The organism is Arthrobacter psychrochitiniphilus, from assembly GCF_003185915.1.
Taxonomy (GTDB): Bacteria; Actinomycetota; Actinomycetes; order Actinomycetales; family Micrococcaceae; genus Specibacter; species Specibacter psychrochitiniphilus.
The window spans coordinates 690,576-793,994 of sequence record NZ_QHLZ01000001.1 but is presented as its reverse complement, the minus strand read 5'-3'; the positions used below and the strand labels follow the sequence as shown (position 1 = coordinate 793,994).

The window sequence follows — 103,419 nt, the reverse complement described above, 5'->3', positions numbered from 1 at the left end:
ACTCAAGCCACTCGGCAGTCTCCTCCGGATCACGATCAGGTAGCTGGTTAGTCAACCCGCTAAGGATATGGGAGTTCTCGTCACGCTGAAGCATTGGTATCTCTTTCCGCGGGGCCTTCACACAACTTAACTTTGGTGAGGCGTGTGTAGTTTTACCCGCCACCCGTTCGTCATCGAACGGGGTTGGCTGGGTTGGGCTTGGTTGAGCACCCAGATGATTATTATCATTATGTGAAAACAAAATATTGTATCTTGAGAATACTGCGCCTGATTGTGTGACGCAAGACGCGTGGTGATGTGACAGGGGCCTCGAGAGTGTTTTCGCCGAAAAACAGTGGATGTGTCACTTCACAAGCACCACCGCCCGGGCTACAGTCAGCCACAACATCCCCACATGCAAGGAGCACAGATGAACACGCAAAAACCGGCCGCTAAGGTCATGGTCATTACGGGAGCCGGATCCGGGATTGGGCGGGCAGTGGCTCGCCGTGCCATCGCTGAAGGCTACAAAGTAGTGCTGGCTGGCCGGCGATCAGCGGAACTGGCAGAAAGTGTACCCAGCGCCCCAAACGCACTGCTGGTACCCACAGACGTCACCGACGTGGATGCTGTTAGGACATTATTTGAGCGCGCAGTGGAACACTTTGGCCGGGTGGATGTTCTATTCAACAATGCAGGCATGTTTGGCCCCTCCGGGGCAGTGGATGAAATCTCCCTGACCGGCTGGAATGACACCCTGGCTGTGAACCTTACGGGATCCATGTTGTGTGCGGCGCAGGCCGTCCGCACCATGAAATCTCAGACTCCTCACGGTGGGCGGATCATCAACAATGGGTCCATTTCCGCTCACTCGCCTCGCCCCAAATCGGTGGCTTACACGGTGAGCAAGCATGCCATCAGTGGACTCACCAAATCGATTGAGCTTGACGGACGGGCCTATGGAATCAGCTGCGGGCAGATCGATATTGGCAACACCGCCACGGACATCATGAACGAATTAGATGTTGCCACGGGTGCCCTGCAAGCTAATGGATCCCTGCTGGTGGAGCCTATGTTCCCCGTGGAGGAAGCGGCCAGGACGGTGCTGTTCATGGCCGGGTTGCCAGCCAGCGCCACCATTGGCCAGTTGGTGATTACGGCGGCAGGAATGCCGTTTGTGGGACGCGGCTAGCGCTCCTGCCGAACTCTTAGATGATCAGCTATCTAGATAGACAACTACGTCGGTGGCCTCCTGGCGAAGGAGGCCACCGCCGTGCTCAGTCACCGTGGGATTACGGCGCTACTAGTGTTCGTTTGCTTTGGGAGTGAGAGGTACTTCTCCCGTGATGGTTATCTCGTTGCCATCGGCATCGATCAATTTGCCGTTCTCGTAGCGGTCACCGTCTTGCAGTGATGCCATAACTTCGGAAGCGACCAAGCGGTCCGTGCCGGCTACGAATACGGAGGCGTTCTCGGAGTTGCCGAACTTCAAGTGGTTGAACAACAGGTTCAGCAAGATGGCTACTACAGCGGCGGAGCTGATGCCTGAGTGGAAGATCGTGGCGAACCATTCCGGGAACTTGTCGTAGAACGTGGGTGCGGCGATCGGGATGATGCCAGCACCGATAGCTGTGGCAACGATGATCATGTTCATGTTGTTTTTGTAGCTCACAGTGGACAACGTGCGGATACCGCTGGCTGCAACCGTACCGAACAGAACAATACCGGCACCGCCCAGGACGGGCAGCGGCACTGCGGCCACAACGCGGCCCATGACGGGCAGAACACCCAAGATCACCAGGATGACGCCACCGGCTGCCACTACAAAGCGGCTCTTGATGCCGGTAACGGCAACCAGGCCCACGTTCTGAGCGAAGGCGCTCTGTGTGAACGAACCGAAGACCGGTGCAATGACGCTGGCAGCCATGTCGGCGCGCAGGCCGTCGCCGAGGCGGCGTGAGTCAACCTTGGTGTCCACGATGTCGGCAACAGCCAGGATGTCAGCAGAGGTTTCCACCATGATGACCAGAACCACAATGAACATGGAGACAATGGCGGCGATATGGAAGGTGGGCATGCCCAGGTGGAACGGTGTTGGGAAGGCAACGATGGGGCCGGTGCTTACCTTGGAGAAGTTAGCCATTCCCACAGCGACGGCGATCAGGGTGCCGATGACGATGGCCAACAGGATGGAAAGACGGGAGATGGTGCTATTGCCTACCTTGCTCAACAGCAGCACAATGACCAGAGTCAGGGCGGCGAGACCAATATTGGCGACACTGCCGTAATCTTCCGCCTTCCTGTTTCCGCCCATGGCCCAGTTAGCTGCCACCGGCATGAGCGACAATCCGATCACCGTGATGACGGTACCGGTCACCACCGGAGGGAAGAACTTGATGATCTTGGAGAAAATCGGAGAGATCAGCAGACCAAGTGCCGAGGAGACTATGACGGCACCAAAAACACTCTGGATGCCTCCACCACCGTTGACAATAGCCACCATGGTGGCCACCCCGGCAAACGAAACACCCTGCACCAAGGGGAGCTGGGAGCCGAAGAACGGCAGACCCAAGGTCTGTAAGAGAGTGGCAAGTCCACCCATGAACAAGCAGGCTGCAATGAGCAAGCCAATGTCTGCCGGGTCCAGACCAGCGGCCTGTCCAACAATCAGTGGTACGGCAATGATGCCACCGTACATGGTCAGTACGTGCTGGAATCCGTAGGCAAAACTTGCCCCGATTCCTAGTTTCTCGTCCTCTGGCCGGGTGGGGGCTACGGCGGTGGATCGTGAATTCTTGGTCATAGCGGACCTCCTTGTCTGCTTACCTTCATCAAACGTCAGCCCACTTTTGGAGATGACGTGCGGGGTGGGCGGGGGATTGGAGCCCCGCCCACCCCTGGCCATTATGGCCGTGGGCTGACGTTCAGCCGCTAATTTCTAGCAGAAACCTGCTACGCCTTCCCAGACGTTGCCTGCATCGCTGGCGTTGTCGCGGGTGACGGTGGCTTCGATCAGACCGTACGGACGATCTGCTGCGAAGAACACTTCGTTGGGGTTGTCCTGGCCGAACGGAGACAGATCCACCAAGAAGTGGTGCTTGTTCGGCATGGAGAACTTCATTTCGTCGATCTCGGGGTGCGCTTGTAGAACCTTGGTGCCCATTTCGAACAGCGTGGTCTGGAGTGCGTGGGAGAAACCTTCGGTGAAGCCTTCTAGCAGGAGAGACTTGACGCTTTCGTAAGAAGCGTTGAAATCGAACTCTGCAGAGATCGCATCGGCATTGAAGCGCCAGCGTGCTGCCACGTCGGTGGCGAGGATGCGATCGCTGGTCTCGGCCAAGGTGGTGAACTTGTCAACCGGGAAACCGGAGAAACCTGACTGGGTGGACTTCAGGACGGTGAGGTCCTTCAGGCCGGCGAGAACGTGGGTGCTCTCGCCATCCTTGACCACAACAGCGGTGCGGACTTCCTGGTTGCTCTTGACGAAGGAGTGATCGTGTTCCTTGCCGTTGGCCTGGATACGGTTCCATGCGTACTGCTCGGCTGCCCAGCGGCCGCCAGTTACCCAATCGAACTCGCTGGTGAAGTGTGCGCCGAGGCGAAGCAGGAATGCTTCGGGGGAGCCCACTCCGTCGCGGGCAAAGCCGTAAACGGTGTTCTTCTGAGTGTCAGTGGGAACCACGTGGCCGTTGTCGCCATCGAGGTGGGCGGCCTGGAAGTCGCCGCGCAGCTGCGAGGTGACATTGAGGTCTTCAATCTCGTGGCGGTCAGTGTCGCGAGTGATCTTGACGAGGCGAACTTCGGCCTTGCCGTACTGGTTGGCGCCCAGGATTATGTTGTTATCGCTCATGGTATTAACTTCCTCGATATGTTGAATAGGCGAATGGACTCAGGAGCAGGGGCACGTGATAGTGCTCCTGGCTAGCCTGAACCGCAAAGGTCAGCGATACCTCCGGGAAGAAGGTGTCCGTCTTGATGCCGGCGAAGTAGGCCTGAGTGTCAAAACGCAACTGGTACGTTCCGCTTTGCAGTTTCTCAGGGCCAAGATCTTTCACCCGCCCGTCAGCATCAGTGGTGCCCGACGCAATCTGGAACCATGCCTCGCCGTCGCGGGCATAAAGCTCGACGGCGACACCTGCAGCAGGTTTCCCCAGTGCGGTATCCAGAATGTGGGTGGTTATATGGGAGACGCTCACGCGCTCATCACTCCTTCGAGCCGCAGCACAGCGATTTCTCGCAGCTGTTGGGCAACTATGAGGGCTTCTTCAGCTGCGGTGTTTTCCATCCGCTGGTGAAGGGTTTTTATGATTTCCTGTGGGCTGCGTCCTGCAGCCCGGATCAGGAAGACTTGGTCAAATTTGGCTTCGTAGGCTCGGTTGCCTTCGGCGAGTGCCGTAGCGATCTCTTGATCGGCGGGATCTACGCCGGACTGCTCTTGACGCGACAATGTGGCTTCTGCGCCAGCTCCGGTTGCCCGTTCGCCGATTCTGGGGTGGTGGGCCATAGCAGAGGCCACTTCCTCATCGGTGAATGGCTCTGCAGCAGTCCGGGCACAGTAGAGTAGTTCGGCATTGCTAGAGAACGGGCGGGCATCGATGATCTCGTTTACCCAGCGTTCAATATCAATGCAGGGCTTCAAAACTGAGATCAGTTCTGCAGGTTCTGCGCTGTTAAAGTCTTCAAGCATCATCGCTTGCATTCCTCGCGAGTCAGTGCTGGCATCCACGGTGTCGGCTATACGAGAACAACCAAGTTATTTTCGTATCGTGGAACTGTTATTTCAGCATATGAATAGTGAACCGCATCACAGGTGAGATGTCAAACACAAATTTCAACCCTTAGGGTGCCTCTTGTTCATCTTGGGTTGCACTGGGGGGCACTCTTGCGGATTTACGCGCTTGTGCTGGCACAATGACCGGCATGGCATTGACGGGCCGCGGGGCCTCCACTAAGTTATTTCATAGAGCAAGATTTGAATTTCACTTTATGAAAACTTAGGAGCGACATGACTACCCCCCTTACGCCCGGAACGATCGCACCGGCCTTCACCCTGCCCGATGCACAGGGCAACGCTGTCAGCCTCTCGGATTACGCAGGCCGCCAAGTCATCGTGTACTTCTACCCCAAGGCTGCCACCCCCGGGTGCACCACTGAGGCCTGCGATTTCCGTGACAGCCTCGCGGCATTGCATAGCGCAGGTGTGGAAGTTGTCGGCATCTCCACCGATCCGCAGGAAGCTCTTGTCGCATTCACGGAAGAATTTAACCTGAATTTCCCGCTGCTCTCCGACGAAGCACACGAGGTTGCCGAGGCTTGGGGCGCCTGGGGCGACAAGGTTGTCAACGGTAACGCCATGGTGGGGACCTTGCGTTCAACCGTGGTGGTCAATGCCGATGGCACCGTCAAGAGCGCCGAGTACAACGTCAACGCTGATGGCCACGTGGCACGCCTGCGCGAAGAACTTCTAGGGTCATAAGACGGGTCTCCCGCACTCCCAACGCACCGCACTCAAACGCTCCAGCACCCCAGGTGCTGGAGCGTTTGAGCTTACATCCTCCGAGATTTAACTCGTTGGAGTGTGTTTGCGCGCCAGTTGCGCAACCGTTCGCCGATAAAACCTCCTCACTTTACGTCCGAGTGCCGGCCACTGTCCCGCAGTAGCTCCGGTCCTGGCTGGATCCGATCCGGGCCCGGCTGCTGGCCGAACTACGGTGCCTTTTTTCGCAGGGGCGGTCTTTGTGGCTAAGCTTGCAGCCGACACGGCGCACTTGGTGGAAAGTAGCGCAGCGTGAAAGCAACCCCACAGGAAATTAACGAAAGTGCCCGAACGCCCGGCCGCATCAAGGGGTCATGATGACCTAGAAATTGCAGATTGTGCACGAATCCGAGATCGAGGGTATCCCGGTGCAGGTCTTTGACGCGGCGATCCTCCGGCGGATGCAGGGATTCTTTGCCGCCGCAGGATCTGGCGTTTCCGGCAGTAAAGTGAGCCCTTTCTGCGGACCTGACGCCGCGGGAACACCAAGCTTTTGAGCTCGTGGTGGTGGTGGCGAAATTACGGGTGGCAAGCCACAGTCAAACGATCGTGCGAGCCCGCGAGGCAGGCCAGAGGGAAGCTGGCATCGGGTAGCTGGCCCCTGCCGATTCCCGTCTCGTTCCTACTTGCCCTCGGGATTCACTTTCGGTGGCTCAGGAAAGCTCTAGCTACCCAGCTTCAGCGCCGACCAGCCACCCGTGCCGATCTGCTCCTTAGAACCCCAAGAGTTGCGCAGGATCGGGTAATACAAGAGATTGCCGCTCGAGGAGCGGGCAAGAACGCCGTAACTGCCCGCGCCTACGTGATTGGCGATGCCAGATAGATGAGTCATGGAGCCCCACCCGGTCCCCACCTGGCGGCGGGTTTCACTGATGAATCCACCGGCGCCATTGCCGCGGTAGAGCAGCAACTTTCCAGCCGTGCTGCGAGCCAGCAGGTCTTGCCTCTTATCACCGTCAAAGTCGGCGGCCATGATGGTCAGCGATCCCCAACCTTGGCCAATCTGCTGGCGCGCACCGAACCGGACGCCGTCAAGGTTTGGGTAGAGAAATAGCTGTCCGGTGGTACGGTTTTTCGCGACGATAGACGGGTATACCGAGCCGGACTTCCACTTCGTAATGACTACGTCAAGCGGTCCCCATCCTGTACCGATCTTTTGCGCAGCCTTCAAAGTGCCGTTGGTCTGGCCGAAGCTAACTGTGAGCCGGCCATCGGACCATACCGCGACCAGGTCTTGGATGCCGTCGTTGTTGTAGTCCACCACTGTCAACTGCTGAACTCCGGCCCAACCCGGTGAGATGAACTTGCTCTGCCACAAGTCGCCTCCTTTGGCGGAAGGGTAGACGTACAGGCTGCCGGCGGAGTTTACGGCGGCGATGTCGCCTGCTGCAAAGACAGGGCCCGAATTTGGTGCAGGGGTGCTTGGTGTAGGGGTGCTTGGCGCCGGGGTACTCGGAGCAGGGGTTGGCAATGTTGCCGGGTACCGGGCCAAATTGCCCGCAACCACGCTCATGCCGCTCCAGCCAGCCTTGCTGGTCTTGACGTAGCCCAGCCCAAAGTCAGTGAATCGTTTATCCATCAGCGCTGCGCGGTGGCCGGGGGAGTTCATCCACCAGTCAACAATCTGTTCGGCCGTGTTGTTGATGCCGATAATTTCCGAGTAAGTGTCAAAACCGGCAGGGAGAATAGAAGCACCGTAATCCGGGCGATGCAGTTTGGCCATGTCCAGCGTGTCAGCGTTGATTTGTCCGTTTAACTTCAGGACCCACTCTTGTGAGCCGGCGCTAATGGCCGTGTTTAGGACCAGCGGGGCCGCTCCGTTTTGGGCTCGGTAACTGTTGGCCCTGGCCAACACCTTCGAGGCAAAAACGTCTTTGGTATCGGGGACGTAGATGCCGGATAGTGCTCGAGCTACAGGACTCTTGGCCGGTGTAGTTGCGGCGATGTCTGCCGTCATGATGGGAGACGAGGACGCAACAGCCGCCCCGGTTTCCTCAGCAGGAGCCGGCTCAGCACCCGTGCTCGTGGTGGCGGCGGGTGACGCGGTCGGTGAGGGATCCGCCGTCGTACGTGGGGTTGAAAAGGGTGCGGCGGAAGAGGTTGGTGATGGGGTGGAAGGGGGTGCCGGGGATTGCGCCAGAGCAGGTGAGAACCCCGAGGTCGCAAGGACAGCCGACGCCGCAACGGCGCACAGCAGAGAAGCAATTTTTCGCATGGTGAATCCCCAGAGAACGCGATAGGTCGTGGCATCTTCGAGACAAGGATGCTTTTTCATCCTATCCGAGCCGCCGATGTCTGCTGGATCTGCTGGCTTTGCTACCCACAACGGCTGGGATCACTTCAAAACCATTGGGTGAGCCAGATCTCTGCGATGGTGGCCGCCGCATCGGACGCTATGGCCGACTACCAGGATCCGAACCTCATTGGCCTGCGCACGCAGGACGCCATGTACCGCTTCTTCGGCCGCCGAGCCACCGCCACCGGCTACGCAGGAGCCCGGGACGTGGGCGCGCCGGAAGGGTGCCGCAGGGCATGGCAGGCCTCGCCATGAACATCGTGGGCATCACACTTATGCTGGCTGGCCTGCTGGGACTGCTCCAGCGTGCCAGCGCTCGGGCACCCGTTGTGAGCAGGATCGCCGCCTGGCCCGGGATGTGACGGGGGTGCGGATCTGCATCCTGACCATGTTCGACGACGACGATTCCGTGTTCGCCTCCAAGCTCGCCGGGGCGCTGGGGTACCTGCTCAAAGGCGCCGACATTGACGGGATTGAACGCGCGGTGCGGGCTGTGGCTGCGGGAGAGGCCCTGTATTCGGCTGCGACTGCCCGGCGCATGCAGGCATTCTTTGCCGCTTCCTCCGGCGGTGGGCACGCCCAGGCCCTTGCCGCCCAACCGTGTCCCGGGTTGACGCCCCGGTAGCGGGAAGTGCTAGAACATGTGGCGCGCGGTCAAACCAATGCGCAGATTGCGGCAGCGTTGGGATTGCGCCCCAAAACAGTGCGCAACGTGGTCTCATCCCTGTTGGCGAAACTGCGGGTGGATGGCCGCGGCCAGGCCATGGTGCGGGCCAGTGATGCGGGGTTGGGCGGCTGACGCTTGCCGGTTCTGCGGCTCAGGGGTCAGTCGGGTAGGAGGCGGTTCGCCATGCGCTGGATTTGGTCACGGAACGCGCCCAGCACGGCTTGCACCGCTGGTGACCGGAGCGATTCTGCCCGGGCCGCAACCCAGAACTGCACTCTCTGCTCAACCTCCTTGGGCAGGACCCGGACCAATCCGTCCTGCCCTTCTGCCATAAACGCCGGCAACATCCCAATGCCGGCGTTGGCCCGTACTGCCTCAATCTGCGCGAAGACGCTCGTGGCTTGAAACTGGGCCGTGTTCACGGAGCTTGCTGTGAGCGCAGAGTGAGCCGTATCCAGAGGGCGGGCAGGGCGCTGCAGGGCCAGCTCTGAGACCTGCAACGTTGTTTCCACGTAGGAAATAGAGCGGTGGTTGCCCAGCTCGGCCACGGAGGCCGGCAATCCGTGTGTCTGGGCGTAGCCTGTTCCAGCATAGAGCCGCAGTGAATAGTCGCTCAGGTGGAGGGTTTCGGCCCGGCCCGCCTCCACACTTCCGGCCACCACTTCCAGATCCATCCCTGACCGGTTTTTGCTCAGCCTGCGGGTTGCGCTGAGTAGTTCCACCCGCAGCGATGGATGCTTCAGTTGCAGCCTTGCAAGGGCGGGCGTTGCAATGAGTGCGCCAAAGCCGTCGGAGGTGCTGATCCGCACAACCCCGGACACAGCATCCACCCCGTTGCCAAGGCCGGAGGTCAACTGGCCCAGGCTCTTCTCTATCCCTTCGGCGGCGGTCACTGCTGCCCGGCCCAGCTCTGTCAGTTCCCACCCGTGCGGGGTCCGCTCCAAAGTGCGCCCACCCAATTGTTGCTCCAAGGCCAGAATGCGGCGCGAGACAGTGGTGTGGGTGGTCTTGAGAGCGTCGGCTACTGCGGTAAACCGCCCCAGCCGAGCCACTGTGAGCAGAATCAGCAGATCATCCGGGCTGGGAAACCGTGGGAAATCCGCCATGCCACCACTTCCTTCCAGAGACCCGCAGAGGCCCTCATAGAGAGAGCTCATAGTGAGGCGTGCAGAGTGCCCCGCGGAGGTGCCGCCAAGTCAACCAAGGCTTCATTGTGCAAAAATGCACATGCACTCTGCTGATTTCAGCCTTGTTTGCACCCTATCAGGGTGTGATGATGGTCATAGCCGGTCAATGTCGGGGCCTTGGGACATAATGGGAATTGGGCGCAAGGGAGCATTCAAATGGCAGTTGTGGCTTGGATTGGTTTGGGCAACATGGGCGGGCCCATGGCTGCCACCAATGCTGCCACCACGGTCAAGGCCGGGCGCGTCGGGCACACCATCCGCAGCTTCCGCGCGGGCAAAGCCCCTGGCCGGAAATATTATCTCCAGGGGAGGGGCCGCCACAGGCCAGGAGCCGTTCCTGGAGAGCGCCTCCCTATAGACCGCGTACTCGCAGAACCCTTCCCTTCAGAAAGCCTTGGCCTGGGCAAACAAGTGTTCTGGGATATTGGCTCGGTATCCGCCGGCGACAGCTGGGCTCTGCGCACCTGGTATCCCATCTCCGGAGTTGTCCCCACTTCCGCGGCCAACAGCAACTTCGCACCGAGCTTGACCGCAGAGTTGGCCAACAAGGACGGGGGGTTGGCCCTTGCAGCCGGCCCAAGCGCCAACACTCCCTTGGGAAGAGGTGAGCCCGTCCAAGCGATGCTCCAACGCCTCACCCGCCAACGCCTCACCCGCCAACGCCTCACCCGCCAACGCCTCACCCGCCAACGCCTCACCCGCCAAGGCCAGGGAACCAAGGATTGCACTCAGATCGTCTTCTTGGTGGATGGCTCCCTGCCGGAGCTTGCCTTCCGTGAATAGATAAGGAAAATGCCATGACTGAAATTCAAGCAGCTGTCCGTGATTGGCCCATGTGGATTGGGGGAGAAGAAGTGGCCTCCTCCAGTTCGGCGTGGCGCACAGTGATGAACCCTGCCCGCCGAGAAGCTGCCATTGCGCGGGTTCCGGCCGGTAATGAGGCAGATGTGGACCGGGCTGTGGCCGCCGCCCGCGCAGCCTTCCCGGCCTGGCGCGCCCAGCATTTCACCGCTCGAGCCAAGGCCCTGCTGGACATTGCGGACGAGCTCGAAGTCCGTTCCGAGGAATTTGCCAGACTCACGGCGCTGGATACCGGCAACGCTTTGCGCACACAGGCCCGCCCCGAGGTCACTGGCCTGATCACGCTGTTCCGCTATTTTGCCGGCATTGCCGGGGAGGTTAAGGGAACCACTTTGCCCGCAGGTGAGGATCAGCTCCAGTACACCCGTCTTGAACCTCTTGGCGTGGTCGCGGCCATCCTGCCGTGGAACTCGCCGCTCATGATCGCCGCCTTCAAGATCCCCGCCGCACTCGCAGCAGGCAACACCGTCATCATGAAGGCCGCCGATGACGCTCCGCTCACCATTTTGCTGCTGGCCGAGGTGTGCAACAAACACCTGCCGCCCGGCGTCGTCAATGCCATGACGGGCCGTGGTGCGGTCATCGGCGAGGCACTGGCCAAGCACCCGGGCGTGGACAAGGTCTCCTTCACCGGCTCCACCGAAGTAGGGCGCGGGGTGGCCTCCACGGCAGCAGCACGTCTGGCCCACATGTCCTTGGAACTCGGCGGTAAAAGCCCCTCCATCGTGTTCCCTGACGCTGTGGACGAGGAACTCATCGATGGATTACTGACCGCCTCTCGGTTTACTAGGCAGGGCCAAAGCTGTACCGCCGGCTCCCGTCTATTCCTCCATGAGGACATTTACGAGGAAGTCCTGGCCCGTCTCAGTGACAAGCTCGGTGCGCTCAAGGTGGGTGACCCACTTGACGAGGAGAGCGATATGGGCGCCATCATCAATGCCAAACAACATGCCTCCATCTCCGCCTATCTGGATGAAGGCCGCGCCACGCCCGGCATGAAAGCCGTCCTGGGAGGCAGCGCCCCCACCGAGGGGCCACTGGTGGAGGGCTACTACCACCTGCCCACAGTCTTTAGCGGAGCACGGAACGGGTTCCGGCTGGCACAGGAAGAGATCTTTGGCCCCGTGCTGGTCGCCATCCCGTGGAGGGATACCGAGGAGGTCATCAGGATGGCCAATGACACCAGCTACGGTCTCGCCGCCTATGTATGGAGCCACAACCTGGACAATGCGTTGAATACGGCCAACCGGATCGAGGCCGGCTGGGTGCAAGTTAACCAAGGTGGTGGGCAAGTGGCAGGCCAATCCTATGGAGGATACAAGCAAAGCGGCATGGGCCGAGAAGTATCTCTAGAAGGCATGCTGGCCGGATTCACCCAGACCAAACAGATCAATGTGCGTTTACGTGCGGTGCCCCGTGGATAAGCCGGGCCCGGTGGATAAGCCGATGCAGATGCCGATGGGGGACCCGGGCCTCTTGGGTGACGTGCCGCAGCTGCCGCTGGCGGGTATCCGCATTCTTGACCTCAGCCGGGCCCTCGCCGGGCCATACGCCACGGCGCTGTTGTCCGATCTCGGCGCCCAGATCATTAAGGTTGAAAGCATCAAGGGTGGTGATTCCAGCCGTGCCTGGCCACCTTTTGAGAATGAGCACAGCCTGTACTTTGACTCCGTCAACAGGGGCAAGCACTCCATTGCCGTTGATTACTACACGGACGCAGGCAAGGAGTTGTTGTGGGATCTGGCGCTGAGCTCTGACGTGGTCGTGGAGAATTTCCGCCCCGGAGTTTTGGCAGCCATGGGGCTTGCCCCGGAAAAGCTTCGCACCGCCAAGCCGGAGCTGGTGGTGGCCACGGTGAGCGGATTCGGAGCCACGGGGCCGTTGTCGCAGGCACCTGGACTGGACCAGGTGGCGCAGGGCATGAGCGGACTGATGTCGGTGACCGGTCCGGATACCGATCACACCTACCGTGTTGGCGTTCCGATCGTGGACCTGGTGTCCGGGATCAATACGGCACTGGCCATTGCAGCCGCACTGCTGGGTAGGGCGCGGACGGGGGAGGGCATGGAGGTCTCCACCTCATTGCTGGAAACCGGGCTGGCACTGAGCGCGTTCCAGGGCCAGCAGTACCTCAGCACAGGTAAGCTGCCTGTGCCGCAGGGAAACACCCACCCCGCACTGACCCCCTACGGCGTGTTTGCCACACGGGATATACCCCTCATTATCGCCGTGGGCAGTGAAAAGCAGTGGCACCAACTGTGCACCCTTTTGGGGGAGCCGGATATGGCGCAGCGGTCCACATACGCCACAGGTTCGCTGCGTCATAGCAACCAGGCCGCACTCAAGGAAGAGTTGGAGGCATTGCTGGCGCACCGTCCCGCCGCCGAATGGTTACCCTTGCTGCGGGCTGCGTCCATCCCGGCCGGGCCCATCTACAACTATGAACAAGCCTTTGCCGATGAACAGGTGCAGTCCCTGGGTGTGGTGCAAACCGTGCAACGTGCCGATGGCAGTGAACTGCCGCTGGTCCGAGGGCCCATTTCTGTGAACCGGCGGGCCCCGCGCATCCGCAAGGCCCCGCCGTCGTTAGGGGAGGACACCCTAGAGGTGCTGGCAGGGTTGGAACTGACGCAGGAGAAAATTACGGCTCTGGTGGCGACCGGCATTGTGCAAGTGGCTACGCCGCGCCTTAGCTCTCAGCCATCTGATTCCGCGCCATCCACATGAACATCGCAACGAAGGCAGGGGAGAAAGGGGTCACGGTGAAAGAGCAAGTGGGCAGGTTACGCATTGAGACGGTGGGTCCCGTGGCCATGCTCGTCATGGACAACCCTCGAATGCGCAACGCCATCACCCAGGGCATGTGGCAGCAATTCCAGGATTTGCTGGCACAGTTGGACGCCGATGACTCCGTCAAGGTGGTGGTAGTGCGCGGGGAGGGCGCACACTTCTCGGCAGGAGCAGACATCGCCTCCGTTCAACAGATCCTGCATGACCCCGCCACGGGGCAGAGTAGTGGCGGGGACATCACCGTCGCGGAGAATGCCCTAGCGCACTTCCGCAAACCCACGATTGCGGCGATAGACGGTTACTGTGTGGGTGGCGGCTGGCAGATTGCCGGTGCCTGCGACATTCGTCTGGCCTCCAGCCGCGCCATATATGGCATCACCCCGGCCAAGATCGGCATTGTCTACCCACTCTCAGGCATTAAACGTCTCGTGGAGTTGACGGGGCCAGCCGCGGCCAAATATTTGTTGTTCAGTGGCGACTTGGTCGACGCCAACCAGGCGCTTCGCCTGGGCTTGGCCACCAAGGTCCTTGGTTTCGACGATTTCTGGGAGGAAGTCCACACCTTCGCCCTGCACCTGGCAGAGCGCTCGCAGTTCTCGGCTCAAGGTCACAAGTCCTTGATCAATGCGATCAGTGCTGGGGACGGAGATGCTGCTGTGGCAAAGCTCAGCGCGTACTGGCAGGGGCAGATGGCCATCAGTGAGGATGCTGCCATTGGTGTTAAGGCATTCCTTGCCAAGGAAACGCCGGTATTCACCTGGTTGCGTCCCCGCGAAGGGTAGGGGAGCCTGCATAGGATGTGAGTAAAACCATGCGCTCCTGCAAACTTTGCACTTGTGCAACTTGTGCGTGAGTGCATATACTGGGGATATGCAAAAAACCGCAACTGTGCCGCTTCGTGAACGTAACCGTTTGGACACGTGGGCCTTGATTCATGACGCGGCCTCAGCGATGGCGTGCCAGCAGGGGATGTCTAAGACCACGGTCGAAGCCATTGCTGATGCGGCTGGAATCTCCAAGCGCACCTTCTTCAACTATTTCCCCACCAAGGAAGACGCCATTCTGGGCCTGCAACAGCCCACCTTGTCAGAGGAAACCCTGGCGGCTTTCCGGGCCGAAAGCTCCGGGGACCTTTTTGGCCGGACAGTGCGCCTGATGGTGACGGTGATCCGCTCCATGTTCCCCGAAGAATCCAAGGCGGAGCGCCGGAAGCTTCTAAAGCAGAAGTACCCGGAACTGGGGAAAAGGATTTTTGACCATTTGAGGGACTCTGAGGAACTGGTTGAAGCCGTCCTCATGGAGCGCTACCCGGATCCGTCAGAAGAACTATCCGAACCCGGGGATCTCCCCGGCAAAGACTCGGCGCTGGCCTTGTTGATGATGGCGGGAACCGTTATTCGGTTTGCCTTCTCCAAGGATTCAAGCGCCGCCACCAACGAACAAAGCACGGCCATTGATGAGGCCATTGAAATTTTCCGAGAGGCAATTAAAGCAACCCTATGAGTAAGCAAAAAATAGTTGAAACGTCGGTGGACGCCGGCGAAAAGCGCAAAATAATCCTCTTGTTCTCCGGCTTGATGGTCACCATGCTGCTGGCATCGCTGAACCAGACAGTACTTTCGAGCGCCCTGCCCACCATGGTGGGCGAGCTCAACGGCGTCGAGCATATGGCGTGGGCCATTACGGCCTTCATCCTGGCTTCCACCATCATGATGCCGGTTTACGGCAAACTCGGTGACCTCTTGGGCCGCAAGCCCATGCTGTTGTTCGCGATCTCCATTTTCTTGGTGGGCTCGGTGATCGGTGCGTTAGCGCCGGATATGGGCACACTCATTGTGGCACGCGTCATTCAGGGCCTCGGTGGCGGCGGTTTGATGATCCTTTCTCAGGCAACTATTGCTGATGTGGTCCCTGCCCGTGAACGCGGAAAGTACATGGGAATCATGGGCGGCGTCTTCGCCTTCTCCTCCGTTGCCGGACCACTGATTGGTGGCGGCTTGACGGAAGGACCCGGCTGGCGCTGGACCTTCTGGATGAACGTGCCGCTGGCATTGCTGGCCATTGTTGCCACGGTCTTCTTGCTGCACATCCCCAAAGTAGTGCACGCAACCCGTCCCAAGATTGACTACTTGGGCATGATGCTCATTGCCGTAGCCACCACGGCACTTGTTCTGGTAGGCACCTGGGGCGGTTCCCAGTACAGCTGGAACTCCCCGGAGATCATTGGCCTAGCCATCATTGCAGTAGTTACCGGTGTCTTGTTCGTCTTTGTAGAAAGCCGCGCCACGGAGCCTGTCATGCCGCTGATGCTCTTCAAGAACCGTAACTTCAACCTGACCACGTTGGCTGGTTTGCTGACCGGTATTGCCATGTTCGGTGCCATTGGCTACATGCCGACCTACATGCAGATGGCCACAGGCTACTCCGCTACCCAGGCTGGCTTGCTCATGATCCCCATGATGGCCTGCATGCTGGTCACCTCGGTCATCATTGGCCGCCGGGTCTCCAACACTGGCCGCTACAAGGTTGCCCCCATTGTTGGTTCGGCCATCTTGGGTGTAGCGCTGGCATTGCTGGCTACCATTCACGCTGATAGCCCCATCTACTTGATCTGCGTTTACTTGGGCATCATGGGTATTGGGCTCGGTGCCAGCATGCAGATTCTGACACTAGTGGCTCAGAACTCCTTCCCGCTGAAGTTCGTGGGGACGGCCACTGCCGGGCAGAACTACTTCCGCCAGGTGGGTGCCACCTTGGGTTCAGCTGTTGTTGGTGCCATGTTCGCCAGCCGTTTGAAGTCCCTCATTGCAGACAAGCTGCCAACAGGCGGTGGCGCAGGGGATGGCAACTCGTTCACCCCCCATATCGTCAACAGCTTGCCTGAGCCGTTCAAGTCCCTGATCATCGAGTCCTACAACGAGGCTTTGATCCCCATGTTTATGTGGATGGTTCCGCTGGCTGTTCTTGCCGCCATTGTTCTGTGCTTCGTGAAGGAAGTGCCGTTGGCCACCAAGATCAACCGCGAAGCCCCTGTGGCTCTTGCCCCGGAAATGGCTGAGTTTGAAGCGGACGTCATTGAAAACGATTTACAGGATTCAAAGTCCTTGCACGACGCCGGAACGCAGGACGAGCTGGAGACGGCGGCTTCCCACTCGCGCCAGTAAGTGACGCAGCCCCTGCTGCGGCGCAATTAACGGCGCGGCAACTACAGGAGAACTTTTCCTGGAGTTGCTGCGCCGCAGCTGTTTAAAGTGAATCTGGTGTTGTGGGCGCTGGCGGGGCTGACTCTGGTGTTGCGGATACTGGAGGTGCCGGCTCTGGTGTGGCATCCTCGGTGAGGTTGCCACGGGCAAGCCGGAACCGGCGGTCCGTCTGGGCTACCAAGGCATGATCATGGGTGAGTGCCAAAATAGTGCACTGTTCCTCGTGCGCCAGGCGAGCGCTCGGGCAATGGCTACACGCTGTTGCATGCCACCGGAGAGCTTGTTGGCCTTGCGTCCGCGCATTTGATCGGTCAGCCCTACCTGGTTGAGCAGTTCGGCGGCCCGGGTACTGCGTTCTGGGTTCCACCACCTCGCCCGCCACGGGATTCTGCTGGATTCACGGCGGTGCTGGCGCCCACCGAGGCTTTGAGCGAGTCTACTTTGGCGCCAACCGCCTGGTTGGCGACCAGCATGGCCAGCGCCAAACCACTGACCACCGCCAAAGTCACCACGACGGCGCCAAAGTCACCACGACGGCGCCGCTACGCACCTTGTTGCGAAACGCGTTACCCGCACCTCGAGAAACCACACCCATCTCATGCTCCCTGCCAGGGTGGGCACCCTTCTGGCAGCCGTACGTAGCAATGTTCTGGCGGGGACTTTGGCTTTGATCATGGAGCCGCTGTGTGTGAGCTGTGAGAACCCGGCCCGGTAGACTGGACGCAGTGAATACACGCCAACGTAATTGAGGTCTCACTTGCCAGAATTTACCGCCCGATTTGCCACAGCCGCCGAGATTGCCCACTGGGATGGGCATGTCACCGCCAACCCCAACGGCGGGAACTTGCTGCAGTCCCTAGCCTTTGCGACCGTGAAGAAAAACTACGGCTGGGGCACCCAATTCATCGCATTCGAGGGGGCTGGCTACACCAGCTACAATCTCATTCTGGAGAAATCCTTCCCGGTGCTAGGCAAGCTTTGGTACCTCATGAAAGGCCCTGACACAGCTGAGGCGGCCCACGTTCCTGCCATGTTGGAGGCGCTGCAGGCATTCGTGAAGCGGGCCCGCCTCAACGTGTTCGCCGCGAAAATTGAGCCTGACCTTGTGGCCTCAGATGAGGTACGCTCCATCTTCGCCGGTGCAGGTTTAATCAAGGTTGATGACTTGCAGCCCAACGATCACACAGCAATTTTGGACATCACCCCCGAACCCCAAGAACTGCTGCGCAAGCTCCACTCCCGCGGCCGCAACGCGATTCGCCGGGCCATCCGTGAAGGTGTGGAGGTCCAGCGGGCGGAGCCCACGGAAGAAACCATGCGGACCCTGTACGGGCTCATGGAAGGGACGTTTGAGGCGAAGAATGCGGGCAAGGCCCGTGAGTTTGCCTACTTCCAGCAGTTCTGGGGCGAGTTCTGCGCCCGCGGTCAGGGCCAGTTCTTCTTTGTCCATGAAAACGGTGTTCCCTCCGTTGGTGCCTTTGTCATCAATTACGGTTCCAAAGCCACCTACAAAGATGGGGGCTCGTTGCAGAAGCGCTCCCAGTACGGGGACTCCCACTTGATTCAGTGGGAAGCCATTTTGGCTATGCAGGAGTTGGGGGCGGTGGAATACGATTTTTGCGGCACGCCGCCTTCGGACCGGCTCAAGGACCCCACCCACCCGCACCACGGGCTGGGCCTGTTCAAGACCAGTTTTACAAAGACCGTCACTGACTTCATAGGTTGCTGGGATCTGCCGCTCTCACCCTGGAGATACAAGGTGTGGACGGCAGTTGGGGAACGGGTTGCGCGCCAGATTTATGTGCGGCGCACGGGACAAAAATTTTACTAGGGCATTGCCCGCGGCTGCTGTCTTGCAGCAGCCGTGTGAGAGAAAAGGAAACACTGGAAAGGTGACTTGTGGGATCTGACCGCCGGATTCAGGCCTCGAAGGATGTGCCGAAAAAAGATATGCTGCAGCCAGCTCACGCTAATGCCGTTGCCAAGAACATCCTGCGCAAGCTGGTTCAGGGAGAGTCGCCACCTACAGCGCCCATGAAGATTGTTGACCGGCTGGCAGGCAGCCCGTATGCCAACTTCACTATTCAGGTGGGCAAGGCAGAGGAATCGGCGCGCAAAACCATTGACTTTGCCCTGCACCTTGCCGAAACCATGTTCCGGTACGGAGCCGGTGCCCTGGAAGTTGAAACAAGTATTATTGCCGTCACTGCGGCGTTGGGGTTGCGCCACATTGAAGTCGACATCACCAACCAGTCGGTCATCATCAACTATGCGCCGCGGGACGCCGTCCCCATCACACTTTTGCGGGTGGTTCGTTCCTGGACCAACAACTATGCCGGTTTGGTGGCAGTGCATGAGCTGGTCACCGATATCACCGCCGGTGGTGTCAGCCGGGATGAGGCCTACCGGCGCCTGGATGTCATTGTCAAGAAGCCCAAACCGTTCCCTCGGTGGATGGTTGCTGTTGCTGAAGCTGTTTTTGCTGCCGCCGTGGTGGGCGTCATTGGTGGCACACCCTTTGGCATGATCGTTGCCCTGATCACCATCCTCCTGGCCGGGCAAACTGCTCGTGTCCTGGGTAAATGGCGGGTCCCTGACTTCTTTGTCACGGCCATCAGTTCCTTCATTGTCACCATTGTGGCGGTGCTGTGCTTTATGGCTCGCGTGCCTTTGAGCCCATCGGTGGTGGTGGCCGGTGGAATCTTGCTGATGCTGCCTTCAGGGCGGCTGGTCTCAGCTGTTCAGGATGCTATCAACGGCTTCCCTGTCACCGCCGCTGGACGTTTTCTCTCCGCCTTCCTGAGCTTTGGTGCCATCGTGGCAGGTATTGCGGTGGCACTAGTTACCGGGGCCTTGTTTGGGGCCGAGCGCCTCAACGTGGCCGAGACCATCAACAGCTTGCTTCCTTTGTATTCTGTGCTGGGCCTTGTGGCCGTGGCCACAGTGGCTATCTGCATTGCAGAACAAACTGCCGTCCGGTTGCTGTTGCCAACGGTTGCCGTGGCGTTGATCGGCTATCTGGTTTACTACTTGGGCATGTATTGGGGTTTGGGCGGTCGCTTCGCACCAGCTGTTGCAGCCGTGGTGATAGGAATGTTGGCCCGCATCATTGCTCTTAGGCTTGGTGCCCCGCAACTGGTGGTGGCCGTCCCGTCCATCATCTTCTTGCTGGTGGGACTGTCCATCTTCCGCGCCATGTTTGTCATGACCCTCACACCCGAAGAGTCAATCACCGGGTTCGTGGGCCTCTTCAACGCCCTGATTGTCATCCTGGCTGTTGCCGCGGGCGTGGTGCTAGGAGACAACGCCGCCCGTCCGTTCACGCATATCAAGGGCACGAAGGACCGGCGCAGGAACCGCCGCCGTTGACCTGGTAGTTCCTCGCCGGCGCAAGGATCGTACGGGTTAGAGGATCTTGCCGATGGGTTCGCGCTTTTCGGCCTGGAAATAGTCTTCTGTGCGTCCGTAGGCCCAGTATCCCGAGAGTGAAACTTGTGCTCGTTCCAGGCCGCGCTGTTTGAAAAGGAGGTCCCGCAGCGCCTTCATGTATTCACGCTCGCCATGCACAAAGGCATGAACCGTGCCTTCTGGCCAGGGTCCGTTGCGCACGGCATCCAAGAGGGCCGTGGACTCGGCGGGGGTGGTCCCGTTGCGGAACACCCAGGTAAGGCCTACGCCGTGGGGCTTGTCCAGGGGCTGGATGTCAGCGGCCGAATCAACCTCTAGGTAGGCGTGGCCGGCGGCTTCTGCGGGCAGAGCTTCCAAGGCTGCAGCAATGGCAGGCAGTGCGGCTTCGTCGCCGGCGAGCAGATGCCAGTCGGCGTCGGGGTTGGGCTGATAGCCGCCACCGGGACCGGAGAAAATAATCCTGTCGCCGGGGATGGCCGCAGCCGCCCAGGGACCGGCCAGCCCGGAACTGCCGTGCAGCACAAAATCGATCGCAATCTCCTGCGCGGCCAGATCGATCCAGCGGACCGTGTAAGTGCGGGTCACGGGCCACAGCTCACGGGGCATGCTTTCGCGCAGTGCAAACACATCCACCGGCTCCGTGTATTCCACGCCCGGGTGCAGGAAGTGGATCTTCACGTACATGTCTGTGGCGTCCTTGGGCTCAAATTTTGCCAGCCCGGGCCCGCCGGCAATGATGCGCACCATGTGTGGACTGAGTTGTTCCTTGCGCAGCACATTGAGGGTGTATTGGGTGCGCGGTTTCACGGCAGGTGCCATGGTGCGGGTGGCGGCGGGCTGTGGTGAGGTCATGGTGAGCTCCTGGTGCCGGGTAAGCAGGCCGGCCTGGTGGGCGCGGAAACAGCGCCAAGTTAGGTTGTCCTAACCAGTCTAGTTCATTGTGGTAATTGCCAGTCCACGGGGGTGGCACCTTGCGCTAATAGCTGATTGTTGATGCGGCTAAAGGGCTTGGATCCGAAGAAGCCGCGGGACGCGGACAGTGGGCTTGGGTGTGCCGATTCAATCACGGGGGTTCCGGTGAGAAGCGGCGCCAGCCGTTGGGCGTCCTTGCCCCACAGCACGCTCACTAGCGGCTGTTTCCGTGCTGCGAGGATTCTAATAACAGCCTCGGTGACCTCTTCCCACCCACGACGGCGGTGTGAACCTGCCGCTCCTGGCGCCACCGTGAGTACTCTGTTCAGGAGCAGGACGCCTTGACGGGACCAGGCACCCAGATCTCCATGGGTGGCAGGTGGGATGCCCAAGTCACTGTTCAATTCCTTGAAAATATTGTTCAGGCTCCGAGGCAGCGGATGCGTTGAGCGGTCCACGGAAAACGCCAGACCTACTGAATGTCCCGGTGTGGGGTAGGGATCTTGGCCCACAATCAACACCTTCACTTCGGCCAAGGGGGTACCCAGGGCGCGCAGCACCTGGGTGGGTAGAGGCAGGAAGCGAGTTCCGGAATCGTACTCATGTTCAAGCATGGCGCCCAAGCTCGCCAAGGTGGCCTCCGAGGGGGCCAATGCTGTGGCCCAATCAGGGGCCATTTGTGTCAGGGGAGCGGATTTCAAGGCGGCAAGGGCCTGCAATTGTGTTCCATCCCAGGGTTCCGGGGCCGGCAGGTCAAAAAGGCTGGGTGCGCTGTCCATGCTCTCCATTGTGGGCCATTGTGGGCCATGGTGGGGGGAAGGAGACTTCCTCCACAGCGCCCACTAGTGCCCGGCCCATCCACGCAATCCCAAATGACAGGGCGGTAATTCACCCCTATCATTGACAGAGCGGGCTCATGATTGCTGCCCGAACGGGAGAGACAAGCGGAAAAGGGACTGTTGTGACTGAAGCGCTCCATCACGAGACTGCTTCCGCAGAGCCCTCCGCAGAAACTACCGCAACGCTGGGGACTCCTGTGGGGCTCAGTGCGCGCGAGCAACAGATGCTGGATCTGGAACGCCAATGGTGGAAGTATGCCGGCGCGAAGGAGCAGGCCATCAGAGAGAAGTTTGAGCTCTCAGCTACCCACTATTATCAAGTTCTGAATGCGTTGATCGACACGGAAGCCGCGCTGGCCTATGACCCCATGCTGGTCAAACGGTTGCGTAGACTACGTTTGTCACGGCAACAGGCCCGTTCCGCACGGCGGCTCGGGAACTAACGCACGCCTTCGCCACCGTACCCACAAGGACCACACTGCACAATGAGTAATTACCCGCGGGATGAATTCGACGCCGTCGAGGAGAACTCGGCACGCCACGGCGTCCACCGGTCTTCGATGGAAGCCCAGGGGCGCTCCTTAATGCCTTTGATGATTGTTGGCGTCGCCGCCTTGTGTGTTGGTCTTCTGGCCTTTTTCATCATGCCGAAAATTCTCGGTAACACCACGCCGCCGCCCCTTGTGGCCAACCAAACCACCGCGGCACCGACACTTGCGCCGACGGCGCCTGCCACCACGGCACCCGCCGCGACCGATTCTGCCACCACGAAGCCTACGGAAACGCCGACGTCAACACCCACAGCTGAAGCAACTCCCGAATCAGTGGTTGATAAGAGCGTTACCGTGGCCATCTTCAACGCCACCGGAGTACCGGGACTTGCCGCACGCTACGCCGGTACAGTCCAGGGCGATGGATGGGTTGTGTCACAGTCCTCCAACTGGGGCGGGCAGCCGCAAAATACATCGGTTATTTTCTACAGCGGCCTCGAGCAGAAGGCCAATGCTGTAGCCCTCGGAGGGCTGCTGAATATCACTGAGTTGGTGGATACTGCAGAACTCGGGCTTCCCCTAGCGGTTGTGTTGGGCCCGGGGGCGTAAGTTTTTTTACCCCTCTGCAGGCCCGGCGCCAACTGCAGTGAAGCCCTGCGCCAGCTTCGGGAATGCCCGGCCCAGCCCCTGCCCGGCCGTTCGCCGCAAGCACATAGTGCCGCTCCCGCTTGCACTCTGAGGTACCGAGTGCTAATTATTGAGTTAGCACTCTGAGGTGGTGACTGCTAATTTCTAGCAGTTTCGCTTTCGTCAGGGTAATAACATTTCCTCACATGGCGAGGGTTTGCCGCTGTTGTATCTATATCAGCAGAAGGCGCATCCGTCCGTCGCGGGCGCCGTGCGAGGAATCTTGAAATTGTCTAATGACTGTCCCGAAAGGACTGAAGCCTCCATGGCCAAGCTCATTGCATTTGATGAAGAGGCACGCCGCGGCCTTGAGCGTGGGTTGAACATCCTCGCCGACGCCGTAAAGGTAACCTTGGGCCCGCGCGGGCGCAACGTAGTGCTGGAAAAGAAGTGGGGCGCACCCACAATCACCAACGACGGTGTCTCCATCGCCAAGGAAATTGAACTTGACGATCCTTATGAAAAGATCGGCGCCGAGCTGGTCAAGGAAGTCGCCAAGAAGACTGACGACATTGCAGGCGACGGCACCACCACGGCCACCGTGCTGGCCCAGGCCCTGGTCAAGGAAGGCCTGCGCAACGTAGCTGCCGGCGCCGATCCGCTGTCCCTCAAACGCGGCATCGAGAAGGCTGTTGCAGCCGTCATCAAGGAACTGCTGGCTTCCGCCAAGGAAATCGAGACCAAGGAAGAGATCGCTGCAACAGCGTCCATCTCCGCCGGTGATCCCGAGATTGGTGCCCTCATTGCTACTGCCTTGGACAAGGTGGGCAAGGAAGGCGTCATCACTGTCGAGGAGTCAAACACCTTCGGCCTGGAGCTCCAGCTCACCGAAGGCATGCGCTTCGATAAGGGTTACATTTCCGCTTACTTTGTAACCGACACCGAGCGCCAGGAAACGGTTCTTGAAGATCCGTACATCCTGATCGTGAACTCCAAGATCTCCAGCGTCAAGGACCTTGTTGCAGTTCTGGAAAAGGTTATGGCTTCGAACAAGCCGCTGCTGATCATCGCCGAAGACATTGAAGGCGAAGCCCTGGCCACACTGATCGTGAACAAGATCCGTGGCCTGTTCAAGTCCGTTGCCGTCAAGGCTCCGGGCTTCGGCGATCGCCGCAAGGCTCAGCTCTCCGACATTGCCATCCTCACCGGTGGCCAGGTCATCGCTGAAGAAATTGGCCTCAAGCTGGAAAACACCACGCTTGACCTGTTGGGCAAGGCCCGCAAGGTTGTTGTCACCAAGGACGAGACCACCATTGTTGAAGGCGCCGGCGACGCCGAAGCCATCGCAGGTCGCGTTGCACAGATCCGTGCCGAGATCGAAAACTCCGATTCCGACTACGACCGCGAGAAGCTGCAGGAACGTCTGGCCAAGCTGGCCGGCGGCGTTGCAGTCATCAAGGCCGGTGCCGCAACTGAAGTTGAGCTCAAGGAACGCAAGCACCGCATCGAAGACGCAGTGCGCAACGCCAAGGCTGCTGTGGAAGAAGGCATCGTCCCCGGCGGTGGTGTTGCTCTCATCCAGGCCGGCGTTACCGCGTTTGACTCTCTCGAACTGACCGGCGATGAAGCAACAGGCGCCAACATTGTGCGTGTTGCCATTGACGCTCCCTTGAAGCAGATTGCCCTCAACGCAGGCATGGAGCCTGGCGTAGTGGTGGACAAGGTCCGCTCACTGCCCAACGGCCACGGCTTGAACGCTGCAACCGGCGTGTACGAGGACCTGCTGGCTGCTGGCGTTAGCGACCCGGTAAAGGTAACCCGCTCTGCCCTACAGAACGCGGCTTCCATTGCTGCACTGTTCCTCACCACTGAAGCAGTCATTGCCGACAAGCCTGAGAAGGCTGCCCCGGCTGGCGGCGGCGACGACATGGGCGGAATGGGCGGCTTCTAACCCACCGTCTTATCGCTCAAGTAAAAACACCCCTGCCCCGCGGGCAGTAAGATTTCGCAAAAAGCATGCGAAATCTATCCCCGCTACAGGCAGGGGTGTTTTTTCTTTCCCTGACGGCGGGGTGTTGGCGCCCCTTTGGTGCCTGAGTGTCGGTGGAGTCTGAAAGTATGTAACACATGACAATTGTTGCTGCCGCCGATGGTTCGGCTCTAGGAAACCCCGGTCCGGCTGGCTGGGCATGGTATGTGAATGACAACTGCTGGCGTGCTGGTGGTTGGGACCACGGCACCAACAACATGGGTGAGCTCATGGCAGTCCTTGACCTCTTCAAATCCACGGCACACATGCCGGAGGAACCACTGCACATCCTGTGCGACAGTCAGTACGTGATCAACAGCGTCACTAAGTGGATGCCAGGTTGGAAGCGCAAAGGCTGGCGAAAATCGGACGGCAAGCCCGTTCTGAACCTGGACCTTCTCAAGGAGATTGATGCCGCGCTTGTGGGCCGCAAATTCACCTTTGAGTGGGTCAAAGGCCATGCCGGGCATGAGCTGAACGAGGCCGCTGATGACCGCGCACGGGACGCAGCCACCGCACACCAGGCCAAACGTTCCCCCAACGCCGGGCCCGGATTCCCCGGCGCGAACCTTGGTGCTAACCCTGCCGCTATTCCTGCCGCCAACTCTGCTTCCTCAGGGTCGGGGCAGCCTGCAGGGCAAGCACAACCGGAGCTGTTCTCCATGCTGGACGATGAGCCTGATCCCTCGTTCGCGCTCCCAGTTGAGAGCAGCCTGGATGTTGTGCGCGAGCTCGAGCAGGAACTACTTGACCCGAGTGTCCGCTCCAATCCGCTCCGTTTAGCGGAGCTGTTGCACCCCGACTTTGAAGAGATTGGTGCCTCCGGAAGCCTGCGTTCGCGTGCGGAAACGCTGGAACTACTAGCTGATGAGGTGGCCGCAGACGTTGAAATGGAAGTTCTCAACCTGAACAAGGTGGACGCTGCCACTGCCCTGCTGAGCTACCGCACTCTTTCAACGAATGGAAACACCCTGCGAAGTTCTCTGTGGCAGCTGGATGGCCAACAATGGCGTCTGCGCTTTCATCAAGGGACCACAGAACGGTAGTGCGGATAGCCGGGGCAGTTTTCAGCAGTTGCCCTAGACGGGGGCCTCGACGCCAGCTTGGGTCTGTATGTACACGCGCCCAGTTGGTGTTGTTGTCTTGGTGACGCCCGGGCTGACATGCTCCACAGTCCACCCTGTATGAGGATCGTCCTTGAGGTGGTGGCAGTAAGGGCAGCGTGGGCGCAGGTTCTCGATGCTGGTTTCTCCGGGCGGCAGTTCGCTGCCATCTGAGGAGTACGTGATTCTGTTGAAGGGGTTCGTGTGGTCCAATTCGCAGGAGCGGGCGGGACGGTCACACCCAATACCGGTACAGACGGGGTCCCTAAACCGAACTTCACGAGCCATGGCTTTTGGCGGTTTTCGTGATTTCCGGCCAATGCTCACCATTCTCCCAGTATCCGGGTCGGTGAGGAATCTTCGCCAAAACTTTGCAGTGGCGGCTAGGTGGTTGACATCGTCTACCGGGATGGGGCCGAATCCATCAAGTATCACAGGATCTGCCGACTTCCCCAGGAGCCTGTCCGCCGAAACCGTGATATTTAGAATGGCCGGAATTCGATTCCTGAAGTACGGCCCTGCACCGCTCCAGCCTGCGCCGTTCGCCTCTTCGCCAGAACTGTTTGCTCCGGAACTGTTCACTCCAGAAGTGTTCGGCGGCGGGGTGGATGAGTGCAGCAGGACTTGGTGCAGCAGATCGATCAGCACATCCGCCCGGTATTCGCTGAGCGAACGAGATGGACGCCCTGTGGGAGTGATTCCATGGCTATCCTCACCGTTCAGCTTGGCTGACCGTGCCCACTCATCGAGCGAGTTAAAAAGTAGGGTGGCATCAGTGGCTGGCAAGCGTGCTCCCAGGAGGGCCATGCCATCTGGCAACGGCGTGAGCCAAACATCCCTGCCAGTGCGTGCCCTGCGATGACGTTCTGAAATGGGCTCTGGATTGTGACGTTCGGCGAGCCCGCGAACTTTTCGCGTCAGCGAGTTGGGATTGCTGTTCATGGCTTGGTTGAGAAATTTGGGTTCCAGTTCGTGGAGAATTTCCGGGGGAGTGTTCTGGCATCCCCTGATCACTGAGCGGACCCTGCGGATGTCCAGCGAGCCTTGATCAAATTCTGCGAAGGTATCAGGCAGGTGCCGGGTCAGAAGCTCAGCGTCGGTAATGAGCCGTTCAGCGGCGCCGGTGCTGATAGCAAACATGGCCATGAGCTCTGCCGCCGCATAACGGGAGCGGTCCGGGTGCTTCTCGGGTGGTTCTTCGCCGCACACAGGCGGTCGACGCGTGGAAAACTCATTGATGGCCGCTGCCTGCCGGGCCATGGACCAGGAGGCCTGACGCTCCGTGGCCTGAATGTAGGTGAGGAGTTCTTCGTCCGAGAGGTTCGCGGGATCCAAGCCAGCCAATGCTGCCGCACCCAGCTCGGGTGTCCACTGAATGTAGTGAGCTTGCTCTTCAGCCGTTAGGGTGGGGAGCAGCCGCTGAACACGTTTGCTCCCACCATAAACAGCCACCCTCAGTGGGGGTGGCATAATCAGTGGCTCGGCGAAGCGCAGGACATCGAGGTACTTCCGCGCCATGCCTGCTGGCAGTGGATTGGCTGCCAGCGGATTGTCTGCCAGTGGTTCGCCAGCCAGTGGATCGCAAGCCAGTGGATTGTACGGCAGCCGATTGTCTTGGAGCGCGGGGTCGTATCCTTCAAATCCTTCACCAAATCCTTCACCGCAGCTTTCAGCGCCTCCGAAGCTGGCTGCAGATTCTCGCCGGGCTTGTTCTGCCACCGCGTCGAAGAACATTTCTTCATCGATCAGACCATCGTCAGCACCTTCTGGAAGATCTGGAAGATCGGAGAAAAAAAGATCCTGGTGTTGGTTCCCGGAGGAGGGTTCTACGGGGAAGTGGAAGGCCGTGGAGAAGTAATTCTCGAGAGCCTTCTCGAGATTGACTCCTGAAACTGACGGTCCGGAAAGGTTGGATTCCTCTGAAGATCCGGGCCAATTGGCCGTGCCCATACCATAATTATATATGAATCTTTACCATATGGATAGAATTTTCTAATATATAGTTTCTATATTTGAAGCTGGTTGGGCCAACCCAACCCGTCCCAACCCAACTAGCCCTGACAGCTCAGCGAATGGTGAACATGCGGGTGTTGGCCGCCTCAGCTTGAGCGTACTGAGTTGCAGCCATGGACAGTGCGGAGTTGATGCTTTCCAAAGATGCTTCCACCTTTAGCTCGGTGGCGTGCCATTCCGTCATGAGCGACTGAAAGTTGGTGGCCGCTGTCCCTGTCCATGATGACTGCAGATCCAGGAGGTTGCGCTTCATGGCGTCTACCTCGGTCCGGATTCGTTCCACTGAGCCTTTGACTGCGGTGCTTTTCAGGGCGAGATCGTCACTGTTGACGTTGAACTGTGCCATGGGGGTTACCTTGCCTTCAAACCTAGGGCTTGTGCCTATGTCCAGCGAATGTCACTGGGTAAGCTCAGCCTAAGAGGCGCACTGGGGCAGCGGAACACTTGATGCCCGGCCCGTGGACAGGCTCGCCCCTGCTCTAGTCTGTGGAGGAATCAGCGTCAGTGCTGTCTTCCCTAAAGGGCAGCTCAATCGCCATGGTGGCCCCTCCGCCGGGGGTGTTTTCCAACCTGACAGTTCCCTCATGGGACGCCACGATGGCTGAAACAATGGCCAAGCCGAGTCCGCTGCCGCCGGTGTTCCGATCGCGTGAGGAATCCGCGCGGTAGAACCGTTCAAACACCCGAGGAGCTTCTTCGGCTGAGATGCCGGGGCCATGATCGCGAATCTTGATCACAGAATACTGGGCCTCACCATCGTGGCGGGTCCCGACCATGATCTCGATGGGGGAGCCATCGGGGGTGTAGCGCAGCGCATTGCCCATCAGGTTCGTCACCACCTGACGCAATTTCGCCTCGTCTCCCACCGCAGTGGCAGGGGTTCCGGGGCCGCCGTCGAGCCCGGTGACTCTAAAGGTACGGTCCGTGGCTGTGGCCTTGGCGTCCAGGACGGCGTCGTGGCCAATGATGAGCAGGTCCACGGGCTTGAGCTGCAGCGGACGCTGCTCGTCAATGCGGGCCAGCATCAGCAGGTCCTCGACCAGCTCGCCCATGCGCTTGGCCTCGCTTTCAATGCGGCCCATGGCTGTGCCGACATCGTCCGGGGTCTGAAGGGCGCCGTGCCGGTACAGCTCGGAGAAGCCGCGAATAGTGACCAAGGGGGTGCGCAGTTCATGGGAAGCATCAGCCACAAAGCGGCGCATCTTCTTTTCTGACGCTGTCTGTGCAGCAAAAGCATGTTCAATATGGGCCAGCATGGCGTTCAGGGAGCCGGATAGCCGGCCCACTTCCGTGGCGGGATTCTCAATATCCACGCGCCGGGACAGATCGCCAGCAGCAATGGCCGCGGCCGTCTTTTCCACGCGGCCCAGCGGTCTGAAGGAGCGGGTGACCGTCCAATAGGCGATCATGGTGCCCAAGGTGACGGCTAGGATGGCAACCCCGGCAATGACCACAGCCAAGCGCTCCATGGTGATGTTGAGGTTTTCGTAGGGAAGCCCCACCACCACATAACCCACATAGGGAGTGCCTCCCTGATTCATTTCCACCGTGCCAAAGCTGAACTTCTGAGGGGCAATAACAGTCACCCGCCACGGAGCTCCACCATCGCTGCTCGGGACCGAAAACTTCTTACCATTGAGGGCCTGTGCCTCGGCCATGGATAGGCCCGGGTAGACCGGCTTGTCCTGCCCTGAACGGTTTTGATCAGCCAGCGAACCATTGGAAAAGTGGAAACCCACATAGTAGTCAAAGGCAAACGGGGTCTGTCCGGTGTTCTGCGAATCCACGGTTCCGTAGCCCACAATGGAGCGCTGGAAAGTGGTCAGCTGCGTGTCCATCTGGTCTTCCAGAAAGGAATGCAGCAAAAGAAACGTTGTGGCTCCCAGCGCCAACAAAGACACACTCAACAGGGCGCTGATGATGGCCACCAGCTGTGAGCGCAGGGAGGCGTTTTTCCACAACGTAATCAATGGACTGGGTGTGCGTTAGCGCTTGTCAGCCGTTCGCAGCACGTACCCCACGCCGCGCTTGGTCTGAATCAGGGCGGGGAGGGAGGCATCAATATCCACCTTGCGGCGAAGATAGGAAATGTAGGATTCCACAATGGAGGCGTCGCCGTTGAAATCGTACTCCCATACGTGGTCGAGGATCTGGGCCTTGGACAGCACACGGTTGGGGTTCAGCATCAAATAACGCAGCAGCTTGAACTCGGTGGGGGACAGTTCCACGGTCTTGCCGGCGCGGCGCACCTCGTGGGCATCGTCGTCGAGCTCCAGATCGGCAACGCGCAGTACCGCGTCATCGTCCTCCGTGGGCTGGGTGCGGCGCAGAACCGCACGGATGCGGGCCACCACCTCATCCAAACTGAAGGGCTTGGTGACGTAATCATCGCCGCCAACTGTCAGGCCTGTGACCTTATCTTCGGTGTCATCGCGGGCCGTCAAAAACAGCACAGGGAAGTGCCGCCCGGCTGCACGCAACCGGCGGGTCACGGTGAATCCGTCCATGTCCGGGAGCATGACATCCAGAACGGCCAGGTCAGGATTGTGCTCCTCAGCAGCAGCCAAGGCATCGCGGCCATTGGCGGCGGCGATAACCTCAAACCCGGCGAAACGCAGGGAAGTGGATAGGAGCTCACGAATATTGGGCTCGTCGTCAACAACGAGCAGCTTGGCTTCAGGTCCAGTCTTTTTCACCATTTCAGTCTCCGACCATTAGCTGGGAATACGCTGGATATTCCGTGGGTATGTACTGTCAGCTTACGCCCAGTTAGTTCCCAGCTGCTAGTAGGGAACCCGAAAGATCTCTTGATGTTTTCCAGCCGGCGCCGTTTTCGGCAGCACCAGACGCTTGCGGAATGCCGTATCCCCAGTCTCCTCACACCAGCGCAATAGCTCCGTCCGCATGCGTTCGAGCTCCGGCGCGAAAGCATTTTCCACGGCCAGGTTGCGCTGCTCTTGCGGATCGGCGGCCAGATCATGGAGCTGCTCTCGGTATTGTCCCCACCCGTATACCGTGTATTTCCAGTGCCCCAGGATGAGCGCCCGGCCCGATGTTCGTGCACCGGGCAATGCTGCTGCGTCCGCGAACGCTGTTTCCACCACCACCGGATTCCCGTCCCGCTGCAGTGCTGATGGTGCGGCGAGGCCCTCCGGCACCTGTATTCCCGCGATTTCGCACAGCGTAGGTAGCAGCCCCAGCACGGCTGCCACAGGCTCAGTGACAACCGCTGCGGGCCGCCCTGGCACCTGCACCAGAAATGGCACCTTAATGCATTCCTGGTACAGGGCAGTCTTTTGGTTCCAGCCGTGCGACGCGTCGCCGTCACCGTGGTCACTGACAAATATGACGGAGGTACTCGCCACATCAATCCCGTCCAGCAGCTGCCCAATGCGTTGGTCAACGCGCTGAACCAGTGCGGCATAGGTGGCGCGGTAGCTGCGCCAGTCATCGGGACTGAATCCAGCCGTGCCGTAGAGACGTGCCGCTGCAACCTGTTCCATGGCTGGTGCCTCAGAGGCGTAGGGCGCCTTATAGAAGTTAGCCGGCAGCGGGGGAGCCTCAGCAACGGCGGCGGCTGGCACATCCCCGTAAGGCATGGGCTGAGAACGGGCGTATTCGCAAATGGTGTGAGGATCGTCAAAGGATGCCACCAGTAGGAACGGGCGTTCGCCACTACGCTGCCCCAGCCAGTCATGGCACGCCTCCACCAGACCCTCGTCGCCGAAGGGGTGGATGGGGGCAAAGCCGTCATTCACGGAAGCGCTGGCCTGGAGGGCATGCCATTTGCCTGCGTAGGCACAGTCATAGCCCGCCGCGGTGAACCAATGGCCAAGTGACTGTGAACCGTGGCCAGGCTCGGAGCGCGGAGCAGCATCTGCAGACTTATTGTTCATGATGCCCAGCTGGTGCGGATATTTTCCGGTAATCATGGAGCTGCGGGCCGGCACGCACAGCGGAAACGGCGTGTAGGCCTGGGTAAAAACCGTGGAGACAGACGCTAACCGGTCAAGGTTGGGCGTTTTGAAATGCGCGTCGGTGGAACGGCTGCGTGCCAGTGCGTGGGCAGCAAACTGGTCGGCCATGATGAGAAGGATGTTCATAGTTGCACTCCCAACTTAGTGTTTGCCAATACTTTCAGTGCTTGGTCGCCGTTCCATGAATGGCCCGCCGCTGCCAAGGCGTTTGAAAGGCTCCCCGCCCAGTGCCGGATTGCGGAGGGATCGGTGATGTTCTCTAATTCGAATGGATCTCCGGCCAGATCAAACAGCTCTGTGGACAGCCCGGAGGCTGGCTGGAAACGGGCAATGAACTTGGTGGAGGCTGTGCGCAACCCCCGGATATCTACATCGGAACTGTTGCGCGGGTAGTAGAAATACAAGGACGACGGCGTACCCAGATTCCCAGCTTCACCCCCCTGAGCGCCACCCCCTTGGGCCTCGCCACCGTGGGCGAGTAACGCAGGCGAGACATCGGTGCCGTGCATTGCTGCGGGGACTTGCTCGCCCAGTCCGAGCAGTCCCAACAGAGTAGGTGCTATGTCCACACTGGATATCCCCACACTGTCCGCGGCAGAGGAGGTCAGGCGCCCGGGCCAGCGCATGACCCACGGTATCCGCATGGACTCTTCGTACGGCACATTCTTGTAGATAAGGCCCTGGCTCCCCATTTGCTGGCCGTGGTCCGAGGTAAAAATGACGAGTGTGTCCTGCGCCAGATGCAGAGCGTCCAGGGTTGCCAGCAACCGTCCCACCTGCGCATCGATGGCAGAAACGGCTGCGTAATAGAGGGGTGCAATAGTGGCGGCCTCGCGCCCGGCGGGGGAGTCGAGGTCCACGTTGGGACGGTTCAATAGCTCTGCGGGGGGAAGGGCGCCGTAGCTGGTGTTGTGCACCAGCGGCAGCTGATCGTAGGGCTGGTGCGGTGGGTTCCAGGAAACAGCCAAGGCAAAGGGCGTCCGGTCCGCATCCCCGGAGGCCATGGATGCGGCGCGTTCTAGAAAGCCAATGGCCACGTCCGTTTCATGGGCGGCTGACCACCCGGCGACGTTAGTGCGCTGGTGCCGTCCGGCGTCGGAGGTCCAATAGTGAGGGGTGAGGTGCTCATCGCAACAGCCGTAGGAATACCAAAAATCAAAGCCGTGGCGGCGATCCGGCGGCGACCAAGCATCCCAGTACCGCCCATCTTCCAGCGGACCGGTGCCGTGGATGGCATCCTCGGGCACTGGGGCCTCCAAATGCCACTTGCCAATGTAGCCGGTGTTGTATCCGGCATCCCTGAGTGCCGAAGCCCACGAGGGGGCATCCGGGCGTAAGCCAACGCCCCAAGTGGCGGTCTGCGAGTTCACATTGTGGGTGACCCCGTTCGCGTCCGGATATTGCCCACTGATCATCATGGCCCGGTGCGGACTACACACCGGGTAGCTGCTGACAGCGTGGGCCAGGGATACGCCGTCGGAGGCCATGGCATCCAGATTAGGGGTGGAAACAGGGTCGCCGCCCGGCTCCAAGCACATGGCCCGGAACTGGTCGGCGACAATGAACAGCAGGTTGGGAGTGGGCACTACTTGCCCATTCCCAAGGTCAGGCCCTCCGTGAGCCGGCGTCCCAGCCAGATGTAGATGGCCAGCATGGGCAGGACTACGATGCAGAGGCCGGCGAAGAGTCCGCCCCAATCAGCACCTGAATAGGTTTGCTGCTGCACAAAGGAAATCAACGCAACGGGCAGGGTGTACTTTTCGGTGGACTGGATCAGTGTCAGCGCCAGTAGCGTTTCATTCCAGTGCGCTACCACCTGCAGAACAAATGCGGTCAGGATGCCTCCCTTGGCCAGTGGGAGGGTGATCTGGACGAAGGTGCGCAGGGCAGTGGCGCCGTCGAGAGCGGCGGCCTCCTCCATCTCCATGGGCAGGCTGCGGAAGAACGCCGTCAGCAGGAATACGGTGAACGGCATGGAACCGGCAATGTAGACCAAGTTCAGCCCAATCAGGCTGTCCGTCAGGTAAACCTTGTTCAGCATCACGAACAGCGGGATCAAGATGACCTGCGCCGGGATACCCAAGCCAAGGATGAAGTACAGGCTCAGCCCGTTGGTCAGGCGGCTTTCAACACGGCTGAGGTAGTACGCCGCGGGTGCTGCAAGAGCCACCGTTATAAACGAGGACACAGCAGTGGTGATGACAGAATTGAACGTTGCTGTGGCAAAGTCACCAACAGTCCAGGCCCGCACGAAGTTGGAGAAGTCTAGGCTTTCCGGCATTCCCCAAGGGCTGGAAAGGATAGAACGGGTGTCGCGGAATGCCTGCAGGACCATCCACAGCAGCATGGCGATGCTGACGGCAACCACAGCCCACAACAAGAACACGCCGATGCTGCGGATGATGTTGCTTTCAGCGCGCAGGGCCGGGCTGACGCCGCGGTAGTTCTTGCTGCGCTTCTTCCCGGGCGTATCGGTGCGTGAATCCGGTGCCTGATTCGGTACCTGGTCGGGTGCGGTGAGAGTAGACATGGGCTGATCCTTAGAATTCAACGGCGTCACGGCGCATAGCGCGGCGCAGGAACACCACGAGGACGGATACCAAGGCCAAAGAGATGATGGCCGAGGCGGTGGCCGCCCCATAGGCAGGTGTGGACTGGCCGGAAAAGGCCGTGACGTACGTGTACACGGCGGTGGTCCAGCTCTGTGTGGGTGGAATACCGGCACCGCTGCTGCCGCCGAATACCCAGATGATCTCAAAGATCTTCACGGAGGAGATGGTCCACAGCACAGCGCAGGTGCCAAACACGTCCCAGGTTAGGGGCAGAATCACATACCTCAGACGCTGCCATGCATTGGCGCCGGCCAGGGCGCAATCCTCGTAGTAGTAAGGAGGAATGCGATCTACACCAGCCATCAAGATGGTGGTGAAATAACCGGTGGTGGTGGCCACCAGTGTGGCCATGATGAGCGGGAAGATGTTGTCTTGGGCCAGCCAAGCGGGTGGTTCAGTGACACCAAAAGGCTTCAGTAGAGTGTTGACCATGCCGCCCGGGTTGAAGATGAAGCCGGCCAGTACGCCGAAAACGAGGGCATTGATCAGGTGCGGGAAGAAGATGACGTTGCGGACAATCTTTTTCCCGGCCATATCCCGCAGCACCAACGTCATGGCGAAGGCAAGGATGAAGATGGCAGCACCAACCACGAACAACAGCAGGAGTGTGTTGCCAAAGGACTTCATAAACAGATCGTCTTGGAATACCCTGATGTAGTTCTTCACACCTACAAACTTCATGGGGCCGGAGCCGGCCCATTCATGCAAGCTGATCCAGGCCGCGCCGATGGCGGGAATAATGAACAGAAGCGTGTAGACAATGAAGGCGGGGCCAACAAACGGTACAAGAAGCTTGCGCCGCTGACGGTCAATGCTGCTGCCACCCTGCCCCCTCTCCGCGGCTGCTGCCGCGGAAAGGGAGCGGCGGGTTGTGGTGCGTGACATTAGCTGTTGTCCTTCCAGTACTGAACCGTTGCGGTTTTCATCTTTTGGACGAATTCTCCAGCGTTGATCTTGCCAAGGAACAGCTCATCGTTGATGGGCCAGAAGACTTTCTCAACGTAGCCGGGGGCCGTGACGCCGTCGTTCTGTAGGTAGATTTCTTTGGCCCCGTCAATGGACTTCTTCACAGATGCCATTTCCGGAGAGGTGGCTGCATCGGTGCGGATAGGCAGGACTTTAGCTTCGGTGCCGTAGGCGTCCTGGTAGTCCTTCTTCAGCAAGAAGGTGGCCAGTTTCTGAGCCAGTTCCGGGTTCTTGGCTTTTTTGGGAATGGCCCAACCGCCAAAGTCTGCGCGTACCGATGCTGGTTGTCCGGCTTCGGCAGGGAATGGAAAGGATGAGAATTTGAAACCTTCGGAAGCGTAAGTACCTGTTTCCGTCGGGATCCAGGAACCGTTGAGCATGAGCTCGGCTCCACCCGTGGCCCAAACCTGCTGCTGGGCAGGCCACTTGCTGGCGTTATAGCCCTTGATCAGATAATCGCCCTTGACAACTTGTTCAACCCTCTTGGCTGCGGCCAAGACATTCGGAGCATCCCAAGCGGCGCCTGTCTTATCCTGGACCACCTTCGCGAAGGAGCCTGCTCCGTCGGTGCGCACCAGTGCGGTGGTGAACCACATGGAGTTGTAGCCGCCAATGTCGCCGTCGGCTGCCAGCGGAACCTTGCCCTCTGCCTTGTACTTATCTAATAGTGCAATGAAGTCATCCCATGATGCCGGCGGAGCGGTCTCCAGCTCGGGGTGCTGCGCTGCGTCAAACCAGAAACCATCCGATGTGAGGCTGTAGGGCAGCATCCAGGGCGTCCCGTCAGCATCGAGAATGTTGTTCGCAGTAAGGTACTTTTTCGGAATCAGATCGGAAACTTTGGTGCCCTCAACCTCAGCGGCATAAGCATCGCCCAAGGGAAGAGCCTGTCCGGTGTCGCCCAGAATAGGGGCCAGCTTGGCGTAGGAGCCATCAACAATGTCAGGGACATTGTTGGTATTCAGAGCGGGGACGAGCTTTTGGACGTTGGAACGTCCCTGCCACTGGACGTTGACAGTTGCGCCTGTTTCAGCTTCAAAATCCTTAATGGCGCGGGCAATAATCAGTTGCTGCTGCTCGCCCTCTTTCCACATGGACCAGTACGACAATGTACCGCCCTCTGTGCCGCCATCTCCTGCTGAACCGTTGGTGCCGCCACCACAGGCGGAGAGTGCCAAGGCTGCGCCGGCCATCACGGCCAGTGTCCGTGCAAAACGGAATTTGGTTGTCATTGCGTACACCCTTGCTAGAAGTAATTGTGCCCTGCGTGGAGTTGTGCTCTGCGTCACGGGCCAGTGAGAATACTCAAACAGTGAATAAAGATAGGATTCAATGAGTACTTAGAGTTATCTTTATCTTAGTTTTACCGCTACCCTCAAGGCGTTGACCCATAACTCGCGCATTTAATGGGTAGTGACGCAAAGGTGCGGTGCAGGCTACAAGAGGAATATGCAAAGTACTCATATATTCCTCTCTTATACCTTTGGCAGACTCAAGCGCAGCAGTAGCTGGAGAGGGAACATTGAAGAACACATCACAGGGTAAAAGGATTCGGGACGCGGACACCAGAGAGCTGAAATTTCAAGCTCTGGCGGGCGATCTGCGCCGCGGCATACTGGCTGGGACCTGGGCCGTGGGTGCCAAGTTGCCCACCGAGGCTCAGCTGGCGGCCGAGACCGGCATGTCTCTGACCACTGTGCGCCGGGCCTATGAGGAACTGGAAACGGAACGGTTCGTAGTACGGCGCCAAGGCGCAGGTAGCTTTGTAGCTGAGCGCCAGCCTGCCCGGCGACGTTCTCGCTTTACGGTGGGTGTTCTCCTGCCAGACACTCAGCTCTATTACCCACGGGTGCTGCAAGGCATTGAGGAAACGCTCTCAAGCCACGATGTCAGCTTGCGCTTGGCTACCTACAACTATGATCCTGCGCGGGAAGATTCAAGTATCCAATTCCTGATCGACTCTGGGGTTGACGGGCTGATCCTGGTGCCCACACTGGCAGGGATTGCGGATCCGAAACAGCGGGTGCGTGAATTGAGTTCGCTCAATGTCCCGGTGGTTTTGCTCGAGCGTAGTCTGATGGATTTGGGCCCAGGGGATAGGACTGAGCATGTTTGCTCGGACCATCAAGGTGGTGCATACGACGCCGTCACCCACCTTTTGGAGTTGGGGCACCCAACGGTTTCCCTCCTGACCAGATCCAACACGCCAACCGAGGCAGCCATTGTGGAAGGTTATAAGCGTGCGGCGGCAGATCTGGGCTTCACTCCTCTGGTGCGCCGGGCGTTGAAGTCGGAGTGGGAATCAGGGGCGGCGGAGCAACTCCTCCAAGAAGTACTCTCCAGCGGTTCAGCAGCGGCCTTGGTCTTTGGTGATAGGGAGGCGGCCTTGCTTGAGGCGGCGGCTAGGCGGGCAGGGGTGGCAATCCCGCATGACTTGGCTTTGGTTTCTTATGATGATGAGCTCGCTGATTTGGCTGAAGTTCCCCTGACAGCGGTTGCACCGGCCAAGCATCGGATGGGAAAGATGGCGGCTGAAATCTTGCTGCGCCGACTGGTAGAAGGTGACGACTGCCCCGTCCATCAGGTACGGCTGCGGCCCAGGCTGGTTATCAGGGACTCCTGTGGAGCTAAACACGGCGCTGACACACGCGCCCACAAACTACAACAACGCTAATGAAAGAGAGTCAATCATGCGCTTGGGAATTATTGGGGCAGGTGCGGTGGCCGGATTTCATGCACAAGGAATTGCGGACATTGCGGGGCTAACCCTCACCGCGGTCTGTGACCTGAACGCGGAAACTGCCGGCAACGTTGCCCAACCCTGGGGGGCGAGCGTCTACACCGACTATCAGGAAATGTTGACTGGGGGGGTGGTGGACGCGGTTGTTATTAACACCCCGCACAGCCTGCACAAGGACATGGTGGTGGCTGCCGCATCCCATGGCGTGCACGTGCTGGTGGAAAAGCCTATGGCCACCACGCTTGAGGACGCCAAGATTATGGAGGCGGCCTGCGAGGCAGCCGGGGTAGTCATGGTGGTGGGGATGATCCAGCACTTCATGGCTGAAAAGCTGGCCCTCATGGCGGCGCTTCAGAGCGGTGTCCTGGGCCGGGTGCTGATGATCCACGATTACCGAAGCACCGACTACCGTCCAGGGTCCCGCCCAGACTGGTTCTTTGATAAAGCTGTTTCCGGCGGCGGCGCCTTTATCAACATCGGTGCACACTGCCTGGACCGGAGTTTGTGGATTGGCGGTGCGCCCGCCGTGCGGATCACCTCGAGCACGTTGAACCGATTCGGCGCACCCGTTGAAACTGACGGGACCATGGAATTGCGCCTCGCCAATGATGTGCAGCTACGCATCACTATTGTCTCCGACACTCCGGAAAACATCGATGAAGTACTCGTGGTGGGCGAGCGGGGCACCATCACTGCTGATCCACGCAGAGGTACTTTCATGAAGATCGACGGCGTCCGCACAGTCCTGCACACAAGCTCGGCAGATGATATTCAGAATGCCTTCACGGCCCAGCTCGCTGACTTTCACGCTGCCGTGCGCGGGGCTGCGCCAGCCGTCAGTGGCACGCACGCCAAGCACGTGGTCGAGCTGGTGCTGGCCGCCTACGAATCTGCTCAGAGCGGTGAGTCCGTTGAGTTGACACCGGCGTTGGTGCGCTGAGCTTTTCAAGTACGCTGAGCTTTCGCAAATACGGGGTGGAGTGAAGACGGGGCCACCCCGCGAGAAGGGTGTATTTATGCAGCCGTTTCGCGGGTTGGCCCCGTCTTCAGTGGAGCGTGTTATGTCCGGGTGGTTAGCGCTGCAGGCTCAGCTCCACTGTCCGGCCCAGCAGTGTTGCCACCCGTACTGTGACCACCGTGTTGCCAGCTGCATCGCGTGAGAGAGTGGCGCCTGTTCCACCCGTGACGCGGCGGTATTTTGTGCCCTTGAGCGTGATCGCCAAGTACTCGGCAGCATGGGTGGGGTCAGCTACCGCGAGACGGCCGTGACCTGGATTACCCGAATAAAGTACACACGCGGGTCCATTGGCAAAAATGTTACCTACCCAACCTGCCTGCCAGAACACTGCTGCGGATTCCTTGTGTCCTAACGCAACGCCTTGTCCTACAGTGTCATTGCGCAGGATGCGCGGTGCCTTGCGAGCTGCCTTTTCGGTAGTCTTGGCAGTGGCTCCCGGTAGCAGTGCGTAGGCGTAGCTGGCCTTTTTCGGTTGTTTTCCGTGGTCTATGAGCAGCGTGGCGTATTCACGCTGGATGATATCTGCGGGGCCGCCGCTATTGATATTTTTCCACGCCCCCGTGCGCTGTTCGCGCAACACTGTCAGTGCGGTGCTACCCAACAGCAGGTAGCCGCCGGTCCCTTCCACGTGGGCCCATTTCGGGTTTTTGTGGATGCTCGGTGAGCCGGCTGCGGAAGCCACTCTGCGGCCGTCGAGGGTGATCTTCTGGCCTCCCGCAGGGCCCAGATTGCGGTGCTCCACAACGGTCTCCACCCTAGCCTCTGATGGCGAGTGGATGCCGGCCCCGAGCGCCACTACCATGTCCGGGGCGTAAAACCAGGCCTTGCGTGCCTGCATGCCGGTGCCACCCGGGGCGAGGAGGTGCATGCCCACAGCGCCACTGGTGCCCAGGCTGACTCCTCCGGTCCAGTCGTTCCCAGGCGTACGCTCTCCCCACTGCCCCTCAACTCGTGGGGGCAGGGGGGTGGTGTCCACCGTGGTCCCTGGTAGCTTGGCCAGATTTGCGGTGGGCCAGAAATTGTCGTCAAAGTGGTCCGCTTTACCCGTGTACAGGTAGGTCATGCCGGAACCGGTCTGGGCTCCTAAATCATTCTCGCCGTTGCCACACTCATACCAGGCGATGCGGTTGCTGCACAGGCCTAGGCTGAGCGCCCAGCCGCTTCCACGGTAAACGGAGCGGTCCATGCCTGCAAAGAAGCTGTGCCCGGAATTCTCAGCGAGTGGACTTACGTGTGCAGCTGCCAAGTCCTTCAGCAGTGCTGTGCGGGGGATCGACGCCCCCGTCATGGGGTGTTCAAAGGTGTTGCGTGAGATCCAGCCCTGGCAGAGCCTGCGCCAGCGCTTGGCAGTGGCAGGGTCCACAGCGCGGGCCAGCCACAGGATCGCTTCAATGGCCATGTCACCATTGTCGTAGCTGCGTTCCTGCGTGCGTGAGATGGCGCGGCCGCGCACAGAATCCATCATCTGGCCATTGTGTATGAACGGCGCGAAGGAATCCTCGACGGTCTTGAACAGGATGTCCCGGCTGGGATCGGAGACGGCGTGCTCGGATTCGCTGAGCAACGAGAACAATTTAGAAAGCCCACTGAGCAGTACCAGCCCATACGTTCCCGTGTACGCGATGGTTGAGTGCTGCACAAACGAGCCGTCGTCAAAGAATCCGTTGCCGCTGGTAACGTACTGCCATACCGGACTCAGTGCATTGATGGCCTGTGCCAACCGGGCCGGGTCATGGCCAACAATGGCGCGGATGATGCTGCCCTGGCAGATGTCCACACGGTTGGCTCCTTCGGAGAGGATAGGCCCGCGCTCTGCCGAGAACTGCTTGGTTGGATCCGGAATGAAATGATCCACGGCGGCCATATACCGTCCCAGTAGTTCCACCGGGACGTGCGATCCCAAGATTGCCAGAGCATCACCCAAGGGACGGGGAACACCGATTTCCCAGTTCCACCAGTTGCCGAATTCCGGTTGTGAGGTGTTGTAAATCAATTTGTTGCCATCTTCCAAAGCGGCCAGCAGATGATGGAGAAGTTCGGCATTGCCCTCATGCGCTGACCCCGGGGTGGCCCACGCCGTAGCCATTTGAGCCAGCCGCTTGTACGTGGTGACCATGTGGGTATCAGCACTGAACGCGGCGTCCGAAAAAATCTGCACACGGTTACCGACGGGTAGTAGCTTGGAAATTGAGGAGGTCACCTCGGTGTCTAGTCGGACTAGCGCTGTTTCAAATTCGGGATCGCCGGCCGTGATGAGCTTGCGGCCCGTGATCTGATTAACCCAGCGTTCCCGCAAGGCATCAAGCTCCGGAGCCGTGGCGGTCTCCGCGGCCTGAGCCAGCGGAGCAAAACCGCCCGTAAGAAGTCCGGCGAAGGTCAAGGCTCCAGCGCCTTGTAGAATGTGCCGTCTGGTCAGTCCATGCGTCATGGCAAGTTTCCTTTACTCCACGGGCGCCGCACTGGATGCAGGGCCCTTTGATACCTAGCAGTACAGAAGCAGCGCAAGAGAGGAATAAAGGACAACTGGTAGGGACCAACCTTTCGGATAGTGCTTTTCTCGCTGCCGTTCCCCGTAGCGCGACGGGATTTTCTTTTCTTACACACCATCCCAATTGGGGCCCGTGAAGGCGCCGAGCGGATCCGCGGCTCCTGTCACAGACCCCAGGGTCACGGCCCGCAACGGACTGTGCTGGCCCGCACCGGCAACCGGGAGCGCTGCGCCATCAAACTCCGGTACCCCATGCTTGGCAAACCAGCCAGCCAGCTGCGAACGCAAACCCACCAGCGCAAGGTGCGGGGCGGCGTCGTTCATTAAATTCCTGCGCTCACCAGGGTCGGCCACCAGGTCATAGAGCTCGTGCGGGCCGTGCGGGTGGCGGTGCACGTACTTGAATTCGTGGGTGCGGATCATCCGGACCGGGCCGTATTCGTCATAAACCACGACGGCGTCTCCCGCCCTCCCGGACGCCACCCCACCGGAACGCAGCAGCGGGGCAAAGGATGAGCCGGGCCCCGTTTCAAACGGTGCCGGGTCCACGCCGACCAGGTCCAGGATGGTGGCTGCGATGTCGTACGCGGAGAGCAGCTCGTGACGGATAAGGTCGGGGGCAATGCGTCCGGGCCAGTTGAAGATGGCAGGAACCTTGACAGAGGAGTCGTACATGTTCTGCGGGAACGTGCCGTTGCCCTTGCCCCACACGCCGTGGTGGCCGCAATTGAAGCCGTTGTCGCTGCTGAAAATGACAAGGGTGTCCTCACGCAGGCCCAGCTCCTGAAGGTGCGCCATGAGCCGCCCAATAGCCGCATCCATGGCGCTAACGGCGGCAAAGTAGCCCACTAGGGCGCCCCGGACGTCCGGTTCCCCGCCAATCGCCACCCCGTTCACGGTAGGCTGCCACGGGTGCGGCTCCTCCTGCGGGCAGCTCTCGAAGGCGCAGTCCGCGTACAGGTCCTCGAACTCTTTGGGGTGCTGGCCCTTCCACGGTTTGTGCGGTGCCGTGTAGTTCACAGCCAGGAAGAACGGCTCCACTTCTCCAGGTCGGGCTGCAGCTGATTCCTGCCGCCGGGCACCTTCCCGTGCCAGGAAGGCGAGGGCGTCCTCGGTGATGGCGTCGGTCAGGTAGGTGGTGGTTTCCTCGCGCTCGCCGTTGCGGTACATGGTGGCGCCGGTATACGGGCTGCCGCCGCCTTCTAGTCCGTACCAGTGCACAAATCCCTTGCGCGGGGCGTCATTGGCGCCCAGATGCCACTTTCCGGACAGTCCCATCCGGTAGCCGTGATCGGCCAACACGTCGGTGAAGATTTCCTGCCCGGCCAGATAATCCGGGGCCCCGGCTCCGACCTCCACTCCGGTGAGGTAGTCGTGGACGCCGTGTCGGGACGGGATCTGCCCCGTCATGAGGCTGGCACGGGCGGGGGAGCAGACGGGGGAGACGGCGAAGAAATTCTCCAATCTGGTGCCGTTGGCGGCCAGGGAATCCAGCACGGGAGTGTGGATGTCATCATTTCCGGCGCAGCCCAGCGCCCACGGGCCTTGATCATCGCTGAGGATGAAAATGATGTTGGGCTTGCTGGCAGGCTGGCCGGTCACGAGTGCTCCTTCAAAGGTGTTTAACCCTTATCAATACCAGTGTTCCGGCAGAGGAATAAAGGAGGACTCAATAGACCGCAAACATTGATGGAAAGCGTTTTCCGCACTAGAGTTAATGGGACTGCCGTTGTTTGCCGATGAAAGGATTGCCATGCCGTTGGCGTTTTCCACCCTGGGGTGTCCCGGGGATTCTCTGGAACAGGTGATTGCCACCGCCCACGCATCGGGGGCAACTGGTGTGGAGCTCCGTGCCGCCGACGGCGAGTTCGTCTTCCCTTCCATGGATGCGGCCGGGCGCGCCCACGTGGCGGGCACCCTCGCCGCTGCCGGGATCACTGTCCTGGCCCTGGCCAGCTACGTCCGGGTCTGTGCCGTCCCCCACGAGGGGGTGGGCGTAAACGATCCGGTGCTCGCGGAACTGTTGGCCGCCGTGGACCTTGCCGCAGATCTGTCCGCCGCACAGGTCAGGGTTTTCCCGGGGGCCGGCGTTGAGCCGTGTGGGCCGGGGGAGGAGCCGTCCGCGGAACTGCTGGCGGCGGATCAGCACGGTGCCGCCCGGCTCAACGCTGCAGCCGCCCATGCCCGGGCCCGTGGCGTGAGCATGCTGTTGGAAACTCACGATTCGCACCCGCGGGCGCAGGATATAGTGCGGATTCTGGCTCATGTTGACGCGGACGCGCCTGTCCAGGTGATTTGGGACCTGATGCACCCGTGGCGCTACGACGAGGCGCCCGCGCGCACTGCCGAGTTGCTCGCGGACTCGCTGGCCTACGCCCAATACAAGGACGGCGTTCGTCAGCAGGGCACCAATGCGGTGAGCCTCACCCTGCCCGGCGCCGGAGAGCTGCCGCTGGCGCAGATGCGGGATCTGGTGGCAGGAATTTTGGCCACCCGCGGTACTACCGAGCCATGGATTTCCCTTGAATGGGAACGTGCCTGGCATCCAACGCTGCCGCCCGTGGCACAGGCATTGGAATCGCTCAAGGCCGTACTGGCTCCGTAACCCTGAACTTGCCCCCTCATTCAACACCTACAGGAGCAGCCATGCCCTCGTCTGTAAGCAAGCCCGTCAGTAAGCGCCAGCCCAACCAGCCGCGCACATCCAGCCAGCCCAACATCATGGTCATCATTTCCGATGATCACGGCTACGCCGACCGCTCCATCCTCGGCGTGCAGAACGATGTTGCTACCCCGCACATGGACCGGCTGGCACGGGAAGGCGCCTCGTACTCCAACGCGTACGTCACGGCGCCTATCTGCTCGCCGTCCAGGGCGGGACTTGCCGCCGGCAGCTACCAGCAGCGATGGGGTGCGCGCTGGTTCACGGACTCAGAAATTGGCCCGGAGAGCGTGCCCACCATCGCCGAGCTGCTGCGCGCGGAGGGGTACACCACCGGCTACTTCGGCAAAGTGCATTACGGCAGCGAACACCACGGCCACCGCGGCACCCCTCCGCAACACGGCTACGACGAATCGTTTTACGGCCTGGCCGGGGAATCCATGGGCCGGCTCAACTACCTGCACCACTCGGAGGAGTCGGTGGCAGAGTACGGCGAGGCCGCATTCCCCATGGCTGTCCAGCCGCTGTGGAACGGTGAGGAGCCCCAGGAGCTCGAGGGCTTCCTGACCGACGCCATTGGTGAGCGGACCCGCCAGTTCGTGGCCGAGCACGCGCAGACGCCGTTCCTGGCCACCGTCGCGTTCAACGCCGTCCACAACTTCTGCTGGCAGCTACCCGCCGAGGAGCTGGAGAAGCGCGGGCTGCCCGCCTACGAGGACTGGAACCCCGGCGCCGGTGAGTACATTGACTGGTATGACGGCGCCATCAGCCCGCACCTGGAAAACGGCCGCGCCTACTATTTGGCCCAGCTGGAGCTCATGGATGCCCAAATTGGGCTCATCCTGGACCAACTCGATGAGCTGGGCCTCACCGAGGACACCATCGTCATCTACCTCACTGACAATGGCGGATCCACCTGCAACTACGGTGTGAACCTGCCGCTACGTGGGACAAAGTACACCCTGTGGGAAGGCGGCGTGCGCGTGCCGTTCCTCCTGCGCTGGCCCGGGCACGTGGAGGCCGGCACCACGCTGGCCGGGCTCACGAGTTCCATGGACATCCTGCCCACGGCAATGGCTGCAGCCGGCGCGGACCCGTCCCGCTATGCGCACAGCGACGGCCGCGATCTGCTGGCCACATCCAGTCACGACGCCCTGCATTGGGACTGCGGCTGGCAGTGGTCTGTGCGGCGTGGGGACTGGAAATTGGTGTGGGTTGAGCCCGGTTCGCCCGTCGCGGCGGCCATCAGGGAGGTGGAGCACGCCGAGCCCGGCAGCGGCTTCTTCCTGACCAACCTGGCTACGGACCCTGCCGAAACCACCAACCTGTACGACGCCGAACCAGCCCTCGCCGCTGAACTCCTCGCCTTACATCAGGCTTGGGGGAGACACGTGGACGGGGCCTGCGTCTAGGACGGGCGAATCTAGTGCTGGAGTGCAGGGTTCAGCCCAGGTGGGCGTATATTTCCACGGGTGCCAAAACCCCTGACCGGAAGGCCGCCAGCAAGTTCACCATGGCGGGCAAATCCACCCCGGCAGGTCCTCCTGAGCTGGTGGCTCTTTCCAGAAACGCAATTCCCGGAGCCAACGGTTTGGCCTCCCTGTCCACAATGAATCCGGTCTGGGACAGGGCGTCGCTATAGGCGAGCGGAGGCTGCATAAAGGAAGTGTCCGCCGTGAGTGCCCACGGCAGCGGATACCCTTCAACGTCCCCGCCCATGAGCATGACATCGTAAATGGCGAAGACACCGCCGGGACGCAGTACCCTGGCCGCCTCGGCAAAGACGGTGTCCTTGTCCTGGATGTTCATCCCCACATGGATCAGGAGAGCCACGTCAAAGCAATCATCGTCGAAGGGCAGTGAGAGGATGCTCCCCTGACTGAACGCCACCTGGTCAGTGAGTCCAGTGCGGGCCGTGAGTGAGCGGGCCAGCTCCACGAATTCCGGGGTGAGGTCCACGCCGTGAACGGTGGCACCGAAGCTGTGGGCTATATGGCGGGATACCCCGCCGGTACCTGACCCCAAATCAAGGACCCGGGTGCTGGCATTGATGCCCGACTGCTGGGCTATGCGCGTGGTTGCGGCTGCCCCACCAATGTGGAGCTGGTCTGCGCCGTGCAGATCGGCTGGGGCAAAGTGCTCGGGGTTCCCGCCGCCGGCCTTAATGATCCCCAGTAACTGTTCCTCTACCTTGCCGCGTCCGTAGTGGGCGGCAACAGACTCCTCGGTGTTCATGGCGTCTCCCTTGGCGCGAGCAAAGTGCGGAGGGCCCCGCATTTTTTGATCCTACTCCGCCGAGTGCCAACCGACACGTGGCAAGTTCGGCGGCCAAGTTAATGCGCCTTCAAAAACTGTAGTCTTTAGCGAATGTCCGCGGCGTCAATGATCCGATAGGCGTAGCCTTGTTCGGCCAGGAAGCGTTGGCGTTTGGCGGCGAACTCGGCATCCACGGTATTGCGGGCCACGAGTGTGTAAAAGCGTGCGGTCCGGCCATCCTTCTTGGGCCGCATGAGCCGGCCTAAGCGTTGCGCCTCTTCCTGCCTGGAACCAAAGGATCCGGAGACTTGAATAGCCACTGAGGCTTCCGGCAGATCGAGGGAAAAATTGGCCACCTTGGAGACCACCAGCACCGAAATAAGGCCCTGCCGGAAGTCCTCGAAGAGCCGTTCGCGTTCTGCCACCTTCGTGTTGCCCTTGATGAGGGGTGCATCCAGCCGTTCCGCCAACTCGTCGAGCTGGTCCAGATACGTGCCCATCACCAGGATTTGTTCCCCGGGATGCGCGGCCACAAGAGCCTGGGCAACAACCGTCTTCGCTGGTGAGGTAGCCGCCAAACGGTACCTCTCGCCGTCGTCCGCTGTGGCATAGGCAAGGTGCTCGGGCCGGGAGAGATCAACACGAACCTCAACACAATCTGCTGGGGCAATGTAACCCTGGGCCTCAATTTCCTTCCAGGGGGCGTCGAAGCGCTTGGGGCCGATCAGGGCGAACACCTCGCCCTCGCGGCCATCCTCCCGCACCAAGGTGGCGGTCAACCCCAGACGACGGCGGGCCTGCAGATCCGCGCTCATGCGGAAAATGGGGGCAGGTAGAAGGTGAACTTCGTCGTACACCAACAGTCCCCAGTCATGGTCATTGAGCAGTTCCAGATGCGGGTAGATGCCATTGCGGCGCGTGGTCAGGACCTGGTAGGTGGCGATGGTGACGGGACGGACCTCCTTCACGGCACCTGAGTATTCGCCAATCTCCGACTCCGTCAGTGAGGTGCGTTTGAGCAGTTCCGCTTTCCATTGCCGGGCTGAGACGGTGTTGGTGACAAGGATCAGGACGGTGGTTCCCGATGCCGCCATGGCCGCCGCGCCCACAATGGTTTTGCCGGCACCGCAGGGGAGCACTACAACGCCTGATCCTCCGGCCCAAAAATTCTCCACGGCCCGGCGTTGGTAGGGGCGTAACGTCCACTGTCCCGGCGCCGTGCCGTCCGTCAGCGCTATCAGGTGCGCCGTCCCGTCAACATAGCCGGCTAGGTCTTCGGCGGGCCACCCGGCCTTGAGTAGCAGGGCCTTGAGCTCGCCGCGGGCCGAACCATGCACCACCGCCGTCAGCGGATCAATGCGGCTACCAAGCAGCGCGGCAACCTTTTTGGTGTGGCTGACCTCGGCCAGGATCATCTCATCGTCACTGCGTAGAACCAGCCCGTGCACGGGGTCCTTCTCAAGCCGCAGCCGGCCATACCGGGCCATAGTCTCGGCAATATCCAGCAGCAGCGGGTGAGGCACTGGATAACGGGAGAAGCGCAGGAGGGCGTCCACTACATGCTCGGCGTCGTGACCGGCGGCACGCGCATTCCACAACCCCAGCGGGGTGATCCGGTAACTGTGCATGTGTTCCGGCGCGCGCTCCAGCTCGGCGAAGCTGGCAATGGCGTGGCGAGCCTCGTGCGCATCCGGGTGCGCCACCTCCAGCAGAATCGTCTTATCCCCTTGAACAATCAGCGGGCCATCAGCCACGGAGCTCCTCTCCTTCCAGCACGTCCACACTCTGAATTCGGTGAATACTAAAACGCCGGGGCGCGCCGGTGTCAGCCAGGCGGGTGAGCAGCAGCCCACCCGAAAATGAGACTGGCACCGCCGTCACGTGTTCAGTTACGCCTACATTATTGACCGCATGAACCCGTATCTTCAATCCGCAGGCAACAGCTCGGCGCACCCCCTCCAGCACCAGGGCGGGCCCTACCTCACCCTGCCCTGCCTCATTTTTCCCGGCCGTATTTTTCCCTGCCGCCCGTAAGAGTGCCAGCTGTGCTTCCACTTCTTCGAGAAGTACGACGCCGGAGCCTGGCCATGGCGCGTCCCCCACCCAGTGCGGGGGTGCCGGTTGCTGGGGTGCAAAAAGGCATTGTGTGGGAGTTGGCGCCAGCGTTCTTTGCGCCCGGGCCGCTTCCGCAATAAGAAATTCCAATGATGGTGGCACAGTTGTGCTTGAATACCGTTTGAGAAAATTTAGGATGGTTTCGGCGGACATGCCAGCTCCCATGGCAGCGGTCAGGGACAATTCGCTGAAACGGAAGATTCCGGCCGGACCCCGCCCCTCCACAACGCTCACGCACCTCAGTTGTGCCGCGATGTGGGGAAGGAGGGGGCCCGGGGCGATGGCCGTGAGATCGCCTTGAATGACAAAGCGATCAATCGCCGCAGGCAAGAGCTGCGCCACAGCGCTCGCAGCCTGTAACCAATCGTTCCGGGCGGCGGCGTCCCCGGCGCAACTGCAGGCCCCGGCGCCCGTCAGACCCAGCCATTCCAAGTGGGTGAGTAATTCCGGAAGTGCTGCCACCTCCGCCGTTGCTGTACGCGGGTGATTCCACAAATAAGATTCCACGACTGAATTCAGGCTCAGGGCCCCGGCTGAGGTGATCCCGGAGGGCGAGACAGAGGTGGTGGCAGAGCTGGTGACGGCGACCGGGGCCCAAGCCGGTCTGCCAGCCACCACTGACAGCAGCCTCGCCCTGCTAGTTAGTGCTGGCTCGCCAGCTGTTGCGGGGGAGCTAAGCCAGGAGCGGATCAAGCCCACCCATTGCTCCTGCCGTTCCAGCTCGCTCCACCAAGGGGCTGCCCACCGCCAGTCCCGGGTGGAAGTCTGGAACGTCAACAGCCCTGCCGTGGCGCACAGGTCCAGAAGAAAATGGGTGTGTAGTTCATCCGTTTCCAAGTTTTGGGCCACGAGGCGCACTGTACGTGCCGCGAACTGGCCACTGCGAAGCGCCTGCAATGGTGTGTGCGCAGCGAGGTCCGCGAGCGTATCGACGGATCGTAACAAGGCATCTGCGGCACTTCCCGCCGCGTTCTTGCACACAGCCTCGGTGACCGCACGCACCACAGGTTCGGGCGGAAGAGTTGAGGAGGGCATCTGCGGGTTGGGAACAAGGGCCAGGGGAAGCACATAGGGGGCATGCATGTAGTGCCCGGTCCCGGCGTCGTCCGTCTGGTTATCCGTTTGAAGGAGCAGTAGGCCGCGGGCATAGAGCTCCGGCATAAGGGAAGAGTTGGGGGAAGTCTGAGCATTCCACGGGCCGGTTCCAAGGTGTTGCAGGGCCGGGGCGTTGAGTGCATCCAGGGCGCGGGAAATGCAGGAGGCGGTGGAAAGCCGGGCAGCCAAGGCCACGAATGTGGGCACCGGCGGGTTCAAGGCATCGGGGCGCAGCAGCAGAAGTTTGCGCAGGGCCGGCTCCGGGCGGTTGGCAAGATCCGCCGCAAACGCCGCCAAGGTGCCCATAGAGCAGCGAGTCAGGCGGGTTAGGAGCGGCGGCGGGCGGCCACTGCGTACAGGACGCTGGTGCCCATCATCAGGAAGGCTGCGGGAAGGGCGAGCATGGCAATCCAGTTGAATCCGGGCCAGGGGAGGCCGCCGGCCCACTTGCTGATAAGAACCACAATGAGGGCGATCAGGGCGATGACAGCCAGCGCCATGGCCGTGTAATTGAAGATCGCCCAGCCGCGGTTCAACCGTTGCGGGGCAGAAAAATGGGGGCTCATAGTCATAACGCTAACAGCGGACAGGTGTGGCACAAAGCCACACGGGTTTCATCAAGGCGGTAACCTAGTACTCAGTAGAGCTGCACAACCCGCCATTGCAGGCACCGCCCGCCAGATTCCCGGGACCGGGAACGGCGTAGAGCAACCGCGCAGGCGCGGAATGCGTTTCACGAATTTCAACTTTTAAGGGGTAAAGCAAGTGCCTATCGGCAAAGTGAAGTGGTACGACAACGAAAAAGGCTTTGGCATCATTGCCGCCGACGACGGCCGCGAGGTGTTTTTGCGCGCGAACGCCCTGCCCGCCGATGCCGGTGACATCAAGCCCGGCATGCGGCTGGAATTTGGTGTGGCGGATGGGCGCAAGGGCGCTCAGGCCATGGCCGCGAAGGTTCTAGACCGCAGCGCCTCCGTGGCGAAGGCCAAGCGGATGCCCGCCCGGGATCTTGCACCCATTGTCCAGGACCTGCTTTCCCTGCTTGAACACTCGGTTGGTTCACTGACCAACGGCAAATATCCTGACGGCGACGCAAGCAAGATTGCTGCTGCGCTGCGCAAGGTTGCCGACAACTTCGACGCGTAACGGTGCCCACCATGACCGAAATTCCCAGCACTACAACCGCCATTCCTGCACCGCTGCCCGGTGTTCCGGCGTGGCGGGTGGGAAAGCCGGACGCTTTCCTTGCGGCCGACGTCGATACTGCGCGCGACGCGGTGTTGACCATTGCCGATGGTGCGTTCATTGGCAAGCATCTGGGTGCCCGCAGTGAAGGTGTTCGCTGCGTGAGCCACTTGTTCGAATCTCTTCAGCCGGGCTATGCCGGGTGGGTGTGGTTCGCTTCCTTGAGCCGGATTGCGCGTGGCAAGTACTCCACTGTCAATGAAGTGGGCATGTTGCCTACAGAGAGCTCTGTATTGGCACCGCCGTGGGTGCCTTGGTCTGATCGGGTTCGCCCGGAGGATCGGCAAGAGGAAGAAGAAGCGGCTGCCGCTCTGGCTGCTGCCCATGGGCCGGCGGGGCACGGGCACGCTGAGCACGGTAGCGATACTCACTCGGAGCACGGCGGCTCAGAAGACGGCGCCTCAGAAGACACAGAAGACTAATTCCCTACCGCCTAGCAAAAGCAGTTAGTACACAGTAGGCACAGTAAAGGCCCCCACCGTTCTCCGGAGGGGGCCTTTACTGTGTTTACTTTGCCTGCTGTGCCTTCGTGGGCTGCTGGCTAATTGCTATTAGATATTTTCGATGACGAACTCGATGCACTTGATCAATGCTGTGATGTCCTCGGGATCGATGGCTACGAACGTGGCGATGCGCAGCTGGTTGCGGCCCAGCTTGCGGTAGGGCTCGGTGTCCACAATGCCGTTGGCGCGCAGCACCTTGGCCACGGCAGCGGCATCGACGGATTCATCGAAGTCGATGGTCACAATGACGTTGGAGCGGTCCTCGGGGTTCACCACGTACGGGCTGGCCACGGCGGATTCCTCGGCCCAGGTGTACAGGCGTCCGGCGGAATCCGCGGTGCGAGCCGAGGCAAAATCGAGGCCACCGTTGGAGTTGAGCCACTGCACCTGGTTGTTCAAGGTGACAAGTGTGGAAAGCGCAGGCGTGTTGTACGTCTGGTTCAACAGCGAGTTATCAATGGCGGTCTTGAGGTTCAGGAAGTCCGGCACCCAGCGGTCGGAGGCCGCGATGCGGGCGGCACGCTCCAGCGCGGCGGGAGAGAACAGGCCAAGCCACAGCCCGCCGTCGGAGGCGAAGTTCTTCTGCGGGGCGAAGTAGTAAACATCGCTCTCACGCACGTCCACGGCTAGGCCACCGGCTGCGGAGGTCGCATCGATAAGGATCAGCGCACCGTCATCGGCACCGGCCACGCGCTTTACGGGCGCGGCAACACCGGTGGAGGTTTCGTTCTGCGGCCAGGCGTAAGCGTCCACGCCGGCCTCGGCAACAGACACCGGACGCGTGCCGGGCTCGGCCTTGATGATGGAGGAGGCGGCCAAGAACGGGGCGTTGTTGGTGGCGGAGGCAAACTTGGAACCAAACTCACCGAAGGAGAGGTGCTGTGCCTTGTTTTCCACCAGACCAAACGCCGCAACATCCCAGAACGCGGTGGATCCACCCACGCCGAGAATCACCTCGTAATCGTCGGGTGCATTGAAGAACTGCTTCAGGCCGCTGCGGACATCGCCCACAAGGTTCTTCACGGGCGCCTGGCGGTGGGAGGTGCCAAGCAGTGATGTGCCGGCTTCGGAGAGTGCCGCGACCTGCTCGGGACGGACCTTGGAGGGGCCGGCGCCGAAGCGGCCGTCGGCCGGGTGCAGGTTGGCGGGAATGGTGAGGGGCGTGGATTCGCTCACAGCTGGCTCCAAAATTTAAGCGATGGAAGTTTCCTTGGTTGATCAAGGACTCTTGCCAATTCTGCCGTAGAAGTTCGCTGAGCGGAAAAATGAGTGGGAAACGAAAAATATTGTTCAACGGAGAACGGCTGCCAGGGATGGACTGGTTACCAACAGGTATGGTATTCAGGCTAACGTAGAGATGAAAAGACTTTGCTCAATATTCTTGCCCAAAACAGGAGGATGCTGCCGTGGCCGATCTGATTGACACGACTGAAATGTATTTGCGGACCATCCTGGAATTGGAAGAAGAGAGCATTGTGGCTCTACGGGCCCGCATCGCCGAACGCCTTCACCATTCTGGGCCCACAGTCTCCCAGACCATTGGGCGGATGGAACGCGATGGCTTAGTGATCGTCTCCGGTGACAGGCATCTGGAACTGACCACAGCCGGCCGTGAGAAGGCAACCCGTGTCATGCGCAAACACCGTCTGGCGGAGCGGCTTCTCGCGGATGTTATTGGTCTGGACTGGGCTTATGTGCACGAAGAAGCCTGCCGTTGGGAACACGTCATGAGCGAAAGAGTTGAGCAGCGCTTGTTCGACTTGCTAGGCCACCCCAAGGAATCGCCGTACGGAAACCCCATTCCGGGGTTGGAAGAGCTAGGTGGCGAAGTGGCGCCCTTATTTGCTGCCGGATTGGTCACACTCGTTGCTGCCATGGCCGCCTATGCTCCCGAACAGGAAGTGATCATCCACCGGCTGTCCGAAAGGATACAGGTGGAGCCCGAGCTCCTGCTCCAATTGGATGAGGGTGGGCTGCGCCCAGGGGCCCGTATCTCCCTAGCCCAGGTGGGCGAGTACATCTCCGTACGGGTTCCCGGCATTGAAGGCGCCTTGGAATTGCCGCCAGAAGTGGCATCCCACGTGTTCGTCTCCATGGGTTAAGAGATTTTTGACACGGCATTTTCAATAGAACAGGTAACGGAATTGTTACGTTTACCGCTTGTGCCGTATAGTATTTATCTGACGCCGTAATCAAAGCGTTACCGTTCTGCGACACCGAACCTTGCCTTCGCAGCCCGGCCAGTAATCATTTAGGCAAGGGCGGGGGAACCACTTTTGACGGCCCAATAGGCCGTCTTGGGGTGAAGTCCACACTCGAATGCAATACCCGCAACAACCCTGACGCAGCATCCTGTTGGACTGCGCCATGGCTATGCGTGTGCCTAAGGGCGTAGGCCGGATCGAAAGTTACACTCTCTGATCCGAATCCGACAGCTAACTTCGCAGGTGCTTTATGTAGAGAGGTTTTTAGTGTCAGAGGTTAAACAGCGGGGACGCCGTCGCGCGTCATCGCAGGCAACTCATGAGCTCATGTCAGTGCCCGGGAGCCGACGTGAACTGATTGCCGCAGAGCGGGCAGCTGCCCCTTCAGGAATTTCAGTAGCCCAGCTGCTGCGTGCCGGAGCCTCCAGCGGCGCCGGCCAGAAAATGGGTGTTGCCATGGCAGCCACAGGCCTGGTCCTGGCTGTCACGCTTCCCTCAGCCCAAGGTGCGGATGAATTCCCCATGGATGCTGCAGCCGCGGTTTCACTGGAGAGTCCAGTCACAGCCGGCGCTCAGATCCCCATTACTTTTGCTACTCCGGACATTGCCAGCGCCCTGAATCCCGATGGTCAACTGAAGGAAACGCTGAAGGTCAACGCCTCCAACGTGGCCCCTCAGGCGGCCAAGGGAACCCTTTCAGCGCCCCTGAAGCACATTGAGACCACCTCACCCTTCGGAAACCGCATCAGCCCCATCACCGGCCAAATCGGTGAACAGCACACTGGTCAGGACTTTGCCGCCCCGTGCTCCTCCGACGTTTTCGTTGCCGCAGGCGGCGTAGTGACGTTCGCTGGCTGGCACAATTACGGCGGCGGCAACAGGGTGGTTGTGAACCACGGTAACGGTCTGTCCACTTCCTACAACCACATGAGCAGCCTCGGCGTCAAGGTGGGGCAGAAGCTTGAGCGCGGAGACCAGGTAGGCCTCAGCGGAACAACGGGCGCCTCCACAGGTTGCCACCTCCACTTTGAAGTCATTATTGACGATGAAGTTGTCGATCCCATGGGTTGGCTCTAACTCCTCCACAGGCCCTTTTAGTTACGACTTAGTCACAGGACCGTGACCTGAACGTGACATTGGGAAAAATCTGTTGTACCGTCGTAATCGCGCCAACTTTGAATCAAGTCGGCGTCCATGAGTTGATTGCCTAGCTCTGCCACTACTCATGGTCCGTTCGTATCAATCGTCTGGCAGGGGCGGGGGAACCAATAATCGGGATTCGCGTTATTTTTGCGAAACCCTAGGGGTGAAGCCGCGAAGCGTTCAAACACTGAATAGGAAGAAATTCCTTAGGTGCGCCAACGTGGAGCGGCCGGGTGACTCCCATCCGAATCCGACAGCTTACCTCGCAGGCTTTGGGAGAGGAATCCTTCTTGGCTTCAAACACTGCCCTCGGGCGCCACCGCGCCGAGGTTGTTAAGACCAGTCCGATCTCCACCCTCACGAAAGCCGTCAGTTTCAATGTCGGTGGGGTTGGTCGTCAGGCCGCTGTAATCGCAGCAGCGTCAGGATTGGTACTGACTTCAGGTATCGCCGCAAACGCTGCAACTCCCACCGTGGAGCGCGCTTCCGACGGTGCTACCACGCTGAACCTGAACACGGAACTTGCTTCCGCGATCACGGCAGCATCCACGGTGAAGATTTCCTTCGCCACCCCCGCCATCACCTCCACCCCGGCTCCTGTAGTAGTTGAAGAGCCGGCAGTTGTAGAGGCCCAGTCCAGCGAAGTTGAAGCGGTAGCAGCGCCTGCAGTAGCAGAAGCAGCAACAGCAGCAACAGCTCCGACGCTTACCGTTGCTAGCCCTGAGCCGGAAGCTCCCAAGGTAGTAGCCAATAGCGGAGTCGGCTCAATCATTGCCAGCGCTGCCTTGGCTCAGCTTGGTGTGGTTCAGGACTGCACCGCGCTGGTCCGCAACGCTCTGTCTGCTGCAGGGATTTCCTGGGTAGGCTGGCCTGGTGACTACCTGAACAAGGGCCGTCTAGTATCCCAGGGCGAAGCCCAGCCCGGCGACTTGATTTACTATGCAGATGGTGGCGTGGGCCTGGCCCACATTGCTGTTTACATTGGCAACGGCCAGGCAGTTCACGGCGGTTACATGGGAAACACCCAGATCGCCGGAGCCAGCATACCGGGAGCCTCGGCACCGGTCTTCATTGCAGTGGGTCACTAAGTAGTACCAGCTTTCGTGCTCAAAGCCCCGTCATTCGACGGGGCTTTGGCATTTAATCCCTCGTCTATCCGGGGAGTACCCGCGGTCCCCGAATATTCGAGCGCTGTGAGCATTCGGCTACCTGGGAAGTATTCCGCGCGTCTATGCCGGGAGTATGCGATGAACAGTGAGCTCCTGATCCGGCATGTCTAGAGCGTCCGGACCGGCACCTTCCGCGTCGGCACCTTCAGCGTCGGCGCCGTGTGCACCCACCCCATCCCTGCCTTGGGCATCCTCGGCGGGTCCGCCATGGTGGATGGAGGTGGCCAGCGGAATTTCCTTGACGAACATTAACAGGATTCCGGCCAGCACAAGTAGCGGCACCATGTAAACAAAGATGGGTGTCAGCGCGTCACTGTAGGAGCCGATCACCACGGTGCGCAATTGCTCAGGCAGCGCCCGTACTTTAGCCGGTGTCAGAGAGTTGATGCCGGTGCTACCGCTGCCGCCGGACGCGCCAGCCGGGATACGCTCTGTCAGCAGTGTTGCCAGCCTGTGAGCAAAGAGGCTCCCCACCACGGCAGAACCCAGCGAAGCGCCGATCTGGCGGAAGTAGTTGTTGGATGCGGTGGCCATGCCAACCTGCGAGTTGGGGAACTGGTTTTGCACAATCAACACCAGAATCTGCATTGAGGTGCCCAGTCCAATTCCCATAAGGGCCAGGTAGCAGCAGATCAACCAGACCTGCATGGTGGCGGACATGGTGGAGAGCAGTACCAAGGCAATAGCCACAATGAACATGCCCGCAACAGGGAGCCACTTGTACCGCCCGGTGCGGCTGACGATCTGCCCCGACAGGATCGAGGTGACCAGCAAGCCAGCCATCATGGGGATCATGAGGAAGCCTGCCTGGGTGGCATTGGCTCCCGTGACCATCTGCAAGAACGTGGGCATGTAGGCCAGTGTGCCGAACATGGCAATTCCGGTGATGAGCCCGGCCGCCGTCGTTAGGTTAAAGTTGCGGTCCTTGAAGAGGTGCAGTGACATGATGGGATGCTCAGCCCTACTCTCCACCCAGACGAACAGGCAGGCGGCAAGTACCGTGCCTGCACTCATACCAATGATCTGCGGGGAACCCCAGCTGTACTTGGTGCCGCCCCACGTACTGACCAGTACCAGAAGCGTGGAGGTGATGCCAAGAAGTGCCATGCCAGCCACATCCACACGGACCTTAACCTTTGGATGGGCCGGCAGTCGCAGGAAGAAGATGGCGCAGACAATGGCGAGCAAGCCCAGCGGGATGTTCATCCACAGGCCCCACCGCCAGCCGATCCCGTCGGTGAACCAGCCGCCCAGCAGCGGCCCGGCCACCGAGGATAGGGCAAACACGCCACCTAGGATACCCATGTACCGGCCACGTTCACGGGCGGGAACAACATCGGCAATGATGGCTTGAGAGAGCAGCATCAAACCGCCGCCACCGAGGCCCTGAACACCGCGGCCTATGATCAGCCACGTCATGTCAGGTGCCAGGCCGCCCACGATCGAACCGAGAATGAACACTGAGATGGCCCCAATGAAGAGGCCTTTACGGCCCATGAGATCGCCCAGTTTGCCGTAAATGGGAAGCATGATGGTGGAGGCCAAAATGTAGATCGTGATGACCCACAGCATCTCGTTGACGCCATTGAGCTCGCCAACAATGGTGGGAAGCGCCGTGCTGAAAATGGTTTGGTCAAGGGAGGCCAACAGCATGGTCAACATCAGTCCTGCGAAAACCAGGAGAATGCTGCGGCGATCCGATGCTGCGGGTGGATTCACAATTTTGGTAGTTAAAGTCATGGCTGATTCCTAGCGGCCGGATGATGTGCAGGAGTTTTTGGGTATCTATTGTCAAAAGTAGTACGACGCCGTGCCGTCGCCTTGGCCGGTCACGCCGGCTTTGCGTTGGGGGGCGGGCCAGGCGGCGGGCGCCTGAGTGCTCAGGGCCAGTGTTCGTTGGTGGTGACCCGCTGGATCAGTGCGGAGGTGGTGCGCATGAGTGTTTCCCTAGTCGAGGTGAAATTGCCAGCAACCCATTTTTGCAAGGCAAACCGCAGAGCCCCTGAGGCCAGGGCAACCACCATATGCGCCTCGTCCTCGAGATCCGGGGTGTCCGTGGTGCTGCGCCCCTCGTGCTGGAAACGCTCCAGAACGTACCCCGCAAAGATTTCTTCCATTTCACTGATGCGGGACTTTTCCCTATTTAGCAGCTCGGGTGTTTGGTAGATGAGGCGGTGCCTGCCCTGGAACAGTTCCAGATCCGTTTCCGCTGCGAGGAAGGTGCCGCAGATGAGTTCAAAGAGTTCACGGAACACACTGGGCCCGGCGCCTTCCACGAAGTCCCTGTGTTGTTGCGCCGTGGGCAGTGGCTTATGGGCACTAATGTAGGCGCCTTCCTTGCTGCCAAAGTAGTTGAAGAAGGTGCGCGGGGAGACGGTACTTGCGGCACAGATCATCTCCACTGTGACGTTTTCATAGCCGTGGGCTAGTCCCAGTGCAATGGCTTCGCGGCGAATGGTGAGGCGGGTCGCGGCACGTTTTCTACTCCGCAAAGAATGCTGATCGGAATCATCATCGGAGCAGAGTTGAGATGCTGTGTGGTTCGGCAGATCAATTTTCATGACGGCTCCAAAATAAGGTGCGCAGTCTGTGCCACGCTGTTCCGTTGGGCACAAAGTCAGAATAATTGCAGTTCCTGCAAATTTGCAATGAGTGCACAAATACTTTTTCATTTTTCGCTGAGCTCTTGAGGGTGTGGAGAATTCTCAGCTGCTCAGTGCCGATACTATGGCCCCATGACTGACATTGACGGAGGAGATTTGCACGCCCTGATCCTGGCCGGCGGACTCTCGCGAAGACTGGGCGGGGTGGCCAAAGCGGGGCTCATGCTCGAGGAACAAACGCTACTGGCACGCACGGTGGACGCTGCCGCGTGCGTCATCGCAGCCCACCGGACCACGGCGTCCGGGGCAGGAAAAGGCGACGGTGGCATCGCCGTCGTGGGTCCAGTGGAGAAGATTGCTGGCTGGCTGGCAACTGCCAAACACCGCGGGCAGGCGGTGGCGGTGCAGGAGAACCCGCCCTATTGCGGTCCGGCGGCCGGCATTGCTGCGGGTACAGGAGCTTTGGCAGGAGAGTCCGGGCATGTTTTAGTCCTTGCCTGCGACATGCCCCATGCTGGCGAGGTGGCACGTTTTTTGGTGGCAAAACTTGCTGATTGTTCGCCCGGTGAGGGGGTCATGGCTGTGGCTGCGGGCAAGCAGCAGCCGTTGGCGGCCATCTACCCGCTGGCGGAACTACGTGCGGCGGCTGATGCGGCGCGGGCATCACACAGACTGGAGAATGCTTCGGTTTTCTCCCTGATTGCTAGGCTGAACATGTTGGAGGTTGCTGTACCAGCGCAGCTGACGGCAGACATTGATACTTGGGCGGACGCCCGTTCGCAGGGGATCGCGGCCGGGCCGCCCGCTGCGGAAGGATGAGCGTTGGAAGATCACGACGAATTATTGCAAAAGTGGACGCATACATTGCTGGATGCCTTTGAAATTGGTGACCTTGAGGTCGACGTGCACGCTGTCTTAAACGTGGCAGGGGTTGCGGCGCATTCAATCGTGCGTCCGGCAGCACCGCTGACCACCTTCATTGCCGGGTTGGCTGCCGGTTTGGCAGCAGGTTCGGGCCAGGCCACCGAGGAGGCAGCCATGAAGGTAACTCTTCGGATGGCGAAGCAGTTGGCGGCAGCACAGGCGCCCGCGGCTGAAGACGCCACTGGCGCCACTGACTCCGCAGGCGCTACTGACTCCACTGACTCCGCAGGACAATAGGGCGACCAAGATGAATCGTGCCAGTATGGCAGCCGGGGAGGTTGCCAGAGATGCCCCTGAGGGGGTTGCCCAGGCAACAGCCGCTGAGGGGGTTGCCGCGCAGGCTGCGAAGTCGCGGGCGCTGCCCCTTACGTGGATCGAAGCCCGCGATCACGCGTGGAGTGTGGCCCGTCCTTTGGCTGCCCACACTGTTCCACTCGCACTGGCTGTGGGGCGAATTCTCGCGGCAGATGTAGTCTCCTGCCACGCCATGCCACACTATGCATCCTCAGCCATGGATGGGTGGGCGGTTGCGGGGAGTCCGCCATGGATTCTGGCCGAGAAGGGCAGTCGGATCACCCCGGGGCAGGCCGCACCTATAGTCACCGGTGGGCTGATTCCTCCCGGCGCCAAGGCTGTGCTGCGCAGCGAATCGGGCGAGATCTCCACCGACGAGGATAGCCTGCCGATTTTGGTGCGTGGGGCTGGTGCCCGTCCGGGAGAGCCAAAAAACGGCCAGCACATCCGCCCTGCTGGTCAGGAGGCTGCTGAAGCGGAATTGCTGATCAAGGCAGGAGTCATGCTGAACCCGGCACACGTATCACTGGCCGCCCTGGGCGGACTCGACGAACTTCCCGTGATGGGGCGGCCCGCCGTCAAGATTGTCCTGACGGGAGATGAGGTGGTGTCCGCAGGAGTGCCTGAACCTGGTTTTGTACGGGATGCCTTCTCGCCTCAGCTGGGCGCCGTTCTCAGCCTACTGGGCGGTACCGTAGTGGGCCTGCAACGGGCCGCAGATAACCTTGTCTCCATGCTGGATGCGCTGGCCGACGACGAAGAGGACCCGGCCGACGTCGTAATTACCACGGGCGCAACAGGACATTCCAGCGCCGATTTCCTGCGTGCAGCCATCACGGCCATGGGCGGAATTTTTCACGTCCCGCAGATCGCCATGCGTCCCGGACACCCCACCCTGCTGGCGGAACTGCCGGATGGGCGCTTCATTGTAGGCTTGCCGGGGAACCCGTTGGCGGCCATGGTGGGGCTCATGACCTTGGGAGCGCCGCTGCTGGCGCGGCTCGGTAGTATGGCGAAGCCTGCGTTGACAGAGGTGCGGTGTGGAGCGCCCATCAAAGAATTCCACGGGCCCACCCGGCTCATGCCCTACCGGCTGGTGTACGGCCTGGCCTCACCTTGTGCCCATACGGACTCCGCCATGATGCGCGGACTCGCAGCGGCCGATGGCCTCATGGCGGTGTTGCCGCACGGAGCCAAGATGGGTGAGAGTTTGCCTGCCATGCACCTGCCGTGGAAGTAAACACCGTCACGGAAGTCGAATTCGCTTGCCCGGCTGGATGAGCGCCCAGCGCTGCATTGACCCGTGAGAAAAGGTTGCTCTGTGGGGCTAGAGCAGCCTTTTCTCACGGGTGAATTCTCAGAAGACGTCCTTGCGGACATGCAGCTGGCCAAGCAGTGAGCCTTTGGCCAAATTTTCCGGATCATTCCACCCGCCGAGAACTAGCATCCGCGCTATTTTGATAATTGCGACTCGGGCGCCATTTCCCATATCGTTCTTGTTGATCACGGCCTGGTGCCACCCCAGCGTACTGGTGAGAAAGTTGCGGTCATGGTCCTTTGATTGTTGTTCGGCACTTAGATGATGTGCGCCATCATATTCTGCGCACGTACGGTACCGAGGGCATGACAAATCTGGAGCAATTTTAGGGTTCCCGGCATTATCCCTAATTTCAAAGTTACAGATGAATTCTGGGAGCCCTGAACGTTGGATGGACAGCCTGAGCTGGGTCTCCGGTGCTGAATCTGCGCCCACCCGCACCAGCTTCATGGCTGCCGTGAGCGTGCGTATGCCGCGCTGGTGTGGGTGCTGGGCAATGTACGCATTCAGTTCACTGATTTCCACTAGCGGGAGCTTTCTGGGACCAAAATGCAGGTTATGGGCACAAACGATCTGGTCGGCAACAGCAACCAGTTCATTGACCGTGAGAATTGCTGCAATGTCCACCAGCGTTCTTTGAACGGATGTGACGGGAATACCTTCAACCATGGCGTAATCACGGGCGGTCAGGGACAGCTCATGACCGTGAACTCGGCTGCGCTGTGGTCTGCCTTGTCCAAGATTCTTGGACAAGTGGATCTCTTCATTAGTGAGATACCGGAGGGGGAGCCGGAATTGATGAAGCTTTGCTGCTGTGATGTGGCTGATGAGACTTGAGTTAGTCACGGACGTGATGGCCCGGCAGCTATCAAGGAGGCTAACGTTCATGCCTTGAGGCATACGTACTTCCCGGCATGGTGTCCACAGGTCTGAGGCCCGGGTTCTACCTCGGCTTATACCGGCTTGGCGGGCTTGAGTCAGTGTGAATGGCTTCCCGGCTAGGTTCCAGGGGAGCTGCTGTGGATTTCTCATGTCCTTATTGAGGACCATTTAGGCGGCGCATCCCAGCTAGCTCGTGGCTTTTGTGCATCACTTGGCAAAGCGCTGCTGCTGTGGAGGAAAGAAGGGAGAGATTCCCGAAGCCCGAGTCGCCGTTATCCGAAATTGATCCGTGAGAAAAGGTCGCTCTCACCCGTGAAAGCGACCTTTTCTCACGGATCAAGGGAGGAATGCTGGCGGAGTGGGGCGGAACGGGAAGAAATGGCGAGTGTGAGCACTAGGACAGTGCTGCCCACGATCCACTGGCCTGATTCCAGTGGGTTCAATCAGCGCTGGGCCCTGATTCCGGCGGGAACAAACAGCGCTGGGCGCTGATTCCGGCGGGCTGAATCAGCGGTGACGGGCTCAATCGGTGGCGACTGGCTCCAGCCGGATCACCACTGACTTTGACGTGGGAGTTCCGCTGACATCGGCCTTTGAATCCAGTGGAACCAGCACATTCGTCTCGGGATAGTACGCTGCGGCGCAGCCCACGGGCGTGGAATACGCCACCACACGAAAGCCCGGGGCGCGGCGATCCACCCCGTCCTTCCACTCGGAGACCAGATCAACCATGGCGCCGTCGGCAAGGCCGAAGGTGTCCAGATCCTTCTGGTTCACGAACACCACGCGGCGTCCGTTCTTGATGCCGCGGTAGCGGTCATCCTTGCCGTAAATGGTGGTGTTGTACTGGTCGTGGGAGCGCAGGGTCTGCAGCAGCAGCCGCCCTTCCGGAACCCGCGGGTACTCCATCTCATTGCCCGTGAAATGTGCCAGGCCGGAATCTGTGGTGAAGGTGCGGGAATCACGCGGGCCGTGCGGCAACACAAAGCCGCCGGGCACGTCGATCTTCGCCTCGAAGTCCTCGAATCCGGGCACTACTGCAGCAATGTGGGAGCGGATCAGGCTGTAGTTCCCTGCTAGCGCTTCCCAGTCGGCCACGGGCGCATTGGGACGGGTGCCGCCGTCGTCTGTGGAAAACAGCAGCTTGGCAAGCTGGCAGACAATGGCCACCTCGGAGAGCAGCATGCCCGACGCCGGTGTGAGACGCCCGCGTGAGGCGTGTACGGCGCTCATGGAGTCCTCCACTGTGACGCGCTGATCGCCACTGGCCTGGGTATCGCGCTCGGTGCGGCCCAGGGTGGGCAGAATAAGCGCCGAGCGGCCCGTGATCAGGTGGGACTTATTGAGTTTGGTAGAGATTTGCGCCGTCAGGGAGAGCTTGTTCAGGGCGGCCTCGGTGACTGAAGAATCCGGTGTGGCACGGACAAAGTTACCACCCATGCCTACGAAGACTCCAGCCTTGCCATCACGCATCGCCTCGATGGCGGCCACGGTATCAAAGCCGTCTGGGCGCGGAGAGGCGAAGGAGAATTCTGCGTCGAGCGCATCCAGGAAGGAGGCTGGCATGCGCTCAAAAATGCCCATGGTCCTATCGCCCTGGACGTTGGAGTGACCGCGGACGGGGCAGACACCGGCGCCGGGCTTACCAATGTTGCCCTGCAGCAGCAGCACGTTGACAACGTCACGGAGCATGGCCACCGAGTGCTTGTGTTGGGTCAGCCCCATGGCCCAGCAGACCACGGTTGCCTTGGACGCAATGAGACGTTCGCCGGTGGTGCGGATCTGCGCTTCGGTGAGGCCTGTTGCTGTGACGATCTCCTCCCAGCTCACTTTATCCAGCTGTGCTATATAGTCTTCCAGGCCTGTGGTGTGGCTCTCGATGAACGCGGTGTCAAAGACGCGGCCGGTATTGGGTGAGCCCGGACGGCGCTGTTCCTCGAGCAGAAACTTGCCCAGACCTTGGAACAACGCCTGATCTCCACCAAGCTTGATCTGCAGAAAATCGTCCGCCAAGGCGGTGCCGCCGCCCACGAGTCCACGAATAGTTTGCGGGTTCTCAAAGCGCATGAGCCCCGCCTCGGGGAGCGGGTTCACGGCCACAATGACAGCCCCGTTTTTCTTGGCCTTTTCCAGCGCAGAGAGCATGCGGGGGTGGTTTGTGCCCGGGTTTTGACCAGCGATGATGATCAGCTCGGCCTTGTACATATCCTCCAGTGACACCGAACCCTTGCCAATGCCAATGGTCTCCGTCAGGGCAGATCCGCTGGATTCGTGACACATGTTGGAGCAATCCGGCAGGTTGTTGGTACCCAGCCCGCGCACCATGAGCTGGTACAGGAACGCCGCCTCATTGGAGGTGCGTCCCGAGGTGTAAAAGATGGCCTCATTGGGGTCCGCCAGCGCCTTGAGTTCATCCGCAAGGATCCCCAGCGCCCTCTCCCAGGTGACGGGGACGTAGTGATCGCTGCCCTCGGCCAGGTACATGGGGTCAGTGAGTCGGCCTTGCTGGCCCAGCCGGAAGTCATCCCATTCCCGCAGCTCGCTCACACTGTGCTCTGCAAAGAACGACGGCGGCACGCGCCTCTTCGTGGCTTCCTCGGCTACCGCCTTGGCACCGTTTTCGCAGAACTCTGCCGTGTGCCGCTTGTCCGGATCCGGCCAAGCACAACCTGGACAGTCGAAGCCGTCCTTCTGATTGAGTTTCAACAGGGTTTGAGCCGTGCGGAGTGCACCCATTTGGTTCAGTGAGACCTCCATGGAGTGCAAAATGCCGGGAATGCCCACGGCCTTCTTTTGCACTTTGCCAACGGAGAGCTTTTGTTCGTCAATGTTTTCCTGGGGCGCTTTGCCAGCCATGATGGATCCCTTCATCGTGGAGCATCTAGTGTAGATCTTACGCTTTAGTTTTTTTGGAGGATTTTTATGGGACGGCTCATCCGCAGAGTCAAGGCCACCAAGGTCAGTGTGGCCGATAATCGCCGTATTGTGCGTGAGGAATCGCTGGCTGTGGAGGAACCTCTGGAAATTCGGCTGGGCCACGAATCATTTTCTGTCACCATGCGAACCCCCGGCGACGACTTTGACCTCGTGGCAGGATTCCTTGTCTCCGAGGGTCTCATTTATGAGCCGGAACAGCTGATTTCCTTGCGTTTTTGTGCTGGCGAGGATGAGAATGGGCAGCAGACCTTCAATGTTGTAGAGGCCCAGTTGCGCCCCGATGTGGCCATGCCGCTACCTTCGGCCCAGCGCCATATCACCACCTCCAGTGCCTGCGGAATTTGCGGCACAGCCTCCATTGAGGCCGTGCACAAGTCAACACACTTCAAGCTCACCTCAGACGTGGATGAGGTACTGATCTCAGCCTCGGTGCTGGCCAGTCTGCCAGAGCTTCTGCGCAGGGAGCAGAAGCTCTTTGAGAAGACCGGCGGTGTCCATGCGGCAGGGTTGTTTGCCCCGGACGGGGAACTGCTTTCCCTCCGGGAGGACGTGGGACGGCACAACGCCGTGGACAAGGTAGTGGGTGCCGCATTCCGGGATAGGCAGCTGCCCCTGAGCAATACCATCTTGCAGGTTTCGGGAAGGGCCTCGTTTGAGCTCGTCCAGAAGGCCGCGATGGCGGGGGTGCCGGTGCTCGCTGCCGTGAGTGCACCCTCATCCTTGGCCGTAGAACTGGCCCACAACAGTGGTGTGACCTTGGTGGGGTTCAGCCGCGGCGCCACCATGAACATCTACACGCATCCAGGGCGCGTGGGCTAAGCCCTACCTGTTCGTGAACTCGCGGATCTCATCCATGGTGGGGGATTGAGCCAGACCGAGTGCATCAGGGCGGATGCCGTTCTCTTCTGCGCCTTTCGGGAAAACATAGAAATACACGGGGACCAGCGGTTTGATTGAACCCGCCGATTCCGCGAATGCCCGGAGCGAATCGCCCATGACTGTTTCCAGATCAGCAGACGGGGAAGCAGTGACTCTGGCCGTGACGGTGGCGCCCAAGCCGCCGGGCTCTGTGTACCTGATGCTGTTTTTCTCAACACCTGAAACAGCGTCGAGAGCAGCAGTGGCCGCAACGCCAAAGGATTCCCCGGCTTTCTGGGGGTTGCCAGCACCGCATGAGCCCAAGGTCCACGTTAGAAGTCCCACAAGCACGAGACTGACAAACTTGCGCAACATACTATTCATCACCCTTACAGTTAGTGGCTGAAATTGGCGTCTCTGGACGAGACCTTAGGCGGCTCGTCCGTGATGGATTTCTTGGTAGCGGATGCCTCTGCAATCGGCACAAAACGACGGGTCCGACTGTGGACCCAACGGCTTAGAGCTCGTGCAACAGCCGGCGGACAAACGCCTGGGTGCGTTCCTCCTGCGGCTTGCGCAGCACTTGGCTGGCGGGCCCGCGTTCCACCACCACACCACCGTCCATGAAAACCACCTCGTCGGCCATCTGCCGGGCAAAAGCCAGCTCATGGGTGACGATGACCATGGTCCAGCCTTCCTCTGCCAATTCCTTGATTACGGCCAAGACGTCATCCACCAGCTCGGGGTCCAGAGAGGAGGTGGGCTCGTCGAAGAGCAGCAGCTGCGGTTTCAAAGCAAGGGCACGAACAATCCCCACCCGTTGCTGCTGTCCGCCGGAGAGCTCAAAAGGGTAGGAGTCACGTTTATCGGCAAGCCCCACACGGGCCAACAGCGCCTCCGCTTCCGCAATGACCTCCTCCCGGGGACGTTTCTGCACCTGAACGGGGCCCTCAATGACATTTTGCAGGACAGTCATATGCGGAAACAGATTGTATTGCTGGAAGACCATTGCACTTCGGTCACGCAACAGTGAAATCTGCTCGGCTCGAGCCTTCTTAGACACGGGGGTACTGAAATCAACACTCAGTGCAGGAAGCCCCGAAGTGGCCCCAGCACCCACGGTGACGGATCCGGCGTCGGGAATTTCAAGGCCGTTGAGGGAACGCAGCATGGTGGTCTTGCCGGACCCCGAAGGCCCAATCAGCGCCACCACCTTGCCCCGAGGCACATCCAGATCGATGCCACGCAGCACTGTATTGGCGCCGAAGGACTTGGTCACGCCGCGGACCTGAAGGGCAAAATCAGTGGGCAACATAGCGGTCCAATCTCTTTTCCAGGCTGGTTTGGGCCGTTGACAAGATGAGGCAGATGACCCAGTAAATCAGGGCGGCCTCGAGGTAGAGCAACATAAATTCCTGACTGAACGCGGCCACCTGCTGCGCCACCCGGAACATCTCCGTAACAAGGATCAACGAGGCCAGGGACGTGTCCTTCACGAGCGAGATGAACGTGTTGGACAGCGGCGGCACGGATACGCGCGCAGCCTGCGGCAGAATGATCCGCACCAGGGCCTGGTTCCGGGACATGCCAATCATATGCCCGGCCTCCCATTGGCCGCGCGGGACGGAGAGGATGGCGGCCCGAATGATCTCCGCCGCGTAGCCTCCCACGTTCAGCGAGAAGGCGATGATGGCGCTGGGCCACGGATCAATCTTCACGCCCACCGCAGGCAGACCATAGAAAATCACAAACAACTGCACCAGCAGGGGGGTCCCGCGAATAACTGAGATGTAGACCCGAGCCACTGCGCTGGCCAGCTTGTTAGGGCTGATGCGCATCACGGCGATCACCAGGGCGATCATCAGCCCCAGGGCGAAGGAAGCCAGAGTAAGCGGGATGGTGCCCTTAATAGCGCCCAGGAGCAGCGGACCCAGGGAACTCCAAAATAAACTAAAGTCCATGGCTGAACTCTAACCTCCGCTCTGCCACCCGATTACTTGCTGACATCCGCACCGAAGTACTTCTCGCTCAACTTAGCCAAGGTGCCGTCAGCGGAGAGATCCTTCAAGGCGGTGTTGACGGCGTTAGTCAGGGCCGTGGAACCTTTGCGGAAGGCGAAGGCAGAGTCTGAGGATTCCTTGGTGGTTGCGGCAATCTTCAAGCCTGAATCCGGGTTGCTGTGCTGGTAGTCAAGGAACGTGAGCTTGTCATTGACAATGGCATTTACCCGGCCATCCTTGAGAAGGGACACTGACTGGGCCCAACCCTCAACGTTTTCCATGGTGGCGCCGGACTCCTTGGCCAATGCGTACCAGTTGCTGTTCAGGGACTGTGCGGTGGTCTTGCCTTTGAGATCGGCAAAAGAGGTGATGTCCGTGGTGCTGTCCTGGACAACAATGACACCTTGGGAGACCGTGTAAGGGATGGAAAGATCATACTTTTCCTGACGGACGGGGCTGATGGTCACCTGATTGGCTACGGCGTCGAAGCGGTTGGCTTCAAGGCCGGCAAAGATGGAATCGAACTGGGTCTCCTCAAACTTGGCCTTAACGCCGAGCTTGCCCGCCACAGCCGTGGCAACATCGACGTCGTACCCTGTCAACGGGCCGGAGCCACCCTCATGGAAACTGAAGGGCTTATACGTTCCCTCGGTGGCGAAGGTGATGGTGCCAGCGTCCTTGATGCTACTCAACGAGGTGTCCGTTCCCGGAGCCGGGCTACCGCCTCCGGTTCCGCCGCCGCAGGCTGCAAGGGCCAATGAAGCTGCTGCGAGTATGCCAACGAGTCCAAGGCTGCGACGATTCATGGTGCGGGTTTCCTTTGTCTAAAGAATGAAAAATGAGCCGTGAAGGGTGGGTCACGGACTGCCTATAAGGGGACGCTACCACCGGGAAGCGATAAATGGAGAGAGAATATTTCCCTATATTACGTAATTGTGAAGCGCGTGATTTGACTCACGCTCCGTATGTGAAGTAAGTGACGGTCGCTACAGGGCGCAGCCGTGCGTAGAAGCCCTGCAGGAGCGAGAGAAATGTGCGGGTTAGGCGCAAAATACGGTGCCGGGAATTTCTGTGACGGCCCCGGAGGTTAAACTTGTAGCTTGACCTCTTAATGATTAGGAACACACGCATGAGTATGGAAGGCGCGGCTTGGAGCTCACTTTGGAGCACCATGCGTTCGGACAAGTCCAACGGCGGAATTGCGAAGGACACGCTTCGCCGGACAGTCCTCTTTGCTAAGCCCTACAGCCGGAAACTGCTGATATTTGTGGTGCTGTCGGTGATCTCCGCAGCGCTGGCCGTGGCCACCCCGGTGTTGGCCGGTCAGGTCATCGATGCCATTGTGGCCAAAACCGCCGTGGATGTGGTGGTGCGCCTGGCCGTGCTCATTGCGATTGTGGCGGTGCTGGACGCCGGGTTGTCGCTGATTATCCGTTGGATTTCAGCGAATCTGGGCGAAGGCGTCATTTTGGACCTGCGCACCGCCGTTTTTGACCATGTCCAGCGCATGCCCATTGCGTTCTTCACCCGGACCCGCACGGGCGCGCTGGTCAGCCGGCTCAACAATGACGTCATTGGCGCCCAGCAGGCCTTCTCCGGGACCCTGTCCGGGATTGTGTCCAACTCTGTGCAGCTGATTTTGACGCTGATTGTCATGCTGAACACCTCGTGGCTGGTGACGTTGCTGGCGCTGGTCCTGTTGCCAATCTTCCTCATTCCGGCCCGCCGTTTTGGTGCCACACTGGCCGGGTTGCGGCGCGAGGCTGCTGACCTGAACGCGGACATGAGCACGCAGATGACCGAGCGTTTCTCCGCACCCGGGGCCACCTTGGTCAAGCTGTTTGGCCGCCCGGCCGAGGAATCCCGAGAGTTCGCTTCCCGGGCCAACCGGGTCCGCGAGATTGGGGTGCGCACAGCTGTCATGCAGTTTGTGTTCTTCACGGCGCTGATGCTTGTTTCCTCCCTTGCCCTTGCGCTCGTGTATGGCCTGGGTGGCTCCTTGGCCATCGGTGGCGCGCTTAACGCGGGCGACGTCGTGGTGCTGGCCCTGCTGTTGACCCGCCTCTATGCCCCGCTCACCGCGCTGGCCAACGCCCGCGTGGACATCATGAGCGCGCTGGTCAGCTTTGACCGCGTGTTTGAGATCCTCGATTTGAAGCCGCTGATCGCCGAAAAGCCCTCCACCGTTCCTCTGCCCGCCGGTCCGCTGGGCGTGGAATTTAGCAATGTTCGCTTCGGGTATCCCTCCGCAGACAAGGTCTCGCTGGCCTCGCTGGAGGATGTTGCCGTGCTTGATACCCGCGGGGGCGAGGAGGTTTTGCATGGCATTTCCTTCCGTGCCGAGCCAGGCCAAACTATCGCGCTGGTGGGCTCTTCCGGCGCCGGCAAGTCCACCATTGCGCAACTGCTTTCCAGGCTGTACGACGTCGATTCCGGCACCGTGCGCTTGGGCGGCGTTGACGTGCGGGAACTGTCCTTTGACGGACTGCGCGCCGGAGTTGGCATGGTCACCCAGGACGGGCACTTGTTCCACGAAAGTATCCGCTCCAACCTGCGCCTGGCCAAGCCTTCGGCCACGGATGCGGAGATTTGGGATGTGCTGCACCGGGCCCGGCTTTCGGCGTTTGCCCAGGCCCTGCCTGATGGTTTGGACACCGTGGTGGGGGAGCGCGGTTACCGGCTTTCCGGCGGTGAGCGCCAGCGTCTGACCATTGCCAGGCTGCTGCTGGTGCAGCCCGCCGTGGTGATTTTGGATGAGGCAACCGCCGCCCTTGACTCCACGAATGAGGCCGCCGTCCAGATTGCCTTGGGTGAGGCGCTTGAGGGTCGAACAGCGTTGGTCATTGCGCACCGGCTCTCCACCATCCGTGCCGCAGACATGATTCTGGTCCTTGAAGGCGGGAACATAGTAGAACGCGGCACGCATGAGGAGCTCATTGGTAGGGGCGGGCGCTACGCCGAGCTCCATGACACTCAGTTTGCCCAAGCCGTTGAGGCTGTGGCCGACGCCAGCTCACCGCAGTCTGCCTCACCCGATCCAGCGTGAATCGATCCAGCCCGAATAGATCCAGCCCGAATAGATCCGTGAGAAAAGGTGGGTAACCGGATATGCACCAGGTGCCTTAGGCCTTGTGGAGGCGGGGGAGCACGTACTCGGTAAGGAGCGGGGCAAGGTCATCGAAGTCCGCAGCCGCTTCCAGGTGCATCCAGCGCAGCTCCGCGATTTCGGCTGCCGGAATCACTGCATCTGCGTCCCAGCGACCTGGTGCGGTGAACACTGTTGCCTCAATGTCGGTATTGGCCTCATTGGCGGCCGTGCCGGTCCATACACCGATGAGTTCAAGGTCCACGGCGGCAAGGTGGAGTCCGACTTCCTCGGACAGTTCTCGGACACCAGCCTCAGCGGCAGTTTCGCCGCGCTCCGGCTTGCCGCCGGGATGCATGAACTTGGTGGTGCCCTGTTTCCGGACGGTCAGGAGCCGCCCGGAGAGATCGTAGACACACACGGCAGAAACTTTGAGAACATTTTTCACCTGTTGATCCTAACCGTGGAACTCCACGACGCGTACCCTGCCGACGCTGGCCGCGGCAACCTCTGAAGCACGTGCGTGTTCGGCGCCGCCGGGAACGGCAGGCAAGAAAGCGCTAAAGAGGGCGGCGGGGTGGCGGGATGGCGGAGTGAGTTGGCGGGGCATGGCTAGGCGGCTCTCGGGGCAAACATGATGACGCTGACACCGAGCAGCGCAATGAGGGCGCCGATCACGTCCCAGCGGTCGGGCGAAAACTTGTCGAACACCATGCCCCAGATGAGCGAGCCGGCAATGAACACGCCGCCGTACGCGGCCAAGACCCTGCCAAAGTTGGCGTCGGCCTGCTGGGCGGCAATGAAACCGTACGCACCGAGCGCCATGACGCCTAAGGCAGCCCACCACCATGACTTGTCCTCGCGCACGGCCTGCCAAATGAGCCAGGCTCCGCCAATTTCGGCAACCGCAGCCAGGGCGAACAAGATGATGGTTTTCGCAATGCTCATGGCTCTATCATCCCTTGCCGGGCACTTGCTGAAATTGTGCCGGGTACACTACAGCAGGCGCAGCGCCCGGGTACCTAGTTGGAGCGTGATTTCCTGTCCCCAGGATGCTGTTAGCCTGTCACTTTCCATGCCGTCGCCAAAGATGACGAGTTGGTCCGATGCGGCGCAGATGCGCAGGGACTCGCCTGCAGCCAGCACGCCCTCGGTCAGTGAGGCGCCCGTGGCAGGGGACGGCCAGGCCTCGCGGACAAACCACGCCAACAATGGGTCTGTGGGTTTGGGAAGTGTGCGCCCGCCGCGTTCCAGCGATATTGAGGCGCACCATCCGGTGGCGCCCGTTCCGGTGGAAACTATCAACCCGGAGGACGATTGGCTCTCCAGCCGGCCATCCGGCGTCGTAATTTGGTAGCGGGCAGATTGGTGGGAGGAGTGCCCAATGAAGATCTCATTTAGGGCGGAGAGTTCCTGCCCGTCATCCAGCCGCGCCGTCACCATAGCCAGATCTTGGCAGGACACGGCGGAGGGGTCAGCGGCTGCAATCCGGGCCAACAGTGCGGCGGTTGATGCGGGGGAATGCCTGACCAGGATGCCGGCGTTCACACCCGGTTCGGGGTCGATGCCCAGAACTGGCTGACCGCTGAGATATTTTGCCGTGTTGGCCACGAGCCCGTCCTGGCCCACCACGGCGATCACATCATCCTCGGTAAACATGAAGCGGCTCAGATCAGTGCGCTCCACCTCCGCGCGGCGCCAATCGGCAGGCACTGCCGCACGTACCTGATCCAGTGCTGCCATGATGAAAGTGTGCCGTTCCTGCACATCTTGCAGACGCCGCCCCCGGGTGCGGAGGAAGAATTCAGCCTGGCCCACGGTGGCGTGCCGATCGAGCAGCTCCGCAAATTCGGTGCGCCGGTGGACGATGACAAGGCGGGGAGATCCCATGGTGTTACCTTCCTGTGCTGGGCAAGCCGCTGGGCAAACCGGGCTGCTCCGCAGTGCTGCTGGCGGGTTGGAACAATCCTGCCAGAACCCCGCTCAGGATATCTGGAGTGATGGTCAAGTTATTGATGTTTGGCAGTGACGCGGCGGCTTCGCGGAAGGCTAGGGCCAGCAAGGTGGCCTGGTCCATATTCTTGTAGACCTCCATGGTGGCGGCCTCGCGCGCTGCCGTTGCCTCGCCGATGAGCTGGAGCGAGCTGGCCTCGGACGTGGCGCCGATGCCTTGGCGTTCGGCTTCGGCGTGGGCCTTGATGAGGTTGGCGGCGGCCTGTTCCTGCGCCTCACGCCGGGCATTGGCGCCTTCCTGGGCAACCAGGTTTTCACGGCGCGCGGCCAGTTCAATCTTGCTCGCCATCTCATTTTCAGAAATGGTCCGTTCGCGTTCCACTGCTACCGCCCGGCGTTCATACACTGCCCGGTCCGCCTCCGCCTGCAACTGTTCGCGGACAGGTGTTTGCAGGGCCCGCTCAACATCGGACTCCGGACGGACTGCCAGGACTTGCACGCCCAGGATTTCAATGCCGGTTGACTGCAGCCGGGCATTGGCCTGGAGTGCTCCTGTCAACAAGGTGCGCAGCTCGCTGACGCCGCGCTCCAAGGATTGGGCCAAAGTTGTGGCAGCAATCTGATCGATCGCATGGCTCTGGCACAGCTGGCCAATGATGGTTGCCACCTGCTCACGTCCGGCAGCGGTTGAGGCGCCGCCAGGTTGCAGTGCGAAGTCCAGGCGGCTGGCAACCGAGACCGGATCACTGAAGCGGTAGGTGACATTCGCCTGGACGCTGACGTCCTGGTGGTCCCGGGTGATGGCGTGGAAAAGCGTAGGCAGTTCCTGATCGTCCACAGGCACCTCGCTCAGGACGGAGGAGGCTGGCCGGAACCAGAACGCCTGGCCCACACCCTCATGCCGGACGGTGCCCTTCTGTAAGTGAATGACGTAGCCGGTGGGGCTGCCGAGGAAGTGGCTGAGCCAGGGGTAGCGCTTGATGGTGGCCATGAGGTTCTCCAAGTATTCGTAGTTCTCGTCAACTTGACGATAACTAAACTCTAAGCCCCTGCGCCATTTATTGTCAATATGACGATAATTATCTAATGTGGTGGCATGAACACTTCATATCCGGAGCCGGCCCGCTTCCCTGTGACAGTGGACGTTGTTGCCCTCACCGTGAGTGCCGGCGCGTTACAGGTTCTGTTGATCACCCGTCTCATAGAGCCCTTTAAGGGGAGCATGGCCCTGCCCGGAGGGTTTGTGCTGCCGGGGGAGGGTCTGATTGAAGCAGCAACCCGGGAGCTGGCAGAGGAAGCCGGTGTGGCGGAACAGCCCGGATATTTGGAGCAATTGCAGAGCTATGGGCCGAAGGGACGGGACCCGCGCGGCGATGTGCTGACGGTGGCGCACCTGCTGTTGGCTCCCAACTTCCCCGTTATTGCCGCCGGCAGTGACGCTGCCAGCGCCGGCTGGTACCCGGTCAAGGACGTGTTGGCCGGTGAGTATTCCCTGGCCTTCGATCACGCAGAAATCCTCAGCGATGCCGTGGAGCGGGCTAGGTCCAAGCTGGAATACTCACCGCTGGGCGCCGCTTTTTGCACGCCGGAATTCACCATTGCCCAGCTGCGCGCGGTCTATGACGCCGTATGGGACACAAAGCTGGACCCGCGCAACTTCCACCGAAAGGCCACCGGAACGCCGGGATTTCTGGAGGATACGGGAAAGATGAGTACGGGGGAGGCCGGGCGCCCGGCAGCCCTGTTTCGGCTTGCTCCGCAGGCTCACACCACTAGAGCAGCCTGCGCCCACGCCGTGCTCAACCCGCCCCTGATGCGTCCCGCGGCACTAACAGGCCAAGACTGACGCCTGTTAGGGGGCTTCTATTCGGCGGCTTCTGGGACTCAAGGGACTGCCGGGACTCAGGGACTCAAGGGCCTTCCGGGCGTGCCGGGCGTTCCGGGCGTTCCGGGCAGCGCGCTGCGCCGCCCATCTACTCCCAACAACACTAGCGCCAACATAATGGGCCCGTACGTCAGTAGTGAAGACCAGCCAAGGGTTTCGCCCAGGAGGATCGAGACGCCCACCAGCAGCACCGGCTCCACATAACTCAGCAGCCCAAACAATGACAAGGGCAGCCACTTGCTAGCGAGCAGGTAAAAGGCCATGGCCAGGCCACCCAGAACACCAATGGAGATTGCTACCCAGAGTCCGCCGGAACCGGCACCTTCCACGGCACCGGATCCAATGCCGTGGGGTCCGGCCAGAATGAAATACACGCCCAGAGGTAGCATCATCAGCAGCTCGGCAGCAAAAGCAGGAAGATTATCGAAGCCAATCTTGCGCCGCAGTACAAAATAGACGGGGTAGCCCAGGCACACCACTAGGGTTGGCCAGGCCAGGCCGTTAGCTGAAAAGGCCTCGTGAGCAACGCCCACTACAGCAGCAGCAACAGCAAGCTTACGCAGCGGGTTGAGCTTGTCAGCGAAGAAGACCCGCCCTGCCAACACCATGGTCAAAGGCAGCAAAAAATATCCGAAGGACACTGAAAGCGCCATATTGTTCAGTGGCGCCCACATGAACAGCCACAATTGCACTCCCACAATCCCAGCGGCAAGCACCCCGGGCAGAAGGAGGGTTGGCCGGCGTCGAACGCGGGAAAAAAGGGTTATGGATTCGGTGCGAGCCCACGGCAGAAACGGCAGGATCACTGCCAAGGTGGCCAAGGTCAGAACCACTCGCCAGCCAAAGATCTCCTGCGCACCCCACCCCGGCAGGAGACCAGCCATCAAAAAGATGACGGCAAAAAGAACCGAAGCAATGAGAGAAACGGCCACGCCGCGGCCAGAATGGGATGCAGCGTGAGTCGGCACCATTTCCCCTCTCACTTTCTGGAACTCCACCGCAAAATGACCGGCACCGCCGCGCTGCGTGCGGGCATGAAAAGTGCCCCCGCCGGGGATCGAACCCGGATCTGCCCTTTAGGAGAGGGCTGTCTTATCCATTGGACTACAGAGGCGCGTCCCCAAGCCTAGCGGAACAGGTAGTCAAGCAAAAAACGGCGGTGTTCAGCTGGCGGCCGGAGTGACTTTTTTCTTGCGTCCCAGGAACAATGCCAGGCCAATGGCGAGAAGCGTTGCAATGAGCAGCATCCATGACGCCGTGACCAGTCCCGAAGCCAGCGTGACGGCTCCTGGATCGAGTTTCTGGGCGGCCATCATTGAATCCACAGCGGCATTGGCCCACAAGGAAATCGCGGCAAAAGCCAACGGCAGCACCCAGAGTGCCCACCGCAGCGGGCGCTTGGCCACATTCGAGGCGATCATGGTCAGCGCTGTGATGGCGAACAGCAGCGGGAACAAGGTTCCGGCAGTTTTGCCAACATAGTTCAGTTGTCCCAGGGCATCGGCGTCCATGGCAAGGCGCAACGCCTCAACATGGGCCATGTCAAAACCGAACACAAAGGACTGCGGCATGGCCAGTCCACCGGAGAGGTCCTTCATCTGGTTCAGCGTCAACAGATGGAAGTAGGCAAACAGGAACAAGCTGGCCACGGAACTGGCAATCAGGAACAGATTGACGTTTCCCTGCGCTTTTTGCGGAGTCCGTCTGGTGCTGTTGTTGATGACCGGTACGGTGGAAGGGGTAGCAGCCGTGCCATGCTTGGCAGCACGCTGGGCGGGAGTTTTAGCCATGATGTCATTATCGCCTAGATTAGGCTTGCCCCATGGCACTTCTTGAGAGCTCCGCGCTCAGCGACAGCGAATTGGCGGCGAAAATCCTCCGTGAGGCCGCGTCCTTGGCTTTCTCCATCCGCGCGCAAGGACGCACCGAGCTGCGGGCCGGGATGCTGTGCAAGGGCGAGATTTCCAACTTTGCCACGGCCGCGGATCTCGCTGCCGAGAATCACATCTTCAACGCCCTGCGCGCCGCCCGAGCCGACGATTCGATTGTGGGCGAGGAAGGCGCCGGACATGTTGGCAGTTCCGGACGCTGCTGGGTTATTGACCCCGTGGATGGCACGTATAACTTCGCCAGCGGCTCCTCCTATTGGTGCACGGCGCTGGCCTTGGTGCTCCCGGACCTCATCTCGCCCGCTGGTTCCCCTGCTGATTGCCACCCTGAAAGTTCGACGCCGGACCCGCTCACCACTGCGGAGGTGCTGCTGGGGGGTGTGTTCCAGCACGAGGAAAACAAGTTGTGGCTGGGCGGGACCACTGTAGAGACGTCGTTGAATGGGGAGAGAATAGTCCTGGATCCGCAGGCGAGCCTGGCAGAGTTGTCCGCCGCAACCTACATCCACCCCAGTTGGTTGGCGCAGCCCCGGGCAGCCGTGCCGTGGCAGCGCGCCGCAGAACTGCCCGCAACATTGCGCATGTTGGGTGCTGGCTCCTGCGATCTGGCCCGGGTGGCCCAGGGAGAGTTGGGTGTGTGGTTCCAGCACAGCGTCCCGCCCTGGGACTGGCTCCCCGGCAAAGGCATCGTTGAAGCCGCCGGTGGGGCCACAGCCGTGGTGCGGGTCAATGGGCTGGACTGGTTCGTTGCAGGTCCGCCGGGGCCGGTGGCCGAACTTTCCCAGGCGCTGCAAGGCGGAGCCATCGCGCACTGAGTCCGGTTAGGCGCACTTGAGCCCCGCCCCGCCTGAGGCCGAAACGCCCCGCTACCCGTCTAAGCGCACATGAGCCCCACCGCGCACCCCAGCACCCACTGCTTTTTTCGGGTGTGCAGGGGATTGTCAGTGGGGCCAACTAGACTAGATGGCACCATGGATATGTTGTTTGACCCTTACCCCCAAAAGCCCAAGCCGACGCGTAGCCCAGGCGCTGGCCTCCCTGCGTGGGCGCCCTTTGAGCAGGAAGACCCCGGCGCTGACATGCCGGAGTTCGCGGGAGCAGGCACCGGCCCGGCCTGGGAACATCAGGAAGCCGTCGCGCCACGGCAGTGGCCTGATCCAGATGAACTGCTGCAAGGTATGAACCCGCAGCAGGAAGCCGCCGTGATCCACACCGGCGGTCCGCTGCTCATAGTTGCCGGGGCGGGCTCGGGAAAAACGCGTGTGCTCAGCCACCGCATTGCTTACTTGCTGGCCACGGGCCAGGCGCATCCGGGTCAGATCCTGGCCATCACGTTCACGAACAAGGCTGCAGCGGAAATGCGTGAACGCATTGAGGCGCTGATCGGTGATGCCGCGAAGAGCATGTGGATTTCCACGTTCCACTCCTCGTGCGTGCGGATTTTGCGGCGCGAGGCCAAGGTCATTGGGCTGAACTCGAATTTCTCCATCTATGACTCCGCCGATTCACTGCGCTTGATCACCTTGGTGACCAAGGGGCTGGATCTGGATCCCAAGAAGTTCGCACCCAAAGCCATCATGCATAAGATTTCGGCTCTGAAAAACGATCTCATCGATGAAGAAGAGAACGCGCTCAGCACCAACTTCAACGAGCCTTTCGCCGCCGCCGTTGCCGAGGTCTACAAGGGCTATGCCTCACGCCTGCGCCAGGCCAACGCCATGGACTTTGACGATCTGATTGCTCAGACCGTGTACATGTTCCGTGCCTTCCCCGGCGTTGCCGAATATTACCGGCGGCGTTTCCGCCACGTTTTGGTGGACGAGTACCAGGACACCAACCACGCCCAATATGCGTTGGTCCGTGAAATTGTTGGCCCTGACGACGGCGGTCCCGCTGGCATTGCCCCAGCCCAACTGACGGTTGTGGGTGATTCTGACCAGTCCATTTATGCCTTCCGTGGTGCTGACATCCGCAATATTGTGGAGTTTGAACAGGACTATCCCAACGCGGACACCATCAAGTTGGAGCAGAACTACCGCTCCACCCAAAATATTCTCAGCGCCGCCAACGCCGTGATTTCCCGCAACCCCAACCGGCGCGAAAAGCGCCTGTGGACGGCTGAGGGAGACGGTGAAAAGATCATTGGCTACGTGGCCGAGTCCGAACACGAAGAAGCCCGCTTCATCGCCAAGGAAATTGACAGGCTCCAGGATGAGACGGATCTGCGTCCCGGCGATGTGGCAATTTTCTACCGTACCAACGCCCAATCCCGTGCCATTGAGGACATCCTGGTTCGGGTGGGGCTGCCCTACCGAGTGGTGGGCGGCACGCGCTTTTATGAGCGCAAGGAGATCAAGGACGCCCTCGCCTATCTGCGGGCCCTGGTCAACCCGGACGACGACGTTAACTTGCGCAGGATTCTCAACGAACCCAAGCGCGGGATCGGGGACCGGGCCGAAGGAGCCGTAGCGGCCCTGGCCGAAAGGGAAAGAGTCTCCTTCTCCGTTGCCATGGCGCGTGCCGAGGAGGCGCCCGGAATTGCCTCACGGTCGCTGAACGCTGTTAACGCCTTTGCGAAGATGATGGGGGATTTGAGCGAAGTCGCTTCAACCTCCACCCCTGCCACTGCACTAGAGGCGGTACTGGAACAGACCGGCTACCTCGAAGCGCTGCGCACCTCAACTGATCCGCAGGACGAGTCGCGGGTGGAAAACCTGGCCGAGCTGGTCGCCGTCGTGCGGGAATTTAGCACTGACAACCCAGAAGGTACCCTCGGAGAATTTCTTGAGCAGGTCTCTCTGGTGGCGGACGCCGATCAAATTCCTGATGCGCCCGGTGGTTCCGAGGCGGAGGCGGCAGCGGCTGTGGCCGAGGCCAAGCGGTTGGGGGTAGTGACCTTGATGACGTTGCACACCGCCAAGGGACTGGAATTCCCGGTGGTGTTCCTGACGGGCCTAGAACATGGGTTGTTCCCGCATTCACGCTCTGCCACGGACCCCAAGGAACTTGCCGAAGAACGCCGGCTGGCCTATGTGGGCCTGACTCGTGCCCGGAAACGGCTGTACATCACCCGCTCTGAAGTGCGCAGCATGTGGGGTCAAAGCCAATACAACCCCGCCAGCCAGTTCATTGAGGAAATCCCGGAGGACCTTATCCAATGGAAGCGTGAAGGTACTGCGCGCATGGCACCGGTGGCCGGAAACTTTGGCACCAGCCGCTATTCAGGGTCCTCCTGGGGGGCAGGAACCTCCGTGGGTGGCCGCGATTCAGGGGTTCTGCCACCGAGCATTTCTGCCCGCACGGCGGCAGGGCGTGTGCAGCCACAAAAGGAAGTCGTCTCGGTCAGTGTGGGAGACAAAGTCAACCACACCGCATTTGGCAATGGCGTGGTGCTGGAAATCAGTGGTGCCGGTGACAAGATGGTGGCCAAAGTGCGCTTTGAGATAGGGGAGAAGCGGCTACTGCTCAGATATGCCCCTCTTGTCAAAGAGGATTAGAAGTCAAAGAGGACTAGCCCCGGCAGACTCGCCACTGCGATGCGGCTAGACTGCCGGTGCGCGAGTTGCTCAGGTCCAGGACCAGGTTGCCTGCACCGAGGAGTACACGTCCAAACGGTCTGCTTCCGAAACGGTGGGGCTGAAGGAGAACGTGAGGATGTACGTCTGTTTCTTGTAGTTGAAATAGAACTGCTCGGTCTGGTAGTCACCTTGGTCATTGGGGAACACTGACGACAAATGGACCGACTCCGATCCTGCGATGGTGGTCCGATTACGCACCTTCACGTCCTTGGCTCCGACGTTTTCGAGTTCCTTGGCTCCTTGAGACTCGACTATTGCGGCAGGGACTTCCCCAGCGGGTGAAAGAACCACGTTGACGTTGTCGGCGAAACCATCCGTGTCACGCATATTTGCGGCAAACGTGTCGATGCCCGCTGGAGCGGGCGTGTCTTCTGGAACAGCCCACCCTTGCGGAATAACGTAGCTGTAGCCTTTTCCTTCGATCGTGATGCCTGCCGCCGGTTTAACCGCTGCAGGAGTTGCCGGTGCCGTTGAGCGTTCCAGCGTCTGCGCGGAGATTGGTGTGGGCTGCGACGATTTAGTTGTCGAGGATGCTGAACACCCCACCAAGGCAAGGGAAAGAGCAAGGGTAAGGCCAGAGAATTTCATGAGTTGAGACATGTTGAAAGATTATGCAGGAGCTCTCGGCACTGCAAACTAGCAGCTTCTTATTTTCATTGCACGTCTTAGTGTTGGAGAAATAGCCAGCGTCTGCGCGGGGGGCCTAAGCGAAACCGGTACCCGGTTGGGCTGCCGGTGCCGGATACGGCAAACTTATCCCATGGTCTTATCCCTCCATCGTGCTTCACGCGTTGCGGCCCTCTTACTGGCAGCAGCTGCCGGAGCTGTGCTCGCCGGCTGCAGCATCACTGTGCCGGATCCGCCCCCTGTCCCCACCTTGAATGCAGGTCCCACTGATCCGCCCAGTTACTTGGAACGGCTCAAGGCTGCCCCCGTTGTGCAGCCCACTGACGGGGTGACAAGTACTGCACTGCCACAGTTTATTAGCGATTCACGTAACATAGCCTGCGTCTTTACCACCTCTCAAGGTGGGAATCTGAACCAGCCGTGGGAGCCCAACAACTATGGTGACAGGGCCAATGGGGCGGCCCCCATCATTCCTGTGACCAACTGCCTCATGGTCAGCTACCCGCAGCCTGCCCCCGCGGATATTGCAGATAACTGCGCCGGGACCAACCTCGGCTATCTAGGTGGCACCGCGTTGTTATTCCCGGACCGGGCTCTCTATGGGGGCTGCCGGGCAGGGGTCACGGCCATGGAAGCCGCCTTCGGGGTGGACGGGACACCGAACCCGGATATGGACGCAATTCCTGTTCTGGCCTCCGGCATGGCCATGGAATCGCAGGGATACCGCTGTGCTCCTTTGGATAACGGCGTGGCTTGCGCCAACTTGGCAGACGGGATTGGATTCTTCATAGCTTCCGGCAAATATGAAATCTTTGGGCCTGACACCCAGGCAAGCTCCACCCCCACTGCCTCCTAGCACCTACCGTTTCACCCGCACATTCTCGAGGTGCGCCCTGGGTGAGCGGAAGAACTTACCGAACATGCCGTCGTCGTGCGTCCAAAGGCCCTGATTGTGAGGCGAATAACGGCTCGCAACGGTGGTCACGACGCAAAATATGTGCTTTCCCTGTGAGACTGTAATGTGTGGAAGGGGTCAACGCCCCCACAAAATCACTACTTCGACGTAGAAGGACACAAACCCGTGGACCTGTTTGAATACCAGGCGCGCGACATGTTTGAGGCTCACGGCGTTCCCGTGTTGGCCGGCATCGTGGCGCACACCCCTGAAGAAGCAAGGGCAGCAGCCGAGAAGATTGGCGGCGTCACCGTCGTCAAGGCACAGGTAAAGGTTGGTGGCCGCGGTAAGGCTGGCGGCGTCAAGGTTGCCAAGAATGCTGACGAAGCATTCGCGTACGCCACTGACATTCTCGGCATGGACATCAAGGGCCACACCGTTAACACGGTCATGATCGCCCAGGGTGCAGACATCGCCGAGGAGTTCTACTTCTCAGTGCTGCTGGACCGCGCCAACCGCAACTACTTGGCCATGTGCTCGGTGGAAGGCGGCGTGGAGATCGAAGTCCTAGCCGTTGAACGCCCCGAGGCTCTGGCACGCGTTGCGGTGGACCCCGCCGTGGGCATCGACGCCGCGAAAGCTGACGAGATCGTCGCCGCAGCAGGCTTCAACGCCGAGCTGGCCCCGAAGGTTGCCGCCGTCATCATCAAGCTGTGGGACGTTTTCAAGAACGAAGACGCCACCTTGGTTGAGGTCAACCCGCTGGTTCGCACCGGCGCTGGTGACATTGTTGCGCTGGATGGCAAGGTCTCCATCGATGAAAACGCCGAATTCCGCAACCCGCACCACGCCGCCCTCGAGGACGCAGCTGCTGCTGACCCGCTGGAAGCCAAGGCCAAGGCTGCGAACCTGAACTACGTCAAGCTCGACGGCGAAGTGGGTGTCATCGGAAACGGTGCCGGCTTGGTCATGTCCACGCTGGATGTTGTTGCTTACGCTGGTGAAAACCACGGCAACGTCAAGCCCGCCAACTTCCTGGACATTGGCGGTGGAGCATCCGCAGAGGTCATGGCCGCTGGTTTGGACGTCATCCTCAATGACCCCCAGGTCAAGAGCGTGTTTGTGAACGTCTTCGGTGGCATCACCGCGTGTGACGCTGTTGCCAAGGGCATTGTTGGCGCACTCGCCGAGCTCGGCTCGGCTGCGAACAAGCCTCTCGTTGTCCGTCTCGACGGCAACAATGTTGAAGAAGGCCGCCGCATCCTCAACGAAGCCAACCACCCGTTGGTCACACTGGCCGCCACGATGGACGAGGGCGCCGACAAGGCTGCCGAGCTCGCCAACGCTGCAAAGTAGAGGTTTAGAAAACTTATGTCTATCTTCTTGAATAAAGATTCCAAGGTCATCGTCCAGGGCATCACCGGCGGCGAAGGCACCAAGCACACCGCCCTGATGCTCAAGGCTGGCACCCAGATTGTTGGCGGCGTCAACGCACGCAAGGCTGGCACCAAGGTTGTTCACGGCGAGGTTGAACTCCCCGTGTTCGGCACCGTTGCAGAAGCTGTTGCCGAAACCGGCGCAGACGTCTCCATCGTGTTCGTCCCCCCGGCATTCACCAAGGATGCCGTTGTTGAAGCTATTGAAGCCGGCGTGCCGCTGGTAGTTGTCATCACCGAAGGCGTGCCGGTTCAGGACTCCGCCGAGTTCTGGGCACTGGCTCAGTCCAAGGTTGACGCTGACGGCAACCAGGTCACCCGCATCATCGGGCCGAACTGCCCCGGCATCATCACCCCCGGTGAAGCACTGGTTGGCATCACCCCGAACAACATCACCCAGAAGGGCCCCATCGGCTTGGTCTCCAAGTCCGGTACCCTGACCTACCAGATGATGTTCGAACTGCGCGATCTGGGCTTCTCCACCGCGATCGGCATTGGTGGCGACCCCGTCATCGGCACCACGCACATTGACGCTCTTGCCGCGTTCGAGGCCGACCCCGAGACTCTCGCTATTGTGATGATCGGTGAAATTGGTGGCGACGCTGAAGAGCGCGCAGCCGAATACATCAAGGCTCATGTCACCAAGCCCGTTGTTGGCTACGTGGCTGGCTTCACCGCACCCGAGGGCAAGACCATGGGCCACGCTGGCGCCATTGTCTCCGGCTCCGCGGGCACGGCTCAGGCCAAGAAGGAAGCCCTCGAGGCTGCCGGCGTGAAGGTCGGCAAGACTCCTTCCGAAACCGCAACCCTGCTGCGCGAAGTTTACGCAGCTCTGTAATTCTTCTGGGCGCTTCGGCGCTGACAGTTCTTCTGTGCTCAGAGGCGCGGCCATTTCCACCGATTCGGTGGTGTGGCCGCGCTTTTTTGTTTTCCTGATCGGATGAACGACGGCGGACGCCAGGTTGCGCTGTTCCCCGTGCCGCTGCGCTGGAGTTCCTTGTGCAAGGGTTACTCCTGCAGAGGTTCCTGCACAGGGGTTCCTCCACAGGGGGCCATGGGGACAGGTTCTGCACACTTTGAGGCTTGGGGGTGGCTCGCGGCTGCCGGTTTCGCAACGATTGAGCCATGAATAATTTCGCCGATGATCTGTGGGGTTTCCCTTCCAGTGCTTCGCCCTGGTGGGAAACCGTTGATATCGCGGTCCGGGCCAAACGCCCGGGCCGTGTTCCCCCTGATGGCGAGACGCAAGTCGGTGGGGTGCATCTGCCGGCCGGGTCCAGCATTCGGCCCGAGCAATATGAGTACACCCGCTGTGATGGCAGTAAGGGCGTGAGCGCCCTGCTGCCGCACATTGGCTGGTACAGCGACACGGATTGGGACAGCACGTTGGTTTCGTGGGTGGGCCTTGCACGTGCGTTTTCACAGACCGGGCTGTGGCCGGTGGTGGGAGGTCCCGGCAACCGCTGTGCCGAGCCGCGGATCATCAAAAGGAGCTGGCCCCGGAGCCGCACCCACAAGGACGAAGCAGCCAACGTGCTGCAGGATTGCTGGGATGGGAGGGCCGTGGTTGCCCGGGAAACTGGCGAACCGCTGCCCGAGAACCGTCCGCCTTTCCCCGGGGTGCCGGTGGGAAAAATACTGACGAACAATGTGGAAAAGGTCCCGCTTGCGGGGTGGAGCAATTGGAACCCCGGCTGTGCCAGCCCGCAGGCGGGGCTGTTGCTGGTTCCTGCGATGCGGCCTGCGGACGTGCCGCAATTGGTGGGATGGGCAGGGCCGGGCAACTACTCACTCGGGGGACACGAGATCTCCGCCGTGCTCCGGTCGTGGGAGGAACGGTTTGGGGCAGTGCTGTATCAACTGGGGCCAACCACCCTGGCGTTGCGGGTTGCTCGGCCGCCAACCACTCTTGCTGACGCGACGGTGCTGATGGAGGAGCACTACCTTCTGTGTGTAGACAACTTTGGCTCCCAAAGTTGGGAGCCACCCACCAGCCGCGACGACTACGCAAAGAGACTGATCAACGCCCCCGTATGGGATTTCTGGTGGGACTGACGGCCGGGTGATAGGAAGCGGGAAGCCGGAAGCTGGCAAGCGTGTTGCCGTGTTTGGGCTATTCGGTCGTCGCTGCGGCGTTGGCCGGCGCCACAGCGTGGAGTTGGGGGTGGTTCCTGCACTAGGAGTGCCAGCTCGGGCAACTGGGGGCCCTCATCCAGAGCGCACTCGAGTGCTTCGTTGTAGACCGGACGGGCGGGATGACGCAGCGGAGGTCGTAGTTAAGATTGGAGGCCGGTGCACCGGCCTCCAATCTTAACTACGGCCTCCGGGCGCTTCCGGTGTGCCGACTGATCCGTGTGCCGACTGTGCCGAGTGTGGGCGGCTATGCTTCCGGCGGGACCATGGGCAGACCTTCGGCCTCCCAGCCGCTCATGCCGCCCACCAGGGTGTCGGCGTTGAATCCAAGCGCGGTCAGTGCTTCGGCGACGCGGCCGCTGCGTCCGCCACCGTGACAAACGGCAATGATGCGGCGGGACTTGTCCAGCTCTGCGGCGCGTGCCACGATCTCACCGGAGGGAATGTGCACGGCGTCCTCGATCATGCCCGTGGAGAGTTCGGCAACTTCGCGGACGTCGATGATCTGCACGTCGGGATCGGCGGTCAGAATATCCGCGGTAGTGACTTCCTGCATGGGTGCTCCTAAAGGTGAGGCGGGCGCGGCGCCAAGTTCCGGCGTCGTGCATGGGACTTGCACCTCCATACTAGAGGCGAAGTCGGGCCAGCTCCTGGGAACAGGGAGGCGCGGAGGCAGCTGTTAAGTTCGGCTGCCTGTGCACCTAGCTCCATTGTTAACTACTGCATCCCAGCCCGTTTCTGGTGCCGGGTCCGCCTCCCGTTACGCTGAGAGATGTGAACGCACCTCTTGCACCTCAGGCCCGGACTGTTGAAATCGAAGACCTAGAGCGGTTTGACGCGCTCGTTGCCGGCGGCGCCAAGAACATGCACGGCTGGCATTTTCAGTCCGTGGACCTGCGCCAGCGCTCGGGCGTGCTGGTGGAGCTGCACGCATCAGGCGCCATTTTCATGGGCTGCACTTTCAAAAACGGTGTTGAGGACTTGCTGCGGGGGCGTGGTGCCCTGATCTTTCCCGCCTTGCCGCATCTGCCCTTCAACCCCTATCGCGGACATCTGTATTCGGGCGTTGAACTTTTCGAGGGCATTGCTACCGGCGAATATGAGAGCGTTCCTGACGCCGCTATTTACCATTGGAGCCTGCAAACGCGGCCGGCCCTGAACTCAACGCTTGCCACGGCCATGCACGACCACGCCATCACCGACGCGCTGGATGATTTTCTGGACCAGCTTCCACATCCAGTAGTGGGTGTCATGGGTGGGCACGCGGCGGCGCGGGGGAGTGAACAGTACGCCCAGGCGGCCAAGTTGGGGTGGGCCTTGACCCAGTCCGGGTTCCTGGTTGCGACCGGTGGTGGTCCCGGGGCCATGGAAGGCGCCAATTTGGGGGCCTACCTCTCCACGTACGACGCCGAGACCCTAGAGCGTGCCCTGCTCACTCTGGGTGAGGTCCCCGGCTTCCGTCCCTCGGTCACAAAGTGGGCGAGGGCTGCGTTCAAAGTGGTGGAGGCGTATCCGGAGGGGGCGCCAAGTCTGGGCATCCCCACCTGGTTCTACGGGCATGAACCGCCCAACATCTTTGCCAGCAAAATTGCCAAGTACTTCACGAACGCCCTGCGCGAAGCCATCCTGCTAGAGCGTTCCCGTGGCGGCACTGTGTTCCTGCCGGGCGCGGCAGGAACCGTCCAGGAAGTTTTCCAAGATGCCTGCGAGAACTATTATGCGGCTGAGGGGGCGGTGGCTCCGATGGTTCTGGTAGGCCGAAAATACTGGGAAGTTGAGGTTCCTGTTATGCCGTTGCTGACGACGCTGGCACAAGGGCGGCCCATGGAAGACTTCCTGTTCCTGGTGGATTCGGTGGAGGAAGCCTGTGCAGTGCTGGCGGGTTAGCTAGCCGACGACCGCGCCGAACAACAGACCGAGCAGGTAGGTGGCGGCGGCAGCGCCCATGCCGATGCCCAGCTGTCGTAATCCGCGCCACAGCGGTGAAGCTCCCGAAAGCAGTCCAACAACGCCGCCGGTGCCCAGCAAAGCCACACCAACCAGAACACACGCCAACACGAGCGCGCCTACACCAGTCATGCCAAAGACGAACGGCAGGATCGGAATGATGGCACCCGAGGCGAAGAAACAGAAGCTCGAGGATGCGGCGCCCCAGGCTGTGCCTAGAGTTTCGTGGTCATCGGTGGTCTCAAAGTTCTCTGGTCTCAGTGACAGGCTCGGATCGCAGTCGCAGCTGAAGTGTCCCATGCGTTCGGCAGCACGATGTTCGGCGGCCTCGCGGGACATTCCCCGTGCCAGATAGACCAGTACTAGTTCATTGTTTTCAAGATCCAAAGACGGCGCCGCCAACAGGGTGACCTGGGTGGGCTGCGAAGCGTCCAACAGTTCCCGCTGCGACCGTACGGAAACATATTCCCCCGCGCCCATCGACAAAGCTCCGGCGAGAAGTCCGGCAATGCCGCTAAACAGCACCACCTGACTGCCAACCCCCGTCGCCGCCATGCCCATAACGAGGGAAAGGTTGCTGACCAGCCCGTCATTAGCGCCGAAGACGGCCGCTCTGAAGGAGCCGGCGAGACTGTTGCGCCCACTTGCAGATAGGCCGCGAATGACTTCTTCGTGAATTGATTCGTCGGCCGCCATGGCCTCCGTGGCGTCGGCGTCAGTGGCGTAAGGGGACCTGGACTCCGAGCGCTGTGCCAAGGCGAGCACAAACACCGAACCAAACCGGCGCGCCAGCAAGCCTAAAAGCTGGTTGCGCAGCGAGGGACGGATAGCTGGCTCGGCGTGCTCGCCCAGTAAATCCAGCCAGTGCTGTTCATGGCGACGCTCCGCTTCAGCCAAGGCCATGAGAATGGCGTATTCGTCGCCCTCTCGGCGTTTGGCAAGGTCCCGGTAGACAGCAGCTTCGGCACGTTCATCAGCCAAATATTGCCGCCAGCGCTTAATCTGCGCTGGGGTGGGAATCCGTGCGGGCATGGTGAAGCTCCTCTAGGTCAGCCAACACTGTAGCCTGTATTCCCGCGAAATTCCGGCCGGTATCCCTAGCAAGAAGGTTTCGGGGCACCGGAATTAGCGCATAAAAATGACAAATAACAGTGCCTAGAAAGTACTTGACGTAACGGAAAGTACTTGCGTATGGTTGAGTCAACGCTTCAAGCCAACAGCACCAGGAAAACCTCGGGAGAGACCATGACGAATAACGGCTCGCAGGCCAAGTCCACCTTTAATAGCACCCGCTACATGGGGTTAGGCTTCGCGATGGGCATGCTGTGCATGATTGCGTTGTTCGTTGCCGGACTCATCAAGGCCAATGCCGGAATGGTGGTCATGGCGGCAAGCATGGCTGCCGTGCTCGGGGCAACATGGGGTTCCACCGTGGTGGCAATGAAGAAGAAGGCTGCCAAGGAGAATGCGGCAGCCTAATTCAGCTGCTCGGTAAAATCTGCTTGGTGGAATCTGCTTGATATTCGGCGTCCAGGTGGGAGCCCACCTTGGCGCCGATTGCTACCCGAGGCAACTTCTACTGCGAACTCGACGCATGGTGAAAGTGGATGTTCGCTATGGGCAACGTGGGACGCCAACCGGGAGCAGAACCAACGAAGAATGGGCAAGCGGTGGAACCAGCCCCCGGCCGAGGGGACTATTCATCCGGCCATGCTTCTGAGAAAAAGCCATGCTCCCGAACTGGATCAGTAGGCGGAAAGTCGGAAACCCACATGACGCCCGGCACGCGCGCCCGTCTGGGCAACCGTGATAACTAGGGTGCCGATCTCCGGGATCCAGCGTGCAGGCCGAACAGCCTGCGTCAGCGCCGAAACCAGCTGGGAGGGCTCCGCCGAGTAGTAGGCGCGGTGGCCTGACGGGGTCAGGAACGTGACGGCCCCCAGGTTCACATCAACTGCAGGAAGCACTGAGATTCCCTGTGGGCGGGTGACTGCCGAGGCATTTTTGGTGCGCGTTATGGTTGAAAAAGTCATGAGTGGACTCCTCGAATGCTCTTGCCAACGGAGCTTTTCCACTGGCCGCTTCCTCATCCGAACCACCCGTGAAGCATGGGGTTGGCGTGCGACCAGTCGGAGCTTGGCGTCGCATCTCTTGAAGCTGGCTCAAGACTACTGCTTAAGCAGAACTGCGGCGGGTGGTTGCGTAATGTTACGCAACCACCTGCCGCTGCAGGCCTAAACGGCCTGGCTTGCTGCCCAGCGATCGCTGCAGGCAGCCACAATGGCAATGGCGTCCTCGAGTCCGCCCCACCCCAAAACCTGTGTCTGTGTGTCCGTCTGAAAGTCCTTGTAATGGTTGAAATGGTGTTCGATTTGCTGCTTCAGACGCGAAGGAACATCATCGATGGAACGAATGGCGCCGCCGGAGTCACGGTCGTCCACCGGGACGGTGAGAATTTTGTAGTCCATGTCCTCCCCGTCGCGGAAGTTCAGCAGGCCCAAGATCCTTGCATGGACAACTAGCCCCGTCACCAGCGGCTCACGGGTGATGCACAGAATATCGAGTTCATCGCCGTCCTCATCCAAGGTCTGTGGAATGAAACCATAGTTGACAGGCTTGGCGAAGATGCCCGGATCTACCCGGTCAAGATGGAACAGGCCAGTGGTGCGGTCCCATTCGATCTTGTGGCTGGAACCATGCGGGATGTCGATGACGCCGGTGAGAAGTCCTTGCTGATAGTCGCCGCAGCTTAGAAGCTTGTTGTAGTCAGGCATGGAAAGTTCCTCTCACCCGGATGGCCCGGAGCTTGTCCTTGCCGCAGGGCCTGCCGTCCTGGTGATGGAGGCTGCCCGCTACTTGTTGACCGTTGCTGGTAGCCGCTTCTGCGCAACCCTGTGGCGTAGAACTTCAATCAATCACAACCACCACGTTTCTGACAAGATGCGCAAAGCTGAGAAATGCCGCTCCCCACCGGAAAGCGAATGAAGCATCGTAAGCGACTCAATGGCAGCCAATGACCACATCCAATTATCTGGATCGTTTGCACCATCTCAACTGACACTGGAAAGGCGAGGGGATGGGGGGAGTAGCCTCAAAAGCGAAGGCATGAGGACCGTGCAAGCGAAATATTCTCGAAAAGGAGCCGATGATGGGTGACCTGCGGATAACAGCCGTGAAGGCCATGCAAATTCTTGATTCCAGAGGTTTTCCCAACGGTGCAGGTCCAACTGCGTGACGGCGGTGTGCGCTGGTCCGGGCGCGGAGTGAGCCAAGCCGTTGCTGCTGTCACGGGTGAAATGGCCGGGTTGCTTGGCTCCCAGGCGTGGGGCTCGCTGGCACAGCTGTATGCCGCTTTGTGCGAGCTGGACGGAACGGCAAACAGGGGCAGACTGGGAGCGAGCAGCGGCTGCCCATTCCCCACTTCAACGTGATCAACGGCGGCGAGCACGCGGCAAACGAACTGGCATTCCAAGAATTCATGATCGCCCCGTTGGTGCAAGCAGCTTTCCGGAAGCGTTGGAATGGGGCTCCGATGTCTACCACGCATTAGCGCGAGTGTTCCGTGGCAGGGGTTTGGCCACGGGCCTCGGCGATGAGGGCGGTTATGCGCCGGAGATTGCACGCCTGGAGGAGGCGCTGGACCTGATTCTGGCAGCTATCGAGGCCTCGGGACGTACTGCCGGGGAAACCGGCATCATGATCGCTCTGGACCCAGCAGCTAATTCTTTCTTCGCTGACGGGGCCTACCGTGTCAACGACCAGGTACTTACACCTGAACAGATGACCGACTATTACGGAAAGCTCCTGGATAATTACCCGATCCGCAGACTGGAAGACCCCCTGTCAGAGGACGATCGCCAATCATGGCCCGCGTTGGTCCAGAGCCTTGGGGCCCGCGTGCCGATTGTGGGTGATGATCTCTTCGTCACCCAAGCAGCCCGTGTCCGCGACGGCATTGCGGTAGGGTCCGCCACGGCGGTACTGATCAAGCCCAACCAGGTGGGCACAGTCACCGAAACCCTCGAAACAATGACGGTTGCAAAAGCCGGTGGATTCACCGCAATGGTCTCCCACCGCTCTGGGGAAACCCTCGACAGCTTCGTCGCCGACCTTACCGTGGGTTCCGGCTGCGGCCAGCTCAAGTCAGGGCCCCAGCTCGAGGTGAAAGACTCGCCAAATACAATAGATTGTTGGAAATTGCAGAAGCCAACCCGTCGTTGGCTTTTGGCCTGGCGCCCGTGCCAAGCCGTAGCTGAGTGGCTCAGACAGCGCCAGCGTGCGTGTCGTAGTAGCCGCCCGCCGTCACGAGATCTGGCTTTCGGCCTGCTGCTCCCGTGAGGGGCGCAGCAGACCGGAAGCGGCGATCGAGGCGGCCATCCAAGCAGCCGCATAAGTGAAGGCTACAGCCGGGGAAAAAAGGGCCCACAGAATGCCGGCAGTCATTGTTGCGCCCAGATCGCCAAATGATTGCACCAGGCCCAACAGGCCGTAACCATTGCCGCGGAGCCTCTCTGGTAGCGCTAGTGCAACAGCAGTGGACTCCGCTGTTTCGGCAAAGCCGATGCCCACCCCGGCCAGCAGGAACCCGGTCAGAATCAGTGCCGATGACGAGGTGCTGAAAGCGAACAGTAGGTAGGCGCCCACATACACTGCACTGCCAGCAGCGAACACGGGACCCGCACCGATCTTGTCCACTAGCGGACCAGCTACGAGTGAAGCAGCAGTGGCTGCCGCATTATGGGCGGCGTAAAAGAAAATGGCCAGTGCTGCGGCCGCAGTCGCAGTTCGTCCGCCGCTGCTGAGCACTTCCGTGGCACGCAGAATCAGAAGCGTTGTGGCCAGGTTCCCAAGCTCGAAAAAAGCAACCGGCACTAGTGCACGGGCCGCACCACTGCGGCGAAGTTCTCCAAGGTTGAAGCTTAGCCGGGTCCTGTTGGCTGGTGCCGACAGCATGGTCCGGGCCTGGCGTGCGGCGATGGATATGGCAACGGCAGCTAACACGCCAGGGATGATAGAGAAAAAAATTGCTTGGCGGATGCCGATCACACCCACGAGGAGCCCCGCCACGAGCGGACCGGCAATGGCGCCGGCATTGTCCCCAGCCCGTTCAATGCCAGCTGCCCGCCCATAGGCGGCGCGCGGCGCCAAGGAAACCAACATAGTGTCTCTGGCGGGGGACCGAACGCCACGCGCGGACCAGGCAAGGGCACGCAATGCAGCCACCTGCCACACCATGGTGCAGAGGCCGATCGCCGCCGTGGCCACGGCTGTCAGCAAGTACCCGGCTGAGGCCACTTTGGACCGGCGCGAGGGTTCATTGGCCAATGGGCCACCAGCCAATTTACTCAGTCCAAGCAATGCATCGGATGCTCCTTCAATGGCGCCCAAGGCAGCCGGTCCGGCATGCAGCGTGGAGGTCAAAAAAGATGGGAGTAACGAGGTGACGAGTTCATGCCCGGAATCACTGAGAAATGATGTGCCACCAATGGCAAGAATGCCCCTGCTGAGCCACTTTTTCGGGGCTGTGGGGGATGACAGGCTGGGTTCCATGCTGGGAGATGGGTGATCATCACCTCGCCCATCGATTGAAGCATCCCCATTCATGGCAGCATCCCCACCCTTGTTCTCATCCACCGCCAGTGCCGGATTTGTTAGTGCCACATTCCATGATTTCTTTTCCTCTGACGGCAGTGGTGTGAACAACTACTTGTCATGATCCGCGCCCCCGGAGCAGTAGACAAGATGCCGACTAAGGAAAACTTTTTCTCACGTGCAGACGCCTGCTGCGATAAAATAGCAATTACCGGCGATGGACCCCGCCCGAACCACAACTCGGTTCGAACCGCCTCTTGGCTCATGGTTCCTGTCTCAACTGCAGGATAGAGGCACGGTCATGTTCACGGATGAAGGAATCTTGGGGACGAGGAAACCAGCCCCAGAGAACTTAGCAACACTCGTGGGAAGAGAGCCGAAACCTGAAGGTTTTGTCAGCATTCTTTTCCCCACAGGCAGCCCAAGGGAGCTCGTAGAAGGAGAGGCAACGAGATTTCTGGTTGACCTACAAATCAACCAGATCATCGCGGCGACTGTGGCAGGACGGGAGCAATACCAGCTCAAGCCGTATTTCTACCTGCCGCTGCAGGACCTGGATGTGATCAGCTACAGACACGAAGTCTTCAATGACCTCGCCCAGGCAAAACTGCGCAGGGTTGTGGATGGCTTTGCCCGGGCAATGCTCGAGATGCGCCGGGACCGCGCATTGGCAGACGGATTTCGGGACGAGCGCCAACGTCAGGCCATGCTGGTTGACGCCGCCAGTATTTATTGTGCAGCCGTGACGGAGCTGAATGAGACCTTGGCTGATGCAGCCCCGGCTTCCCGGGGTCTGCGGGCGTTCGGGATCTATCTTGCCGGATATGTGAAGTCTTCCGGTTTCCTAGCAGTAGTCAGCGATGCCGCGCAGGTACAGGAAGCCTTGGCTAAAGTCCGCTACTGCGTAGGCATCAAAGGAAACCGTGTCACCGTCACACGCGAAGAAGATAGCGCCGATTACACTGCCGAGGTGCGCCAGACGTTTGAGAGATTCAGCCAAGGACAGGTCAAAGATTACCGCAGGCAAAACGGTAAGACCATCGTGGACATGAACCACGTTGAGAGGTGGATTCTGGACGGGGTGGTGCAGCTTTTCCCTGGTGAATTCTTGGCCCTTCAGTGCTTTGAATTAACCCATACCGAGTTTGGAAATGAACTGGTGGCGGCCTTTGACAGAGAAATCCAGTTTTATCTTGCCTATCTTGATTTGGTGGCCAAGCCTACTGCGAAGGGGCTTTCCTTTTGTATGCCGGCGGTGAGCCATAACAAGGAAGTCCACGCAAAGGAAACATTCGATCTAGCACTGGCAATACAAATCGTTGCCCGGGCACGGTCGGTGGTCACCAATGACATAGATCTGGGCGGAATTGAACGCATTCTTGTTGTCTCCGGACCAAACCAAGGAGGCAAAACAACGTTTGCACGAACCTTCGGCCAACTGCATTATCTGGCAGCCCTTGGCCTGCCAGTGCCAGGAAAACAGGCGCGGCTGACCCTTCCCGATGCGATCTTCACGCACTTTGAATTGGGTGAGAACACTAAGGACCTGCAGGGGAAATTGATGGATGATCTGGTCCGGATCCATGACATCTTGGATGCGGCAACTCCGCGAAGCCTTCTAATTCTCAACGAGATATTCACCTCCACCACCTTGGGTGATGCCATCGACTTAGGCACCAGAATATTTGCGCAGATACAAAGTACCGACCTTGTCTGCGTATGCGTCACCTTCGTGGAGGAACTTTCGCGCTTGGGCCCAACAGTGGTCAGCATGGTCAGCACCGCTGAAGCCGAAAATCCCGCTCAGCGCACCTTCAAGGTCGTCCGTCAACGAGCTGACGGTTCGGCCTATGCCATGGTGTTGGCACAGAAGTACGGCCTGGACTACGGATCCCTGAAAGGGCGGATCAACTCATGAAAACTTTTCTGCTGTTCAAGGATCGGGACTTTCATCCGGATGCGCGGTGGAGCGCCAACGATTCGGCACTGCACAAAGATTTGGATCTGGGCCGGCTCATTGCGGCCATGGCGGCAGGGGATGACTACATTGCCGACGTTGCATGGTCAGTGCTGCGTGCGCCAATGATGAGCCTTGAGGACATTGACTATCGCCAGCACGTGCTCATCGACGCGATGGAAAATTCGGAGTTTGTTCGCGAACTGTACGTGATGGCGAGAGAAACCATTGAGGGGGAACAAAAGATATACCGCAGTATCTTCAGTCGTTCTCCGTCAGCACTTCTGAACCAGTCAATACAGTCCCTGGAAATGTTGGTCGGCGTCCTTGGACGGCTCAAAATCATGTGCAGTGAAACCCAGGACGGGTTCCTCTCGCAAGGTTTTACCCGATTCGTGGGGATGGTGCTGGCGGAACTTGATGAAAACTACCTTGCAGAGATCAACGAACATTTACGGCATTTGCGGTTCAAAAATGGGACGTTGCTGGCAGCTGGCTTGGGACGGGCAAACAAGGGCCACGACTACACACTCTCAAATCCGGGCCCGGACACCCGGAATTGGTTGGCGCGAATGTCCGGCAAGAGGCCGCAGAGTTTTTCTTTTCACATCAACGATCGTGATGAAGAGGGGTTTCGGGCATTGGGCGAGCTGGCAGATCAGGGAATCGGTTTGGCAGCTGATGTCTTGGCACAATCGGATGATCACATCATGAATTTCATCAAAATGATGCGCCAGGAACTGGCCTTCTTTGTGGGGTGCATCAATCTCGAAGCAGCGTTTTTAGATGCAGATGCCCCGCTTTGTTTCCCCAAAGCGGAGACATCCCCCGAGATGGCACTCTCTGCGATGGACTTGCGGGATGTGTCCTTGACAGTGGCGCGTAAGGGGCCAGCGGTTGGGAACAACATCAATGCTGACGGCAAGTCCCTGATCATGATCACCGGAGCCAACGAGGGCGGAAAATCAACGTTCTTGCGCAGCATGGGAACGGCGCAACTAATGATGCAGTGCGGCATGTTTGTCTGTGCCCGGTACTTTAGCGCAGGCATTGCCGCTGGCCTCTACTCGCACTACAAGCGAGAAGAAGTTCTCGGTCTCAAGAGCGGAAAGCTGGATGAGGAATTGGAACGCATGAGCGGCATCGCAGATGTTGTGAAGCCCCATGCCATGGTGCTCTTCAATGAGTCGTTCTCTTCCACGAATGAGCGAGAAGGCACAGTTATTGCCCGTGACATTATTCAGGGCCTGATAGACAGCGGCATGCGCGTGGTGTTTGTTACCCACTTCTATGAGCTTGCCGAAAGCGTCCATGCCTTGCATGCGGCAGGGTCACTGCTGCTAAAAGCGGGACGCACCGATTCCGGGGGCCGTACCTTCACGGTGGTGGAGGGTGCACCAGAACGCACCAGCTATGGGAAGGACCTCTACGCCAAAGTGTTCATGGATTCTGGTTCGGTACTGATGAAAGAAGCTGATCATGACAGCGGGCAATGAATCACCCATCTCAGCCGTGGATTCGATGAACCTTGGGCTTCCGTTCTGGCTGCCGCCCTTCGGCCGGGGCAATGGACGCCAGGCACTGTACTGGGCCGCCCTGGCCGATCTGCCCGAACGCATGGTCGACCCGGCCCTTGCCGCACTGGGTGCTGAAGACATCCCTGCATGGGCATCTCCCGTCCATTCCGGACCCATCCATTCGGTGCCAGCAAATTCAGGGCCAAGCCATCCCGAACCCAGCCATCCCGAACCCAGCCATCCCGAGCCACGCCATCACAGGTGCGGCCACTATGGGGCGTCCCACCATCATGAGCCGGAACCTGGTGAAGCTCCCTACCGGTTGTGGGTTGCAACCATGAGATACGAGCGGGCAGAGGACATCATGCTGCGGGTCCTCAATGACGGGCGCTAAAATGCCGACGCAAGGCTAGGCTGGGAATCCCAACGAGGAAGCGGTGCCTGCCTTGAGTGAAATATTCTTTCCCCAGATGTCCGGAGACGCCAATGAGCTGGGCGTCCTCGTTGAATGGCGCGTACCGAACGGGCAGAAAGTTGCTCCCTACCAGGTTGTTGCTGAGGTGACGGTGAATAAGTTCGACGCCGAAATCAACTCCCCGGCCGCTGGCACCTTGAGCTGGCTCGTGGCCGCAGGCGAGGAAGTACGCCAAGGCGATCCCATTGCCACCGTTGATTGAGTAGCCAAACCTTAAAGCTCGACGGCGGGAGGTGAGCTTGGTTGCCCAAGCTCACCTCCCGCCGTCGTACTTCTCTAACGGATGGGCTTACTTCTGCAGTCCGGCGGGGACGTCATCCGGGTTGGAATCGGTGACTGCCGCAGCTAGGCGGTCATCCCAAATCTTGCGGATGTGCGCCGGGGTAGCCGGGGTGAGCAGCGAGACCACCACGTAGACCACAAGAGATGCGGCGAGGCCGAAGTAGATGGGCTCGTTCGCGTAGATGCCGTCGGCGCTGGGGATGACGGCCGTGGCGTACAGGACTAGCAGGACGATGGTGAGCAGGCAGCCGACGGCGATGGACCAGGCAGCGCCCAAACCGGTTCCGCGCTTCCAGACCAGGCCGCCAATGATGGCCACGAGCAGGCCGCCAACAAGGATGTCGTAGGCGATGGTCAGTGCAAATACCACATCGTTGACCACGATGGAGATCAGCACAACCAAGATGCCCAGAACCAGCATGTACCAACGGTTGGATTTGAGATCGTGCTCGGGGTTGGAGGTGTCTGAGGTGTCAATTTCTTTGCCGAACCAGCTGGCAACGAAGGGGACAACGTCCTTGCGGGCCACGGTGGCGGCCGCGATCAACGAGCCGGAAGCGGTGGACATCATGGCTGCCACAGCGGCGGCGAGAACAATGCCGCCAATGCCGATGGGCAGCAGGTTGGTAGCTACCTCGGCGTACACAACGTCCTTGCCCAAGGCTGCGACATCAATGGAGGGTAGTGCCACGCGGGCGGCCAAACCGATGAGGGCGCCGGCCACACCATAGAGGATGCAGTAGATTCCAGCCGTCGCGCCGCCCCAGCGAGCCACCTGCGGGGTGCGCGCGGTGAAGACGCGCTGCCAGATGTCCTGGCCAATGAGCAGACCCAGTGTGTAAACCACAAAGTAGGTGATGATGGTCTGGATGCCAATGCCGTCCCACTGGAAGAAGCTTGCATCAACGCGTTCCTTGATGCCGTCAATGCCGCCGGCGGCATTCCAGGCGAAGGGGAGCATGAGCAAAAAGACGCCCACGGTCTTGATGATGAACTGCACCTGATCGGCCAGGGTGATGGACCACATGCCGCCAATGGTTGAGTACACCAGCACAATGACACCGCCCACCGCGATGGCCAGCCAATGCTCCCAGCCGAACAGCACCACGAAGATGGTGGCGTAGGCGCCTGTTGACGTTGCCGAGATCATGATGGTGTACGCCAACATGACAATGCCGGAAACCTTGGTGGTCTCCTGGCCGTAGCGCAGGCTGAGCATCTGCGAGACCGTGTAGATCTTGAGTTTTTGCAAGGTGGGGGCAAAGAGCAGGCTTAGCAGCAGCACTCCCACGCCAATGGCAACCACGAGCCACATGCCGGAGATGCCGAACTTGTAGCCAAGTCCCACACCACCCACTGTGGAGGCGCCGCCAAGGACCACGGCGGCCATGGTTCCGGTATAGAGGAAGGGGCCTAGCCGGCGTCCTGCCACCAAGAAGTCGCTGTTATTTTTGGTGCGGGATTTACCCCACCAACCAAAGGCCAGCATGGCCACTAAATATAAGACGACGATGGCTATGTTTAAGTCCACGCGATGCTCCAGTGTGCGAAGTAGTAGGATCCCCAAGAAATATTGCCTATAAAGCAACGTTTGTTGTCTATTAGGCTAAACTGTGATGGTAGTTACAGTCAATGTGCCGTTTAAAAATGGGCTGTCGAGTTATGAGGAGCCGCCATGAAAGCTTTGCCCCTAGAACCCAGTGCCGACCCGGTAGCCATTGGTTCGCGCCTCCGCGCGGCCCGGCAAGATCAGCGGCTGACCATTGAGCAAGTGGCCGATGCAACAGGTCTGACGAAGGGGTTCCTCAGCAGGGTTGAACGCGATTTAACCTCACCTAGTGTGACTTCTTTAGTGACGTTATGCCAAGTTCTCTCCATCTCGATCGGTGATCTCTTCGCTGCCCCAGAGATTCATGTCAGCCGGAAAGGTGAAGGTCCGCGGATCTCTTTGGGCGGCGAAGGCATTGTGGAACGGCTACTGACGTCCCGCGCCGAACGGCGCTTGCAGATCCTCGGGGCCACCATTGAACCTTTTGGTCGAGGTGAATCCGAGCTGTATGCAGTGGACTGTGACCTTGACGTCTTGCACATTATCAGCGGGGAATTGACCCTGCGGATGACGCATGAGTCCTTTGATCTGAAGGCAGGAGACACGCTCTCATTCCCGGGACGGGAACCGCACAGCTGGGAAAACCGGACCGCCCACCCCGTCGAAGCCCTGTGGATCTTGGTGCCAGCAGCCTCGGGCTCTGGCGGCTCCTGACGCTAACCGAGCGTTGGATTAGCCTACGTGGACCCAGGGGCGGCGGGTGAGATCGGGCTCGGCCTCGCGCAGTACCTCGCGAGTGACCGGGGCAATTTCACCCTCGCCGATGAAGACGAACTTAATCATGTTGGTGATGGGGTTGCCCTCGTTCCAGCGGAAATAAATGTGCGGGATCAGCCCTGTGGCGTCGCGAATATGGAGCAGTACGGCGGCAATGGTGTTGGGCACGTTGGAGGCGTGCACCTGCAGGATCTTGTAGCCGTGCCGGGTGATGCCTCTGACCTCCAACGCGGTTTCAAAGTCTGAGGAATCATCCACAATCACCTCCATGAACAAGGCGTCGCGCGGATTGCCGATCCCGTTCACAGTTGCTGCGTGGCTTAGCTTGCGCCGGTACGCTGCGGCACTGCGGGTCTTTGGATCGTGGGAAATAATGCGGATGGTGCCCTCATCCACGGCGGCAACGAAGCCCATGGCCGCCTCATCCATGCGGATATAGCTTGCCCGCAATTCGAACGAGCGGCGCAGCCTGGAGATGAAGCTGACAACCACAATGCCCAAAATGAACAGCAGGGCAATCTTGAGCCCGTCGGGGCGTTCTATTGAGTTGGCCACGGTGGTGTACATGAAGACCAGTGCCACGGCGCCGAAACCAATCGCCTTCTTGCGTTCGCGTTTGCGCTTGGCGGAGAGCGTCACGGCAATGGCCGCAGAGGTGATGAGCACCAGCACACCGGTTGCGTAGGCACCGCCCTGGGCATCGACGTCGGCCTTGAAAATGAGGGTGATCAGGACAGCGATGGCGGCAAACACCAGCACCAGGGGCCGGACCGCTGCGGCCCATTGTGGGGCCATGCCAAAGCGGGGGAGGTAGCGCGGGACGAGGTTGAGCAGGCCTGCCATGGCGCTGGCGCCGGCGAACCAGAGGATGGCGATTGTGCTGATGTCATATGCGGTGCCGAAGCCCTCGCCGAGGAGATCGTGGGCAAGAAAGGCCAGTGCGCGGCCATTTGCGGCGCCGCCAGGCTGGAATTCGGCGGCCGGGATGAGAATGGTTGTGGCCAGCGAGGAGGTGATCAAGAAGGTGCTCATGATGACGGCGGCTGTTGTCAGCAGCCGTTGGGCGCCCTTGATGCGGCCCTCGGGGTTCTCGTCCGTGTCGGTGGGGTGGCCCTTGATCTGTGGCATGACGGCCACACCGGTTTCAAAGCCGGAGAGCCCCAGAGCCAGGCGTGGGAACACCAGCAGGGCCACGGCCACCACCATGACGGGGTTGCCGTGCTGAGTTGTCAGGGCGCTCCACCAATCGGTGGTCAGCAGTGGGCTTCCCACCACGTGGACAAGGGAGACTGCGATGACCACCAGGTTCAGTGCCAGAAATACCGCAACCAGCACCACCGCTATGCTGATGGCCTCCTTGAAGCCACGCAGGAAGACGGCCGCCAGGGCCGCGATCAACACCAACGTGATGATGACGTTTTGTCCGTGCAGGAAACTCGGAGCGAAGGGATTTTGAATCACGTGAGCTGTGGCGTCCGCGGCGGACAAGGTAATGGTGATCATGAAATCGGTAGCGGCGAACCCGAGCAAGGCCAGGACAAAGAGCTTGCCCCACCACCGTGGCAACAAATTTGCCAGCATGGCAATGGAGCCCGCACCGTACGGACTTTCCCGTGCCACCCGCTTATACACGGGCAGGGCGCCAAAGAGGGTGACCAGCACCAGCACAATGGTGGCCAACGGTGCCAGTACCCCGGCAGCTAGGGCAGCAATGGCGGGCTGATAACCCAAGGTGGAAAAGTAGTCCAAGCCCGTCAGGCACATGACCCGCCACCACGCGTGCCGCTTGTGGCTCTCATCTGGACGGCCGTGCGGTCCCTGCTGGGTGCCTGATGCTTCCGGTAGCCCCTCTAGTAGCCACTGGCGCAGCGCGGCCTTGCCCCGAAGTTTCTCAGGTCCGCAGGGGTCTGCAGGAGCTTTGGAGAGGGATGTCACGGGAGGCCTTTCTTACCAATGGCCACCGAATGGCGGCTCATGGAGACTAACACCGGCGTAGCGGTAAAAAGCCCTCTCTTGACGAAATCTATACGGTATTCTCGCGGCATTGAACCGGAGATGTTGTATACGCCACACAAAAGCGCTTCAAGGCGTGAAGAAAGTATCTTCTATGAAACTTTTGGTTCCCATTAGTGAACATCGGTTGTACGATGGTGAAGAGTTGCCAGATGTGACGCAGGTCTACTGTCACTGAGGCTATATAGAAAAATTCTCGCAAGAAAATGAGGACGTCCATGAAAGAGATCCGCATCGAAGCCAATGGCAACCTGGGGCCCATTGATTCCTCCCAGATCCCGCGCTATGCCGGCGCCGCAACGTACGCCCGCCTGCCGCGCCTGGACCAGGTGGCACAAGCCGACGTGTCCGTGGTGGGCGTTCCCTTTGATAGCGGCGTCTCCTACCGGCCCGGCGCGCGGTTTGGCGCCAACCACGTCCGCGAGGCCTCACGTCTGCTGCGCCCGTACAACCCGGCCTGGGACGTTTCCCCCTTTGAAAACTGCCAGGTGGCCGATGCCGGCGATATGGCCGTGAACCCGTTCAACATCAACGAAGCCATTGAAACCATCCAGCAAAATGCGCTGGATTTGACGGCGGGCGGCTCGAAACTGCTGACCATCGGTGGCGACCACACCATCTCCTTGCCGCTGCTGCGTGCTGCCGCCGAGCGTGCCGGCGAGCCAGTGGCCATGCTCCACTTTGACGCGCACCTGGACACCTGGGATACGTACTTCGGTGCCGAATACACGCACGGTACCCCGTTCCGCCGTGCCGTCGAGGAAGGCATCCTTGATACCGAGGCCATCTCCCACGTGGGAACCCGCGGACCGCTTTACGGCAAAAAGGACCTCGATGACGATCACCGCTTTGGCTTCGGGATTGTCACCGCGGCCGATGTCTACTACCAGGGCGTGCTGGAAACCGTGGCGAAAATCCGTGACCGTATTGGCAAGCGCCCCCTGTACATCTCCGTGGACATTGACGTGCTGGACCCGGCCCACGCCCCCGGCACCGGCACCCCTGAGGCCGGTGGCATCAGCAGCCGAGAACTCATCGAGATCATTCGCGGCTTCCGCGGCATGAACCTCGTAGGCGCTGACATCGTGGAGGTGGCCCCCGCCTATGATCACGCCGAAATTACCGGCATCGCCGCAAGCCATGTGGGCTTTGAACTGGTCACCCTTATGGCGGATAACCACGTTGCGGGGGACCGCTTCGGCGCCCCCAACGGTTACGCAGCCCAAGCCCTTGATGCCGAAGAACGACGCCGGCCTGCCGGCTTTGCCCCTAACCTCACCACCGAAGGCGGTTCCAAGTGACTCCCCAGCGCAACGGTGGCGATCTCGTTGTCGAGACTCTGACAGCCCTGGGTGCCAAAACTGTTTTCGGCATTCCCGGCCAGCACGCACTGGGCCTCTTTGACGCCCTGAGCCGCTCGCCCCTGCACTTTGTTTCCTCCCGCGTGGAGAATAACTCAGCCTTTGCCGCCGACGGTTACTCCCGCGCCACGGGTGAAGTGGGCGTATTGTTCTTGTCCACCGGTCCCGGCGCACTGACCGCCCTGGCCGGCCTGCAGGAAGCCTATGCCACCGGTGTGCCCATGATCGTGGTGGCCAGCCAGATCCCCCTGGAGGGTTTGGGCGCCCGCCGTAAGGGGATGTTGCACCAGCTCGATGATCAGAAGGCATCCGCCGCAAACGTGACCAAGAGCCAGCGGCTCATCCAGCATGCCTCCGGGATTCCTTCGGCGATCCAGGATGCCTGGACTGAGGCCGTGTCCTCACCGCAGGGCCCTGTTTGGGTGGAGGTGCCGCAGAACGTGCTGCTGGACCCCATCTTTGTGCCGGCCGTAGAGGACGCGCTCGCCGAGCCGTTTGATAACCCGCCGCGGGTGGAG

98 protein-coding genes, 1 tRNA gene, 2 pseudogenes and 3 riboswitches (1 of these 104 cut by a window edge) are annotated in these 103,419 nt (G+C 60.1%); of the genes and pseudogenes, 52 read left to right on the top strand and 49 right to left on the bottom strand.

Features of this window, described 5'->3' with window-relative positions:
• The first annotated feature begins 409 nt into the window (after positions 1-409).
• Positions 410-1,171, top strand: a complete 762-nt coding sequence (locus tag CVS29_RS03425) for an SDR family oxidoreductase (protein WP_110104881.1) — start codon at positions 410-412, stop codon at positions 1,169-1,171.
• A gap of 111 nt (positions 1,172-1,282) precedes the next feature.
• On the opposite strand, the gene CVS29_RS03420 is transcribed toward CVS29_RS03425, so the two are convergent.
• From CVS29_RS03420 to uraD, 4 genes are all read right to left on the bottom strand, one after another.
• Positions 1,283-2,782: a nucleobase:cation symporter-2 family protein gene (locus CVS29_RS03420; RefSeq protein WP_110104880.1), complete on the bottom strand. Its 1,500-nt coding sequence runs from the start codon at positions 2,780-2,782 to the stop codon at positions 1,283-1,285.
• 135 nt (positions 2,783-2,917) lie between these two features.
• Complete coding sequence (pucL, locus tag CVS29_RS03415; protein ID WP_110104879.1) at positions 2,918-3,829, bottom strand: factor-independent urate hydroxylase; 912 nt, start codon at positions 3,827-3,829, stop codon at positions 2,918-2,920.
• A 4-nt stretch (positions 3,830-3,833) separates the two neighbouring features.
• Positions 3,834-4,175 carry a hydroxyisourate hydrolase gene (gene uraH, locus CVS29_RS03410; protein ID WP_110104878.1) on the bottom strand — a complete coding sequence of 114 codons (342 nt, stop codon included), beginning with the start codon at positions 4,173-4,175 and terminating at the stop codon, positions 3,834-3,836.
• Entirely contained in the window at positions 4,172-4,669 is a 498-nt protein-coding gene (gene uraD / locus CVS29_RS03405; protein WP_110104877.1) for a 2-oxo-4-hydroxy-4-carboxy-5-ureidoimidazoline decarboxylase, read from the bottom strand. Before uraD ends, uraH begins: the two co-directional genes overlap by 4 nt.
• A gap of 315 nt (positions 4,670-4,984) precedes the next feature.
• On the opposite strand from uraD, the gene bcp reads away from it, so the two are divergent.
• Both bcp and CVS29_RS18340 read left to right on the top strand, forming a co-directional pair.
• Positions 4,985-5,455: a thioredoxin-dependent thiol peroxidase gene (gene bcp, locus CVS29_RS03400; protein WP_110104876.1), complete on the top strand. Its 471-nt coding sequence runs from the start codon at positions 4,985-4,987 to the stop codon at positions 5,453-5,455.
• A gap of 398 nt (positions 5,456-5,853) precedes the next feature.
• Complete coding sequence (locus CVS29_RS18340; RefSeq protein WP_170120881.1) at positions 5,854-6,012, top strand: hypothetical protein; 159 nt, start codon at positions 5,854-5,856, stop codon at positions 6,010-6,012.
• A gap of 167 nt (positions 6,013-6,179) precedes the next feature.
• Here CVS29_RS18340 and CVS29_RS03395 read toward each other — a convergent pair whose 3' ends face one another.
• The gene (locus tag CVS29_RS03395) at positions 6,180-7,472 is read right to left on the bottom strand and encodes a CAP domain-containing protein (protein WP_211315083.1); all 1,293 of its coding nucleotides are present in this window, start codon (positions 7,470-7,472) and stop codon (positions 6,180-6,182) included.
• Between CVS29_RS03395 and CVS29_RS18610 the strand changes: the two genes are divergently transcribed.
• From CVS29_RS18610 to CVS29_RS03380, 5 genes are all read left to right on the top strand, one after another.
• On the top strand, positions 7,459-7,755 hold the full coding sequence (locus CVS29_RS18610; protein WP_211315082.1) for a hypothetical protein: 297 nt from the start codon (positions 7,459-7,461) through the stop codon (positions 7,753-7,755). The two genes, CVS29_RS03395 and CVS29_RS18610, sit on opposite strands and share 14 nt — an antisense overlap.
• 113 nt (positions 7,756-7,868) lie before the next feature.
• The gene (locus CVS29_RS03390) at positions 7,869-8,066 is read left to right on the top strand and encodes a hypothetical protein (protein WP_146212985.1); all 198 of its coding nucleotides are present in this window, start codon (positions 7,869-7,871) and stop codon (positions 8,064-8,066) included.
• Positions 8,048-8,173, top strand: a complete 126-nt coding sequence (locus tag CVS29_RS19060; RefSeq protein ID WP_257032394.1) for a hypothetical protein — start codon at positions 8,048-8,050, stop codon at positions 8,171-8,173. The genes CVS29_RS03390 and CVS29_RS19060 overlap by 19 nt, the downstream gene beginning before the upstream one ends.
• Positions 8,170-8,436, top strand: a complete 267-nt coding sequence (locus tag CVS29_RS03385) for a response regulator (protein WP_110104873.1) — start codon at positions 8,170-8,172, stop codon at positions 8,434-8,436. Before CVS29_RS19060 ends, CVS29_RS03385 begins: the two co-directional genes overlap by 4 nt.
• A gap of 6 nt (positions 8,437-8,442) precedes the next feature.
• A complete protein-coding gene (locus tag CVS29_RS03380) occupies positions 8,443-8,610 on the top strand; it encodes a response regulator transcription factor (protein WP_110104872.1) in 168 nt (55 codons plus the stop codon).
• Between the two features lie 26 nt (positions 8,611-8,636).
• Here the strand turns inward: CVS29_RS03380 and CVS29_RS03375 are convergent, their stop codons facing one another.
• The gene (locus CVS29_RS03375) at positions 8,637-9,584 is read right to left on the bottom strand and encodes a LysR family transcriptional regulator (RefSeq protein WP_110104871.1); all 948 of its coding nucleotides are present in this window, start codon (positions 9,582-9,584) and stop codon (positions 8,637-8,639) included.
• A 237-nt stretch (positions 9,585-9,821) separates the two neighbouring features.
• On the opposite strand from CVS29_RS03375, the gene CVS29_RS03370 reads away from it, so the two are divergent.
• The 6 genes from CVS29_RS03370 to CVS29_RS03345 all read left to right on the top strand — a co-directional run bounded on the left by CVS29_RS03370 (position 9,822) and on the right by CVS29_RS03345 (position 16,480).
• Entirely contained in the window at positions 9,822-10,448 is a 627-nt protein-coding gene (locus CVS29_RS03370) for an NAD-binding protein (RefSeq protein ID WP_245932028.1), read from the top strand.
• Positions 10,449-10,462: 14 nt separating this feature from the next.
• The gene (locus CVS29_RS03365) at positions 10,463-11,950 is read left to right on the top strand and encodes an aldehyde dehydrogenase family protein (RefSeq protein ID WP_110104870.1); all 1,488 of its coding nucleotides are present in this window, start codon (positions 10,463-10,465) and stop codon (positions 11,948-11,950) included.
• 22 nt (positions 11,951-11,972) lie between these two features.
• Entirely contained in the window at positions 11,973-13,253 is a 1,281-nt protein-coding gene (locus CVS29_RS03360) for a CaiB/BaiF CoA transferase family protein (protein ID WP_245932027.1), read from the top strand.
• A 35-nt stretch (positions 13,254-13,288) separates the two neighbouring features.
• Positions 13,289-14,098 carry an enoyl-CoA hydratase/isomerase family protein gene (locus CVS29_RS03355; protein ID WP_211315081.1) on the top strand — a complete coding sequence of 270 codons (810 nt, stop codon included), beginning with the start codon at positions 13,289-13,291 and terminating at the stop codon, positions 14,096-14,098.
• 88 nt (positions 14,099-14,186) lie between these two features.
• A complete protein-coding gene (locus CVS29_RS03350; protein ID WP_110104868.1) occupies positions 14,187-14,819 on the top strand; it encodes a TetR/AcrR family transcriptional regulator in 633 nt (210 codons plus the stop codon).
• Positions 14,816-16,480: an MDR family MFS transporter gene (locus CVS29_RS03345; RefSeq protein WP_110104867.1), complete on the top strand. Its 1,665-nt coding sequence runs from the start codon at positions 14,816-14,818 to the stop codon at positions 16,478-16,480. Before CVS29_RS03350 ends, CVS29_RS03345 begins: the two co-directional genes overlap by 4 nt.
• Positions 16,481-16,693: 213 nt before the next feature.
• Here the strand turns inward: CVS29_RS03345 and CVS29_RS19055 are convergent, their stop codons facing one another.
• Complete coding sequence (locus tag CVS29_RS19055) at positions 16,694-16,906, bottom strand: ATP-binding cassette domain-containing protein (RefSeq protein ID WP_110104866.1); 213 nt, start codon at positions 16,904-16,906, stop codon at positions 16,694-16,696.
• A pseudogene (locus CVS29_RS19230) lies at positions 16,882-17,114 on the bottom strand (ABC transporter permease); the annotation flags it as partial. The pseudogene CVS29_RS19230 and the gene CVS29_RS19055, both read right to left, overlap by 25 nt.
• A 162-nt stretch (positions 17,115-17,276) precedes the next feature.
• Here CVS29_RS19230 and CVS29_RS03330 point away from each other — a divergent pair.
• Both CVS29_RS03330 and CVS29_RS03325 read left to right on the top strand, forming a co-directional pair.
• The gene (locus tag CVS29_RS03330; protein ID WP_110104864.1) at positions 17,277-18,350 is read left to right on the top strand and encodes a lipid II:glycine glycyltransferase FemX; all 1,074 of its coding nucleotides are present in this window, start codon (positions 17,277-17,279) and stop codon (positions 18,348-18,350) included.
• 119 nt (positions 18,351-18,469) lie between these two features.
• The gene (locus CVS29_RS03325; protein WP_110104963.1) at positions 18,470-19,888 is read left to right on the top strand and encodes a threonine/serine exporter family protein; all 1,419 of its coding nucleotides are present in this window, start codon (positions 18,470-18,472) and stop codon (positions 19,886-19,888) included.
• Between the two features lie 36 nt (positions 19,889-19,924).
• Here CVS29_RS03325 and CVS29_RS03320 read toward each other — a convergent pair whose 3' ends face one another.
• On the bottom strand, positions 19,925-20,779 hold the full coding sequence (locus CVS29_RS03320; RefSeq protein WP_110104863.1) for a siderophore-interacting protein: 855 nt from the start codon (positions 20,777-20,779) through the stop codon (positions 19,925-19,927).
• Between the two features lie 83 nt (positions 20,780-20,862).
• Positions 20,863-21,618, bottom strand: coding sequence for a uracil-DNA glycosylase (locus tag CVS29_RS03315; RefSeq protein WP_110104862.1), 756 nt, complete (start codon positions 21,616-21,618; stop codon positions 20,863-20,865).
• 245 nt (positions 21,619-21,863) lie between these two features.
• Between CVS29_RS03315 and CVS29_RS03310 the strand changes: the two genes are divergently transcribed.
• The 4 genes from CVS29_RS03310 (at position 21,864) to CVS29_RS03295 (ending at position 25,871) form a co-directional block, all read left to right on the top strand.
• A complete protein-coding gene (locus CVS29_RS03310; protein ID WP_245932048.1) occupies positions 21,864-22,121 on the top strand; it encodes a DUF3263 domain-containing protein in 258 nt (85 codons plus the stop codon).
• Between the two features lie 42 nt (positions 22,122-22,163).
• Positions 22,164-22,778, top strand: coding sequence for a LytR C-terminal domain-containing protein (locus tag CVS29_RS03305; RefSeq protein ID WP_110104860.1), 615 nt, complete (start codon positions 22,164-22,166; stop codon positions 22,776-22,778).
• 343 nt (positions 22,779-23,121) lie between these two features.
• Positions 23,122-24,747 (top strand): chaperonin GroEL, encoded by a 1,626-nt coding sequence (gene groL, locus CVS29_RS03300; protein WP_110104859.1) that lies wholly within the window; start codon positions 23,122-23,124, stop codon positions 24,745-24,747.
• Between the two features lie 176 nt (positions 24,748-24,923).
• Positions 24,924-25,871 (top strand): ribonuclease HI family protein, encoded by a 948-nt coding sequence (locus tag CVS29_RS03295; RefSeq protein WP_110104858.1) that lies wholly within the window; start codon positions 24,924-24,926, stop codon positions 25,869-25,871.
• 33 nt (positions 25,872-25,904) lie between these two features.
• Here CVS29_RS03295 and CVS29_RS03290 read toward each other — a convergent pair whose 3' ends face one another.
• From CVS29_RS03290 to CVS29_RS03250, 9 genes are all read right to left on the bottom strand, one after another.
• Positions 25,905-27,878, bottom strand: a complete 1,974-nt coding sequence (locus tag CVS29_RS03290; RefSeq protein ID WP_110104857.1) for an HNH endonuclease signature motif containing protein — start codon at positions 27,876-27,878, stop codon at positions 25,905-25,907.
• Positions 27,879-27,993: 115 nt separating this feature from the next.
• Positions 27,994-28,287, bottom strand: a complete 294-nt coding sequence (locus CVS29_RS03285; protein WP_110104856.1) for a WXG100 family type VII secretion target — start codon at positions 28,285-28,287, stop codon at positions 27,994-27,996.
• Positions 28,288-28,420: 133 nt separating this feature from the next.
• Positions 28,421-29,911 (bottom strand): sensor histidine kinase, encoded by a 1,491-nt coding sequence (locus CVS29_RS03280; RefSeq protein ID WP_110104855.1) that lies wholly within the window; start codon positions 29,909-29,911, stop codon positions 28,421-28,423.
• A gap of 15 nt (positions 29,912-29,926) precedes the next feature.
• Positions 29,927-30,637, bottom strand: a complete 711-nt coding sequence (locus tag CVS29_RS03275) for a response regulator transcription factor (protein ID WP_062294031.1) — start codon at positions 30,635-30,637, stop codon at positions 29,927-29,929.
• An 87-nt stretch (positions 30,638-30,724) separates the two neighbouring features.
• Positions 30,725-32,044 carry a sulfatase family protein gene (locus CVS29_RS03270; protein ID WP_110104854.1) on the bottom strand — a complete coding sequence of 440 codons (1,320 nt, stop codon included), beginning with the start codon at positions 32,042-32,044 and terminating at the stop codon, positions 30,725-30,727.
• On the bottom strand, positions 32,041-33,504 hold the full coding sequence (locus CVS29_RS03265; RefSeq protein ID WP_110104853.1) for a sulfatase family protein: 1,464 nt from the start codon (positions 33,502-33,504) through the stop codon (positions 32,041-32,043). Before CVS29_RS03265 ends, CVS29_RS03270 begins: the two co-directional genes overlap by 4 nt.
• The gene (locus tag CVS29_RS03260; protein WP_110104852.1) at positions 33,504-34,448 is read right to left on the bottom strand and encodes a carbohydrate ABC transporter permease; all 945 of its coding nucleotides are present in this window, start codon (positions 34,446-34,448) and stop codon (positions 33,504-33,506) included. The genes CVS29_RS03265 and CVS29_RS03260 overlap by 1 nt, the downstream gene beginning before the upstream one ends.
• Positions 34,449-34,458: 10 nt before the next feature.
• Positions 34,459-35,415, bottom strand: a complete 957-nt coding sequence (locus CVS29_RS03255; protein WP_110104851.1) for a carbohydrate ABC transporter permease — start codon at positions 35,413-35,415, stop codon at positions 34,459-34,461.
• Positions 35,415-36,728, bottom strand: a complete 1,314-nt coding sequence (locus CVS29_RS03250; RefSeq protein ID WP_110104850.1) for an ABC transporter substrate-binding protein — start codon at positions 36,726-36,728, stop codon at positions 35,415-35,417. The genes CVS29_RS03255 and CVS29_RS03250 overlap by 1 nt, the downstream gene beginning before the upstream one ends.
• A gap of 290 nt (positions 36,729-37,018) precedes the next feature.
• Here CVS29_RS03250 and CVS29_RS03245 point away from each other — a divergent pair, with 290 nt between their 5' ends.
• Together CVS29_RS03245 and CVS29_RS03240 are read left to right on the top strand one after the other, a co-directional pair.
• Complete coding sequence (locus CVS29_RS03245; protein ID WP_110104849.1) at positions 37,019-38,170, top strand: GntR family transcriptional regulator; 1,152 nt, start codon at positions 37,019-37,021, stop codon at positions 38,168-38,170.
• A 16-nt stretch (positions 38,171-38,186) separates the two neighbouring features.
• Positions 38,187-39,176, top strand: a complete 990-nt coding sequence (locus CVS29_RS03240; RefSeq protein ID WP_218867984.1) for a Gfo/Idh/MocA family protein — start codon at positions 38,187-38,189, stop codon at positions 39,174-39,176.
• Between the two features lie 133 nt (positions 39,177-39,309).
• Here CVS29_RS03240 and CVS29_RS03235 read toward each other — a convergent pair whose 3' ends face one another.
• Together CVS29_RS03235 and CVS29_RS03230 are read right to left on the bottom strand one after the other, a co-directional pair.
• Positions 39,310-41,682, bottom strand: a complete 2,373-nt coding sequence (locus tag CVS29_RS03235) for a polysaccharide lyase 8 family protein (protein WP_110104848.1) — start codon at positions 41,680-41,682, stop codon at positions 39,310-39,312.
• Between the two features lie 168 nt (positions 41,683-41,850).
• Positions 41,851-43,344, bottom strand: coding sequence for a sulfatase family protein (locus CVS29_RS03230; RefSeq protein ID WP_110104847.1), 1,494 nt, complete (start codon positions 43,342-43,344; stop codon positions 41,851-41,853).
• 115 nt (positions 43,345-43,459) lie between these two features.
• Here CVS29_RS03230 and CVS29_RS03225 point away from each other — a divergent pair, with 115 nt between their 5' ends.
• Both CVS29_RS03225 and CVS29_RS03220 read left to right on the top strand, forming a co-directional pair.
• Positions 43,460-44,347 carry a sugar phosphate isomerase/epimerase family protein gene (locus CVS29_RS03225; protein WP_110104846.1) on the top strand — a complete coding sequence of 296 codons (888 nt, stop codon included), beginning with the start codon at positions 43,460-43,462 and terminating at the stop codon, positions 44,345-44,347.
• A 41-nt stretch (positions 44,348-44,388) separates the two neighbouring features.
• Positions 44,389-45,816 (top strand): sulfatase family protein, encoded by a 1,428-nt coding sequence (locus tag CVS29_RS03220; RefSeq protein WP_110104845.1) that lies wholly within the window; start codon positions 44,389-44,391, stop codon positions 45,814-45,816.
• Positions 45,817-45,847: 31 nt separating this feature from the next.
• Here CVS29_RS03220 and CVS29_RS03215 read toward each other — a convergent pair whose 3' ends face one another.
• The 4 genes from CVS29_RS03215 to CVS29_RS03200 all read right to left on the bottom strand — a co-directional run bounded on the left by CVS29_RS03215 (position 45,848) and on the right by CVS29_RS03200 (position 50,436).
• The gene (locus CVS29_RS03215) at positions 45,848-46,681 is read right to left on the bottom strand and encodes a class I SAM-dependent methyltransferase (RefSeq protein WP_110104844.1); all 834 of its coding nucleotides are present in this window, start codon (positions 46,679-46,681) and stop codon (positions 45,848-45,850) included.
• Positions 46,682-46,764: 83 nt separating this feature from the next.
• Positions 46,765-48,414, bottom strand: a complete 1,650-nt coding sequence (locus CVS29_RS03210) for a DNA repair helicase XPB (RefSeq protein WP_110104843.1) — start codon at positions 48,412-48,414, stop codon at positions 46,765-46,767.
• Positions 48,407-50,176, bottom strand: coding sequence for a helicase-associated domain-containing protein (locus CVS29_RS03205; protein ID WP_110104842.1), 1,770 nt, complete (start codon positions 50,174-50,176; stop codon positions 48,407-48,409). Before CVS29_RS03205 ends, CVS29_RS03210 begins: the two co-directional genes overlap by 8 nt.
• Before the next feature lie 20 nt (positions 50,177-50,196).
• On the bottom strand, positions 50,197-50,436 hold the full coding sequence (locus CVS29_RS03200; protein WP_110104841.1) for a hypothetical protein: 240 nt from the start codon (positions 50,434-50,436) through the stop codon (positions 50,197-50,199).
• A gap of 199 nt (positions 50,437-50,635) precedes the next feature.
• Here CVS29_RS03200 and CVS29_RS03195 point away from each other — a divergent pair, with 199 nt between their 5' ends.
• Both CVS29_RS03195 and CVS29_RS03190 read left to right on the top strand, forming a co-directional pair.
• Positions 50,636-51,016 carry a cold-shock protein gene (locus CVS29_RS03195; RefSeq protein WP_110104840.1) on the top strand — a complete coding sequence of 127 codons (381 nt, stop codon included), beginning with the start codon at positions 50,636-50,638 and terminating at the stop codon, positions 51,014-51,016.
• Positions 51,017-51,027: 11 nt separating this feature from the next.
• A complete protein-coding gene (locus tag CVS29_RS03190) occupies positions 51,028-51,537 on the top strand; it encodes a DUF3027 domain-containing protein (RefSeq protein ID WP_110104961.1) in 510 nt (169 codons plus the stop codon).
• A gap of 129 nt (positions 51,538-51,666) precedes the next feature.
• On the opposite strand, the gene serC is transcribed toward CVS29_RS03190, so the two are convergent.
• On the bottom strand, positions 51,667-52,794 hold the full coding sequence (gene serC / locus CVS29_RS03185; protein WP_110104839.1) for a phosphoserine transaminase: 1,128 nt from the start codon (positions 52,792-52,794) through the stop codon (positions 51,667-51,669).
• A gap of 230 nt (positions 52,795-53,024) precedes the next feature.
• Between serC and CVS29_RS03180 the strand changes: the two genes are divergently transcribed.
• From CVS29_RS03180 to CVS29_RS03170, 3 genes are all read left to right on the top strand, one after another.
• The gene (locus CVS29_RS03180) at positions 53,025-53,720 is read left to right on the top strand and encodes an iron-dependent transcriptional repressor DtxR (RefSeq protein ID WP_110104838.1); all 696 of its coding nucleotides are present in this window, start codon (positions 53,025-53,027) and stop codon (positions 53,718-53,720) included.
• A 112-nt stretch (positions 53,721-53,832) separates the two neighbouring features.
• A riboswitch (cyclic di-AMP (ydaO/yuaA leader) is annotated at positions 53,833-54,079 on the top strand.
• A 10-nt stretch (positions 54,080-54,089) separates the two neighbouring features.
• Positions 54,090-54,899, top strand: coding sequence for a M23 family metallopeptidase (locus CVS29_RS03175; RefSeq protein ID WP_245932026.1), 810 nt, complete (start codon positions 54,090-54,092; stop codon positions 54,897-54,899).
• 141 nt (positions 54,900-55,040) lie between these two features.
• Positions 55,041-55,251, top strand: a riboswitch (cyclic di-AMP (ydaO/yuaA leader).
• A 4-nt stretch (positions 55,252-55,255) separates the two neighbouring features.
• The gene (locus CVS29_RS03170) at positions 55,256-56,053 is read left to right on the top strand and encodes an NlpC/P60 family protein (RefSeq protein ID WP_110104959.1); all 798 of its coding nucleotides are present in this window, start codon (positions 55,256-55,258) and stop codon (positions 56,051-56,053) included.
• A 141-nt stretch (positions 56,054-56,194) separates the two neighbouring features.
• Here CVS29_RS03170 and CVS29_RS03165 read toward each other — a convergent pair whose 3' ends face one another.
• Both CVS29_RS03165 and CVS29_RS03160 read right to left on the bottom strand, forming a co-directional pair.
• Positions 56,195-57,874 carry an MDR family MFS transporter gene (locus CVS29_RS03165; RefSeq protein ID WP_110104837.1) on the bottom strand — a complete coding sequence of 560 codons (1,680 nt, stop codon included), beginning with the start codon at positions 57,872-57,874 and terminating at the stop codon, positions 56,195-56,197.
• A 140-nt stretch (positions 57,875-58,014) separates the two neighbouring features.
• Entirely contained in the window at positions 58,015-58,695 is a 681-nt protein-coding gene (locus tag CVS29_RS03160; RefSeq protein ID WP_170120878.1) for a TetR/AcrR family transcriptional regulator, read from the bottom strand.
• Between the two features lie 174 nt (positions 58,696-58,869).
• On the opposite strand from CVS29_RS03160, the gene CVS29_RS03155 reads away from it, so the two are divergent.
• From CVS29_RS03155 to CVS29_RS03145, 3 genes are read left to right on the top strand one after another with little or no spacing between them, the layout of a single operon-like run.
• On the top strand, positions 58,870-59,556 hold the full coding sequence (locus CVS29_RS03155; protein WP_110104835.1) for an NTP transferase domain-containing protein: 687 nt from the start codon (positions 58,870-58,872) through the stop codon (positions 59,554-59,556).
• Positions 59,557-59,559: 3 nt separating this feature from the next.
• Positions 59,560-59,898, top strand: a complete 339-nt coding sequence (locus CVS29_RS03150) for a DUF6457 domain-containing protein (RefSeq protein WP_245932025.1) — start codon at positions 59,560-59,562, stop codon at positions 59,896-59,898.
• A 10-nt stretch (positions 59,899-59,908) separates the two neighbouring features.
• Complete coding sequence (locus CVS29_RS03145; protein WP_245932024.1) at positions 59,909-61,195, top strand: molybdopterin molybdotransferase MoeA; 1,287 nt, start codon at positions 59,909-59,911, stop codon at positions 61,193-61,195.
• 117 nt (positions 61,196-61,312) lie between these two features.
• Here the strand turns inward: CVS29_RS03145 and CVS29_RS03140 are convergent, their stop codons facing one another.
• On the bottom strand, positions 61,313-62,026 hold the full coding sequence (locus CVS29_RS03140) for a hypothetical protein (protein ID WP_146212983.1): 714 nt from the start codon (positions 62,024-62,026) through the stop codon (positions 61,313-61,315).
• A 651-nt stretch (positions 62,027-62,677) separates the two neighbouring features.
• Positions 62,678-65,011 carry an FdhF/YdeP family oxidoreductase gene (locus CVS29_RS03135; RefSeq protein WP_110104958.1) on the bottom strand — a complete coding sequence of 778 codons (2,334 nt, stop codon included), beginning with the start codon at positions 65,009-65,011 and terminating at the stop codon, positions 62,678-62,680.
• A gap of 66 nt (positions 65,012-65,077) precedes the next feature.
• Between CVS29_RS03135 and fdhD the strand changes: the two genes are divergently transcribed.
• The gene (fdhD, locus tag CVS29_RS03130; RefSeq protein WP_110104832.1) at positions 65,078-65,911 is read left to right on the top strand and encodes a formate dehydrogenase accessory sulfurtransferase FdhD; all 834 of its coding nucleotides are present in this window, start codon (positions 65,078-65,080) and stop codon (positions 65,909-65,911) included.
• A gap of 3 nt (positions 65,912-65,914) precedes the next feature.
• Here the strand turns inward: fdhD and CVS29_RS03125 are convergent, their stop codons facing one another.
• The 4 genes from CVS29_RS03125 to CVS29_RS03110 form a co-directional block, all read right to left on the bottom strand.
• Complete coding sequence (locus tag CVS29_RS03125) at positions 65,915-66,334, bottom strand: hypothetical protein (protein ID WP_146212982.1); 420 nt, start codon at positions 66,332-66,334, stop codon at positions 65,915-65,917.
• 133 nt (positions 66,335-66,467) lie between these two features.
• Positions 66,468-67,265, bottom strand: coding sequence for an amino acid ABC transporter ATP-binding protein (locus tag CVS29_RS03120; protein WP_110104830.1), 798 nt, complete (start codon positions 67,263-67,265; stop codon positions 66,468-66,470).
• Positions 67,252-67,911 carry an amino acid ABC transporter permease gene (locus CVS29_RS03115; RefSeq protein ID WP_110104829.1) on the bottom strand — a complete coding sequence of 220 codons (660 nt, stop codon included), beginning with the start codon at positions 67,909-67,911 and terminating at the stop codon, positions 67,252-67,254. Before CVS29_RS03115 ends, CVS29_RS03120 begins: the two co-directional genes overlap by 14 nt.
• Before the next feature lie 32 nt (positions 67,912-67,943).
• The gene (locus tag CVS29_RS03110) at positions 67,944-68,756 is read right to left on the bottom strand and encodes an amino acid ABC transporter substrate-binding protein (protein ID WP_110104828.1); all 813 of its coding nucleotides are present in this window, start codon (positions 68,754-68,756) and stop codon (positions 67,944-67,946) included.
• Between the two features lie 323 nt (positions 68,757-69,079).
• On the opposite strand from CVS29_RS03110, the gene CVS29_RS03105 reads away from it, so the two are divergent.
• Positions 69,080-70,996, top strand: a complete 1,917-nt coding sequence (locus CVS29_RS03105; protein WP_110104827.1) for an ABC transporter ATP-binding protein — start codon at positions 69,080-69,082, stop codon at positions 70,994-70,996.
• Between the two features lie 76 nt (positions 70,997-71,072).
• Here CVS29_RS03105 and CVS29_RS03100 read toward each other — a convergent pair whose 3' ends face one another.
• The 4 genes from CVS29_RS03100 to CVS29_RS03085 all read right to left on the bottom strand — a co-directional run bounded on the left by CVS29_RS03100 (position 71,073) and on the right by CVS29_RS03085 (position 73,979).
• Positions 71,073-71,483: an NUDIX hydrolase gene (locus tag CVS29_RS03100; protein WP_110104826.1), complete on the bottom strand. Its 411-nt coding sequence runs from the start codon at positions 71,481-71,483 to the stop codon at positions 71,073-71,075.
• 164 nt (positions 71,484-71,647) lie between these two features.
• A complete protein-coding gene (locus CVS29_RS03095) occupies positions 71,648-71,983 on the bottom strand; it encodes a YnfA family protein (RefSeq protein WP_110104825.1) in 336 nt (111 codons plus the stop codon).
• Positions 71,984-72,031: 48 nt separating this feature from the next.
• Positions 72,032-72,925, bottom strand: coding sequence for a diacylglycerol kinase catalytic domain-containing protein (locus CVS29_RS03090; RefSeq protein ID WP_110104824.1), 894 nt, complete (start codon positions 72,923-72,925; stop codon positions 72,032-72,034).
• 4 nt (positions 72,926-72,929) lie between these two features.
• A complete protein-coding gene (locus CVS29_RS03085) occupies positions 72,930-73,979 on the bottom strand; it encodes an SPFH domain-containing protein (protein WP_110104823.1) in 1,050 nt (349 codons plus the stop codon).
• A 105-nt stretch (positions 73,980-74,084) separates the two neighbouring features.
• Between CVS29_RS03085 and CVS29_RS03080 the strand changes: the two genes are divergently transcribed.
• Positions 74,085-74,834, top strand: coding sequence for an NUDIX hydrolase (locus tag CVS29_RS03080; protein ID WP_110104822.1), 750 nt, complete (start codon positions 74,085-74,087; stop codon positions 74,832-74,834).
• A gap of 56 nt (positions 74,835-74,890) precedes the next feature.
• Here the strand turns inward: CVS29_RS03080 and rarD are convergent, their stop codons facing one another.
• The 3 genes from rarD to CVS29_RS03065 form a co-directional block, all read right to left on the bottom strand.
• Entirely contained in the window at positions 74,891-75,844 is a 954-nt protein-coding gene (rarD, locus tag CVS29_RS03075; RefSeq protein ID WP_110104821.1) for an EamA family transporter RarD, read from the bottom strand.
• 71 nt (positions 75,845-75,915) lie between these two features.
• Positions 75,916-75,987, bottom strand: a tRNA-Arg gene (locus CVS29_RS03070).
• 49 nt (positions 75,988-76,036) lie between these two features.
• The gene (locus CVS29_RS03065) at positions 76,037-76,663 is read right to left on the bottom strand and encodes a hypothetical protein (protein WP_110104820.1); all 627 of its coding nucleotides are present in this window, start codon (positions 76,661-76,663) and stop codon (positions 76,037-76,039) included.
• 32 nt (positions 76,664-76,695) lie between these two features.
• On the opposite strand from CVS29_RS03065, the gene CVS29_RS03060 reads away from it, so the two are divergent.
• Both CVS29_RS03060 and pcrA read left to right on the top strand, forming a co-directional pair.
• Positions 76,696-77,577: an inositol monophosphatase family protein gene (locus CVS29_RS03060; RefSeq protein ID WP_110104819.1), complete on the top strand. Its 882-nt coding sequence runs from the start codon at positions 76,696-76,698 to the stop codon at positions 77,575-77,577.
• Between the two features lie 162 nt (positions 77,578-77,739).
• Positions 77,740-80,259, top strand: a complete 2,520-nt coding sequence (gene pcrA, locus CVS29_RS03055) for a DNA helicase PcrA (RefSeq protein WP_373366712.1) — start codon at positions 77,740-77,742, stop codon at positions 80,257-80,259.
• 69 nt (positions 80,260-80,328) lie between these two features.
• On the opposite strand, the gene CVS29_RS03050 is transcribed toward pcrA, so the two are convergent.
• Complete coding sequence (locus tag CVS29_RS03050; RefSeq protein WP_110104818.1) at positions 80,329-80,940, bottom strand: hypothetical protein; 612 nt, start codon at positions 80,938-80,940, stop codon at positions 80,329-80,331.
• Between the two features lie 160 nt (positions 80,941-81,100).
• Here CVS29_RS03050 and CVS29_RS03045 point away from each other — a divergent pair, with 160 nt between their 5' ends.
• The 4 genes from CVS29_RS03045 (at position 81,101) to CVS29_RS03030 (ending at position 85,353) form a co-directional block, all read left to right on the top strand.
• Entirely contained in the window at positions 81,101-81,823 is a 723-nt protein-coding gene (locus CVS29_RS03045; protein ID WP_110104817.1) for a hypothetical protein, read from the top strand.
• 225 nt (positions 81,824-82,048) lie between these two features.
• Positions 82,049-83,218, top strand: a complete 1,170-nt coding sequence (sucC, locus tag CVS29_RS03040) for an ADP-forming succinate--CoA ligase subunit beta (RefSeq protein ID WP_110104816.1) — start codon at positions 82,049-82,051, stop codon at positions 83,216-83,218.
• 15 nt (positions 83,219-83,233) lie between these two features.
• Positions 83,234-84,136, top strand: a complete 903-nt coding sequence (gene sucD / locus CVS29_RS03035; protein ID WP_110104815.1) for a succinate--CoA ligase subunit alpha — start codon at positions 83,234-83,236, stop codon at positions 84,134-84,136.
• A gap of 287 nt (positions 84,137-84,423) precedes the next feature.
• A complete protein-coding gene (locus CVS29_RS03030) occupies positions 84,424-85,353 on the top strand; it encodes a DUF4253 domain-containing protein (RefSeq protein WP_110104814.1) in 930 nt (309 codons plus the stop codon).
• Positions 85,354-85,678: 325 nt separating this feature from the next.
• On the opposite strand, the gene CVS29_RS03025 is transcribed toward CVS29_RS03030, so the two are convergent.
• Positions 85,679-85,987, bottom strand: coding sequence for a rhodanese-like domain-containing protein (locus CVS29_RS03025; protein WP_110104813.1), 309 nt, complete (start codon positions 85,985-85,987; stop codon positions 85,679-85,681).
• Between the two features lie 218 nt (positions 85,988-86,205).
• Between CVS29_RS03025 and CVS29_RS03020 the strand changes: the two genes are divergently transcribed.
• On the top strand, positions 86,206-87,318 hold the full coding sequence (locus CVS29_RS03020; protein WP_110104812.1) for an LOG family protein: 1,113 nt from the start codon (positions 86,206-86,208) through the stop codon (positions 87,316-87,318).
• Here the strand turns inward: CVS29_RS03020 and CVS29_RS03015 are convergent, their stop codons facing one another.
• Positions 87,319-88,410: a VIT1/CCC1 transporter family protein gene (locus CVS29_RS03015; protein WP_110104811.1), complete on the bottom strand. Its 1,092-nt coding sequence runs from the start codon at positions 88,408-88,410 to the stop codon at positions 87,319-87,321.
• A 159-nt stretch (positions 88,411-88,569) separates the two neighbouring features.
• Here CVS29_RS03015 and CVS29_RS03010 point away from each other — a divergent pair, with 159 nt between their 5' ends.
• A complete protein-coding gene (locus CVS29_RS03010) occupies positions 88,570-88,857 on the top strand; it encodes a hypothetical protein (protein WP_110104810.1) in 288 nt (95 codons plus the stop codon).
• 266 nt (positions 88,858-89,123) lie between these two features.
• Here CVS29_RS03010 and CVS29_RS03005 read toward each other — a convergent pair whose 3' ends face one another.
• Together CVS29_RS03005 and CVS29_RS03000 are read right to left on the bottom strand one after the other, a co-directional pair.
• Positions 89,124-89,411, bottom strand: coding sequence for a hypothetical protein (locus CVS29_RS03005; RefSeq protein WP_110104809.1), 288 nt, complete (start codon positions 89,409-89,411; stop codon positions 89,124-89,126).
• A gap of 12 nt (positions 89,412-89,423) precedes the next feature.
• Positions 89,424-89,535: riboswitch (SAM riboswitch) on the bottom strand.
• A 77-nt stretch (positions 89,536-89,612) separates the two neighbouring features.
• Positions 89,613-90,152 carry an inorganic diphosphatase gene (locus tag CVS29_RS03000; protein WP_110104808.1) on the bottom strand — a complete coding sequence of 180 codons (540 nt, stop codon included), beginning with the start codon at positions 90,150-90,152 and terminating at the stop codon, positions 89,613-89,615.
• A 441-nt stretch (positions 90,153-90,593) separates the two neighbouring features.
• On the opposite strand from CVS29_RS03000, the gene CVS29_RS19165 reads away from it, so the two are divergent.
• Both CVS29_RS19165 and CVS29_RS02990 read left to right on the top strand, forming a co-directional pair.
• Positions 90,594-90,809, top strand: a complete 216-nt coding sequence (locus tag CVS29_RS19165) for a hypothetical protein (protein ID WP_315914304.1) — start codon at positions 90,594-90,596, stop codon at positions 90,807-90,809.
• Positions 90,734-91,716, top strand: a pseudogene (locus tag CVS29_RS02990) (enolase C-terminal domain-like protein). Before CVS29_RS19165 ends, CVS29_RS02990 begins: the two are co-directional and overlap by 76 nt.
• Here the strand turns inward: CVS29_RS02990 and CVS29_RS02985 are convergent.
• Positions 91,681-93,039 carry an MFS transporter gene (locus tag CVS29_RS02985; RefSeq protein WP_211315080.1) on the bottom strand — a complete coding sequence of 453 codons (1,359 nt, stop codon included), beginning with the start codon at positions 93,037-93,039 and terminating at the stop codon, positions 91,681-91,683. The pseudogene CVS29_RS02990 and the gene CVS29_RS02985 sit on opposite strands and share 36 nt — an antisense overlap.
• 232 nt (positions 93,040-93,271) lie before the next feature.
• Here CVS29_RS02985 and CVS29_RS02980 point away from each other — a divergent pair, with 232 nt between their 5' ends.
• From CVS29_RS02980 to CVS29_RS02965, 4 genes are read left to right on the top strand one after another with little or no spacing between them, the layout of a single operon-like run.
• Positions 93,272-94,888, top strand: a complete 1,617-nt coding sequence (locus CVS29_RS02980; protein ID WP_170120877.1) for a MutS-related protein — start codon at positions 93,272-93,274, stop codon at positions 94,886-94,888.
• The gene (locus tag CVS29_RS02975) at positions 94,885-96,423 is read left to right on the top strand and encodes a MutS-related protein (protein ID WP_110104805.1); all 1,539 of its coding nucleotides are present in this window, start codon (positions 94,885-94,887) and stop codon (positions 96,421-96,423) included. The genes CVS29_RS02980 and CVS29_RS02975 overlap by 4 nt, the downstream gene beginning before the upstream one ends.
• The gene (locus CVS29_RS02970) at positions 96,407-96,838 is read left to right on the top strand and encodes a hypothetical protein (protein ID WP_110104804.1); all 432 of its coding nucleotides are present in this window, start codon (positions 96,407-96,409) and stop codon (positions 96,836-96,838) included. Before CVS29_RS02975 ends, CVS29_RS02970 begins: the two co-directional genes overlap by 17 nt.
• A 52-nt stretch (positions 96,839-96,890) precedes the next feature.
• Positions 96,891-97,121 (top strand): biotin/lipoyl-containing protein, encoded by a 231-nt coding sequence (locus CVS29_RS02965; RefSeq protein WP_146212980.1) that lies wholly within the window; start codon positions 96,891-96,893, stop codon positions 97,119-97,121.
• A gap of 87 nt (positions 97,122-97,208) precedes the next feature.
• Here the strand turns inward: CVS29_RS02965 and CVS29_RS02960 are convergent, their stop codons facing one another.
• Complete coding sequence (locus CVS29_RS02960; RefSeq protein ID WP_110104955.1) at positions 97,209-98,690, bottom strand: sodium:solute symporter family protein; 1,482 nt, start codon at positions 98,688-98,690, stop codon at positions 97,209-97,211.
• A 186-nt stretch (positions 98,691-98,876) separates the two neighbouring features.
• Between CVS29_RS02960 and CVS29_RS02955 the strand changes: the two genes are divergently transcribed.
• Positions 98,877-99,464, top strand: a complete 588-nt coding sequence (locus tag CVS29_RS02955) for a helix-turn-helix domain-containing protein (protein WP_110104802.1) — start codon at positions 98,877-98,879, stop codon at positions 99,462-99,464.
• 18 nt (positions 99,465-99,482) lie between these two features.
• Here CVS29_RS02955 and CVS29_RS02950 read toward each other — a convergent pair whose 3' ends face one another.
• On the bottom strand, positions 99,483-101,462 hold the full coding sequence (locus tag CVS29_RS02950; RefSeq protein ID WP_110104801.1) for an APC family permease: 1,980 nt from the start codon (positions 101,460-101,462) through the stop codon (positions 99,483-99,485).
• A gap of 296 nt (positions 101,463-101,758) precedes the next feature.
• Here CVS29_RS02950 and speB point away from each other — a divergent pair, with 296 nt between their 5' ends.
• Positions 101,759-102,841 (top strand): agmatinase, encoded by a 1,083-nt coding sequence (gene speB / locus CVS29_RS02945; RefSeq protein WP_110104800.1) that lies wholly within the window; start codon positions 101,759-101,761, stop codon positions 102,839-102,841.
• On the top strand, positions 102,838-103,419 hold the start of the coding sequence (locus tag CVS29_RS02940; RefSeq protein WP_110104799.1) for a thiamine pyrophosphate-binding protein. It continues 1,074 nt past the right edge of the window; only the first 582 of its 1,656 coding nucleotides appear in the window; the start codon lies at positions 102,838-102,840; its stop codon lies off the right edge, out of view. Before speB ends, CVS29_RS02940 begins: the two co-directional genes overlap by 4 nt.

Excerpts from the sequence above, each read along its gene's own strand:
- CVS29_RS03125 (WP_146212982.1), bottom strand. The coding sequence starts at position 66,334 with ATGAATAGTATGTTGCGCAAGTTTGTCAGTCTCGTGCTTGTGGGACTT.
- CVS29_RS03345 (WP_110104867.1), top strand. The coding sequence starts at position 14,816 with ATGAGTAAGCAAAAAATAGTTGAAACGTCGGTGGACGCCGGCGAAAAG.
- bcp (WP_110104876.1), top strand. The coding sequence starts at position 4,985 with ATGACTACCCCCCTTACGCCCGGAACGATCGCACCGGCCTTCACCCTG.
- CVS29_RS03295 (WP_110104858.1), top strand. The coding sequence starts at position 24,924 with ATGACAATTGTTGCTGCCGCCGATGGTTCGGCTCTAGGAAACCCCGGT.
- CVS29_RS03225 (WP_110104846.1), top strand. The coding sequence starts at position 43,460 with ATGGGACTGCCGTTGTTTGCCGATGAAAGGATTGCCATGCCGTTGGCG.
- CVS29_RS03220 (WP_110104845.1), top strand. The coding sequence starts at position 44,389 with ATGCCCTCGTCTGTAAGCAAGCCCGTCAGTAAGCGCCAGCCCAACCAG.
- CVS29_RS03235 (WP_110104848.1), bottom strand. The coding sequence starts at position 41,682 with ATGACGCATGGACTGACCAGACGGCACATTCTACAAGGCGCTGGAGCC.
- CVS29_RS03190 (WP_110104961.1), top strand. The coding sequence starts at position 51,028 with ATGACCGAAATTCCCAGCACTACAACCGCCATTCCTGCACCGCTGCCC.
- CVS29_RS03290 (WP_110104857.1), bottom strand. The coding sequence starts at position 27,878 with ATGGGCACGGCCAATTGGCCCGGATCTTCAGAGGAATCCAACCTTTCC.
- CVS29_RS19060 (WP_257032394.1), top strand. The coding sequence starts at position 8,048 with ATGGCAGGCCTCGCCATGAACATCGTGGGCATCACACTTATGCTGGCT.
- uraD (WP_110104877.1), bottom strand. The coding sequence starts at position 4,669 with ATGATGCTTGAAGACTTTAACAGCGCAGAACCTGCAGAACTGATCTCA.
- CVS29_RS18610 (WP_211315082.1), top strand. The coding sequence starts at position 7,459 with ATGTCTGCCGTCATGATGGGAGACGAGGACGCAACAGCCGCCCCGGTT.
- CVS29_RS03325 (WP_110104963.1), top strand. The coding sequence starts at position 18,470 with ATGCTGCAGCCAGCTCACGCTAATGCCGTTGCCAAGAACATCCTGCGC.
- CVS29_RS03365 (WP_110104870.1), top strand. The coding sequence starts at position 10,463 with ATGACTGAAATTCAAGCAGCTGTCCGTGATTGGCCCATGTGGATTGGG.
- CVS29_RS03010 (WP_110104810.1), top strand. The coding sequence starts at position 88,570 with ATGGTTGAGTCAACGCTTCAAGCCAACAGCACCAGGAAAACCTCGGGA.
- CVS29_RS03200 (WP_110104841.1), bottom strand. The coding sequence starts at position 50,436 with ATGAGCCCCCATTTTTCTGCCCCGCAACGGTTGAACCGCGGCTGGGCG.
- CVS29_RS02955 (WP_110104802.1), top strand. The coding sequence starts at position 98,877 with ATGAAAGCTTTGCCCCTAGAACCCAGTGCCGACCCGGTAGCCATTGGT.
- CVS29_RS02975 (WP_110104805.1), top strand. The coding sequence starts at position 94,885 with ATGAAAACTTTTCTGCTGTTCAAGGATCGGGACTTTCATCCGGATGCG.
- CVS29_RS03025 (WP_110104813.1), bottom strand. The coding sequence starts at position 85,987 with ATGCAGGAAGTCACTACCGCGGATATTCTGACCGCCGATCCCGACGTG.
- speB (WP_110104800.1), top strand. The coding sequence starts at position 101,759 with ATGAAAGAGATCCGCATCGAAGCCAATGGCAACCTGGGGCCCATTGAT.
- CVS29_RS03260 (WP_110104852.1), bottom strand. The coding sequence starts at position 34,448 with ATGTCTACTCTCACCGCACCCGACCAGGTACCGAATCAGGCACCGGAT.
- CVS29_RS02960 (WP_110104955.1), bottom strand. The coding sequence starts at position 98,690 with ATGCTGGCCTTTGGTTGGTGGGGTAAATCCCGCACCAAAAATAACAGC.
- CVS29_RS03270 (WP_110104854.1), bottom strand. The coding sequence starts at position 32,044 with ATGAACATCCTTCTCATCATGGCCGACCAGTTTGCTGCCCACGCACTG.
- CVS29_RS03420 (WP_110104880.1), bottom strand. The coding sequence starts at position 2,782 with ATGACCAAGAATTCACGATCCACCGCCGTAGCCCCCACCCGGCCAGAG.
- CVS29_RS03145 (WP_245932024.1), top strand. The coding sequence starts at position 59,909 with ATGAATCGTGCCAGTATGGCAGCCGGGGAGGTTGCCAGAGATGCCCCT.
- CVS29_RS03240 (WP_218867984.1), top strand. The coding sequence starts at position 38,187 with ATGCGCTTGGGAATTATTGGGGCAGGTGCGGTGGCCGGATTTCATGCA.
- CVS29_RS03165 (WP_110104837.1), bottom strand. The coding sequence starts at position 57,874 with ATGACTTTAACTACCAAAATTGTGAATCCACCCGCAGCATCGGATCGC.
- CVS29_RS03255 (WP_110104851.1), bottom strand. The coding sequence starts at position 35,415 with ATGTCACGCACCACAACCCGCCGCTCCCTTTCCGCGGCAGCAGCCGCG.
- CVS29_RS03085 (WP_110104823.1), bottom strand. The coding sequence starts at position 73,979 with ATGGCCACCATCAAGCGCTACCCCTGGCTCAGCCACTTCCTCGGCAGC.
- CVS29_RS03005 (WP_110104809.1), bottom strand. The coding sequence starts at position 89,411 with ATGACTTTTTCAACCATAACGCGCACCAAAAATGCCTCGGCAGTCACC.
- CVS29_RS03370 (WP_245932028.1), top strand. The coding sequence starts at position 9,822 with ATGGCAGTTGTGGCTTGGATTGGTTTGGGCAACATGGGCGGGCCCATG.
- pcrA (WP_373366712.1), top strand. The coding sequence starts at position 77,740 with ATGTTGTTTGACCCTTACCCCCAAAAGCCCAAGCCGACGCGTAGCCCA.
- CVS29_RS03360 (WP_245932027.1), top strand. The coding sequence starts at position 11,973 with ATGCAGATGCCGATGGGGGACCCGGGCCTCTTGGGTGACGTGCCGCAG.
- CVS29_RS03350 (WP_110104868.1), top strand. The coding sequence starts at position 14,187 with ATGCAAAAAACCGCAACTGTGCCGCTTCGTGAACGTAACCGTTTGGAC.
- sucD (WP_110104815.1), top strand. The coding sequence starts at position 83,234 with ATGTCTATCTTCTTGAATAAAGATTCCAAGGTCATCGTCCAGGGCATC.
- CVS29_RS03105 (WP_110104827.1), top strand. The coding sequence starts at position 69,080 with ATGAGTATGGAAGGCGCGGCTTGGAGCTCACTTTGGAGCACCATGCGT.
- CVS29_RS03425 (WP_110104881.1), top strand. The coding sequence starts at position 410 with ATGAACACGCAAAAACCGGCCGCTAAGGTCATGGTCATTACGGGAGCC.
- CVS29_RS02980 (WP_170120877.1), top strand. The coding sequence starts at position 93,272 with ATGTTCACGGATGAAGGAATCTTGGGGACGAGGAAACCAGCCCCAGAG.
- fdhD (WP_110104832.1), top strand. The coding sequence starts at position 65,078 with ATGGGACGGCTCATCCGCAGAGTCAAGGCCACCAAGGTCAGTGTGGCC.
- CVS29_RS03250 (WP_110104850.1), bottom strand. The coding sequence starts at position 36,728 with ATGACAACCAAATTCCGTTTTGCACGGACACTGGCCGTGATGGCCGGC.
- CVS29_RS03320 (WP_110104863.1), bottom strand. The coding sequence starts at position 20,779 with ATGACCTCACCACAGCCCGCCGCCACCCGCACCATGGCACCTGCCGTG.
- CVS29_RS03315 (WP_110104862.1), bottom strand. The coding sequence starts at position 21,618 with ATGGACAGCGCACCCAGCCTTTTTGACCTGCCGGCCCCGGAACCCTGG.
- CVS29_RS03095 (WP_110104825.1), bottom strand. The coding sequence starts at position 71,983 with ATGAGCATTGCGAAAACCATCATCTTGTTCGCCCTGGCTGCGGTTGCC.
- CVS29_RS03045 (WP_110104817.1), top strand. The coding sequence starts at position 81,101 with ATGGTCTTATCCCTCCATCGTGCTTCACGCGTTGCGGCCCTCTTACTG.
- CVS29_RS03305 (WP_110104860.1), top strand. The coding sequence starts at position 22,164 with ATGAGTAATTACCCGCGGGATGAATTCGACGCCGTCGAGGAGAACTCG.
- CVS29_RS02970 (WP_110104804.1), top strand. The coding sequence starts at position 96,407 with ATGACAGCGGGCAATGAATCACCCATCTCAGCCGTGGATTCGATGAAC.
- pucL (WP_110104879.1), bottom strand. The coding sequence starts at position 3,829 with ATGAGCGATAACAACATAATCCTGGGCGCCAACCAGTACGGCAAGGCC.
- CVS29_RS03090 (WP_110104824.1), bottom strand. The coding sequence starts at position 72,925 with ATGGGATCTCCCCGCCTTGTCATCGTCCACCGGCGCACCGAATTTGCG.
- CVS29_RS03110 (WP_110104828.1), bottom strand. The coding sequence starts at position 68,756 with ATGAATCGTCGCAGCCTTGGACTCGTTGGCATACTCGCAGCAGCTTCA.
- rarD (WP_110104821.1), bottom strand. The coding sequence starts at position 75,844 with ATGGTGCCGACTCACGCTGCATCCCATTCTGGCCGCGGCGTGGCCGTT.
- CVS29_RS03285 (WP_110104856.1), bottom strand. The coding sequence starts at position 28,287 with ATGGCACAGTTCAACGTCAACAGTGACGATCTCGCCCTGAAAAGCACC.
- CVS29_RS03030 (WP_110104814.1), top strand. The coding sequence starts at position 84,424 with ATGAATAATTTCGCCGATGATCTGTGGGGTTTCCCTTCCAGTGCTTCG.
- CVS29_RS03060 (WP_110104819.1), top strand. The coding sequence starts at position 76,696 with ATGGCACTTCTTGAGAGCTCCGCGCTCAGCGACAGCGAATTGGCGGCG.
- CVS29_RS03215 (WP_110104844.1), bottom strand. The coding sequence starts at position 46,681 with ATGCGGGGCCCTCCGCACTTTGCTCGCGCCAAGGGAGACGCCATGAAC.
- CVS29_RS03000 (WP_110104808.1), bottom strand. The coding sequence starts at position 90,152 with ATGCCTGACTACAACAAGCTTCTAAGCTGCGGCGACTATCAGCAAGGA.
- CVS29_RS03160 (WP_170120878.1), bottom strand. The coding sequence starts at position 58,695 with ATGAAAATTGATCTGCCGAACCACACAGCATCTCAACTCTGCTCCGAT.
- CVS29_RS03115 (WP_110104829.1), bottom strand. The coding sequence starts at position 67,911 with ATGGACTTTAGTTTATTTTGGAGTTCCCTGGGTCCGCTGCTCCTGGGC.
- CVS29_RS03050 (WP_110104818.1), bottom strand. The coding sequence starts at position 80,940 with ATGTCTCAACTCATGAAATTCTCTGGCCTTACCCTTGCTCTTTCCCTT.
- CVS29_RS03120 (WP_110104830.1), bottom strand. The coding sequence starts at position 67,265 with ATGTTGCCCACTGATTTTGCCCTTCAGGTCCGCGGCGTGACCAAGTCC.
- CVS29_RS03135 (WP_110104958.1), bottom strand. The coding sequence starts at position 65,011 with ATGGCTGGCAAAGCGCCCCAGGAAAACATTGACGAACAAAAGCTCTCC.
- CVS29_RS03080 (WP_110104822.1), top strand. The coding sequence starts at position 74,085 with ATGAACACTTCATATCCGGAGCCGGCCCGCTTCCCTGTGACAGTGGAC.
- CVS29_RS03065 (WP_110104820.1), bottom strand. The coding sequence starts at position 76,663 with ATGGCTAAAACTCCCGCCCAGCGTGCTGCCAAGCATGGCACGGCTGCT.
- CVS29_RS03205 (WP_110104842.1), bottom strand. The coding sequence starts at position 50,176 with ATGGGCACCTTGGCGGCGTTTGCGGCGGATCTTGCCAACCGCCCGGAG.
- groL (WP_110104859.1), top strand. The coding sequence starts at position 23,122 with ATGGCCAAGCTCATTGCATTTGATGAAGAGGCACGCCGCGGCCTTGAG.
- CVS29_RS03395 (WP_211315083.1), bottom strand. The coding sequence starts at position 7,472 with ATGACGGCAGACATCGCCGCAACTACACCGGCCAAGAGTCCTGTAGCT.
- CVS29_RS03375 (WP_110104871.1), bottom strand. The coding sequence starts at position 9,584 with ATGGCGGATTTCCCACGGTTTCCCAGCCCGGATGATCTGCTGATTCTG.
- CVS29_RS03155 (WP_110104835.1), top strand. The coding sequence starts at position 58,870 with ATGACTGACATTGACGGAGGAGATTTGCACGCCCTGATCCTGGCCGGC.
- CVS29_RS03015 (WP_110104811.1), bottom strand. The coding sequence starts at position 88,410 with ATGCCCGCACGGATTCCCACCCCAGCGCAGATTAAGCGCTGGCGGCAA.